We start from the raw sequence: 112782 nt of genomic DNA, 5'->3' as shown, positions 1-112782 counted from the left end.
CGGATCTCCGAGGACCTCTCCCGCCCGATGTGAAAGGGGTCCCGATGGGATTCTTCGACGCCCTGCTCGGCCGCAGCACGCCCAAGAAGGCCAATCTCGACGACCTGTTCGCGCTGCCGCCGGCGGTCCTCACGCTCGAGGCGGCGACGGGCATGCGTCCCACCGGCACCGCGGCCGTGGCGTTCCGCGAGGTCGAGGGCGGCGCGTTCGCGCAGGTCGAGCAGGAGAGCCGGGCGCTCATCGCCAAGGACCCCGACTGCACGGTGCGGCAGGAGAACGACGGCTTCGGGTACACGTGGCAGGTCATCAGCGAGGCGCAGGCGAACACCTCGAACCTCGTCACCAACGTCCACGCGGTGAATTCCTCGCTGGAGAACCAGGGGTTCGGGCCGATGCTCCTGTGCTCGGCGCTCTACCTCGCCGATGCCGAGGGCACCCGCGCCGCACTCATCTACCTCTACAAGCGCGGCACCTTCTACCCGTTCGTGCAGACCGGGCCGCACCGGCGCGACACCGCGCTCGAGATCCAGATCCGCGGCATCGTGTCCGGCGAGCTCACCGTCGAGCCCGACCTCTCGAAGTGGTCGCCGGTGTGGGACGCCCCCGGGATGACCGGGCAGTAGCTATTCCGCGCGGACCACGGTGAAGGAGATGCCGAGGACGGACACGGTGTCGCCGGGCGTGATGCTCCGGCCGCGCCGGGTGTCGACCTCGCCGTTGACGCTGACCTCGCCGCCGGCGATGAGCTGCTTGGCGAGCGCTCCGTTCTCGGCCACTCCGTGGAGCTTGAGGACCTGACCGAGGGTGATGCTGTCGTCCCGGATCTCGACTGACTCCATGCGGGTGCTGACCTTCCGGACTCGGGTCCGCCGGTGCAGGATGCGTGCGGCGGGGACATGCATGCGGTGCTTCAAGGGTAGCGCCCGCCACGTCTGCGCGCCCGGGGGCTCAGAACCCGAAGTCGAATCCGCCGCCCATGTCGCCCATGTCCTCGCCGAAGCCGCCGCCCATGTCCTCGCCGCCGCCCTCGCCGGCACCGAGGCCGTCCTGGTAGCCCTCGCCGTAGGAGCCGTCCCAGCCGCCGCCGAAGCCGCCGAACATCATCGCGCCCATGAGGACGCCGGGCAGCAGGCCAGAGCCGGCGTAGGAGTTGAAGTAGCCGCGGTTGTACTCGGCGTAGGCCGGACCGGCCTCCCAGTAGGCGCGGCGGGTGCGCCCGTCACCGGTGACGACCTTGCGGACCGCGGGCTCCGCGCCCACGGCGACGCGCTCGGCGTCGGCCGCGCACACGGGCACGGGACGGGGCCGGCCGCCGACGGGCGCCCAGTCGATGTCCTGCATCGAGGGGCCGTGCTGGGGGTTGAAGAAGCAGGGCGGGCGGCGCACCGGAAGGGGCTTGCCCTCGACGCGGGCGCGCACGCACTTGGCGGCGTAGCGGCCGTCCTCGATCGCCTCGGTGACGTGGCGGATGTCCTCCGGGTCGTCGACCCTGTCGAGGGTCTCCTTGGCGGTGTCGTAGGCGTCGATCGCCCGCTGGTAGTCCTGGCGGCCGCCCTCGTCGAGCTCGACCCCGGCGGTGACGATGTCGAGGTCGGCGACCTCCTCGCCGTAGGCGGTGACGTCCTCGGCGGCGGTGCCCCTGACGAGCTCGAGCTCCGCCCTGCGCTGTTCGAGTGCCCGGTTCCGCTCCCGTCGCGAGCCGACGTAGAAGGCCACGCCGACGATGACGAGCAGGGCCACGAACACGTATCCCATTGCGTACCTCTCCATGGTGTTGACGGATCGAGCGGACTGCCTCGATTATCCGTGGTCAACCTGGCAGCGATCTGTGCCCCACCTGCACTGCGGCCCGGTATCGAGCCCCGGGCGGCTCAGCGGCCGGCGAGCTCGGTGAGTCCGATGACGAGCGTGAGGATGCCGCCGCCGAACGCGAGGGCGATCATGATGATCCGGGCGATGTGCACCGGCATGACGCGGGACAGGAACTCCCCGGCCACCTGGCCGAGCACGAGGGCGGCGATGATCGCGGCCCAGATCCCGATCTCGAGCTGCGGCACCGCGTGCGCCCCGTCGAACAGGATCTTCGCCGCGATCGCGCCGATCCCGGCGATGATGAAGTACGGCTGCAGGGTCGCCGCGAAGCTGCGCTGGTCCCAGCGCGTCATGATCGCGTAGACGCTCACGGCCGGGCCGCCGACCCCGGCGGAGCCGCTCATGAAGCCGGAGAAGAACCCGGCCGTCGCGGTCCGCGCGGTGGTGGGCTCGATCGGCGGGGCGTAGCGGCTGCCGAGGAGCGAGGCGGACAGCGCGGCGACGATGAGCAGGCCGATGAACACGTGGACCGCCCAGCCGGGCATCACCGTGGTGAGGAGCGCTCCCGGCACGGTCCCCAGCAGCGCGCCGACGGCGAGCACCCACACTCGCGGCCATCGGATCTCCCGGAAGGTCCGGGCCATGACGATCGAGGAGGACACGACGCCGCAGAAATTGACGAGCACGACGCCGGGCACGGGTTCGAGGAGGACGACGAGGAACGGCCCGGCGACGAGCGCGAAGCCCATCCCGGTGGTCCGCTGCATGAGCGCTCCGACGAACACGAAGAGCACGATGAGCACGACGACGGGATCCACGCTCTCGATGGTAGCCGGGGACGGGGGTAGTCTGGGCGCATGGCTCTCGACAGCTCCGCCTGGTCGTCCTTCAGCGCGGACCCGCGCGCCGAGGGCGGCCTGCGGGCGTCCGACGCGGACCGCAATGCGGTGTTCGAGATCCTCAACGCCGCGCTCGCCGAAGGACTCCTCGACATCGCCGAGCACGGCGAGCGGCTCGACGCCGCCGCCGGCCTGCGCCGGCTCGGCGAGGCCGTGCCGCTCGTCGAGGACCTCATCCGGCCCGACGGCGGACCGCCCGGCAGCGGCACCCTGGTGCGCCCGGAGCTCGAGGCGCTCGACGAGTACTCCGGCATCCCGACCACGCCCGAGGCGATCGACGCCGCGGCGGTCGAGCTGTACCGGGAGGACGTGCGGAAGGCGATCGTCGGAGCGGCCACCCCGTCCCTCATCACCGTGCTCATCTGGGCGGTGACGTGCTTCGTCGCCGGCAGTCTGATCTTCTTCTGGCCGGCCTTCGTCATCCTCGGCACCGGGATCAGCGTCATCACCACCGTGTCCTCGCGGAGCTCGATCATCCGCAGGCGGCGGGAGATGCTCACCACCCGGGCGCGCGCCCGGCTGGGCGATCCCCGTGCGCAGGCCGAGATCGAATCGAACCCGAGCGCGTTCCGCTACGAGCCGCGCTCCACCCGCGCCGACCGCCGCGCGCGCCGCCGGGAGATCGACCGCCGGCTCGAGTGAGCGCGGCCGGTGCAGGTACCGCACCGATGAATGCAGTGGGGGCGAGGTCGCGTGCGACCTCGCCCCCGTGCCGACCGGAGTCAGCGCTGCTGTGCGTGCTGGATCAGAAGTCCATGCCGCCCATGCCGCCGTCGGCTCCCGGCATCGCCGGAGCGGGCTCCGGCTTGTCGGCGACGACGGCCTCGGTGGTGAGGAACAGCCCGGCGATCGAGGCGGCGTTCTCCAGCGCGGAGCGCGTCACCTTGACCGGGTCGTTGATGCCTGCGGCGAGCAGGTCCTCGTACTCACCGGTGGCCGCGTTGAGTCCGTGACCGGGCTCGAGGTGGCGCACCTTCTCGGCCACCACGCCCGGCTCGAGGCCGGCGTTCGTGGCGATCTGCTTGAGCGGGGCGTCGATGGCGACCTTGACGATCTGCGCACCGGTCGCCTCGTCGCCGGTCAGCTCGAGGGTCTCGAACGCGGTCTTGCCCGCCTGGATGAGGGCCACGCCGCCACCGGCGACGATGCCCTCCTCGACGGCCGCCTTCGCGTTGCGCACGGCGTCCTCGATGCGGTGCTTGCGCTCCTTGAGCTCGACCTCGGTCGCGGCTCCGGCCTTGATGACTGCGACGCCGCCGGCCAGCTTGGCCAGGCGCTCCTGCAGCTTCTCGCGGTCGTAGTCGGAGTCCGAGTTCTCGATCTCGGCGCGGATCTGGGCCACGCGGCCGGCGATCTCGTCCGAGTCGCCCGCACCTTCGACGATGGTGGTCTCGTCCTTGGTGACGACGACCTTGCGGGCGGTGCCCAGCAGGTCGAGGGTGGCGTTCTCGAGCTTGAGGCCGACCTCCTCGGCGATGACCTGTCCGCCGGTGAGGATCGCGATGTCGGCGAGCTGCGCCTTGCGGCGGTCGCCGAATCCCGGGGCCTTGACGGCGACGGACTTGAAGGTGCCGCGGATCTTGTTGACCACGAGCACCGCCAGGGCCTCGCCCTCGACGTCCTCGGCGATGATGACCAGCGGCTTGCCCGACTGCTGCACCTTCTCGAGGACGGGGAGGAGATCCTTGACGTTCGAGACCTTCGAGTTGACGATGAGGATGTAGGGGTCCTCGAGCACCGTCTCCTGGCGCTCCGTGTCGGTGACGAAGTAGCCGGAGATGTAGCCCTTGTCGAAGCGCATGCCCTCGGTGAGCTCGAGCTCGAGGCCGAAGGTGTTCGACTCCTCGACGGTGACGACGCCCTCCTTGCCGACCTTGTCGATCGCCTCGGCGATGAGCTCGCCGATCGCGGGATCACCGGCGGAGATGCCGGCGGTCGCAGCGATCTGCTCCTTGGAGTCCACGTCGACCGCGGACTCGAGGAGCTTCTCCGTCACCGCGGCGACAGCCTTTTCGATGCCGCGCTTGAGGCTGAGCGGATCGGCACCGGCCGCCACGTTGCGCAGGCCCTCGCGGACGAGCGCCTGAGCGAGCACCGTGGCGGTGGTGGTGCCGTCGCCGGCGACGTCATCGGTCTTCTTGGCGACTTCCTTGACGAGTTCCGCACCGATCTTCTCGTACGGGTCCTCGAGCTCGATCTCCTTGGCGATGGAGACGCCGTCATTCGTGATGGTCGGCGCTCCCCACTTCTTTTCGAGCACGACGTTGCGACCGCGCGGTCCGAGCGTGACCTTGACGGCATCGGCCAGGGTGTTGAGCCCGGTCTCGAGTCCGCGACGTGCTTCTTCGTCGAATGCAATGAGCTTTGCCATAGTGGCTGGGGTCCTCCCTGTAACGGGGTGGATTGTCGATCTCGTCTCCGCAGCGCCCGCGACGGCCGGGCTTCGCTCCGCTGATTCCCTTCCACAGCGGCGCTGGGCCCTCTTCGCGGAGCCGAGTCACACCAGTACTAGATTTAGCACTCTCCCCCACCGAGTGCAAATGCCCCGGTGCGGTTCCCTCCCGGCAGCGTGCGCCGGGAGGGAACCGCACCGGGGCAACAGAAAACCGGAGGTCGAAACCCCCGGTTCACCGTCTGTCGGCCGATCAGGCCAGAGTCACGGACTCCGCCTGCGGACCCTTGTCGCCCTGGCCGACCTCGAACTCGACCTGCTGGCCCTCTTCCAGCGAACGGTATCCGTCCATCTGGATCGCGGACCAGTGGACGAAGACGTCCTGCTCGCTGCCGTCAACGGTGATGAAACCGTATCCCTTTTCGGCATTGAACCACTTGACAGTACCTTGCGCCATTATTTCTCCAAAACAGCTGTGAGCGCGCGTGATGCGCATTGAATCAGCCCCTGAAACTTCGAGATGACGCCGATACTTCATTCACCGCCGGTGCTGTGCACGCGGCTGAAAACTTCTACCGGAAGCCACGACGGGCCTCAGTTGACTGCTCCCCATCCTAGACGCGCACCCGGAGGAACACAAGCCGCCTTGATGAACATTCGGAGAACCGCCGCATCCGGACCCACTTCAGGACAAGCGGGCTTGCCGCGAAACGGACGGAGTCGGCCCAGGTCAGGGCTATGAGCGCGGGGATCCGCGGCTCAGGCGCCGGGGTCCTCCGCGGCCCCATCGGCAGTCGGCGGATCGTTCGCGATGTCCGAGCAGACGACGACGGTGATGTCGTCCGTGAACTCCTCGGACTCCTCGACATCGGTGACCCCGAGCAGCTCGGCGAGCGCCTGCGCCTCGGCCTCGAACTCCGGATCGGAGTAGTGGATCGAGGACACGGTGTCCGCCGTCGTGTGGTTGCCGACCTGCGCCACGGTCCAGCCGGCGCCCTCGACGGCCTCGCCGAAAGCGGAGCCCGCGCCGGACACGCCCGAGGCGTTGAGGACGGCGACCGCGGCCGTCTTCTCCACCGCGTCGATGTCGACGGAGGGCTCCTCAGTCGTTTCCTCGCTCGTGGGCTCGGCGGTAGCGGTGGGCTCGGCGATCTTCTCCTCCGGGTCGCCCGCCGAGGTGCGGATGATGTTGATCGCACCGAACACGAGGAGCAGCGCGGCGATCGCGAGGATCGCGATGAGCGCGAGCGCCCCGGCCTGCGAGGTCGGGCCGCCGTCGCGCCGATGCGCGCCCTTCCTGCCGGTCGCCGGCAGGTCGTCGAACTCGTCCTTGGGGTAGTCGGCCACGGTTACCTCGCGATCCGGGCCTGTGCGCGGTGGCGCTGTCGACTGTCACGGATCCGCCGCAGTCGCTTGATGAGGATCGGGTCCGCGACGTAGGCCGCGGGGTTCTCGAGCAGGGAGTTCAGCACCTGGAAGTACGACGCGGCGGACATGTCGAAGCGCTCGCGGATCGCGTGGTCCTTCGCTCCGCCGTAGGTGTACCAGCGGCGCTCGAACTCGAGAACCGCGACTTCGAGCGTGCTGAGCTCGCCGTGCGGTGCATCACCGCCGCCGTGCGCGCCCGACTCCACGTGCGCCATGCCACCTGCCTTTTGTTCGGATGCGGCCATTCTACCCGGAATCACATCGATGTGGTTCGCTCCACCGGTGCCCATGTGCCCGGATGACCGGGATGAGCGGCGGTCGCTCGCACACCGCCCGACTCGGGACGAGCGTGCGAGCGGCCCTCGGCTCAGCGGATCTTGACGTTGATCTGCTTGATCTGGGTGAAGCCCTCGAGCATGCCCTCGAGCGAGGCCTCGCGGCCGAACCCGGAGGTCTTGTACCCGCCGTAGGACTGGCCGACGACCTGCCCGCCGCCCTGGTTGATCTGCACCCAGCCGGACTCGATCCGGTCCGCCATCCGCAGCGCCTTGTCGATGTCGCGGCAGAACACGAAGGCTGCGAGCCCGAAGTCGCTGTCGTTGGCCATCTCCACGACCTCGTCCTCGGTGGTCCACGGGATCACCGAGAGGACGGGGCCGAAGATCTCCTCCTGGCTCGTCTTCCACTCGTTCTTCGCCTTCGAGAACACGACCGGCGCGTGGTAGAAGCCGGGCTCGCCGACCTCGAGGTCGTCCGCGCCGTCGTAGGCGATCTCGACACCGTCCATCGACTTGCCGAGCTCGATGTAGTCCGCGATCTGCCGGTGCTGCTTCTCATTGATGACGCAGCCGATGTCGCTCGCCTCGTCGCGCGGGTCGCCGACCTTCATCCCCTTGATCCGCTCGACGAGCCTGCCGAGGAAGTCGTCGTAGATCTCGGTATGGAGGAACAGGCGCGAGCCCATGGTGCACGACTGGCCCTGGCGGGCGAACCGGGTGGCGAGGAGCACCTGGTCGAGCACGTCATCGGTGTTCGAGTCCGGGAAGATGATGTTCGGGCTCTTGCCGCCGAGCTCCATCGAGGAGTGGGCGAGGCGCTTGCCGGCGACCTCCGCGACGTGGCGGCCGACCCCGGTGGACCCGGTGAAGGACACCTTGTCGACGTCCGGATGCTGGACGAGCGCCTCACCGATCACCGAGCCCTTGCCGGTGACGACGTTGAAGACGCCGGGGGGCAGGATGTCGCCGATGATCTCGGCCATCTTGACGATCGTCAGGGGCGCGTCCTCGGCGCTCTTGAGCACGAGGGTGTTGCCGGCGGTGAGTGCGGCCGGGGTCTTGAACGCCGCGATCATCAGCGGTGAGTTCCACGGCAGGATGCCAGCGACCACACCGAGCGGTTCGCGCTTGGTGTAGTGGAGGTCGCCGTCGCCGGCCGGCAGGGTGACGCCCTTGACCTCGCCGGCGACGCCGCCCATGTAGCGGAACAGGTCGACGAGCACGCCGGTCTCCGGGCGGGCCTGGGTGCGGATCGCGTTGCCGGTGTCGAGCGCGGTGAGCTGGGCGAGCTCCTCGGTGGCCGACTCGAGCGCGTCGGCGCAGCGGAGGATGAGCTTCTGGCGCTCCTTGAAGTGGAGGCCGGCCCATGCGGGGAAGGCCGCGCGGGCGGCGGCGACGGCGCGGTCGGCGTCCTCGGCCTTGCCGTCGGGCACGGTGGCGACGACCTGGTTGCGGTCGATCGGGGTGATGACGTCGGTGCGGGAGCCGTCGGCGGCATCGACCCATTCGCCGCCGATGTACATCTTCCAGTCCTTCGGTGCTGGGAAGTCGGTCACAGTGTTCCTCTCGTAGCGTGCGGGCCCGGAGCGCTTCCGGGTGCGGGGCGCGGGTTCAGGACGGGAAGGTCCCGTCGACGATCTTCTTGACGATGGAGCAGTCGCGGTCGCCGGCGCCGGCGTCGGACACCTGCTGGAGCATCTCCTGCACGATGGTGCCGAGGACGAGCGGGGTGTCCGTCTCCTCGGCCGCGGCGAGGGCGAGCGTGATGTCCTTGTTCGCGAGGTCGGCGGTGAAGGTGGGGGCGAAGTCGTTGTTCGCCGGGGAGGAGTCGACGACGCCGGGGTACGGGTACCAGGTGCGCAGCGGCCAGGAGTCGCCCGAGGACACGCTGGCGATCGAGTGGAACACCCGGTGGTCGAGGCCCAGGCGGTCGGCGAGCACCGCCGCCTCCGAGGTCGACACCATGTTGATGAAGAGCATGAGGTTGTTGCAGATCTTCGCCGCCTGGCCGGTCGTCGCCTCGCCGGTGGCGATGATGTTGCCGGCCATCGGCTCGATGAACGGCCGGGCCTTCTCCACCACGTCCGGCTCGCCGCCGACCATGAAGGCGAGCGTTCCCTTCTGCGCCCCGGCGATGCCGCCGGACACGGGGGCGTCGAGGAACTCGAAGCCGGCCGCGGCCGCCTCGTCGTGCAGCGTGCGGGCCGAGGCGACATCGATCGTCGAGCAGTCGATGAGCAGGGTGCCCGGGGCCGCGTTCGCGAAGATCCCGTCGGGCCCCTGGTAGGCGGCGAGCGCGTGTTCCCCGCGCGGCAGCATGGTGAACGCGATCTCCGCACCTGCGAGCGCCTCGGTCGAGGACCCGGCGGCGATCACGCCGTCGGCCGCGGCGGCCTCGAGGGCGGGGGCGGAGAGGTCGAAGCCGCGCACGGTGTGGCCGGCCCCCACCAGGTTCGCAGTCATCGGGTGGCCCATGTTCCCCAGGCCGATCCAGGCGATTGTCGCCATCACATCCATCCTTCCGCAGCATCGGTTCGACAGTGCACTCGCCTCCGAGCATATCCGTCACCGGAGCACCCGGTCACTCCCCTGCGCGGACCGCCTGCGCACAGCCGCTGTGCACGCCGAACGCGAAGAGCGCACCGGCCATGTGCCTTGTGGGTGAGGCACTACCGAGGCACTACCCTGTGAGGCATGCCCGACACCCCGCCCCCGCTCTCGCAGATCATGGCCGCCGACTGGGCCGCCGCACTCGCACCCGTCGCAGGCGACATCCGCCGGATGGGCGACTTCCTGCGAGCGGAGAACGCCGCCGGCCGCCACTACCTGCCGGCCGGCGACCAGGTGTTCCGCGCCTTCGTCGAACCGCTCGCCGACGTCCGGGTGCTCATCGTCGGCCAGGATCCCTACCCCACCCCGGGGCACCCGATCGGTCTGTCCTTCGCCGTCGCGCCCGAGGTGCGGCCGCTCCCGCGGTCCCTGCAGAACATCTACACCGAGCTCGAGGCCGACCTGGGGATCCCGAAGGCGGCCTCCGGCGACCTGCGGCCTTGGGCCGAGCAGGGCGTCATGCTCCTCAACCGCTGCCTCACGGTGGCACCCGGCGCACCCGCCTCGCACCGCGGCAAGGGATGGGAGGCGATCACCGACCGCGCGATCGAGGCGCTCGCCGAGCGCGGCGGGCCGCTCGTGGCGATCCTCTGGGGGCGCGACGCGCAGGCGCTAGGACCGCGGCTCGGCGACGTCCCGATCATCGCCTCACCGCACCCCTCGCCGCTGGCCGCGTCCCGCGGGTTCTTCGGCTCGCGCCCATTCAGCCGCGCGAACGCGGAGCTCGAATCACGCGGCGGGCGCGGGGTCGACTGGCGGCTCTGAGCGGCGCTTGTGCATGCCGAGCGGGCGGGCGAGGAAGTTCCCGAGCACGGCGCCGACGGCGAGCGCGGCGTTCGCGGTGACTGCAGTGAACAGCGAGGACAGGCCGGCGGACAGCGGCATCGCGTCCTGGGGCTGCACGATCTCGTAGACGGCGGAGAAGATCGACAGGCCCTGGAGGAGCGGGAAGATCGCCGGGATGAGCATGACGATCGCCGGCGCACCGCGCCACAGCGCGATCGGGCGGCACAGGAAGCCGACGACGGTCGCCGCGATGAGACTCGTGATGATGGTGCCGAGCCCGATCACGCCGAGCCCGGTCAGCGCGAAGAAGCCGATGAGTCCGACGCCGGCGGCCGGCAGGATGATCCGGCGGGCGGCCTGGTTGCCGATCGAGCCGCAGGCGGCGACGATCGAGGCGGCGATGAGCGAGATGATCGTCGACAGCGCCTCCACTCCCCCGGACTCGACGACGATCTCGATCGGCGAGAGTCCGATGAGCATCCCGACCCGGAGCCCGAGCGCGATCCCGGAGACGATGCCGGCCATTGACATGAACACCTCGACGGTGCGGCTGGCGGCGGTGAGCGGGAACTTCGTCAGCGAGTCCTGCACCGCGGAGAACAGGCCGAGCGTGGGCAGCAGGAGCACGATCCCGCTCGCCACGAGGTACTGCGGACCGGCGATGAGGTCGAAGGTCCAGGCCGTCATCGCGACGAGGGTGGTGAACATCGATTGGGCGGCGATGGTGAAGAACGGCGGCATCCCGGTCCGTCCCAGCAGGGCGCCGAACCGGTCGTTGACGATGGCCATGATGAACCCGAGGAACGAGGCGATGTAGCCGCCGCCGAGCAGGAGGACGAAGCACCCGGCAAGGAGGCCCCAGGCGACGGTGACGAAGGTCTCGCCGTAGGGGCGGCGCTGCCGGCGGATCGCGTCGATCCGTTCGCGGGCCTCGAGGTAGTCGATCTTCCCGTCGGCCATGTCGGACACGAGGGTGTGGACGGAGGCGAGCTTGGCGAAGTGGATGGACTCCTCGCGGTTGACGCGCATGACGGTCATGAAGGTGCCGTCGGGGTTCGCGTAGTGCACGGTGAGCGAGTTCGAAGTGAGGTCGACCTCGACGTCGAGCAGCCCGAGCGAGGTGCAGGTGGCGATGACGGACACCTCGACGTCGGCGGACCCGGCACCGGCGCGGAGCATGATCGCGCCGATGTCGACCGCGAGGTCGAGGATCATCCGCGCCTCCTCCTCGGTCTTCACCACGGTGGCGACCAGTGCCTGGTAGGGCGTGCCCTTGAGCGCGGCGATGATCGGGATCGGTTGGGTCGACGGCGAGTTGTCGGTGACGATGCGGCCGACGGCCTTGCGGGCGATCTTCTCCGCGACGCGCTTGGAGTTCGCACCGGCGGGCCGGGTCAGCTCGATGAGCTTCTTCGCCCGCCGGCTCACCGGCTTCTCGTCGTGCGAGCGCGGGGTCTCGGACTCGGCGGGGCGGGAGCCCCGGGGCGCGGAGTCGACGGCGACCTCGACGAACTCCGGCGGCGTCTCCTCACCGCCGGCGGCCTCGGCCCCGCGCGCCCCTGCGGGCTCTCCGGAGCCGTCGGCGTCCTCGGCCTCGCGGGCGACGGAGGCGGTGACGGAGTCCGCGGAGGACTCGACGGCAGCGCCCCCGGCCCCGGTCTGCGGTTCGGCGACCGGCTGCTCGGAGGGCTGCGGGATCGGCGAGCCGGCGTTCGGCGTCGCGGTCGTCGTGCCCCCGGCCGGGGTCTGGGTGGTCGGCTCGCCGGATTCCGCGGCCTCATCGCTCGCACCGGATTCCGCGGCCTCGGCGGCGAGCTGCGCCTCGGCGGCGTCGAGGGCGGCCTCGGCGGCGGCCTCGTCGACGTCGTCCGCCGGGGTCCCGCCGGTCACCGTCGAGCCCTGCGAGGTCCTGGGCGCCCCGACCTGCGGGATGCCGCGGGCCGGAGTGTCCGCCTCCGGGTCGACCGGGGGCTCGTCAGCGGCCGGTTCGGCGGTGACGGGGATCTCCTGGGTGTCGTCGTCCTCGTTGGTCATGGCAGGTGGATGTAGGTCTTCCCGAACGGGTCCGCGACCCGCGCCTCGCCGGTCTCCCAGTCGTGCGTATAGACCTCGCGGCCGTCGACGAACACGTGGGCGGCGCGGGACTCGAGGGCGAGCGGATCGCCGGACCACACGACGACGTCGGCGTCCTTGCCGGGCTCGAGCGAGCCGAGGCGCTCGTCGAGGCCGAGCATGCGGGCGGGGTTGATGGTGAGCGCCTCGAGCGCGGTCACCGGGTCGAGCCCGGCGCGCACGCACAGTGCGGCCTCGTTGATGAGGAGGTCGATCGGCACCACCGGGTGGTCGGTGGTGAGCGCGATCCGCACGCCCGCGGCGGCGAGCACGGCTGGAGTGCTCATCGCGCGGTTGCGCAGCTCGATCTTCGACCGGGAAGTCAGCAGCGGGCCGACGATGACGTCGACACCCTTCTCCGCGAGGTAGTCGGCGATGAGGTGGCCCTCGGTGCCGTGGTTGACGACGAGCCGGTAGCCGAACTCCTCGGACAGCCGGATCGCGGTGGCGATGTCGTCGGCGCGATGGCAGTGCTGGTCGAAGGCGAGCTCGCCGCGCAGCACCTGGCACAGGGTCTCGAGCGCGAGGTCCTCGTCGTGGATGACGCCGAGCTCGCGCGCCTCCTCCTTGTGGGCGGCGTAGTTCCGGGCGGCGACGAACGCCTCGCGGATGATCCGGGACACGCCCATGCGCACCGAGGGCGTCTTCTGCTGCCGACCGTAGACGTTCTTCGGGTTCTCGCCGAGCGCGGCCTTGACCGACACCGCCTCGCTGATGAGCATCTCGTCGACGATCCGCCCCCAGGTCTTGATCGCCGCGGTCCGCCCGCCGATCGGGTTGCCGGAGCCGGGCTTGATGACGGCGGAGGTGACGCCGCCGCGCAGGGCATCGCGGAAGCCGACGTCGGCGGGGTTGATCGCGTCGAGGGCGCGCAGCGCCGCCCCGTTGGGGTTCGTCTTCTCGTTGACGTCGTTGTCCGCGTCGGACTCCCCCTCCTCGTGGAGGCCGAGGTGCCCGTGGGACTCGAGCAGGCCGGGGGTGATGAAGCCGCCGGCGGCGTCGACGGTGCGCACGCCCTCGGGGATGGTCACCCGGGCGGCGGGGCCGACGGCGGTGATCCGCCCGTCGGTCACCAGCACGGTGCCGTTCTCGATCGGCTCCGCGCGCTGCTCGCCGGCGGCGACGGGGACGACCGTCCCGCCGGTGATCGCGACGGTCGTTCCGAATCGGACCGGAACAGGCTGGTACATCGCCGTCCTCCTTGGCTAGCGTGGGCGTATGAGCAGGTACATCGTGATCGGCGCCGGCGCGATCGGCGGGGCCATCGGGGCGGCGTTCGCCGACTCCGGCACGGAGGTCGTGCTCGTCGCCCGCGGGGACAACGCCCGGGCGATCGAGTCCACGGGATTGCGGTTGCGGAGCCCGGACCGGACCATCACAGCACATCCCACGGTAGTCCGGAAACCGGGTGAGGTGGTCCTCGGCACGCACGATGTGCTCATTCTCGCCACGAAGACCCACCAGGCACTCAGCGCGCTCCGCGACTGGACCGACGAGCCCGTCCACGACACCGCCGGGGCCGTCGTCGGGACCGCCGGGGAGCGCCTCCCGCTCCTCCTCTTCCTCAACGGCGTCGAGGCCGCCCGGATCGCCCCGCGCTGGTTCGCCCGCGTGTGGTCGACGACGATCTGGCTGCCGGCCCTGCACACCGAGCCCGGCGAGGTCGTCGTGCGCATGCACCCGGCGCTCGGCGGGTTCTTCACCGGCCCCGTCACCGCCGCCGCGCGGACCGACTCGGTGCTCGACGAGGTCGCCGCGGACTTCCGAGGTGCCGGCTTCGAGTTCGTGCCGGTCGAGGACATCGCCGAGCACGCCTGGGCCAAGCTCCTTTCGAACCTCGCGAACGGACTCGACGCGATCCTCGGCCCCGGGGCGGATCTCACCGAGCTCGCGCGGGAGATGCGCACCGAGGCGAAGGCGGTGTACCGGGCGGCCGGGATCGAGTACTTGTCGAACGGCCCGGCACGGTACGGGATCGCCGATCGCCTGCAGATGGGCGAGGTGCCCGGCGTCGAGGAGTTCGGATCCTCCTCCTGGCAGTCCCTGGCGCGGGGCACCGGGTCGATCGAGACCGACTACCTCACCGGGGAGATCGTGCGGCTCGCCCACGCCACGGGCGCTGCCGCTGAGCGCTGCGCGCTCGTCTCCCGCTGGTGCCGTGCGCTCGCCGCCGGCTCCGACCTCGGCGGGGAGATCCCGGCCGGGCAGGCCGAGCGGAAGGCCGCGCTCGAGGCGGCGTTCGCGCGGTTCCCGGACGCCGGGGAGCCTCCCACCCCGAGTAGGATCGCCCCATGATCGAACGCATCACCAGCTACGTCGCCATCGGCGATTCCTTCTCCGAGGGCCTCATGGACCCCTCCCCCGACGGCACCCCGGACCGGTTCCGCGGGTGGACCGACCGGCTCGCCGAACAGCTCGTCACGAGCCCCGTCGGCTCCGAGGACCTGCGGTACGCGAACCTCGCGATCCGCGGCCGGCTCGTCGACTCGATCATCGAGGAGCAGGTGCCGCGCGCGCTCGAGCTCGCGCCGGATCTCGTGTCGATCGTCGGCGGCGGCAACGACTGCATGCGGCCGGGCACCGACATCGACGCGATCGCGGCGAAGTTCGAGGAGGCGGTCGTCGCGCTGCGGGAGGCCGGCATCGCGGTGCTCATGGGCAACGGCTACGACACCCGCCGGGCGACCCCGCTCATCAAGCAGCTCCGGCCCCGGGTCGCGATCTACAACTCCCACCTGTGGTCGATCGCTCAGCGCCACGACTGCACGATGCTCGACATGTGGGGGCTGCGGGACCTCTACGGCCCGGAGATGTGGGCGCCGGACCGGATCCACCTGAGCCCCGCCGGGCACGAGCTCGTCGCCGACCAGGCGCTCGCCGCGCTCGAGCGCGCCCCGCTGCCGAGCGCCGGGGTGCACATGCCCGACCGGCCGAACCGGCCGATCCGCACCACGGTGGCCGAGGAGGCGCACTGGGTGCGCGAGCATCTGGCGCCGTGGGTGGGCCGCCGGCTGCGGGGCGCGAGCTCCGGGGACTTCGTGCAGGCCAAGCTCCCCGAGCTCGTGCGGGTGCGGCCGGAGGAGTGACGGGTCCCGCGGGGGGATTCAGGGTTCGGGCGTGTCCAGCGGCGCATCGCGCGGCTCGATCCGCACCCGGGCGACCCGGCGGTCGTCCATGGCGACGACGGTGAGCGCGGCGTCGTCGGTGGTGACGGAGTCGCCCTCCTCCGGGATCCGGCCGAGGAGTGCCATGACGAGCCCGCCGACGGTCTCGTAGCCGCCTTCGTCGGGCAGCTCGACGCCGGTCTGCTGGCTCGCCTCTTGGAGGATGAGCCCGCCGTCGACCTCGCTCACCTCGCCGTCGCGGTGGACCGCGTCGTCGACGGTGAGTGCGGCATCGTACTCGTCGTAGATCTCGCCGACGAGCTCCTCGAGCAGGTCCTCCATCGTGACGATCCCGTCCGTGCCGCCGTACTCGTCGACGACGAGGGCGATCTGGTCGCCGCCGGCGCGCATCCGGCTCAGTGCGCTGAGCACCTCGACGGTGCCGGGCAGCGCGGGCATCTCGCGCACGATCTGCGCGGCGGTGATGGCCTCCGGGTCGTCGACGTGGAGCAGGTCGCGGACGTGGAAGAAGCCGAGCACATCGTCGTAGTCCTCCCCGGTCACCGGGTAGCGGCTGTACTGGAGGTGCCGGACCTGGGCCCGCACCTCGGCGATGGTCGCAGCACCCTCGACGAACTCGACGTCGGGGCGGGGCTTCATCACCTCGACGACGGTGCGCTCGGCGGCCTCGAACACGTCGTGGAGCACCTTGCGGTCGAGCGCATCGAGCTCCTCCGAGCTCGACACCATGGCGCGGATCTCCTCGGTCGACACCGCCTCGCGGTTGACGTGCGGGTCGCCGCCGAGGAGCCGGATCACCGCGTTCGTCGACACCGACAGGAGCCAGATCACCGGGCGCATGAGCCGGCCGAACACGACGAGCGGGGGCCCGACGAAGCGGGTCATCGCCATCGCGTTCTGCATCGCCAGGCGCTTGGGGACGAGCTCGCCGAGCACGAGTGAGAGGTAGGCGATGATCAGCGTCATGACGACGAGCGCGACGGTGGCCGCGGCGGCGTCGGGGATGCCGATCCCGGCGAGCAGCGGGGCGAGGTCCGGGGCGATGGTCGAGGCGCCGTAGGCGGAGGAGAAGAAGCCGGCGACGGTGACGCCGATCTGCACGGCGGACAGGAACTGGTTGGGGTTGCGCACCATCTCCGCGGTGCGCCGGCCGCGCGGCCCGGATTCCGCGAGCCGGGTGATCTGGGATTCGCGGAGGTTGACGATGGCCATCTCGGTGCCGGCGAAGAGTCCGCCGATGAGCACGAAGAGGAGGACGAGCCCGAGGTTGACCAGTGTTGTCGGATCCATGGCTCCAGCCTAGAGGCGGCGGCGCCGGGCCGGGCGCCGCTCAGCTGCCGAGCGCCGCCTGGAGCGGGCCGGAGACGAAGTACACGACGAACAGGGCGGCTGTGACGTACATCAGGGCGTGCACCTCGCGCCCCTTGCCGCGGAACAGCTTGATGACGACGTAGGTGATGAAGCCGGCGCCGATCCCGTTGGTGATCGAGTAGGAGAACGGCATGAGGACGATGGTCATGAACGCCGGGATCGCGATCTCGACGTCGGCCCAGTCGACGCGCACGATCTGCTGCATCATGAGGAAGCCGACGAGCACGAGGGTGGCGGCGGCCGCCTCGGTCGGGATGACGGCGGCGAGCGGGGCGAGCACGATCGTGGCGAGGAACATGATCCCGGTGACGACGTTCGCCAGGCCGGTGCGCGCGCCGTCGCCCACGCCGACGGTCGACTCGACGAAGCCGGAATTCACCGAGGTGGAGCCCATGCCGCCGCCGATCGCGCCGAGCGCGTCGGCGACCATGATGCGCTTCGACTGCGGGATCTCGCCGTGCCGGTCCTTGATGTCGCCCTCGTTGGCGATGCCGACCATGGTGCCGAGCAGGTCGAAGAAGTTCGCGAGGAGGAGGGTGAACACGGCGAGCGCGGCGGCGACGACGCCGACGTGCTGCCAGGAGCCGAGCAGGTTGAAGCTGCCGAGGAGGGACAGGTCGGGCAGCGTGAACCACTGCTGGTCGAGGGTGGGGACGGTGAGGCCCCAGCCCTGCGGGTTGGCGACCTCGCCGTCGGCGCCGGTCTTGGGGCCGATCCGGAACACCGCCTCGAGGACGAGGGCGAGGACCGTGGCACCGACGATCGAGTAGAGGATCGCGCCGCGGACCCGGGCGGCCCACATGACGAAGAGGGCGAGCAGGGAGATGAGGAACACGAGCATCGGCCAGCCGGTGAGGAAGCCGCCCGTGCCGAGCTCGAGGCCGGCGCCCGAGCCGCGGGAGATGAAGCCGGCGTTGATCATGCCGATGAGGGCGATGAAGAGGCCGATGCCGACGCTGATCGCGGTCTTGAGCTGGCCGGGCACGGCGTTGAAGATCGCGGAACGGAAGCCGGTGAGGACGAGGATGAGGAGGATGATGCCCTCGATGACGACGAGGCCCATGGCGTCGGCCCAGGTCATGCCCGGCAGCACGACGATGCCGTAGGTGATGAACGCCGACAGGCCGAGGGAGGAGGACACCGCCATCGGGAAGTTGCCGACGACGCCCATGAGGATGGTGAGGAGACCGGAGACCAAGGAGGTGGCGGCTGCGACGGCGGGCAGGTTGGGTTCGGTGCCGCCGCCGAGGAACAGGCCGGTGCTGTCGGCGGCCGCACCGATGATGAGCGGGTTGAGCACGACGATGTAGGACATCGCGAAGAACGTCGCGAGCCCGCCGCGGATCTCCCGGCCGACCGTCGAGCCGCGTGCGCTGATGTGGAAGAAGCGGTCGAGCGCGCCCGTGGGTGCGCCGCTGGGCTCGGTGGTGCGTGCCGGGGTGTGACTCACGGGTGCCGCCTCGTGGATAGTTCGGATGATTCGGTGGTGCGTGTGCTCGGTGGTGCGGGCGTGCAGTGGTGCGGGCGTGCGGTGGTGCTGGGCCGGTCGGGTGAGCGAGCCGGTGACGCGGGGATCGGGCAGGGGCACCGATCACGCGTTCAAGAATAGGCGAGGACGAATGCGGCTCGAACAGCGCCCGGCGGAGATGCACAGCACCCAGCGGAGATGCAGTCGACTTCGTTAGGGTGGAGGAAACCGACACCGACACCAAGGGGCACCCACTATGGACGCCGTCATCGGCATCGGCATCGCCGTCGTCGTCATCATCGTCATACTCATCGTCCTCGCCGCGCTGCTGTTCGGCGGCCTGCGCTCGAGCATCTTCTTCACGGTGCGCACGCAGGAGAACGTCATCGTCGAGCGCTTCGGCAAGTTCAAGAAGGTCGCGCGGCCGGGCCTCAACACCAAGGTCCCGTTCGTCGAGACGACCACGCGGCCGATCTCCCTGCGTGTCCAGCAGCTCGAGGTCAACATCGAGACGAAGACCAAGGACAACGTCTTCGTCACCATTCCCGTCGCCGTGCAGTACGTGGTGAGCGAGCAGAGCGTCGTCGACGCCTACTACCGGCTGGCGAACCCGGAGGAGCAGATCCGCTCCTACGTGTTCGACACCGTGCGCTCCTCGCTGTCGACGCTGACGCTCGACTCCGCGTTCGAGTCGAAGGACGACATCGCCTCGAGCGTCGAGCAGCGCCTGTCGGAGTCGATGGCCCGCTACGGCTTCCGGATCATCAACACCCTCGTCACCGACATCTCCCCCGATCAGCGGGTGCGCGATTCGATGAACTCGATCAACGCGGCGCAGCGTGACCGGGTGGCCGCCCAGGCGCTCGCCGAGGCGGACAAGATCAAGCGGGTTACCCAGGCCGAGGCGGAGGCCGAGTCCAAGCGCCTCCAGGGTGAGGGTGTGGCAGCGCAGCGGAAGGCGATCGCGATCGGCATCGCCGAGCAGTACGAGATGCTCAAGCAGGCCGGCATCGAGCGGACCGCCGAGCAGCTGCTCCTCATGACCCAGTACTTCGACACCATGCAGGACGTGGCCCGCAACGGACGGTCGAACGTACTGTTCCTCCCGTCGAACCCGGGCACGATCGGGGACATGACGACCGAGATCCGCAACTCGCTCCTCGCCGCGCAGGAGGTCGACCACGCCCGCGTGGGTGCCGAGGAGGACGAGGTCGATGAGGAGCGTCAGGCCGCAGCGAAGCAGCGCATGCTCGAGGAGCAGCAGCGCCGCCAGCGCGAGCTCCAGCAGGCGCGCGAGGCGCAGCAGCGCGCGCAGAGCCAGCAGGGGCAGCAGGGCCTCGGTCGTTTCGGCGGCCAGCAGGGTGGTCAGCAGGGTGGACCGGCGATCCCGCCCCGCCCGCCGTGGCAGAACCCGAACCAGTGATCGGATGAGGTTCGCGGGGCTGCGGTCGGTGAGCTGGTTCCGACGCACTGATCCCGACGCGCTGAGCCCCACGGAGTGAACCCCCTGGAGCAGAGGCCGTCCACCATCCGGTGGGCGACCTCTGCTGAGTCCGGTGGTTCGGTGGGAGGCAGGCACCACTGCCGATCGGCGGTGGCCGCGGCACACGGACGACTTCGATTCTGCTGATCAGCCCTCTCCGCTGATTCGCGCAAGCCTGCAGTCGTGGTTCACCACCGCACCGGCGGGGTCGGTCAGGCACGATCATCGGACACGCCGAGATCGAAGTCGGGGTCGAGGCCGGGCCCGGGCCCGGGGTCGAGGTCGGGGTCGTTCAGCCGACGAGCACGGGGAACCGGTAGGCGTCGATGGGCGGGAGCTGCCCTGTGGTGCGAGCAGTCGCGGAGTGCGCGGTGAGGTGCGCCCGCACGGTCTTCTCAACTCCGCTCCCCCGTATGTGTCCGGTCGAACTCGTGCCTGAGCGGATATCCGAGCCCTGACCCGAGCGCGAATCCGAACCCGTGCCCGTGGATCGCGGACGGATCAGCCGCACGACACGGTTGGTCGGCATCTGATCATTCGAGATGCGGTCATCCGCCCCTACACTCTGGGGCTCCGTCGACTCCACCGGCGCATCCCGAGGTGGAGGTTCGCCGCCCGCGAACTTCAAATCAGCGCTCTGTGACGGAGGTTCCCCTCGGCAGGGAGGCGCGGTCCGGGGCTGCTGGTGCGCTCCCCCGATCAACGGTGGAGTGGGCGCCTCATACCTGGCTCCGGTCGGGGTGGTGACGGCGAGCCGATCGGGGTCCGCTTCGTGCCTCCACCCCGGGTTCTCCTTCACGTAATTGCATGCCGCGCACAACCCCGAAGCATTCCTGAAATCTGTTGCACCGCCGCCGCGATGTGGCCTGGCGTGGTCGATGTGACGGATCGGAGCATCGCAGAACGGAGTCCTGCACGTGTCATCCCGCACCACGATCATCCGCCGCAGCAACCCGGCGAACTCCCGCCTGCGGGAATCCATCCCCACCAGACCACCCGACCCCGGAGCTGTATACAACCTGCGGAGAAAGACTTGGCCCTGCGGATCGGCGAGCATCCGCCGAGCAGCACCGGCAGGCACCGGACCATGGCCGGTCACCCACCCCGGAACATCACCATCAGCAAGAAGGGTGGAATCCGTCATCACCAGATGCACCTCGACCGGCACCGCATCCGCGGTCTCCTGCCCGGTGACCCGCTCGACGAGCAGATCCGCAGCGACCTGCCCTGCAGTCCGTTCCCCCGCCTCCCCCGTGCCCACCAGGGTGGCGGCAGTCTTCTGGAGGTTCGCGTACGCCGCGACGGCCTGGCGCAGCGGGAGCAGAGCGGTCAGATACGCCATCCCGCCCGGTGCCGGCCGGACGCTCACTCGACGCTCCTTCTCACACCGCGCCAGATGCTCGACCGCGGCCTCCTGATCGAGACGCTGAGCACGCGCCCGGGCTTCAGCGGCGAGCCGCCGCACCCCGAGGTGCGCCATCCTCCCGGCCATGAACCCATCGACCATCCGGCGCTTGTCCGCCGGCAGCCAGGAAGTCTCCCGGTGCAGGGTGTGGGCCTTCTCCTCCGACACCGCACCGGACTCGAGCCCCGCCAGCGCACACGGCATGTCGTCGATGAGCGTGCGGGACAGGGCGAGGAACCGAGAACCGCGCGCCGGGGACTCCCGGCGAGCCAACCCGACCTCCGCACCCAGACCCCGACACCGCTTCCCCGCCGGGACACCGCGTTCGGCCTCCGCGTCATAGCGCAACGAGTGCAGGGTGGCCGCAGCGTGGGCCTGCGCGGCCGCAGTTGCGGCCTTGAGCTCCTCGAGAGCGCGGATCCGCTCGATCGCATCCGCCTGGGACTCGACCTCGACCATGTTCGTGAGCGCACCGTGCAGAGCGGTGATGTCACCGGTGCGGAAACGGGGCTCCTCATTCATGACACCCACGCTATCGGCACCCACAGACACGGGCCCTGTACGCATGAAAGCCCAGGTCACCGGGGCGCCAGCGCGGGAGGCGCACCTTGGCACCCGGCAATGGTGGTGGGTGGGGACCTCAGCAACCGGGTGCTGTGGCGACACACACCCAGGACCATGGTGCCGGAACAGACGCACGTCTGAGCGGCAGCACGAGAAGAAGCGGGAACCTCGCCGGACGGGCGCAGGAGCAGACGGCCACCTCGGCGAAGGGGTGCTGGAACGGGCGGGCACCTCGCCTGCGGGAACCGCCGGAACGGGAGTGGCACCTCGGCGGCAGGTGCGGGACACCACTGGCCCCGCACCAGAGCGGCTCGGCACCTATTCGTCCTGAGGCGCACATCGCTCTGAAGGCTCCCGGCACCCATCGACTTTGCGAAGAATCGCGGAATCACTCTCAGAAGCCTTCAAAAATTGAGGGGTGAATGGCGGAGGGCCCCGACACCGTGGTGGTGTCGGGGCCCTCCGGGTGGATCAGGCCGTCGGATCAGGTGAACCGATCAGATCGGATCAGGCCTGGCCCTTCTTGGTGCGACGGGTGGTCACGTAGACCGCGGCTGCGCCGACCACGAGCAGGCCTGCGCCCACGCCGAGTCCGGTGAGCTCGGTACCGGTGCGCGGCAGGTTGCCGTCACCGTTCTCGTCCTCGTCCTCGCCCGGTGCGGCGCCCTCGTCGGCCACGACCTCGAACGAACCGGTGAGCGGCTCGTCGGCGTCGCCCGCGGCGTAGGCACCGGCCGCCGGAGCGGCCTCGGAGCCGGCGTTCGCGGCGTCGTCGTCAGAGGCGGCGGCCACGCGGACCTCGTAGGTGCCGAGGTAGACGTCGGCGTTGGCGGCGTTGGTGCCGTAGACACCGAAGGTCACGACGCCGTTCTCGTCAGCGGTGCCCTCGAGCGTGAAGTCGTTCACCGAGTCGTTCTGCGGGAACACCTCGAGCTCGACGACCTGGCCCGGAGCGTAGCCGGTGCCGGTGATGTTCACGCCCTCGTCCTCGTTCACGAAGTCCGAGACGGACACGCGGCGCGGGTCGATGGTGAGCTCGCGCTCGGCCGGGGCCTCCTCGGTCGGCTCATCGGTCGGAGCCGGCGTGGTGGGGTCCTCGGTCGGGGTGGCCGAGGGGTCCTCGGTCGGCTCGTCCGAAGGATCGTCGGTCGGAGTCGGAGCCGGGTCATCGGTCGGATCCGGTTCCGGGGTGGGCGGGGTCGGCTCGTCATCGGAGGCCTCGACCACGGTGATGGCGAAGGAGGCCTCATCGGAGACGTTGTACTCGCCCTGGCGTGCCACAGCGGTGTACTCCTGCTCGCCGAGCTCCTGCGGGGCCTCGAAGCTCCAGTTGCCGCTGTCATCCGCGGTGACGGTGATCGGCTCTCCGCCGCCCACTGGGGTGACGGTGACCTCCGCGCCGGCCGGGGCGGTGCCGGGCACGCGTGCGCCCTGCTCGACCTCGGTGGTGGTCACCTTCGGGGCCTCGACGAACAGCGCGACGGTGTAGCCGTCGGTGTGGGGCAGGGCGTGGACGAGCGAGGTGCCCCAGAGGAACGACTCGTTGCCGCCCTCGGCGGGGGTGCCACCGCTGACGACGCCGATCGCGGTGCTGCCCTGGAAGATCGCCCCGCCGGAGTCGCCGGGTGCGCCTTCGAGTCCGTTCGCCGCGAATCCGCGGACCCAGCGGTAGTCGGTCCCGGACACGCCGACCCGGCTCCAGCCGTCGACGATGTCGAGATCGTCGTCGTGGGTGAGACCGGTGGTCCGGCCGCTCTTGGAAACCGGCGCACCAGCCTTCGGGGCGCCGACGGCGGTGATGGTCGTCTCGATGCCGGCGGCGAGGTCGTCGTCCCCGGCGGTGGACCAGTCGGTCACCTGCGGGAGGAGCTCGAGATCCGGGTTGTCGACGTCGACGACGGCGATGTCGGTAGAGTTGGGGTCTTTGTCCGCGCCCGCCGAGTGGCCCGGACCGCCGAACTGCGAGAAGGAGAAGGCGCCCATCGGTGCCGAATCCAGGGGCCCGGTCTGCGACTCCTCACCGGCATGAGCGGTGTCCAAGGAAGGAAGGGTGCGGATGGCGGTGGTCATCGAGTCGTCACCGGTGCAGTGGCCGGCGGTGATGACGGCCGGGTCGCCGTTCGGGTCCCAGGCGGTGAAGCCCACCGAGCACAGGCCGGCGTCCTCCACACCCTGGCCGGTCACCGCGTACCCGGCGCCGCCGACGAGCTGATTCTTGGCGTAGGCCTGGAGCGGCTTGGCGATCTCGATGACCTCGACGTTGGAGTACTCGCCCTTGAAGGCCTCGATCTTCTCGATGCCCTCGTCGTCGAGCTCCGATTCCGGAAGAGTGACGACGACGACGTTGCCCTCGCCATCGGTGCCGTAGGCCTGGATGCCTTCGACGCCGTCGAACTCCTGCACCTGCTTGCTCATGGCCTTGACGGACGTGGACGCTTCCTTGGTCGGCTCGGTGGCCGATGCCGGAACCGTGACGAGCACGCCGGTCATTCCCAGCGACGCCGCTGCGGCAAGAGCTGCCGGGCGCGAAAGGAGTCTCTTCCTCATGTGTGCATTCCCTACTTCGATACGAACTGGTCTGAGTGGTCGGGGATCGGAGTGCTGCTGCACAGACCGGACCCTCTGGGGAGGTCAACCTCGGTCGACTTTACCGATCCGTGACCATATGACCAATGACGGCGTGAACGTAACGAACTAGTCACAGGAAGACGACGGTCGCGCAACAACCGCGATCCGCTCAGGCGAGCGGATCGGGGCTCCCGACCCGCGTCGCGGAGTCGTGGAAGGCGATGACCTCGCCTTCGGTCGCACTGCCTCCGTGCCCGATCACCTCGAGCAGCCGGCACACCGCGAACTGCGCGGTGCGCTCCCGGTACGCCGCGAGCCACGTGGGATCGTCCTCGCCGCCCTCCCAGAACCGACCTCGGCCCGAAACCGGGAGCGCGTGCCAACCGGCCCGCCAGGGCTTCGGGGTGAGCCGGGCGCGATAGCTCGCGTGACCGCGGGCGAGCGCGCTGTACCGCGGATCGGCCCCGAGCTCGGTGAGCAGCCCCTGGGCAGCCTCCGTGTCCGCGGTCTCCCGAACTCCGGTGAGGATGACCCGCAGCCCGGCCCGCGTGCGGTAGATCCGCACCCCGTACTCCGGGCGACGGGCGGCGAATCCGCGGATGTACTCCACTGCCGCGCCCTCGGTGATCTCGGGCCGTGCCGGTTCCGGCTCGGCGAAGAGTCTGCCGAGCAGACCACGGCGGGGACCTCCGGCGCCCACTCCGGCCGAGGTCCCGGTCGGCGCCTGCCGCGCCGTCTCCTCGGGGACCTCCTCCCAGCCGGGCACGTCGATGTCGGCGATGAAGAGCCGGTCGGTGTTGAGCACCTCGGCACCGTAGCGGTTGCGGGTGATGACCGCCTCCACGCCGGTGCGTGCCTCCGACACGAGGGCGAGGACCGGCTCCCGGAGCGGGACGCGGGGGTAGTACTCCCCGTGCTCGGGCATCCGGCCGGCGGATTCGGCCGCCGCGACGGCGCGGCGCAGGCGGCCCTCGGCGACGGTGCGCGCCTCGGCCTCGGAGGTCGACGACCACCCCCAGGCCTCGAGTGCGCGGGGCCGGTCGAGCGCGACGGCGCCGGTGGCCTTGAACCAGAATCGAGGGAACTCCATGTGCCCAGTATTCCCGGAGTCGCTGCATCGTCGCGGGTCGACCCGGCATCCCGGCCCAGGCGGTGCGTCCCCCGCTCTCCCACGCCGCGCCCAGGGACTTCCCTGTCGGCCCGGAGTCGCGGTCAGTAGACTCGGGGCATGAGACGCCGATCGCACCATCCCCTCGCAGTCCTGGCCCTGGCATCCACGCTGCTCCTCACCGGGTGCGGCGGCACCGTGTCATCGACGAACGGAGACGACGTGGAATCCGTAGTGGGACGCTGGTCCTCCGACGAGAAGGGTGAGCCGCACCTGAACTTCACCGAGGACGGCAAGGTCGGGGGCAGCGACGGCTGCAACGGCATCGGGACGACGTACGAGCAGGACGGCTCCACCGTCACCCTCACCCGCTTCGCCACCACTCTCAAGGCCTGTATGGGCGTCGACACCTGGCTACGCGAGGCGCGGCACCTCGAGATCGACGGCGAGACCATGACGGTGATGAACGGCGACCACGAGGAGATCGGCACCCTCACCCGCGACTGAGGCGCCGAGCCTCCATCACTCTCACGAGGCACCACACGCACGAGGCCCCGGGATCATCATGATCCCGAGGCCTCGCCCGTTCGCACACGCGCTGTTCGCACACGCGAACCGGTCAGCGGATCACTCCGCCCACTTCGAGGCCTTGATGACCTCGACGAAGTCCGTGCGCTCGAAGCCGGGGAGGAAGTGCTGGAGCACATCGGCCTTGACGTTGCCGAAGGTCGTCTCCGGCCGGTCCTTGAGACCCTCGGTGAAGGCCGCCAGGATCCGGTTCTTGAAGTCGGGGCGCGGGTGGGCCTCGACGACGGCGGCGCGCTGCTCGTCCGTCACCGCGTCGTAGTCGATGCCGAGCACGTCGAGCTCGACGCCGCGGGTGACGAGCGCGACCTCCGGGGCCATGTGGAGCGGGATCTCCGGGGTGGTGTGCAGGGCGATCGCGCTCCATACGCGGTCCGCGAGCTCCTCGGCGATGCCGTGTGCGGTGAGGAACCGGCGCGCCTCGTTCGCCGCGTCGATCTCGAAGCGCTGGTCGGTGGTCCGGTACTTCTCGGTCAGCCCGAGGTCATGGAACATCGCGCCGACGTAGAGGAGCTCGGGGTCGTAGTCGAGCCCGTCGCGCTGTCCGCGCAACGAGCCGAAGAGGAACACGCGGCGCGAGTGGTCGTACACGAGGTCGTTCTCGACGTCGCGGACGAGCGCGGTGGCCTCCTGGGCCAGGGTGCTGTCGGGGATCCGGATTCCGGCGATGGTCTCGGTCATGTCTGCTCTTCCTCTCGTCGTGGCGGTCCAGGAGCCTCCCCGGGCCGCGCTGCTGGAGTCGTGCTGACTCCAGTCTGGTCGGAGGCATTAGGGTGGAGCCATGTCTTTCCGGACTGAAACCCCACTGATTCGGACATGCTCGTGAGTGCGCACCCCACCACTGCGGACTCCCCTGCGCCCCCGAACCCCGCACCCTCACCCGTGCGGGTCGGCATCGTCGTGTTCGACGGGGTCACCATGCTCGATGCCAGCGGTCCCGCCGAGGCGCTCCACCTGGCCGGCCGCTCCGGCGGCTCCTACGCCGTCGACTTCCTCTCCCCGCACGGCGGCACCGTCGCCACCTCCTCCGGGATGGCGATAGCCGACACCATCCCTGCCCGGGCCGCGGGGGCGGTCGACACGCTCGTCGTCGCCGGTGCCGAGCACCTCGCCGGCCCGGCCGTCGACCCGGATCTCCTCACCGCGGTCGAGGCGCTCGCCGGCCCCGCGCGCCGCGTCGCCTCGGTGTGCACCGGGGCGTTCGTGCTCGCCGAGCTCGGTCTGCTCGATGGGCGGCGCGCGACGACGCACTGGCGCCACGCCTCGGCTCTGGCCCGCCGCTACCCGGCGATCGACGTCGACCCGGACGTCATCCAGCTGCGCGACGGCCGGTTCCTCACCTCCGCCGGGATCACCGCCGGCATCGACCTCAGCCTCGCTCTCATCGAGGACGACCTGGGCGCCGAGGCCGCGCGCAGCACTGCGCGCGAGCTCGTGGTGTTCCTCCAGCGGCCCGGCGGGCAGTCGCAGTTCGCCGCCGCACCGATGCCGGCATCACCCGACCCGGTGCTCCGACCCGTCATCGAGGCGGTGCGCGCGGATCCGGCCGGCGACCACACCGCACCGGCCCTGGCGGCGCGCGCCGCGGTGAGCCCGCGGCACCTGAGCCGACTGTTCGACCGGGAGATCGGGATGCCCCCGACGCGGTGGGTGGAGAGCGTGCGGCTCGAACAGGCGCAGCGCCTGCTGCTCGAGGGAGCGAGTGTCACGCGGGCGGCGCAGCGCAGCGGATTCGGCAGCGACGAGACGCTGCGGCGGGTGTTCGCCCGGCACCTGCGGACCACGCCCTCGGAGTACCGGGACCGGTTCAGGACGACCGAACGGGACACCACCGGCCACGGCGGCACTACCGACCGCGTCGACAGCACCACGGCGGTGGCGCCGGGGAAGAAGTGAGCCCCCTGTCAGACTCGAACTGACGACCTTCGCTTTACAAGAGCGGTGCTCTACCAACTGAGCTAAGGAGGCGGGCCGTCCGCGGTCCGGGCGCGCGAGCGCACCGGCCGGACGACGGTTGCAGTGTATTCCATGAGGATCGGACCGGACAAAATGTCCGGACCCGATGCCCGGGTCGCTCAGCCGATCTCGCCGGCGGCGGTGAGGAGCTCGGTGGCGAAGCCCTGCGGGTCCTGCCAGGAGTCGGTGTCCTCGCCGTTGACGAGGACGCGCGGGGTGCCCTGCAGACCGTTGCTCAGCGCGTCCTGCGTGGTGTTCTCGACGAACTTGTCGAAGCTCACGTTCTCCACGCACTGCTGGACGGTCGCGCCGTCCTCGAGGGTGGTCGCCGCCGCAAGATCCACGCCGGCCTCCTCGGCGAACCCGAGGAGCTGCTCGTCGGTCATCCCGGTCTGACCCTCGCCGGGCTGGTTCTCGAAGAGGATCTTCGTGAGGTCCATGTAGGTGCCGGCCTGGCCGCTGTCGGCCACGCAGGCCATGAGGTTCGCCGCGCGGGTCGAGTACTCGTTGCCCTGCGACTGAGCGTCGAGGATCGCGACCGGCTGGTACTCGACGGCGATGGTGCCCTCCTCGACGAGCTTGTCGAGGGTCTGTCCGTTCGCCTGCTCGAAGCCGGCGCAGCCCGGGCACTGGAAGTCCATGAAGACGGTGACCACGGGTGCGGTGTCGGGCAGGCCGGACTCGGTGAACGCGGGCGCGTCGGCCGGGGCGTCATCGCCGGAGGCGCCCTTGGCGCCGTAGGCCTGCACCGACTCGCCGTCGCTCGCCAGGGTGATCGAGCCGGCGGAGTAGTTCTTGGGGCCGGGCGTCGGCTGCGCGGCCTGGTAGATGAGGAACGCGATGACCGCGATCACCGCGACCACGACCACACCGACACCGGTGTAGAGGACGGTCCGCGCGGTCTTCTCCCGCTTGGCCTGCGCCTCTGCGATCTGACGCGCCTTTTCGCGCGCGGCCTGCCGCCGGTCGGCTGCGGACGAGGAGTTCTTCGCCATGTTTCCTCACGTGGGTCTCGCTGATGGTGGATTCGATCCGCGCCCGAGGCGCCCTGCCATGATACGACGCCGGTCACCACGGCCCATTCATGAAGCACGCAGGTTGACCGGCGGGCCGCCCGGGTCGACGGGGAGCCCGGGTCACCGGGAGAGCCCGGGTCGCCGGGCAAGCGCCTACGGGAACTGCGGTTCGGGGATGAGCCCGAAGGGGTTGGCCGGGGACGGCCACCACGTGACCGCGGCACCGGTGAGCACGGTGATGACGGCGAGCACTGCGAGGACGGCGAAGATCGCGACCGCGACCCACTCCCCAGTCGAGGTGCGGGTCACCGGGCTGAGCACGACCCGCGAGCCGTGCCGGAGGTTCGAGGAGCCCGGGCCGAGCCACAGCACCACCGCGCTGGTGAGTGCGGCCGCCCAGAGCGCGGCGGACTCGGAGAACCCGCGCGGCACGATGCCGAGCACGTCGAGGCGCATGAGCACTGCGATCGCCCCGGCGGCGATGAGCGGCAGGATCATGCAGAAGAGCGAGGTGAAGACCGCGCCGAGGAGCGCACCGGGCATCGACCCGACCGAGGACCACAGGCTCACCGAGCCGGGCCCGCGCTCGAACTGCCGCCAGTTGCGGGTCCGGGCCATCGACCCGGCGGTGCGTGCGATGACCTGCCACAGGTACATCGCGATCATCATGATGAACGGTCCCAGCGGGGTGAGCGCGATCGCCAGCAGGTTGAGGGCGAGCACGGCCCAGGCCCCGCCGAGGCGCGGCGGCAGGGGCGGGCCGGGCGGCATGAGCCGGCCCTGCATGCCCGGATGCGGCCCGGGCGCCTGCATCTGCCCGCCGGGCGCAGGGCCCTGCTGATGCTGCTGGGGGCGGCCGTCGATGCCGAGCGGGCCGTAAGGACGCGGCCCGCCGGGCTGCACCTGCTGCGGGGGCATCCCCGACTGCGGGTGCCCGGGCTGCATGGGCCGACCGTCGCGGTGCTGCGCGGCGTACGGATGGAGGGCGGAGTGCCCGGGGTGCGCGGGGTTCGACTGCCGGGGCACCCCGTGGGCGGCGGGCTGGTGTCCGGGGAAGCCTCGTCCGGGGGCGTCTCCGGGTGCGCCCGGGTAGCCCGTGGGACCGGGCACCGCGGGCATGACCGAGGTGCCGCCGGGACCGGTCGCGGCATGGGAGCCGCCCGCGGCGGCCGCCCCGGCCGCAGCACCCGCGGCGGCGGCACCGGCTCCGCCGGTCGACGGCCCCTGGCGCACCGGACCGCCGAGGGTCGGCATGCGTCCGGACTCGATGTCGACGAGCGCGTCGAGGATCATCGTGCCCGAGGGCCGACGCTCGGGCTTGGGGTCGAGGCAGGCGCGCAGCAGCGGGACGAACAGCGCCGGGGCGCCCTCGAGGTTCGCCCGGCCCATCGCCACCCGGCCGAGCACCGCCTCGAGCGGGCCGGAGCCGTAGGGGTTGCGGCCGGTCGCGGCGAACGCCATCGACGCCGCCCAGCCCCACCAGTCGGTCTTCTCGCTCGAGGCCTTGCCGTCGGCGATCTCCGGGCTCAGGTAGCCCGGGGTGCCCATGACGAGGCCGGTCGCGGTGACCTTGACCTCGTCGGCGGCCTGCGCGATGCCGAAGTCGATGACCATCGGCTCGCCGTCCATGATCATGATGTTCGCCGGCTTGAGGTCGCGGTGGATGACCCCGGCCTCGTGCACGGCGTTGAGGGCGTCGAGGAGCGCATGGCCGAAGTGCACGAGCTCGTCCTCGGCGAAGGGCCCGTTCTCCTTGACGTCCTCCGACAGCGTCATCCCGTCGACGAACTCGGTGACGATGAAGGGCTGCTCGGACTCGAGCTCGGCGTCGAGCACCTCGGCGATCCGCGGGTGCTTGATCCGGCGCAGCGTGCGCACCTCGCGCGCCAGGCGCTTGCGGGAGGTCTCGTCGTTGGCGATGTGGGAGTGGAGGACCTTGACGGCGACGGGGTTGTTCTCCCCGTCCACCGCGAGATGCACGACGCCCATGCCGCCGGAGCCCAGCTGCTCGAGCAGGCGGTAGCCGCCCAGTTCTTCCATAGCCACCTCATCCACATTACGCGAGAGAGTAGAATCGCACGTGACCGAGGTTCGACCCGAGGAGCACTGTGACACGCACATCCGCAGATCACGACACCCGTACCTCTCCCCTCCCTCCCCCGCCCGACGGCGCGGACTTCGTCGTCGTCGCCAACCGCCTGCCCGTCGACCGCGACGATTCGGGCCCGGAACCGGTCTGGACCACCTCACCTGGAGGTCTGGTCACCGCGCTCGCCCCGGTCATGCAGGCCAACGACGGCGCCTGGATCGGCTGGGCCGGGATCCCGGACGAGGACATCGAGCCCTTCGACATCGACGGCATGCACCTCGTCCCGCTGACCCTGAGCTCTGATGAAGTCGTCAGCTACTACGAAGGCTTCTCCAACGCCACGCTGTGGCCGCTCTACCACGACGTCATCGTCGCCCCGGAGTTCCACCGCACCTGGTGGGAGAGCTACCTGCGCGTCAACACCCGGTTCGCCGAGGCCGCCGCGAAGACCGCCGCGGCCGGCGCCACCGTATGGGTCCACGACTACCAGCTGCAGCTCGTCCCGGCGCTCGTGCGCGCGCTGCGCCCCGACGTGTCGATCGGCTTCTTCAACCACATCCCGTTCCCGCCCGCCGAGCTCTTCGCCCAGCTGCCGTGGCGCTCACAGATCCTCAACGGTCTGCTCGGCGCGGACCTCATCGGCTTCCAGCGCCCGGCGGACGCCGCGAACTTCCGCCGCGCCGCCCGCGTCCACGCCGGCTTCGCCACGAAGTCGAGCCAGATCCGCGTCCCGGAGAACCCGGAGTCCGGCACGGGCGCCCACATCGCCGAGGCACGCGCCTTCCCGATCTCCGTCGACACCCCGACCCTCGACGCGGCCGCCCGGGACCCGGAGACCATCGCACGGGCGCAGGAGATCCGCTCCGACCTCGGCGACCCGGAGACGCTCATCCTCGGGGTCGACCGCCTCGACTACACCAAGGGCATCAGCCACCGCCTCAAGGCCTACGGGGAGCTGCTCGCCGACGGCTCGATCGACCCCGAGCAGGTCACGCTCGTGCAGATCGCCACCCCGAGCCGCGAGCGGATCGAGCAGTACCAGCAGATCCGCACCGACGTCGAGCTCGCCGCGGGCCGGATCAACGGCGAGCACTCCGACCTCGGCACCACCGCGATCCACTACTTCCACCACTCCTTCCCGCGCGAGGAGATGACGGCGCTCTACCTCGCCGCCGACATCCTCCTCGTCACCGCGCTGCGCGACGGCATGAACCTCGTCGCCAAGGAGTACGTGGCGTGCCGCACCGGTGAGGACGGCGTGCTCGTGCTCTCCGAGTTCGCCGGCGCCGCCGACCACATGAACCAGGCGGTGCTCGTCAACCCGCATGACATCGACGGTCTCAAGGCGAACATCCTGCGCGCCATCGAGATGGAGCCCGCCGAGCGCCGCCGCCGGATGCGCGCCCTGCGCCGGCGCCTCATCCGCGACGACGTGCAGTCCTGGTCGCGCTCCTTCCTCGACACCCTCGAGGCGCTCGACGACGACAAGGACCTGCGCCGCTGGGAGGCCGCCGAGGCGAAGGAGCCGCCCGAGCCCACCGAACCCACCGAGAGCCCCGAGCCGGGAGACACGCCCGCCGCGCCGCGGGAGCCCGCGCCGTGACCGCGCTCAGCCCACCCCTGCAGGCACCCGAGGCGATCGACATCACCGCTCTCACCACGGCCGCGCGGCTGCTCGTCGCCCTCGATTTCGACGGGGTCATCGCCCCGCTCCAGGACGACCCCTCGACCTCGACGCCGGTCGCGGAGTCCGCCACCGCGGTCGAGGCGCTCGCCGCGCTCCCCGGCACCGCGGTCGGCTACATCTCCGGACGCGACGTCGCCGCGCTCAAGGACCTGAGCCGGGCTCCGGCGCGCGCGCTGTTCGTCGGCTCCCACGGCGTGGAGCAGGACTTCACCGGACTCACGGCCGGCACCCCGGCCGGCGTCCCGGCAGGCGGCCCGGCAGGCGGCCAAGCGGGCACCTCGGCGGATGCTGTCGATCCCGACGATCCCTTCCGCTACTCCGCGGCCCCGGACGACGGCGAGCGCGCGCTGCTCGCGCGCCTCGACGCGGAGTTCGAGCGGATCGCCGCCGCCACCCCGGCCGCCGGGCACGGCGAGCTGCGGATCGAGCGCAAGCCGCTCGGCGCCACCTTCCACACCCGCGGCTGCTCGCCGGAGCGCGCGGAGTTCTTCACCGCAGAGCTGCGCCGATTCGCCTCCGCACACCCCGAGCTGCGGTCGCTGACCGGCCACGACATGGTCGAGTTCGGGGTCCGGATGCATACGAAGGGCGACGGCCTCGACACGATGATCGAGCGTGCGCAGGCCACGGCCGCCCTCTACATCGGGGACGACACCACCGACGAGGACGCCTTCGCCCACCTCGCCGACCGGCAGGACTCCGGGTTCCCGGGACTGAGCATCCGGGTGGGCACCGCGGACACCCGGGCGCAGGCCCGGCTCGGGTCGACCGACGACGTCGCGGCCTTCCTCACCCGGCTGGCCCGCGAGCGGGCAGCCCACGTGGGCGGCTGAGCCCGCCGGCCACGATCCCGGCGCGCCCGCCGCGCTACCGCGTGCGGACGGGCATCTCGGAGGAGCGGAGCACGAGCTCCGGGGTCACCGAGTAGTCCGGCAGGGTGCGCGATCCCGCGATGAGCCGCTCGAGCTCGCCGATCGCCGTCTGCGCGAGCTGCGGCCAGTCGAAGGTCACCTGGGACAGGGGCGGGTGGACGACATCGGCGTCGGGCATCTCCCCCACGGTGAGCAGCGACAGGTCCCGCGGCACGTCGAGCCCGGCACGCCGCGCGGACTCGAGGACGCCGAAGGTGATCGCCGGCGAGCAGCTGATGACCGCCGAGCAGTTCGCCTGGAGCAGGCGCTCGGCCGCCTGGGAGCCGGCGAGGATCCCGGGACCGGCCTGCGCCACCGGCGCCTGGTCGCGGGTGGCGGGGATGTGGAGCAGATCGGCCATCGACCTCCGGTAGGCGGCCACCCGGCTCGCCGCCGCGGAGTCCTCCGGCACCGCGATGCCGATCCGCCGGTGCCCCAGGTGCACGAGGTGCCGCACGGCGGTGTCGATCCCCTGGGTGGCGTCGAGGACGATCTGGCCCGTCCCCTCGTGGCGGGCGTTCGACACGCGCATGACCGGGATGTTGAGCGCCGCGAGCCGCTTCGCCTCGGGCCCGGCCGACTGCCCGCCGAGCACCACCGCGCCGACGATCCCGAACTCCTGCAGCCGGGTCGCCGAGGATTCGAGCTCGGGCCCGGTGGTCACGCGCAGCGCCACCCGGCCCACGCGGTAGATCCGGCGCACCATCTCGAGGAACAGGGACTCGAAGGCGTCGACGTCGGCGCCGAGCACGACGGCCTGGACCACGGCGATGATCCCGCGGTCGCTCGGTGCGGCCTCCGCACCGCTCACCCCGAGGGTGCGCAGCGCCACCTCGACGGCGCGGCGCGCCTCGGCCGACACCCCGGGCGCCCGACGCAGCACCCGGGACACCGTCGACTCCGAGCGGCCGGACACCTCCGCGATGCGGGCCAGCGAGACGTCCGTGCGCATCACGAGCGGGCCGCCGCGGTCGAGGCGCGGGCGAGGAGCACGGGCCGGAAGTTCGGGGGCACGGAGCGCATGCGCTCCCCGGGGAGGTCGAGCACGGTGCGCACCCCGGCGGCGAGCGCCCGGATCATGCCCGGGCTGTCGAGCCCGAGCACCGTCGCCGGCGGGGCGGTGTAGCGCATGGTCGAGGAGTCGCCGAAGCCCACCACCGACAGGTCGCGGGGCACGACGAGCCGCCGCTGGCGCATCGCGGCGAACACGCCATGGAGCTGGAGGGCGCTCTGCACGATGACCGCGGTGCAGGTGGCGTCGCGCAGCCGCACCGCGGCCTCGATGCCGCCGGAGTACGACTTGGGGACGGCGGCGATCCAGCCGTCGAGCCGGGACGTCAGACCGCGCGCAGGGTGCTCGGCGAGGAACCGCTCCTGCAGCTGCTCGGCGAGCGCCCCGGCCTCGTTGCACACGAGCCCGATCCGCCGGTGCCCGAGCGCGGTGAGGTGCTCGAAGGCGAGCGTGAGGCCGCCGGTGAGGTCGATGCGGGCAGCGATCCACTCCCCGCCCACCCGCGGACCGCCCGCCGGCGCGGAGGCCGGGGACTTCACCGTCGCCTCGGCGAAGCGCACCACCGGGACGTCGACGTCGAGGGCGGTGAAGGTCGGGGTGACGACGGTGGCGGCACCGGCCTCGGCGCCGGCGCGGACGTCGGCGAGGTCGGGCTGGAGGAACGCCGAGGCGGTGAGCACGCCCTCCGCCTGGAGGCGATCGGACACGCCCCGGCACACCTCGAGCTGCCAGTGCTCAGGCGATTCCGGGGCGCCCACGACGACGAGCCGGGCCACGCTGCTGTGCAGCAGGGTCGAGCGGGTGTAGCCCACCCGGTCGAGTGCGCGGAGCACCCGGTCCCGGGTCGGAGCGGCCACGGGACCGCGTCCGGAGAGCACGCGCGACACCGTGGTGACCGACACCTCGGCGGCGGCCGCGACGTCTTCCAGGCGAACTCTCATACGCCTATCCTACGGTGGGGATGTTCCGCACCACATACCGATCCACCTGCAACGATGCCTGTCGGAGACGAGCAGGCCCCCGCTCGTGCCACCTGCTGAAGGAGACCCGCCTGCATGTCCACGGTCACCCTGACCGACGTCGCCCACCGCTACCCGGCGACCGCGCACGCCTCGGTCGACGGTGTGTCCTTCCATGTGCGCGACGGCGAGTTCTTCGTCCTCCTCGGCCCCGCCGGTTGCGGGAAGTCGACCGTGCTGCGGATGATCCACGGCACCGAGCGGCCGGCCGGCGGCACGATCGAGATCGGCGGCCAGGACGTGTCGAAGATCCCGACGAGCGACCGCGACGTCACGCTCGCCTTCGAGAACTACGCCCTCTACCCGCACATGGACGTCGCGGAGAACATGGGCTTCGCGCTCCGGCTCACCGGGATCAACGAGGACGAGATCGACCGGCGGGTCACCGATGCCGCCGCCCGCCTGAGCCTCAGCGGCCTGCTCCGCGCCCGCCACGACGAGCTCGACGGCCTGCAGCGCCAGAAGGTCGCGCTCGCCCGGGCGCTCGTGCGCAATCCGGGCGTGTTCGTCATGGACGAGCCGCTGGCCAACCTCGCCCCCGAGGTGCGCGACACCACCCGCGACCAGATCCGCACCCTGCAGCAGGAGCTCGGCATCACCACTCTGTACGCCACCACCTCGGCGGCGGACGCGGTGGCGGTGGCCGACCGGATCGCCGTGCTCGACTCCGGCCGGCTCGTCGCGGTGCACGGTCCCGAGGAGTTCGGGCAGCTGCGCTGAGCCGCGCGGCCGGGGACAGGGCAGTGCCCCACCTGCTCGCACGGCCTCGCCCCTGGACTCCTGCACTGAGATGATGGCCCCATGAACATCACCGCCGACCGGCTCGGCAGCGCGATCGCCACGCTGCCGTGGCGCGTCCCGCTCGCCGACTGGCCGCGCGAGCTGCTCGTCGGCCTGCCGCGGGGCATCTCCCGGCACGTCGTGCGGTTCGTCGAGCTCGCCGGCGTGGTCGTCGCGGTCAAGGAGACCGAGGACCCGATCGCCGAGCGCGAGCACGACCTGCTCCAGGTGCTCAGCCAGCTCGACGCCCCCGCCGTCGCGCCGCTGGGCTACATCACCGGGCGCTGCACCCCCGACGGCGAGCGCCTGCCCGGCGCACTGCTCACCCCGCACCTGCGCTACTCGCTGCCGTACCGGGCGCTGTTCAGCCAGGACCTCGCCGCCGCGGTCGCCCGCCGGCTCGTCGACGCGCTCGCCGTGCTCCTCGTCCGCCTCCACCTCGCCGGGTTCTTCTGGGGCGACGTGTCCCTGTCGAACGCGCTGTTCCGGCGCGACGCCGACGCCTTCGCCGCCTACCTCGTCGACGCGGAGACCGGGGAGCTCCACGCGCAGCTGTCCGACGGGCAGCGCGAGCACGACCTCGAGCTGGCGCGCACGAATATCGCCGGGGACTTCCTCGACCTCCAGGCCGGCGGGCTCGTCGACGCCTCGGTCGACCCCCTCGCGGTGAGCAACCGGCTGCTCGAGCGCTACCGGGAGCTGTGGCAGGAGCTCACCGGACCCGAGGAGTTCTCGATGGACGACCGGTGGCGGGTCGACGACCGGGTGCGCCGGCTCAACGACATCGGCTTCGATCTGGGCGAGCTCACCGTCACCACCGACCTCGACGGGGTCACCACCCGGATCGAGCCGAAGGTCGTGGAGCCCGGCCACCACACCCGCCGCCTGCGCCGGCTGACGGGGATCGGCGCGCAGGACAACCAGGCCCGGCGCATGCTCAACGACCTCGACAGCTACCGGATGGCGACCGGCCGCACCGATGAGGACGAGCACGATTCCGCGATGGCGTGGATGTCCGATGTGTACCGGCCCGTGCTCGACGCGGTGCCGGTGGAGTACGCCGACCGGCTCGAGCCCGCGCAGCTGTTCCACGAGTTCCTCGACCACCGCTGGTACCTGTCGGAGAACGCCGGGCACGACGTCTCCACGCCCGAGGCGGTCCGCTCCTACGTCGACACCGTGCTGCCTGCGCACCCGCGCGAGGAGGCCTACCTCCGCGAGCCGAGCACCGGGGCCCTCCAGACGCTGCGCACCGCCGACCCCGACTCCCCCGGCACCCCGTAGACTCCCCACCCCAGACGTCAATTTCCGAAGGTTCCTGAGAGCGGATCCGCCGGAGTTCGCGATCTCGGCAGAGGCGGGCCGGGGCCGCGCCGGCGGCCCGGAATCGTACTGCGCGGTATCCCACCAGCGGCGCGCAATGATGCGTGCATCACGGGATACCGCGCAGTTCGGTACGCCGTCCACCGCCGGGCGGGGATACAGTGCAGATTGGATTCCGCACCACCCTCTTCCACACCACACCACTTCAGCAGCACCGCACCTCATCAGCACCACCATCCCGGCAGCACCACTCCGACGAAAGGCAGACCATGACCGACGCACCCGAATTCCCCTCCATCCCCGCCCTGTTCGACCTCGGCGGCCGCACCGTCGTCGTCGTCGGCAGCGCCTCCGGGCTCGGACAGTCGTCCGCCCTCGGCATCGCGGATGCCGGCGCCCACGTCGTCTGCGCCGACCTCGACGAGGCGGGGGCGCAGAGCACCGTCGAGCTCATTGCCGCCCGCGGGGGTTCGGCCAAGGCGGCCGCGCTCGACGTCACCTCGACCGAATCGGTCGAGGCCATCGTCGCCGCCCACGCCGACGCCGCCGCGCTCGTCATGACCCCGGGTCTCAACATCCGGAAGCGGATGCTGTCGACCACCGACGAGGAGTTCGACCGCGTCATCGACATCAACCTCAAGGGCACCTACCGCCTCATGCGCGGCTTCGGGGCGGAGATGGCCGAGCGCGGACGCGGCTCGATCGTCACCTTCTCCTCCTTCCGGGCGATCGTCGTCGAGCCTGGCCAGGGCCTCTACGCTGCGGCCAAGGCCGGCGTCGTGCAGCTGACGAAGACGCTCGCGAGCGAGCTCGGACCGTCCGGGGTGCGCGTCAACTCGATCCTCCCCGGCCCCTTCGAGACCCCGCTCACCGTGCAGATCAAGTCCGACGAGGAGTGGTGGAACGCCTACGCGGAGAAGACCGCACTCGGCCGCTGGGGGATCCTCCACGAGATCGCCGGGCCGGTGCTGTTCCTGTGCTCGGACGCCTCGAGCTTCGTCACCGGCCACTCGCTGCTCGTCGACGGCGGCTGGATGGCCCAGGACGGACGCTTCTCCCCGCGGGTGTGAGGCCGTCGGCCCGGTCCGCACGGCGGGCCGGGCCCCGGATCGCCCCCGGACCCGAGGCGGGGGCACCTCCCCGGGCACCGCCGATTCTCCGCCCCGCACCGGAGCCGGGATCTCACGATTCGGACACAAGCTGTGCATACGCTGGACACGGAGTGGCCGGACGTGTAGACCTGACACAGTTCTGACCGAATCTCACTGCTGAGCTCGTGGCCCGAGCCCCTCACCGACGAGACGCGGTCCATCGCACGCAAGGAGATCCGGTGTCCTCATCCACCCCCGCCGCCCCCGCGGATCCGGCAGCGAATGCCGAGCTGCGCAAGCGCACACTGCGCAAGGTCGCGCTGCGACTGACCCCGTTCCTCGGGCTCCTCTACTTCATCAACTACCTCGACCGGACCAACATCGGATTCGCCGGCCCCAACGGCATGAACGACGAACTGGGCCTGACCCAGACGATGTTCGGACTCGCCTCGGGCATCTTCTTCGCCGGCTACCTCCTGCTCGAGGTCCCGTCGAACCTCGCCCTCCACCGGTTCGGAGCCCGCCGCTGGATCGCCCGCATCCTCGTCACCTGGGGTGCGATCGCGGCCGCGATGGCCTTCGTGCCGACGACGAGCTGGATGGGCATCACCGGCGAGTGGTGGCTCATCATCCTCCGCTTCCTCCTCGGCATCGCCGAGGCGGGCTTCTTCCCGGGCATCATCCTCTACCTGACCTTCTGGTTCCCCAAGTCCGAGCGCGCCAAGGCCGTCGCCTACTTCATGGTCGCGATCCCGCTGTCGAGCGTGATCGGCGCCCCGGTGTCCGCGCTCCTCATCGAGCACGGCCACGAGATGCTCTGGGGGATGTCCGGCTGGCGCTTCATGTTCCTCATCGAGGGCCTCCCGGCGATCCTGCTCGGCATCATCTGCTGGTTCTTCCTCACCGACCGGCCGCAGGACGCGAAGTGGCTCGCCGACGACGAGCGGGAATGGCTCAAGGCCGAGATGGAGCGCGAAGAGTCGGACACCGCTGCCCGCTTCCACGTGCCGCTGCGCAAGTCGCTGACCTCCGGCCGCGTGTGGGCGCTCGCCTTCGTGTACTTCGGCGTGGTCTATGGCCTCTACGCGATCAGCTTCTTCCTGCCGACGATCATCGAGGGCTTCCAGGAGCGCTTCGGCGTCGAGTACTCGATCTGGGAGAAGGGCCTCCTCACCGCAGTGCCCTTCACCTTCGCCGCGGTCTTCATGATCTTCTGGGCGCGCCACGGCGACCGCACCGGGGAGCGCGTGTGGCACGTCGCCGCTCCGGCGATCGTCGCCGCGATCACCATCCCGATCACCGCCTACGTCGGCTCGCCCTTCCTCGCCATGGTGTTCGTGTCGATCTTCGCCTGCGGCGTCATGGGCTCGCTCGCGACCTTCTGGCCGCTGCCCACCGCGTTCCTCTCCGGAGCCGCGGCGGCCGCGGGCGTGGCGCTCATCAACTCGGTGGGCAACGCCTCGGGCTTCTTCGCCCCGTACATCACCGGCTTCCTCGCCGATGCGACCGGTTCGCAGACCGCGGGCATGTGGGTGATCTCCGCGGCGATGGTCATGGCGGTGATCATCACCGTCTCCCTCGGCGCGCTGCCCAAGGAGAGCCGCGCCGCCGGCACGGCGAACGGAGCCGACCCGGTGCTCCCGCGCGACGTGCGCTGAGCAGTCGCCCGGCTGCGCGCCCCCGCTCAGCTCTCCCGGGAGCGCGTGCGGGCGACCTCGTAGAGGGTGACGGCGGCGGCGATGCCGGCGTTGAGCGATTCGGTGCTCGCCTGGATCGGGATCGACACGATCTGGTCGCAGAGGTCGCCGACGAGTCGCGACACGCCCTTGCCCTCCGAGCCGACGACGATGCACACCGGCGAGCTCGCGAGCTCGAGCTCCGGCAGTTCGACGTCGCCGTCCATGTCGAGTCCGAGGACGAACACGCCCTGCTTCTTGAGGTCCTGGAGCGCGCGGGCGAGGTTGACCACGCGGGCCACCGGGATCCGCGAGGCCGCCCCGGCCGAGGTCTTCCAGGCCGCCGCGGTCATGCTCGCCGAGCGGCGCTCGGGGATGATCACGCCGTGGCCGCCGAACGCCGCGGTGGAGCGGACGATCGCCCCGAGGTTGCGCGGGTCGGTGATGCCGTCGAGCGCGACGAGCAGCGGGGTCTCGAACCGGTCCGCGGCGAGCGCGAGCAGGTCGTCGGGGTGGGCGTAGTCGTAGGACGGCACCTGCAGGGCGATGCCCTGGTGGATGGCGTCGTCGGTGAGCCGGTCGAGGTCGGGCTTGCTCGCCTCGAGCATGGAGATGCCGCGTTCGGCGGCGAGTGCGATCGACTCCTTGACGCGGTCGTCGGCGTCGATCCGCTGGCCGACGAACAGCGCGGTGGCGGGCACGCCCTCGCGCAGCGCCTCGAGCACGGAGTTCCGGCCTGCGACGACGTCGGCCCCGGCCTCGCGCTTCTTGCGCTTGGCCTGCGCGGTCTGGCGCGCCTTCTTGGCCTGCGCCTCCTTGTGCGCCTTGTGGTAGACGCGGTCCTCGGCGCGCGGGGTGGGGCCCTTGCCCTCGAGCTTGCGCCGGCCCTGGCCGCCGGAGCCCTTCGTGGGGCCCTTGCCGGGCTTGCGGATCGCTCCGCCGCGTGACTTCGGTGGCATATCGGGGGTCCTGTCTGTTCAGCGGTGCCGGATCATTGGTGTCGACCGTCCCGGTGGCGGGATCGGTCGGTGGTGGGAGATCGGAGCGGGGTCGACGCGGTCAGTCGGCGAGCGCCCAGCGGAATCCTCCCGGAGTGTCCTCGATGGCGATCCCGGCTGCGGTGAGCCGGTCGCGGATGGCATCGGCGCGAGCGTAGTCCTTCTCCGCCTTCGCCGCCAGCCGTTCGGCGGCGAGCTCGGAGACGAGGGAGTCGAGGGCACGGGTCGCGGCGTCGTCCTGGGCCGAGGCGCTCGCCCAGACCGGCGAGGTCGGGTTGACCCCGAGGATGTCGAGCATGAGCTCGATCTCCGCGACGATCCGTGCGAGGCCGGCCCTGGTATCAGCGTCCGGCGCGGTGCCGGCCGTCTCGAGCTGCCGGTTGCCCTCGCCCACCCGGTCGAAGGCGACGGCGAGTGCGCGCGGGATCGACAGGTCCTCGTCCATCGCGGCGGCGAACTCGTCCGGCACGTCGACCACCCGGTCGCGGTAGCCGGCGGCGGCCTCGGGCACGGGCGGCGCGTCCTCACCGAGCAGCCGCCGGGCGCGGTCGAGGAAGTTCGTGAACCGTTCGAGCGCGGCCTGCTGCTGGGCGACGAGCCCGTCGGAGAACTCGAGCACCGAGCGGTAGTGGGCGGTGGAGAGGAAGTAGCGCACGGTGATCGCCGGGAAGCGGTCGAACAGCGCGTGGGCGAAGATCGAGTTGCCGAGCGACTTCGACATCTTGTCCCCGCCGACGTTGAGCAGCCCCGAGTGCATCCACACCCGGGCGAAGGGGTCCCCGGCGGCGCGGGACTGGGCGAGCTCGTTCTCGTGGTGCGGGAAGCGGAGGTCGAGGCCGCCGCCGTGGATGTCGAACTCGGCGCCGAGGTACTTCGTCGACATCGCCGAGCACTCGATGTGCCAGCCCGGCCGGCCGCGACCCCACGGGGTGGGCCACGAGGCGGACTCCGGGTCCTCGGGCTTGTGGGCCTTCCACAGCGCGAAGTCCCGCGGGTCCTTCTTCCCGCGCAGCGGGGCGTCGGCGGCATCGGACATGTCCTCGAGCCGCTGGTTGGTGAGCGCGCCGTACTCCGGCCAGGCGCTCGCGGCGAAGTAGACGTCGCCGGAGCAGTCGAGCGCCTCGTAGGCCAGCCCGGCCTCGAGGAGGCGGGAGATGAGTTCGACCATCTCCGTGATGTGGCCGGTGGCGCGCGGCTCATAGCTGGGGCGCAGCACGCCCATCCGGTCGTAGGCGGCGGTGAAGACCTGCTCGTAGTGGTAGGCGTGCGCCCACCAGGAGCGGCCCTCCTCGACCGACTTGCTGAGGATCTTGTCGTCGATGTCGGTGACGTTGCGGACGAGCGTGACATCGTAGCCGCGGTAGCCGAGCCAGCGGCGCAGCTGGTCGAACACCACGGCCGAGCGCATGTGCCCGATGTGCGGTGCGCCCTGCACCGTCGCCCCGCACACGTAGATCCCCACCCGGCCGTCGACGACGGGGCGGAAGGGCTCGATGGTGCGGGTGGCGGTGTTGTACAGCTGAATGGTCACGCTCAGAGTCTACCGAGACGCACGGACGCGCTTCACGTCCCGCCCGCCTGGTCCGGACCCGCCGCTGCATTCCGAGCGGGTGGGAATCACCCTTGCCCCCACTTCGGGAGGGCCGCATAGACTGGCCGGAGTACGTATCGTCCACCGCGCATGCTTGCGCGAACGGAGGCCCCATGCCCACCACAGTCAAGGGAATCGTCGCGATGTCGAAGGGAGCTCCGGTGGAGGTCACGGACATCGTGATCCCCGATCCCGGTCCCGGCGAGGTCGTCGTCGACGTCAAGTCGTGCGGTGTCTGCCACACCGACTTCCACTACCGCGAGGGCGGGATCAGCGACGACTACCCGTTCCTCCTCGGTCACGAGTCCGCCGGCGTCGTCTCCGAGGTCGGCGAGGGCGTCGATTCGGTCGAGGTGGGCGACTTCGTCGTCCTCAACTGGCGAGCGATCTGCGGCGACTGCCGCGCCTGCCGCCGGGGCGAGCCGTGGTACTGCTTCGACACCCACAACGCGACCCAGAAGATGACGCTCACCGACGGCACCGAGCTCGAGGCCGCCCTCGGGATCGGCTCCTTCGCGGAGAAGACGCTGGTGGCCGCCGGTCAGTGCACCAAGGTCGAGGAGTCCGATCCCTCCGTCGTCGGCCTGCTCGGCTGCGGCGTCATGGCCGGGATCGGCGCGGCGATCAACACCGGGCAGGTCACCCGCGGCAAGTCCGTGGCAGTCATCGGCTGCGGCGGCGTGGGCAACGCCGCGATCGCCGGTGCGCACCTCGCCGGCGCCTCGCCGATCATCGCGATCGACTTCGACGAGAAGAAGCTCGCGGCGGCGAAGGAGCTCGGCGCGACCGACACCATCGTGTCGAAGGACCTCGACGAGGACGGCGTGGTGAGCGCGGTGCAGGAGCTCACCGGCGGCTTCGGCGCCGATGTCGTCATCGACGCCGTCGGCCGCCCGGAGACCTGGCGGCAGGCGTTCTACGCCCGCGACCTCGCCGGCACCGTCGTGCTCGTCGGCGTGCCGACCCCGGAGATGGAGCTGTCCGTGCCGCTCGCGGACGTGTTCGGCCGCGGTGGCTCGCTCAAGTCTTCGTGGTACGGCGACTGCCTGCCGGACCGCGACTTCCCCATGCTCGTCGACCTCTACAAGCAGGGCCGCCTGCCGCTGGAGAAGTTCGTCACCGAGCGCATCTCGATCGACGGGGTCGAGGACGCGTTCGCCAAGATGGGCCGCGGTGAGGTCCTGCGATCGGTGGTGGAGTTCTGATGAGCGCGCGCATCGATCATCTCGTGACCTCCGGGACGTTCTCGCTCGACGGCGGGGCCTGGGAGGTCGACAACAACGTCTGGATCGTCGGGGACGACTCCGAGGTCATCGTGTTCGACCCGGCGCACTCCCCCGAGGCCGTCGTCGAGGCGGTCGCCGGGCGCACGGCGAGGGCGATCGTCCTCACCCACGGCCACGACGACCACATCCGCGCGGTCGCGGAGACGCAGCGGCTGCTCGGCGGTCCGCCGGTGCTCCTCAATCCGGAGGACCGGGTGCTCTGGGACATGGTGTACCCGGACACGGAGCCCGACGAGGACCTCTCCGACGGCCAGGAGCTCACCGTCGCCGGGGTCGCCCTGCGGGCGATCCACACCCCCGGCCACTCGCCGGGCTCGACGTGCTTCTACGCGGAGTCCGGGCTGTCGGCCGCCGGCCTGCCGGGGGTGGACGCCGCGGGCGAGATGCCGGTCCTCCTCTCCGGAGACACCCTGTTCCAGGGTGGGCCGGGCGCGACGGGCCGCTCGTACTCGAGCTTCGACACGATCATCGAGTCGATCAGCGAGAAGCTGTTCACCCTGCCGGGAGAGACCGTGGTGCTCACCGGGCACGGCGACGCCACCCGGATCGGTGAGGAGAAGCCGCACCTCCAGGAGTGGATCGACCGCGGGGAGTGAGCGGCCCGGCCGCGCCCCGCTGACGGCGGGGTAGCCCCGGAGCCGATGCCGCGACACCGCGCAGCACCGACACAGCGCAACAGTGGGGCTTTCGGACAAGAGTGGTGACAATAATGCCCCAACTCTCGTCCGAAAGCCCCACAGTTCTGCCGGGGGCTGCCGCCCCGGCCCGCGCACGCGTTTCCCCAGCCGGCACCCCGTGTCCAGCATGCAGAACAGCATCTTCAAAACTGAACGATCAATCGCTAGGCTCTCTTCAACGCACATCGGCGTGCGTTCCGGGCTCCCTCGCCCGGGCCGACCCCTCGGGACACGACGACCCTCGGGACCCAGAGAAGCAGGACCGACGATGAATCGACTCAGGACCATGTTCACCCGCACCGGCCGGGGCTCCGTTGCCGCCACGTCCACCTCCGCCCGCACCTGCCGTGCTGTCCCGGCGCTCGCCGCCGGAGCCGCGCTCGCGCTCCTGAGCGGGTGCGCCGGCTCCGCCGGCGGAGGCGGTGGCGGCGGCGGCCAGGGCGGCGGTGAGGGATTCGAGTACGGCGCCTCGCAGGAGGAGATCAACGCCGCGATCGCCGATCTCGACCCGGTCACCCTGACCTACCAGCCGGGCGCGAGCTCACAGGAATCCGAGACCGCGGCCAGCGCGCTCCGATTCAAGGAATACGTCGAAGAGCGTTCGGACGGAAAGATCACCCTCGAGATCGTGTGGGGTCAGGCGATCGCCAGCTATACCGAGCTCGAGGACGCACTCGTCGACGGTCGGGTCGATCTCGCGTTCCACGCCGCGATCTATTTCCCGGAAGAATTCCCCACGATCGACGCCTTCAGCAAGATCACCCAGTACTCGACCCCCGCGCCGCTCACGGGCGAGGCGATCTCGACGGCGATGATGGCCGAGCTCGGGTGGAACACCTCGGAGCACCTCGAGTCCTTCAAGGAGAAGGGACTCACTCCGCTGTCGCCGCTCATGAACTCCGGCGACTACTGGACCGCGTGCCGCGACACCGGCTCCTCGCTCGACGACTGGAACGGCCGTCAGATGCGGATCGCCGGCACCGCGCACACCGCGATCGCAGAGGCGCTCCAGGCGAGCCCGGTCTCGATGGAATACGGCGAGACCTTCGAGGCCCTGCAGCGCGGCACCGTGGACTGCACCTTCGTGCAGCCGCAGGTCGCCGGCTCGACCGGTCTGCTCGAGGTCGCCCCGCACGTCTCGACCTTCGCCGACTCCCGGATGACCGGTTCGGCGACGGCGGCCCACGTCGCCGGCTCCTCGTTCGAGAACCTTCCTCTCGCCTACCAGCAGATCCTGTTCGATGGCGAGGTCGACCACTTCCACGGCATCATCCAGAGCACCCTGGATGCCCAGCGACAAGCGGTCATCGACGCGACCGAGGCCGGAGGCGAGTTCACCGACATGGACCCGGAAGCCGAGAAGGTCATGTCCGATGTCCAGGAGCAGCTCGTCGACGACCTCATCGCCGAGGGCCGGCTGCCGGAGGACATCCGCGAACAGATGGAGGCGTCCGCGGAGAAGTGGACCGGGGTCGTCGAGGAACTCGGCTACACCGACGACGGGGAGCTCACCGACTTCGACGACTGGTACGAGCCCAACGGCGTCGACTTCCGCCCGCTCGGCGAGCGGGTCTTCACCGAGGCGGCAGCCGCCCACCGCCCGAGCTGAGCCGCAGCAGGGCACGAGCACGCTCCTCGGCCCCGCAGCTCAGGTGATTGTGGGGCTTTCGGCGGAGAGTGGTGGCATCAACGCCACCACTCTCCGCCGAAAGCCCCACTCTTGCGGAACAGGGTCTCTGCCGGAGCCGGCGCGGAACGGACGTGCCGCGTCCGAGGCGCCGGGGTGCGGGAATCCGCAGATCCCGCTCGCCCGGCGCCGGTCGGGAATCCTCCAGGGCGCGTGCGCGTTATCCTCGAGACCAGGCCTGTGACCGCCGACTGGGCCCGAGGTCGACTCGCCCGCCCCGGGCGTCGCGCCCCTCGCCCCGGGAGTCGCACGAGAAGGGATCGCGCCATGTCGAACGACCACCGCACCGAGAAGCACCCGCGTCACGACTCCGAGCACCCGCCCGTCACGACCGGTCGCGGCCGACCATCCGGCCCGTCCGCGCGCGCCGACTACACGCTGAGCCGGCACGAGCAGATGTGGATCACTGCGCAGGTCAATCAGCCGGGTTGGAACCTGTTCTACGGCATCGGCCTGCTCGTCGTCGCGATCTCGCTCGCGGTGTCGATCTTCTCCGCACCGCTGACCAGCGGATCCACGGCGATCGCGCTCGGCCTGTCCGCAGTCATCGCCGTCGGCGGGCTCATGCTGTGCCGGATGGGCTGGCGGCGCATCGCGCCGCTGCAGCGGTTGCGCCGCGACCGCGCCCCGCACACCACCCGGTCCGTCGAGGTGCAGGGCCTGCTCGGCTCCAATGCCCTGCGCCTCCTGCAGGACGACGGACGCGAGGTGTCGCTTCGCGGGCCCGCACCCTCGACAGCGGACGGTGACCGGTCCGAGGCGCCGATCCCCGTGGGCTCGACTGCGCAGCTCTCCGTGTTCGCCCCCTACGACGAGCTCGGCTCCGCGCCGGCTCGGCTGCTGCTCGCCGACGGCGACCACGCGATCGGCTGGATCACCGACGACGGCGCCGCCCGCTTCTGAATCGCCCGGCCCGCGGGCGGCAAGCCGGTTCCCGGCTCGCTCCTGCACGGGACGCAGGTTCCGCAGGCGCGCCAGTTCGGTCGGGCCGACTCGCGAGTCACCGTGGTGCGGTCACTCGGCAGAAACCGCACCGGAACGACTCCGGAACGTCTGCGCAGGTCCCGGGCTCAGCGCGCAGCGTGGACGAGCGCGGTGGCGAGCGCGGCGACACCGTCGCCCCGGCCGGTCAGCCCGAGGCCGTCCGTCGTCGTACCCGACACCGCGACCGGCGCACCGGCGGCGGCGCTGAGCGCGGCTTCTGCCTCGGCCCGGCGGGTGCCGATCTTGGGCCGGTTGCACACCGCCTGCACGGACACGTTCCCGATCTCGAACCCGGCCTCGCGCACCAGCCGTGCGGCCTCGGCGAGCAGCTCCGCTCCCGAGGCGCCGGCGAGCTCCGGCCGGTCGGTGCCGAAGTGCGCGCCCAGGTCGCCGATCCCGGCTGCGGAGAACAGCGCATCGCAGCAGGCGTGGGCCACGGCATCGGAATCGGAGTGCCCCTCGAGCCCGGTCACACCTTCCCAATGCAGTCCGGCGAGCCACATCGGGCGCTCCGGATCCGCGGAGAAGCCATGGACGTCGACCCCGATGCCCACCCGGGGCAGCACGGGGCCGGGATTCACCGGTTCGTTCGCACTCATGAGGGGTCCTGTTCCGAGCGGATCCCGGCACCGTCGGCGAGGTGCAGGCCGGCGATCCGCAGATCGATCGGGTGGGTGATCTTCAGCGCGCGCTCGTCGCCGGCGACGGCCTCGACGCCGTAGCCGAGCCGTTCGACGAGCTGCGCGTCATCGGTCGCCGCCGGGAGCGGGTCCGTGCGCTGCAGCCGGTGCGCCTCGCGGAGGACCGAGGCGGCGAAGCCCTGCGGGGTCTGCACCCGGCGCAGCGCGGCTCGGTCGAGGTCGCTGAGCAGCCGCTCGCGGGTGCCGGCCGGAGCCCCGGGCGCGGTCTCCGCCGCGCGCTTGACGGTGTCGGTCATCGGGAGCACGGGCACGACGGCGCTGGCCCCCGAGTGGAGCGCCGCGGCGACCCGGACGAACACCTCGGGCGGGGCGAGGCAGCGCGCGGCATCGTGGACGAGCACGAGCTCGGGGTCGCCGGCGGCGTCGAGCGCGTGGGCGACGGAATCGATCCGGTCCGCTCCCCCGGCGACGACGCGCACCCGGACGCCATGCGCACCGGGAGCAGCGCCGTCACCGGCGAGCAGGGCATCGAGCATGTCCTGGGCCGGACGCACGAGCGCCTCGGGCACGGCGACCACGATGTCCGTGGCCGCGCCCGAGGCGAGTGTGCCGAGCACGCAGTGCTCGAGGAGCGTCCGTCCGGCGAGAGCGACGAAGGCCTTGGGGCGATCGTGGCCGAGCCGGGTCCCCGACCCTGCGGCCGGGATGACGACGCAGGTGCTCAGGACGCGAGGACCTCGTCCAGGAGGGCTTCGGCCTCGACCTCTTCCTTCTTCTCCGCGAGCGCGAGCTCGGAGACGAGCACCTGGCGGGCCTTGGCGAGCATCCGCTTCTCCCCGGTGGAGAGGCCGCGGTCCTGCTCGCGGCGCCACAGGTCGCGGACGACCTCGGCGACCTTGATGACGTCACCGGACTGGAACTTCTCGAGGTTCGCCTTGTAGCGGCGGGACCAGTTCGTGGGCTCCTCGGAGATCTCCGCGCGCAACACGTTGAAGACCTTCTCGAGGCCCTCTTCGCCGACGACGTCGCGCACCCCCACCAGGTCGCAGTTCTCGGCCGGAACCTCGATGGTCAGATCCCCGTGCGAGACCTGCAGCTTGAGGTAGAGCTTCTCCACTCCCTTGATGGCGCGAGTCTTGATTTCCTGGACCGTCGCTGCTCCGTGGTGAGGATAGACAACGGTATCGCCGACCTGAAAACTCATATTCTCCTGTACCCCTTTCGCGGACCTCCAGTTTACCATGACATACACCACAGAGATCGCCGAGAATCCGCCCCACCTGTGGTAGAGTGCCGGATTTTACCTCGTGTTCACACTGGTGAGAGGTCCGGAGCGGTCCTGATCGCCCGTGGCGGAGTCACGCCCCGGCGACCGTCCGGGTGCCGTACGGCGTCCAGCCGCGCTCCGCCGGACGCCGTTCTACAGGGGATCGAAAACCGGGTACTATACAGAATGATTCTGTTGTGCCACTTCAAGGAGCTTGAACCGTGAAACGGCTTACCCGTGTCGCCCTGGCCGCCGCTGCTGCGGCGCTCGTCATCCCCGTCAGCGGCTGCGCAGCCCTGCTCTCGGCCCAGCAGACCCATGCGTACCAGTACAACGGCGGCGACGGCGCCTGGACGGACATCGAGGACGTCGCGGTCCGCGGTCTCATGCTCGTGGCGGAGGACGAGGAGCAGGCGAACCTGTTCTTCACCGTCATCAACAACTCGACCGAGGACGCCCAGGTCGAGATCTCGGTCGGCGACACCGACGTCAGCGAGAGCGTTCCGGCCGGCGAGACGCTCGTCCAGAACCCCGCGAACCCGGAATCCGAGTCCGAGCCCATCACCGTGACCGGATTCGGCGGCAAGCCCGGCTCGCTCGTCGACGTCGAGGTCAGCGTCAACGGCCAGAGCGAGACTGTCCGCACGCAGGTCGTCGGCACCGACCTGCCCGAGTACCAGGATCTCGCGCCCACCGGCGGTGCGAGCAGCGATCCGGCCGCGGAGCCCACCGGCGAGGAGACCGCCGCCGAGGAGCAGGGCGCCGGAGAGACCCAGGCACCCTGACGCACCTCCCGGACGCGGGCCCACGGCCCGGCGCTCCACCCAGCATCAGCAAGGCGGGCACCCGAACCGGGTGCCCGCCTTCTCTGCGCTCCGTGTGCTCCTAGGCTTCGAACTTGTAGCCGAGCCCCCGCACGGTGACGAGCAGCTTGGGATCCGAGGGCGCGACCTCGACCTTGGCGCGCAGCCGCTTGATGTGGACATCGAGGGTCTTCGTGTCCCCCACGTAGTCCTGACCCCAGATCCGGTCGATGAGCTGGCCGCGGGTCATCACGCGCCCGGCGTTGCGGACGAGCATCTCGAGCAGCTCGAACTCCTTGAGCGGCAGGGACAGCTCCGTGCCGCGCACCGATGCGACGTGGCGGTCGACGTCGATCCGCACCCCGCCGGCCTCGAGCACGGAATCGACGAGCGCGTCGGGCTCCGCATTGCGGCGCAGCACCGCACGGATCCGGGCGAGCAGCTCACGCGAGGAGTACGGCTTGGTGACGTAGTCGTCGGCCCCGAGCTCGAGCCCCACGACCTTGTCGATCTCGGAGTCCTTGGCGGTGAGCATGATGATGGGGACGTTCGACTTCGCCCGCAGGGTGCGACACACCTCGGTGCCGGAGGCCCCGGGGAGCATGAGGTCGAGCAGCACCAGATCGGCGCCGTTGCGGTCGAACTCGGCGAGCGCCTGCAGACCGTCCTCGGCGACGACCACCTCGTAGCCCTCCTTCCCGAGGAGGTACGACAGCGGGTCGGAGAACGAGTCCTCGTCCTCGACGAGCAGAATGCGTGTCACGTCGTCTGTTTCCTTTGCTCGGTGGTGTCCACGGGCGCATCCGCGGCCACTGGGGCCGCGTCCTGTCCCGCCTCGTGGTCCGGCCCGGGTTCGTGGTCCGGTCCGGTACTGATCAAAATACCCTGCTCGGCCGCCTGCTCGAGAGCGCGTCCGTCGTCGCCGCCGGCGATCGGCAGGAGGATGGTGAAGGTCGAGCCCTGGCCGAGCTTGCTCCACACCCGGATCTCGCCGCCGTGGGTGGCGACGATGTGCTTGACGATGCTCAGCCCGAGCCCGGTCCCGCCGGTCACCCGGGAGCGCGCGGGATCCACGCGGTAGAAGCGCTCGAACACCCGCTCCGTGTCCTCGGTGCTCAGCCCGATCCCCTGGTCGGTCACCGCGATCGCGATCCGGCCGTCGTCGAGCTTCGCACCGATCCCCACCTGGGTGCGCTCGTTCGAGTAGCTGATGGCGTTGTCGACGAGATTGCGCACCGCATTGACGAGGAGCTCGAAGTTGCCCTCGACGTACCACTCCCCGCCGCTCACCACCTGGAGCGTGATGCTCTTCGCGTCCGCCCGGGTGGTCGCGCGGTCGACGGCGTCCTCGATCACCCGGCCGATCGGGATGAGCTCGGTGGCCGCCGGCGTCTCGTGGTCCTGCACCCGGGAGAGGTCGATGATCTCCTGCACGAGCTGGGCGAGCCGCTTCGACTCGCGCTGCATGCGGGAGCCGAACCGGCCCACCGCCTCGGGGTCATCGGCGAAGTCGGTGACCGCCTCGGCGAGCAGGGTGATCGCCCCGATCGGGGTCTTGAGCTCGTGCGACACGTTCGCCACGAAGTCCCGGCGCACCGCATCGAGGCGGCGCGCCTCGGTCTGGTCGTCGCACAGGACGAGGACGAACGCCGTGCCCAGGGGTGCTACCCGGGCGTGGAGGTGGCGGGCGACGCGGGCGTTCGAGCTGCGCTGCTGCTCGAAGTCGAGCTCCTCGATGAGCCCGCGCATGCGCGCCCGGCGCACGACCGCGAGGAGTTCCGGGGAAGCGAGCTCGTGGCCGCGGACGAGGCCGTAGGTGTAGGCCGCCGGTGACGCCTTGACGACGTCGTCGCCGGCATCGATGACGATCGCGGCGCTCGGCAGGACGGCGAGCACCTCGGCGATCCCGTCGGGGAGCTCGCTCTCGGAGTGGAGGTCGATCGGGCTGCGGCTGCGCTCCGAGAACCGGAACGCGAGGATCCCGGCGATGCCGAGACCCAGCCCGATGATGCCCGTGAGGACGGCGACGACCAGAAGATCCACATGTCCAGCCTAGTCGCTGGACGGACGGCGGCGTCCGGGCCGCTGCGGCCCGGAGTAACATATGGACAGATGTTCACCTCCGGGCCAGGATCGGTTCACGCCGCCCTGGGACCGTGGGACACTGCCGGAGATCCGCACACCCGCCGTCGGCCCGGAATCATTCCTGCGAACGCCGCGTTCACGTTCGCAGCACCCTGCGAAAGGAAGCGTCACCATGCGCGAAGTCTTCAAGAACGAGCTCAATGCTCTCGCCGACGATCTCGTCACCATGACGACCAAGGCGGCCGACGCGGTCGAGAAGGCCTCCCGCGCCCTCGAGACCAATGATCTCGATCTTGCCGAGGCGGTGATCGACGGCGATGCCGCGATCGACAACCTCCAGCGTCACGTCGACCAGCAGGCGGCGCAGATCCTCGCCCTGCAGGCACCCGTCGCCCACGACCTGCGCGTCGTGATCTCCGCGCTCAAGATGAGCGTCGCGATCGAGCGGATGGGCGACCTCGCCCGTCACATCGCCTCGCTCGTGCGGATCCGCCACCCCCAGCCCGCGGTGCCCGCGGCCTTCGCCGACACCTTCGTCCTGATGGGGCGCTCGGCGGCCCGGATCGGCCACGCCCTCCAGCAGCTGCTCGACAACCCGGGTCTCGACTCGGTGCCGACGATCACCGCGATCGACGAGGAGCTCGACGAGCAGCACCTGCGGGTGTTCAGCATGATCTCCGAACTCGACTCCTCGGAGATCACGCCCTCGCAGATCGCCGACGTCACCCTGCTGTCGCGCTACTACGAGCGGTTCGGCGACCAGTGCGTCAACGTCTCGCAGCGCGTCGAGTACCTGCTCACCGGCAGCTGGGAGCCGGAGCTCTCCGCCAACGACGCGGCAGAGCAGCGCACCGAACCGCGTCACTGATCACCGCGCCTGCGGCACTCGGGCCGGCACCGCTCAGGCCTGAGCGCCGCAGGGATCCCGTCGCCCCGGCGGCTCCTCCCCAGGGAGGGGCCGCCGGCGTCGTTCCCGGGGGCCGTCTGGTGCATCCTTCTCGGTGCCGCTCGCGCCGCCGCCCCGGTCCCGCCTCCGCCGGCGGAACCGGAGCACGCCCGAGGTGACCGCGACGCCGAGCAGCAACAGCGCGCCTCCGGCGAGCTCGCTCGGGGTGGGGATGTCGCCGAGCACGAGCCACGCGGCGAGCACCGCGACGACCGGCACGAGCAGGCTGTACGGCGCCACCTCCGAGGCGCGGTGCCGGGAGAGCAGCCCGTTCCACACGACGTAGCCGATGAGTGAGGCGCAGCCGGCGGTGTACGCGGTGGAGGCGAGCACCCCGACGGTGGGGTGGAGCAGCGCCTCCCCGACGGCGGCCGGACCGTCGAGGACGAGCGAGGCGGCGAACAGCGGGATCGGCACGACGAGGCCGGACCAGACGGTGAGGCTGAGCCCGCCGGCGCGCACGGAGCGCGCCACGACATTGCCCGCACCCCAGCTCGCGGCGGCCGCGACGGTGAGCAGCAGGCCGAGGGAGGGCACCCCGGAGGACAGCCCGAGCGCGATCGCGAGCAGGCCGGCGCACCCGATCCCCGTGCCGACGAGCACACGCACGGTGGGGCGCTCGCCGAGGAACAGCAGGGAGAACAGCACGGTGAACACCGCCTGCGCCTGGAGCACGATCGAGGCGAGGCCGGGCGTCATCCCGAAGTGCATCGCGGTGTAGAGCAGCCCGAACTGCCCGGCCGACATGAGCAGGCCCACCGCGGCGACCCGGTGCCACGGAGCCGCGGGGCGCGGGACGAAGAAGACGAGCGGCACCGCCACGACGACGAAGCGGACGGCCACGAGGAGCAGCGGCGGCCAATCGCGGACGCCGAGCTCGATGAAGAGGAAGTTGATGCCCCAGAGGACGACGACGAGGCAGGCGAGGAGACGATCGCGGGAGGTCATGGATCCAGGCTCGCACGCCGGACACTGTAGGACCATCTGACGTTCTTCACTGATTCCGTTTACGATCATTCAATGATCGACGTCCACGCGCTGCGCACTCTCCTCGCCGTCGAGGCCACCGGGTCCGTCACCGCCGCCGCGGCCGCCCTCGAGTACACGCCGGCCGCGATCAGCCACCAGGTGCGACGGCTCGGCCGGCAGGTGGGCGGCGACCTCACCGAGCGGACGGGCCGCGGGATCGCGCTCACCCCCCTCGGCCGCGAGCTGTGCGCCCGCGGGGCCGGCGTGCTCCGCGCACTCGAGCAGCTCCAGGCCGAGGTCCGAGCCCCCGACGCCGAGCCGAACGGCCGCATCACCGTGGGCGGCCCGAGCACGGGCCTGCGCGGACTGCTCGCCCCCGCACTCCCGCTCCTCGTGCACGTGCCCCGGATCTCCAGGTGGCGAACATCGAGGACGAGCCGGACGTGCTCCTCGAGAAGCTCCTCAGCGGCCGGATCGACGCCGCGCTCCTCTTCGACTGGGAGGACCGGCGCACGCACCTGCCCGCGACACTGCGGTCCACCGCGCTCGTCGACGACCCGGCCGACGTCATCATGCACCGCGGCCACCGGCTCGCCGGACGCGCCCGGGTGACGCTCGCCGACGTCCGGGCGGAGACGTGGACCTCGGCCCCGCGCAATGCGATCTGCCACCGCTGGCTGCTGAGCCTGTTCGCCGGCTCCGACGTGCAGCCGCGGATCGAGCACTGGGCGCTCGAGTACGACACGCAGCTCGCGTTCGTCACCCACGCCGGGGCGCTCGCGCTCGTGCCCCGGGTGGGGCGCCCCGAGCTCGGCCCGGGCCTCGTCGCCGTCGAGCTCGCCGACTCGACGATCGCGCGGACGATCCGGCTGGTGTGGCGCGCCTCGATGGACCGGGCCCCGGCGATCGGGGCGCTGCGCACGGTGCTCGGCGAAGTCGTGGAACACCTCGGACCCGGGGTCCGCGCGCTCTGAAGGAGCGGGCGGACCATCGGGTCCGATGAGGTGCGCCGGGCTCAGCGCCCCTGGCCGGCGACCTGCCCGATCGCGGCCTCGGCGGCCGCCGGGTCGAGGTAGGTGCCGCCCGGGTTGAGCGGGGTGAGGTTCTCGTCGAGCTGGTAGTGCAACGGGATGCCGGTGGGGATGTTGAGCCCCGGGATGTCGGCGTCGGAGATCCCGTCGAGGTGCTTGACGAGAGCACGCAGCGAATTGCCGTGCGCGGTGACGAGCACGGTGCGTCCGAGCTGCAGATCGGGCACGATCCCGTCGTACCAGTACGGGAGCATGCGGACGATGACGTCGGCGAGGCACTCGGTGCGCGGGATCGCATCGGCGAGGTTCGCATACCGCGGATCCCCGACCTGCGACCACTCGGAGGAGTCGTCGAGCACCGGCGGCGGGGTGTCGAAGGACCGGCGCCAGGTCATGAACTGCTCCTCGCCGAACTCCTCGCGGATCTCCTTCTTGTTCTTGCCCTGGAGCGCGCCGTAGTGGCGCTCGTTGAGCCGCCAGGTGCGCTTGGCGTCGATCCACGAGCGATCGGCGGCCTCGAGCGCGAGGTTCGCGGTGAGGATCGCCCGCTTGAGGCGCGAGGTGTGGAGCACGTCGGGCAGCAGCTCGTGGGCGATGAGCAGCTCGCCGGCGCGGGCGGCCTCGGTGCGGCCCTTGTCGGTGAGCGGCACGTCGACCCAGCCGGTGAACAGGTTCTTCTGGTTCCATTCGCTCTCGCCGTGGCGCAGGAGCACGAGGTTGTACGTCATGGCTGCATTCTTCCACGGGTGCGCGGCCGGGCGCACGCGGTTCCGGGGTTCGGGCCCGAGCATCCCGAAGCCGGGGCCCGGGGGCGTTCAGTACCGGCCGAGGAACTCGTTGTCGTCACCGGAGAGCAGGGGCTCGAAGGCCGCGAGGTTGCGGGTCGACTCCCCGCGTGCGATCCGCCAGGCCCATTCGCGCTTCATCGAGGTGAGGAAGCCGAGCACGAGCAGGTCGTTGAAGGATTCGTCGGCGGCGGTGAGGAAGCGGCCCATGAGCGAGTCGAGGACCTCGGTGTTCCACGCCTCGCGCGGCAGCGAGGCGTCGAGGTAGACGTCGCCCAGGGGGTCGGTGGAGAACGCCAGCCCGCGGAGCTTCGAGTTCTTGTGGAGCAGCCAGGCTTGGAACCTCTCCCGGTTCTCGTCCGGGTGGCGGATGACGAAGGCCTGGAGGTCGACCGAGCGCGGCGAGCACCGGATCGACACCGTGGTCTTGAGCTTCCGTTCGCCGGGCAGGGTGACGGCGACGTGCGCCTCCCCCAGCCGGTCGGCCTCAAGGTCCTGCTCCCGTGCCCAGGCGAGCGCGAGCTCGCTCGCGTCCTCCGGGGAGAGCATCCGCGTGCCGCCCGCCGCGGTCCCGTCCGTCGTGCCGTTGTCCGTCGAGTCATTCATCGTGGTCCTCCACCTCTCGCCTCCGCGGTCCCGGGCAGGGCGTCCGGCGCGGCCGGCACCGCTGCGAGCACGGTCGCCGCACAGGTGCGCCAGTCGAACTCGCGGGCCCGCTGCGCGGCCGCTGCTCCCATCCGAGCACGCGCGGCGGGATCGCACAAGAGGGCCTCGATCCCCTCGGCCCAGGTCAGCGGGTCGTCCTCGGCGATGAGGAGGCCGGTGCGGCCGGCCTCGACGACGTGGGTGAGGCCGCCCACGGCTGAGGCGACGACGGGTGCCCCGCAGGCCTGCGCCTCGGCGGCGGCGAACCCGAAGGATTCGCTGCGCGAGGGCACGAGCACGAGGTCGACCGCCCGGTACCAGTCGGCGAGCACGGCGGCCGGCACCGGCGGCAGGATCTCGACCCGGCCGTGCAGCCCGGCGGCGTCGATGCGCGCGCTCACCGCGGCGGGGTCGGTGCCCTCCCCGGAGGCGGCCCCGAGCATGACGAGGCGGGTGCGCGCGGCGAGCATGGGGTCGAACCGAGCCAGCGCGGCGAGCGCCTCGACCGCGGTGTCCGTGCCCTTGACGTGCTGCATCCGGCCGACGTAGAGGAGCAGCAGATCCGCGTCCTGCTCCCCGACGGCGCGGCGGGCGGTGTGCAGGGGCCCGGGGGTGAAGGTTGCGAGGTCGACGCCGGGCATCGCGGTGACGACGCGGGCGGGGTCCGCACCGAGCAGGTCGACCATGTCCGCGGCCTCCGCCTCCGTGTTCGCGACGAGGAGGTCCGCACCGGCGGCGATCCGCTCCTCGGCGTGCCGGCGCTGCGCGGGCTCGAGGGCCGCCCCGGTGTCGCGGTCCTTGACCGCGGCGATCGTGTGAAAGGACACGACGAGGCGCGGGCCGGGGGTGGGCGCGGGGGTGGGGTGCTCGGTGAGTGCGAGCCCGGCGAGCGCGGAGATCCAGTAGTGCGCCCAGATCAGCTCGCAGCCGGCGTACGCGGGGTGCGCGGCGAGTGCGGCGGCGAGGGCGGGCACGTCGTCGGCGAGCGCCGTCTTGTCCCGGGCGGAAGTGTCGAGCTGGTGGAGGCGCACCCCGGGGGCGAGCTCGACGGTGCCGGTGGTCGGGGCGAGCGGGTCGGCGGTGAAGATCTCCACCGTGTGCCCGGCGCGGGCGAGTTCGGCGGCCGTCGCCCGGACGTAGACATTCATCCCCCCGGCGTCGCCCTGACCGGGCTGCGCGGCGGGCGAGGTGTGGAGGGAGAGGACAGCGATGCGCACGGTATCCGATTCTACCGGGGCGCTCAGGTCTCCTCATCGTCGAAGAAGGCCCGGAGGATCCGGCGCACCTCGCTGCGGCCGCGCCACAGGATGCTGCCTGCCGGCAGGACCTCGAGGGATGCGCGCGGGAAGGCCGCCGCGCAGTCGCGGGCGACGGACACCGGGTGGGAGCGGTCGTCCTCGTGGGTGAGGACGAGCGCCTCGCCGCGGAAGGCCCCGGCCGCCTCGAGTGCGCGGGCCGGGTCGGCGACGGCGCTGTCGAGCGCGAGGCCCACGCCGTCGGACATGTCGGTGTCGAACAGCGCGTCGACCTTCGCGGCCGCCCAGGCACGGGCCGGCGGCAGGTCCGCAACCTCGGCGGGTTCCCGGGCCAGCAGCGCGTCGAGCAGCGCGGCGCGATCGCCGGAGGCCAGGTGGGTGCGGATCGCCTCGACATGGGCGGCGTGGGCCGCGCGCACCTCGGGAGTGAACCCCGCCCACGAGGCGGGCAGCACGAAGGCGACCTTCTCCAGGCCCGTGGCGGCCGGGTGGCCTGCGGTGATGAGCCGGGCGAGTCCGCCGGCGCTCATCGAGACGCCGAGCGCACGGGTGGCGCGGGAGGCCTCGAGCGCGGCGGCGAGCTGTTCGGCGATGGTGCCGTAGGTCCAGCCGGGGCCCGGGGAGGGCCTGCCGCCGTGGCCGCCGAGGTTGACGAGCACCCGGGTGCCGGCGATCCCGGAGGCGAAGGGGCGGGTATCGCGGATCGCGCCGGAGAAGCCGTGGCCGAACAGCGTCACCGGATCCCCGGAGCCGAACGCCGACATCCAGCCGGAGTCCGCGCCGGGTCGATCGGGGTCCTGCGTCATCGATTGCGGAAGCGGGGGTCGACGGCGCGCAGGCCCTTGCGGACGTCGGCGAAGTAGACGGCGGCGGCGACGAATCCGAGCAGCGAGATGAAGATCGGCATCGCCTGCAGCGGCGGCATCGCGAGGAAGCCGACGACCGCGGAGATGCCGAGGATCACGGTCCAGAAGGTCTTCGAGCGCTTGTCGGCGGCGCGATAGACCTCATCGCGGTAGCGCAGCGAGTCGATGAACGCGACGAGTTCGACGATGAATGCCGCGACGGTGAGGAGGAGGAACACGAGACCTTGAATGCTGGCGAGCGCTGACATATCCGCCGACCCTACCGGGCAGTGCTGTCAGTCCGCTCGGAGCGGACGTGTGCGCCGGGTGCGCCGGGCACCCTCACTCGACCGGCGGGCCCTCGGCGGTGTCGTCGCTGAGCACCGGCAGCTGCTCGAGCGCGGCCTCCTCGGTCAGGCCGGCCGCTTGGAGCAGGTCGACGGCGAGCGGGCGCAGGAGCAGCACGAGCGTGCGGTCCTGCATGTCCGCAGCGTCCCGGCCGTTGGGATCGAGCCGGGCGGCGACCTCGGACAGGAACTCCTCGGCCGGGGTGCGCGAGGTACCCCGTTCGAGCGCCACCCGCAAGCGCCGCGCCCCCTCCCCGAGGCCGCGGACGAGCTCGGCGTGCTGCGGACGCTCGGTCCCGAGCTCGGCCATCGCCTGGGTCCGCCGCGCGACCACCCGCACCATCCGCATCGCACGGTCGGTGAACTCGACGGCCCGGGCCAGGCGGGTCACCTCGGCAGCGTAGCGCCGCGAACGGGCGTTGATCCGGGTGGCCTCCTGGGAGATCCGCAGGGTCGAGCGCCAGGAGTCGACGATCCCCTGCGTGTCCCGCGCCCGCGACAGAGCCCGGCGGGCGGCATGGGCGTCGGCGCGGGCGAGCGCATCGGCGGATTCGAGCAGGGTCTCGGAGATCTCGGTGAGCAGCGAGGACGCCTTGTCCCGCGGGCCCTTGCGGGCGTCGTTGGGGACGATGAGCGCCATGAGGATCGCGACGACCGCGCCGACGAGCGCATCGACGGTCCGGTCGAAGGGCTGGGCCGCCGCGGCCTGCGGCACGGTGATGACGTAGACCGACTGGACGCCGATCTGGGTGATGAAGATGCCCCCGGAGTTGATCATCGTGCCGACCATCAGACCGAGGATCATCGTCACCGCGAGCTGCCACAGCCCCGACCCGAAGGTCACGAGCATGAGCTCCCCGACGAGCACCCCGGCGGTCGCCCCGAATCCGATCTCCATCGAGCGGCGGACCCGGCGGTCGGCGGTCACCCCGGTGCCCACGGCGGCGGCGACCGCGGCGAGGAAGGGGTACTCGTGGCCGAGCACGACCTGGCAGAAGGCGTAGGCCAGCGTGGCGCCGACGGTGACCTGGAGGAGCTGGGACAGATTGGCACGGGTGCGGCGGGCGCCCAGGCGGGTGCGGTTGCGCAGATGCCCGGCCGCCTGCCCGGGCCAGGCGCTCGGGCGGAGCCGACTGCCGTTCTCACGACTCACGCAGTTCTCCCTCCTGTGGCATGCTGGGACGCAGTGTCGCCGACAGCGGGACCCGTTCTCGGCGCGGAAGCGGCGGCGCGGGCCGGAACCCGGTCGGTGCCGCCCAGGACCACGGCGTCCGTTCGGGGCACCGTGTCGAAGGAGGCTCCATGACGACCAATCTCACCCGCGACGAGGCGCGTCATCGCTCCGACCTGCTCACGGTCTCCCGGTACGCCACCATCCTAGACCTCTCCTCCTGCGCCGATCCGGAGCAGCGCGAGTTCGATTCGGTGACCACCGTGGAGTTCACCGCCGCCCGGTCGGAGCCGACGTTCATCGACATCATCGCCGCCGGGATCGTCGAGGCGAGCCTCAACGGCGCCCCGCTCGATCCGGCCGAGGTGTTCGACGGCGCGCGGGTGCGCTTCGTCCCGCGGGCCGGGGAGAACACCCTGCGCATCCACGCCCGGGCGCTGTACTCGCGGACCGGCGAGGGGCTGCACCGCTTCTTCGACCCCGCCGACGACACCGTCCACCTCTACACCCAGTACGAACCGACCGACGCGCGCCGCGTGTTCGCGAACTTCGACCAGCCCGACCTCAAGGCCCGCTTCGCGTTCACCGTGCTCGCCCCGGACGACCTCGTGGTCCGCAGCAATGCGGTGCTCGCCGAGCGCAGCACCCCCGATGCCGGCATCGCCTGCCACGAGTTCGCCGACACCGAGGTGCTCTCGAGCTACATCACCTGCGTCATCGCGGGGAACTACGCCGAGGCCCGCACCACCTACCGGCACCCGGTCACCGGGGAGCCGATCGAGCTCGGCCTGCTCACCCGCGCCTCCCTCGCCGAGCACATGGACGCCGCGGAGATCTTCCGGGTCACCGCGCAGGGCCTCGACTTCTTCCACGCCGCCTTCGACCTCCCCTACCCGTGGGGCAAGTACGACCAGGTGTTCGTCCCCGAGTACAACCTCGGCGCGATGGAGAACCCCGGGCTCGTGACCTTCACCGACTCGCTGATCTTCCGCGACAAGGTCACCCGCTCGATGCGCGAGTCGCGGGCCAACGTCATCCTCCACGAGATGGCGCACATGTGGTTCGGCGACCTCGTCACCATGCGGTGGTGGGACGACCTGTGGCTCAAGGAGTCCTTCGCCGACTACATGGCCGGCCTCGCGCTGGCGGAGGCGACGGAGTACACCGACGGCTGGGTGACCTTCGCGCTGCGCCGCAAGGACTGGGCGTACCGGCAGGACCAGTACCCGACCACCCATCCGATCGTCGCCGACATCCCCGATGTCGAGGCCGCGAAGCTCAACTTCGACGGCATCACGTACGCGAAGGGCGCCTCGGTCCTCAAGCAGCTCGTGACCTTCGTCGGGCGCGCGGCGTTCCTCGACGGCAGCCGCCGCTACTTCCGCGCCCATGCCTTCGGCACCGCGACGCTCCAGGACTTCCTCGGCGCCCTCGCCGAGGCCGCACCCCACCGCGACGTCCACCACTGGGCCGACGCCTGGCTGGGCACGGTGGGCGTCTCCGAGATCGAGCTCGCCGTCGAGACCGCCGAGGCCGGTACGGGCGGGGAGACCGGGGGCGGCCCGGGCGGGGAGGTGCTCTCCGACATCCGCATCCGGCAGCGCAACACCGAGCCCGAGCCCGAGGTGGTGCGCCCCCACCGGCTCGCGATCGCGGCCTTCGACCGGGTGGGCCCGGTGCTCGAGCGCTCGAAGACGTGGACCCTCGATTTCGCCGTGCCGGACTGCGACGTGCCGGAGATGCTCGGCACCCCGCTGCCGGCGCTGCTGCTGCCCAACGACGGCGACCTCGACTACTGCAAGGTCCGGCTCGATGCGCGCTCGACGGCGACGGCGCTGTCGAGCGTGTCCCGGCTGGCCGATCCCCTGCACCGGGCGCTCGTGTGGTCCGCGCTCGGCAATGCGCTGCGCGACGGGCTGCTGCCCGTCGAGGACTACCTCGCCGCGTACTGCCGCGCACTGTCGAAGGAGACGCACCCGGGGATCGCCGCCGGGCTGCGCACGACGATGCTCACCGCGCTCGACCGCTGGGCCGACCCGGCGGGCCGGCCCGCCGCGGTGGCCGGTGCGCTCGGCGCTGCACTCGATTCCCTGGTCGCCGCCGAACCGGGGTCCGACGCGCAGCTCGACCTCGCCTCCACCGTGCTCTCCCTCCTCGCGCGCACGGCGGGCGGGACGGGCGAGCCGGCGGGCGCCTCGGGAGCGGATCCGGCGGTCGTCGCGGCCCGCGAGTTCGCCTCGACCCTGCTCACCGGCCGGCTCGAGGAGTTCCCGGGTCTCGAGATCGACCATGCGCTGCGGTGGAAGGCGCTCATCGCGCTCGTCGCTCTCGGTTGGGCGGATGTCGCGGAGATCGCGCAGGAGGCGGCGGCCGACCGCACCGGCTCGGGCGCGCTCCACGCCGCGACGGCGCAGGCCGCGCGGCCGCTGCCGATCGTCAAGATGCGGGCGTGGGAATCGCTCACCGGGGACGCCGAGCTCAGCAACGACATGATCTCCGCGGTGATCGCCGGCTTCACCGCGCCGAGCGCCCTGCCGCTCACCGAGCCGTTCGTCGGGCCCTACTTCGAACTGCTCGACACGGTGTGGAGCACGCGATCGATCGAGATCGCCCGCCGGCTCGTCGTCGGCCTCTATCCGCACGGCTCGCAGCGGCCTGCGGACGTGCTCGAACGCACGGACGCCTGGCTCATGCGCAATCCGGAGGCCCCGGGTGCGCTGCGCCGGCTCCTCCTCGAGCTCCGCGACGACCTCGCCCGGTCGATCCGGGTGCGCGCGGCACAGAGCCGGACGACCTCCCTCGGGACCTCGCAGGGCGCGCACGGCTGAGGCGGGTCGGATCGAGGCGGGCCCGTGCCCCTCGTCGGGTGATCCCGTGGGGAAACCCGCACCGGGGGTCCGGCTTTCCCCACCGTCTGCGGGCGGATCGGTGGATAGCGTGGCAAGCAGGAGGCCCCCATGTCCACTGCCCCCGCCCCGTCGTCCAGCCCCGCCGATCCCCGCCGGCCGGCCGTCTCAGCGTTCGCCGCGGTTCTCGCCCTCGGCATCGTCCTCGCGCTGACGGTGGTCAGCGCACCGCTCCACACCGGCCTCGCCGCCGCGCAGGAGGCGAGTGCCGTCGGCACCGTGACCGACACAGGCGCCGTCACCGACCCGCGTGAGTCGGACCGGCAGTCGTATCCCGGGCTCGAACGGTTCGTCGCCGGGCTCGATGTGCCCGGTGCCGCCGCCGCGGTGGTGAGCGAGCACGGGATCGAGGAGGCAGCGGTCACCGGCTCGATGGCGGCACCCACGACCTCGGACGGCGATGGTACGGGGGCACCGGCGGGCGCCTCGGCGGCGGTGCGCTGGGGCTCGGTGTCGAAGGGCATCACGGGAGCCGTCGTCGACGAGCTCGTCGAGAGCGGTCGCGTGGGCCTCGACGACACCGCCGGCTCGGTGCTCCCCGGACTCCCCGACCCAGTACGGGACGTCACCGTCCGCCGGCTGCTCACCCACACGAGCGGGCTGAGCCATGACCTCGGCGCGACGGATCGACACCGGCCCGGGGCGCACGCGCTCGACGTCCTCGACGATGTGCCCGCCCCGCTCGACCCCGGTGACGGATTCCGCTATGCGAGCACGAACTACCTCGTCCTCCAGGCCATCGTCGAGGAGATCACCGACGCGCCCTTCGCCGAGGCGGCCGCCGAGCACGCCCGCGGCTGCGAGGCCGAGATGGAGGCGGGCGCCGTCCCGTTCCTCGGGTTCACCATGCCGGCACCCGAACGCTGCGACGGCACCGGCCTGGGCTACGGATACCTCGGCGGCGACCTCGGCGAGCTCGCCGCCTGAGCGAGCTGGAATCTGGGCCCGGAGGGTGCAGCGTTCCATGACCGGTCCCGCGCCGCCGCGGCACCCACCGGCGCGGCGACCGAGCACGCCATCGCGCCGCGCTATGGCTTGGGGTGGAACTACGATGCGGCGGAGATCGCCGGGGCCGCGGTGGAGCGGATCCACCATTCGGGCGCGGTGCCCGGGGCGTTCACGCGAGTGGAAGTCCTCCCCGCGAAGGGGCTCGCCGTCGTCCTGCTCGTGCCCGAGTACGGCGAACCGGGGTCGACGGCCGTCGCCGAATCGGCGAGCACCCTCGCCGCCGATGTGCTCGGCGACGCGGCGGCCGGCGGCGGCGCGGATGCTGGGAACGGTTCTGATGCGGGCGGTGGCGCGGCAACCGACGGAGGCTCTGGATCGGTGCTCTATTCGGCGCTCGTCGTCGCGCTGCCGGCCGCCACCGGGCTCGACCTCACGGCGCTGTTCCGCTGGGCACCGGACCTGGCGAGCGGTGCCGTCGCCGCCGCCGCGCTCCTCGGGATCGCCGCTCTCATCGGCGGGATCCGGGTGCGCGGTGGAGTCGATGGGGCTCGCCCCGCCGCCGCGTAGTACGCGTCCCGGCTCGGGCGAGCTGCGGAGCTCAGCCCAGGAGCTCGCCGGCGAGCAGCTCGAGGGTGCGGGTGCGGCCGGGCACCTCGTCGAGCGGGTCCTCGGGCCGGGCGCCGGCGACCGGGTGGATCATCACCTCGTCGACGTCGAACCGGGCGGTGGTCTCCTGCAGCTGCGCGGCCGCCTCGGCGGGGGTGCCGACGATCCAGGTGCTGAGCATCTTCTCCGCGAGCTCGCGGTGGCCGGCGCTCATCTTCTCGGCCACGTCCGCGCCGACGAGGGGCAGCGTGGTGATCGGGGCGCCGATCCGCAGGTTGGCCATGGTGAACATGTACGGCTCGGCGAGCGCGAGCGCCTCCTCGCGGGTGTCGGCGACGACGGCGTTGACGGTGAGGAAGGTCGTCGGGGCGGACACCTCGGGCTGGCCGGCGTGGGCGGTCGGGGTGAAGGAGTTCCGGTAGAGGTTGAGGGCGGCCTCGGTGCCGTGGCCGGAGAAGTGGTGGGCGAACACGTAGGGCAGGCCGAGCGCGGCGGACAGCTGCGCGGAGTAGCCGCTCGAGCCGAGCAGCCACACGTGCGGGGCGGCAGTCATCCGCGGGGTCGCGGCCAGCCGGTGCTCGCGGCCGCCGAACATCGGGACCGCGGCACCCTCGGGCGAGAGCAGCGCGAGGGTGTCCATGACGTGCTGGGGGAACTGCTCGACGGGGTCGATCTGGTTGCCCTCGCGGTCGACCATCCGGCCCTCACCCAGGTGCCCGCGCATCGCCATCGAGGTGATCGGGTCGGTGCCGGGAGCGCGGCCGATGCCCAGGTCGATCCGGTCGCCGTAGACGGCGCTCAGCAGCGCGAACTGCTCCGCGACGGCGAGCGGGGCGTGGTTGGGCAGCATGACGCCGCCGGAGCCCAGGCGGATCCGCTCGGTGCCCTGCCCCAGGTGCATGAGCTCGATGCCCGGGGAGGTCGAAGCGACGGATTTCATGTTGTGGTGCTCGGCCACCCAGTAGCGGGTGTAGCCGAGCCGGTCGGCGGTCCCGACGAGCGACTTCGAGGCGTGCAGGGCCTGCGCAGTGGTCTGGTCGCCGCGCACCGGGATGAGATCGAGAACGGAGAGCTTCATGTCCTGGACAACAGGAGCACCCGACGAAACATTCCAAGCCCAGCCCGACCACCCCAGCTCCCCCTCCCGCACGTCGAATGGTCACAGATCCCTGATTCGGAGGTGCGGAATCGTGGATCTGCGACCACCTGAGCACGGCGCAGAGCCGCTGACCGGGTCGCACGTCGTCAGGTCACAGCGGTGCGACGCGAGGTCACCGACAGGCCGACCGCGGAGTGCTGTCCACAGGTCGCGGCGATCGGTCGACCCCGCCGACGCATCGGACTTCACTGGGAGGACCGAACAGGCCCGGCCGCACTCCCGAACGACGGCGGTCCGGCACCCGCACCGCCGCCTGCTCTCCCCCGGAGGACCCCTCATGCACCGACGCCGCGCCGCACCGATCCGCGCGACTCCGCTCGAACTGCCGCGGATCATCACCCGCTCCACTGCGGAAGAGACCGGCCACACCCCGTACTTCTTCGACTCGACGCCGTTGGCCGAACGCAGCATCTACGGCGCTCACGAATCCGCGTCCTCGAGCGAGACCGTGCTCGTCCCCGAGTGGGTCGACGACGGGTGGATCGAGACCTATCGGCGGGCCCGACAGCTCGCGGCAGTGCATCCCGCAGCGGTGTTCTGCTCGCTCACCGCTGCGGAACTCTACGGCCTGCCGCTGCCGGCGCGCCACCGCGGGGGCGCTCTCCATGTCCTCACGCGAGCGACCGGGAACCGCACCCGGATGCGGAACACGATCGGTCATCGCAGCGACCGGCTCCTGGCCCGATCGGTGCACGACCTGCAGCTGAATCATCCGGCCTACGTGCTGCTCGAACTGGCCGGTCTGCTCGACCGGTGGACCCTCGTGCGGGTCTGCGATGCGATCGTGGGCGGATGGAACGGCCCGCCGATGACGACGATCGACGACCTCCGCGCATTCGTCGCCACGCAGCACCGCTACACCGGCAAGCGGACGCTCGTCGACGCCGCGGCGAGCGCACGAGCCGACGTCGATTCCCCGAAGGAGACCGATGTGCGGCTCACCATCGTGCGGGCCGGCCTGCCCGAGCCCGAGGTGCACCCGGAGATCCGGCTCGCCTCCGGCCATCACGTCTTCCCCGACCTCGGATACCGCCGGGAGCGGGTCGTGCTCGAGTACGAGGGACGCCACCACCGGAAGAAGGGCCAGTGGGACTACGACATCGAGCGCTACGACGATCTCCGCGACATCGGGTACCTCGTCATCCGGATCACCTCCACCACCCCGGAATCGACATGGCTGGGAAAGCTCGAGCGCGCACTGGAAACGCGTCAGGTGGTCACAGATCCCTGATTCGGAGGTGCGGAATCGTGGATCTGTGACCACCTGACGGCGGTGCGGGGCGGGCTCAGCCGAGGGCGTCGGCGAAGGCCTCCTCGAGGACGTCGAAGGCCTCGTTGAGGAGCTCGTCGCTGATGGTCAGCGGCGGGAGGAAGCGGAGCACGTTGCCGAAGGTGCCGGTGACGAGCACGAGCACGGCGTTCTTCGCCGCGTACGCCGCCACGGCTTTCGCGAGGTCCGGATTGGGCTCGATCGAATCCCTGGCGACGAGCTCGATCGCCTGCATCGCACCGCGGCCGCGGATGTCGCCGACCTCCGGGTGCTCGGTCTGCAGGCGCACCACGCGCTCGGTGATGATCTCCCCGATCTGCAGCGCGCGGGCGACAAGGTCGTCCTGCTCGTAGGCCTCGATCGCGCCGAGGGCCGCGGCGACCGCGGTCGGGTTGCCGCCGTAGGTGCCGCCGAGTCCGCCGGCGCCCACCGAGTCGATGATCTCCGCGCGGCCGGTCACGGCCGACAGCGGCAGACCGCCGGCGATGCCCTTGGCGGTGGTGACGAGGTCGGGCTCGATGCCCTCCCACTCGCTGGCGAACATCTTCCCGGTGCGGGCGAAACCGGCCTGCACCTCGTCGGCGACGAACACGATGCCGTTGGCGCGCGCGTACTCGACGAGCGCGGGGAGGAAGCCCTCGGCCGGGACGATGAAGCCGCCCTCGCCCTGGATCGGCTCGATGACGAGCGCCGCGACGTTGTCCGCGCCGATCTGCTTGTCGATCATCGTCATCACGCGCTTCGCCGCGTCCTCACCGGACACCTTGGTGCCGGCCGCGTCGTTGTCGCGGTAGGGGTAGGACATCGGGGCGCGGTAGACTTCGCCGGCGAACGGGCCGAAGCCCGCCTTGTAGGGATGGGCCTTCGCGGTCATCGCCATGGTGAGGTTCGTCCGGCCGTGGTAGGCGTGGTCGAACACGACGACGGCGTCGCGACCGGTGTGGGCGCGGGCGATCTTCACCGCGTTCTCCACCGCCTCCGCACCGGAGTTCAGCAGCACGGTGCGCTTGTCGAAGCCGCCCGGGGTGAGCGCGTTGAGCTTCTCCGCGAGCTCGATGTAGCCCTCGTACGGGTTGACCATGAAGCAGGTGTGGGTGAAGGCCGACAGCTGCGCGGCGGCCCGCTCGACGACCCGCGGGTTCGAGTTGCCGACCGTGGTCACGGCGATGCCGGAGCCGAGGTCGATGATCTGGTTGCCGTCGGCGTCCTTGAGGATGCCGCCGCCGGCGGCGACCACATAGGCCGGCAGGCTCGAGGCGACACCGGCCGCGACGGCCTTGGTGCGACGGGCCTCGATCTCCTGCGACCTGGGGCCGGGGATCTCGGTGACGATTCTGCGTTCCTGCGGCAGCGCGGTGCCGCCCAGCTCTGAGGTGCTCATACTGGGCACATTAGACCCATTCCGGCAGGGTTGTCATACCCCGGCACCCTGCCGCAAGACGGGGCGGGGCGCCCGGTCCCGAACCGACCGGACGCCTGCTCGCGCCCCACGCCGAGCGGGTGACGATGATCACCCGGCGGCCGCGCCGACTCCCGGCACCGTGTCTCAGCGGTGGCGCTGGTCGACGTCCCGGTTGATCTTCGGCACACCCGACCGGTTCTCCCGCTGCGCGGCGACGATCGGCTCGGGGGCCGCAGTGATGACCTCTCCGCCGTCGACCTCGACGAGCAGCTGCTCGTCGACCGGCAGGCTGCGCTTGACGAGGGCGAGCGCGATCGGACCCAGCTCGTGGTGGAGGGCGGCCGAGGTGATCCGTCCCACCGCGCGCACCGCACCGCGGACCTCCGCGCGCACCTCGGCATCGGGGGCCGGCAGGGCGTGGGCGGAGCCGTCGAGGTGGAGGAACACGAGGCGCCGGGGCGGCTGTCCGAGGTTGTGGATCCGCGCGACGGCCTCCTGACCGCGGTAGCAGCCCTTCGCGAGGTGGACGGCGGTGCGGAGCACGTCGAGCTCGCCGACGAGCGACTTGTGGTCGACCTCGGGCAGACCGGGCCGCCAGGCCTCGATCCGCAGCGCCTCCCAGGCGTCGCGGCCGACGACCTCGAGGCCGGCGGCGGCCGGGTCCCAGTCCGCGAGCGCGGCCCGGTCGCACACCGCGATCCGGAACGCGTGCTCACCGCCGGGGTGCTCCGGCGAGGCCACGGGCATTCCGAGGTCGAGCGCGGCGTAGGAGGCCGAGCCCTCACCGATCTCCGGCCACGGGTCGGCCCACACGATCGCCGCGGGCAGGCCGCCGGGCACCGCGGCCGAGGCGGGCGCGGCTTGGGCCCGGTCCGTGCCGGCCGCCTGCCCGGCCGGGCCCCCACCGCCGGCCCGGCCCCCGGACCGCTCGGCATCGGGGCGGGCCGCCTCGAGGCGGGCTGCGTCGAAGCCCAGGCACTGGTAGTCGGCGGAGACGTCGGCGAGCTCGACGCGCATCATGAACTTCATCGACTCGAGGAAGCCGAGCGCGGCCGCGGCGTCCCCGTCGGTGAGCAGCCACAGGCGCTCCCCGTCGTCGTGGATGCGCAGCCAGTGCTCGATGTGCCCGGTGGGCGAGAGCACGAGGGTCTCCGTCGACTGTCCGGGGCGCAGGGTGTCGATCTTCTGCGTGGTGAGCGAATTGAGCCAGCTGAGGGCGTCGGGCCCGGTCAGGGTGAGGACGCGGACGGCCTGGAGGTCCGCGACCGCGCGACCCTGCGCGAGCAGGCGCTGCTCGCGCAGCGGGCCGCCGAAGTGGGCGACCTCCCCGGCGTGCGCGCCCTCCCCCATGACGGCGCTCGAGCGTGGGAAGCGCAGGACGTTGGGCAGCACGGGAGCGGGAGCCGGCGCCTCGGCCTGCGGCACCTGCGCACCGGTCGGGGCTCGGGGCTCGCGCTCCTCGGGGGCGGCGGGGTGCTGGGTCATCGTCGTGCTCCTCTCGGTCTCGCTGCGGGGTGTCGCACCGGGGTGCTCACACGAGGTTGCGGATGAGGTCGAGGAGATCGAAGTTCTCGATCCCGTCCCGGACCCGCTCCTGCAGATCGCTGAAGGTCTTGCGGACCGGCGCCACCCGGCCGTAGGCGTCGTCGAGGGCGAGCTCGAGCTCCTCGATCGCATCGCGCACCGCCGGCAGCAGGCCGTCGGTGTCGATCTCCGAGATCGCCGTGCGCACCTCGCCCAGCCGATCGATCGCGCCGGGGGCGGCCCGGATGACGTCCACCGAGTCCTCGATCGTCGTGCGCCATTCGCCCACCGTACTGCCCGGGTCGCGCAGGCGCAGCGTCTCGAAGTCGAGGAGCACGGCGGCGTCGCTGAGGACGGGGGCGACCTCCTCGGTGAGGACCTGCATCTGGTCCACGGCGGTCGCGGTGGCGGTGAGGTTGCGGCCCAGCCAGGGGACGGCGGTGAGCTGGGCGAGCGGCACCTCGGCGAGCTCCGCCTCGGCCTGATCGAGCTCGGACCGGGCGCGGTCGAGGTGGCCGGGCAGCGCCGCAGGATCCTCGGCGAGGGCCATCATGTAGTCCTCGGCGGCGGCCGAGGCGGCCTCGAGATGGCCGATGAGCGCGTTGACCCGGACCGTGGTCAGGGCCGCGAACGCGATGAGTGCGAGCAGGACGACGGCGAGGACGAGGGCGACCGCGCGGGTACGCGCCCGGCGAGCCGGACGAGCGCCGATCTCCGAGGAGGGGATCAGGAGACCTTCTTGAGGCGGGCCGAAGCGTGCGTGGTGATGTCCTGGCCGAGTGCGGCCATGTCCCACGCCCACATGAGCTCACCGTCGACGAGGCCGTACATCCGCGTCGAAGCGGTGTACTCCTTCGCCGTGGTGGTGCGGGCGACGACATCCGTGGCGAGGTCGATCCGGGGGCCGGCGACCCGGCCGGCGTAGAGCTCCATGACGCCGTGCGGGTGGGCGATCTCGACCTCGATCTCGAAGTCGCCGTCCGCGCCCCGCAGGCCCTCGACGGATTCCGCCGTGGTGAAGGGGGACTCCTCGGTGGGGACCATGAGGCCGGGGCCGGCGTCGTACTCGCGCCGCGGCCGGACGAGCTGCCAGATCCCGGTCTCCAGGGTCAGGGTGTCCGCCGGGCGGCCGTCCTCGTCGAGCAGCCAGGCCTGGGCGGTGTAGTGGAGGAACGGGGCCCGAGCGGGTGCGACGAAGTCGATGCGCTGGCCGAACTGCCGCTCCGGTGTGCCCGGGTACCCGACCACGCCCACGCCCTCCCAGGAGCCCAGCAGCCACGACAGCGGCACGAGCTCCGGCTGGAGGTCCGGGTCGAGTTCGATCGGCATGCGGTCAGCGGGGGGTCTTGAAGAGGTTGGTGATGACCTTGACGGCCACCCCGGCAGCACCGAGACCGGCGAGCGCGACGAGCGCGGTGAAGATGATTTCGAGCATCACGAGGTTGTCCATGGCGCCCATTGTACCCATCGGCCCCACCGCGCGCACGGTATCTCCCGAGGTCGGACGAGGCTCGGGACGGGGCGCGCCGCCGGTCTGCGGGGGCGGGCGCCGCGAGGTGTCGGTGAGTACCTCGAGCGGGCAGCGCGCACCTCAGCGGGACGTCGGAGAGCACCTCGAACGGGCAGCGCGCGCTTCAGCGGAAGAGGAGGATCCGCTCGATGACGTAGACGACGATCCCGCCGAGCGCGATCGGTGCCGCACCGAGTGCCATCTGCACGGTGAGCAGGCGCGCCTTGTCCCGGCGCCGCTCCTTCCGCAGCTCGCGGGTCTGCAGGCGGCTGCGGGCGACGAGGCCGAGGATCCGGTCCGTCGCGGCGACGAGCAGGCCCATGGCGAAGCCGAGGCCCACCGCGCCCCACAGGTTCAGGCTGCCGTCGACCATGATCGTCGCGGTCACGGCGGCGCCGAGCACGGCCAGGAGCAGGGCCAGCGGCGAGGTGTAGCGCGGCGGCCAGGGCACCACGGTCGCCGCCTGGGCGAGGAGGATCGCGACGAGGCCGACGATCACCGCCTCCTTGTCCCCGGGCACCTGGATCGCCCCGACCCAGCTGGCCGCCGACAGCACGATGACGAGCCCGGCGACCTGGGCGGACACGTTGACGACCGCGTGCGAGGCACCGATCCCGCGCACGAGGTTCTGCACGAAGGCCCAGAGCAGGCCGACGCCGGCGACGATCGGCAGCCAGTCGAGGTACGGCGCGGTGGGGGCGAACCACACCGTGGCCATGCCGACGACGCCGAGCACGAGGAGCATGAGCGTGGTCGCGCGCGGCTGCGGGGAGTCGGTGAGGCGGGGCCAGCCGTAGGCGAGCGCCGCGACGACGACGAGACACGCCAGCGCGAAGGGCATGATGCCGAAGTAGATGGAGACGCCGAGGGCCGCCGTCAGGCACAGGGCGACCACGATCCGGATCCAACGCATCATCCCCCCATCCTGCCAAACCGCCGGCGCAGGCGGTATTCGGTGCTCGTCGGCACGCCGACACCGGAGCCCGGATCCGCTCGACCCGGGCGACCGCCCCGGCACCCGTCCCGCCCGCCGGTCCGGCAGGTGAGGCGACCGGGCCGCCCGGTATACTCGCCAGGGCCAGGACAGGTTCGATGCAGGAGGTGCCGACAGCGTGCGCATACTCCATATCGCCCCGGAGGGCCAGGGCATCGCCCCGGAGGGCCACGGACGCGACTGCGCTGCTTTGCCCGCACTCGACTACCTGCCGCACACCGTCCACTCCGCATGCCCGGACCCGGCGTCCCTGCTCGCCGCCCCACCGGCCGACGTCGCGCTCCTCGATGCGACCGGGGACCTCGGCCTCGCTCCCACCATGGCCTCGCGGCTGGCCACGGTGGGCATCGATCTGCCGCTCATCATCGTCCTCACCGAGGGCGGCCTCGCCGCGGCCAATCCGAGCTGGAACGCCGTCGACATCGTCCTCACCACCGCCGGACCGGCGGAGATCGACGCCCGCCTGCGCCTGGCGGAGATGCGCGCGGTGCCCCGCGAGCCCGCCGACTCCCCCGTGGTCGCCGGCTCCCTCGTGATCGACGAGGGCAGCTACACCGCCTCCGTCGCCGGCCGCCCGATCGACCTCACCTACAAGGAGTTCGAGCTCCTCAAGTTCCTCGCCCAGCACCCCGACCGCGTCTTCACCCGCGCCCAGCTGCTCCAGGACGTGTGGGGCTACGACTACTACGGGGGCACGCGCACCGTCGACGTCCACATCCGGCGCCTGCGCGCCAAGCTCGGCTCGGAGCTCGAGTCCGCGATCCACACCGTGCGCAACGTCGGATACCGCTTCAGCCCCCCGGCGGCCCCCGAGCCGGTCGTGGCCCTCGCCTCCCCCATCCACTCACCGGAGGACACCGATGTCAGCGCCTGAGATCCGCCCCGCGACCGCCGCGCCGGACACCCTGCCAGCCCTGCTCGCCGCCGCCACCCGGGCCGACGGCTCCCCACCCCTGTCCGACGGGCTCCTCGAGGCGCTCGCGCAGCCCGCCGCCGGCACCCGGATGTGGACGGCGACCGACGGTGCGGAGCTCCTGGGCTTCGGAGTCGCCGCGGCCCAGGGGGAGCGCGGCGCCGCCGAGGCGACCGTGGCCCCGGCCGTGCGCGGCACCGGACTCGGCGGGGACCTCGTGCGCACCATGGACGCCGACCTCGCCGCCGCCGAGGAACCGGCCTGGTTCTGGTCGCACGGCGACCACCCGGCCGCCGCCCACCTCGCTGCCGAGCTCGGCTACACCCGCGGTCGCGAGCTCCTGCAGCTGCGCACCGACCCCGTGGCCGAGCTCGACCTGCCTGCGCCCGCACCCCCGGCCGGGGTGACGATCCGCCCGTTCGCCCCCGGCGACGAGGACGAGTGGCTGCGGGTGAACAACGCCGCCTTCGACTGGCACCCCGAGCAGGGCCGGCAGACGCGCGCCGATCTCGACGCGATCGTCACCGCGCCCGGGTTCGTCCCGGCCGACGTCCTCATCGCCGAGCGCGAGGACCGGGTCATCGGCTTCCACCACACCAAGCTCCACCGCGACCACCCCTCCGGCGCCGCCACCGGTGAGGTCTACGTCATCGGCGTCGACCCCGCCGTGCACGCCTCGGGGGTGGGCCGCGCCCTCACCGTCGCCGGCATGCACCACCTCGTCGGCTCCGGGGCCGAGGTCGTCGAGCTCTACGTCGAGAGCGACAACACCCCGGCGCGCCGCCTCTACGAGTCGCTCGGCTTCGTCCACACGATCGTCCACGTGAGCTACGCACCGCCGGCCACCGCACAGGAGTCCTGAATGTACGACGTATCGGCCTTCGGGCTCGAGCACGAGCTGCCCGCTCCGCCCGACCGGTTCCTCGATCGCGAGCTCAGCTGGCTGGCGTTCAATGAGCGGGTCCTCGAGCTCGCCGCCGACACCTCGATCCCGCTCCTCGAGCGGGCGAACTTCCTCAGCATCTTCGCGTCCAACCTCGACGAGTTCTTCATGGTCCGCGTCGCCGGCCTCAAGCGCCGGATCGCCACCGGGCTCGCTGTGCCGTCGATCACCGGCGCCCAGCCGCGGGCCGTCATGCGCTCGCTCGGCAAGCACGCGCACGTCCTCATGGAGCGCCACTCCGAGCTGCTCAAGACCGACATCGGCCCCAAGCTCGACGCCGAGGGGATCTTCTCCGTGTCGATCGCCGACCTCACCGCCGACGAGCGGGCGAAGGTCGACGAGTTCTTCGAGTCCCGCGTGTTCCCCGTCCTCACCCCGCTCGCCGTCGACCCCGCGCACCCCTTCCCCTATATCTCCGGGCTCTCGCTCAACCTCGGCGTGCTGCTGCGGCACCCGCAGTCCGGGGCGGAGCTGTTCGCCCGGGTCAAGGTCCCGCAGGTGCTGCCCCGGTTCATCAACGTCTCGGAGACCGCGGACTCCCGGCAGGTGAGCCCGGAGTTCCCGGCGCGGTTCATCGCGCTCGAGGAGATCATCGCCGCCCACCTCGACCGGCTGTTCGAGGGCATGGAGATCGTCGACCACTCGCTGTTCCGGGTCACCCGCAACGAGGACGTCGAGGTCGAGGAGGACGACGCGGAGAACCTCCTCAAGGCCCTCGAGAAGGAGCTGCTGCGCCGCCGCTTCGGACCGGCCGTGCGCCTCGAGGTGACCGACGACCTCCACCCGCGGGTGCGCGAGATCCTCACCCGCGAGCTCGGCATCGACGAATCCGAGATCTACGAGCTGCCCACCCCGCTCGATCTCCGCGGACTGTCCGAGATCACCGACATCAGCCGCGACGATCTCCACTTCCCCAAGGCGGTCCCGGCGATGAACCGGGACCTGTCGCGGGCGGAGACCTCCGAGCAGGTCGACATCTTCGAGGCGGTGAGCGAGCGCGACATCCTCCTCCACCACCCCTACGACTCGTTCTCCACGAGCGTCCAGGCGTTCCTCGAGCAGGCGGCCGCGGACCCCAAGGTGCTCGCGATCAAGCAGACCCTCTACCGCACCTCGGGCGACTCCCCGATCATCGACGCGCTCGTCGACGCCGCCCAGGCCGGCAAGCAGGTGCTCGCGGTCGTCGAGATCAAGGCGCGCTTCGACGAGGAGGCGAACATCACCTGGGCGCGCAAGCTCGAGCGCGCCGGGGTGCATGTGGTCTACGGCATCGTCGGCCTCAAGACCCACGCGAAGCTCTGCCTCGTCATCCGCCAGGAATCCACCGGGCTCGTGCGCTACTGCCACGTGGGCACCGGGAACTACCACCCCAAGACGGCCCGCGGGTACGAGGACTTCGGACTGCTCACCCGCGACCCGGAGGTCGGCCAGGACCTCACCAAGCTCTTCAACCAGCTCTCCGGCTACGCCCCGCACGCCGACTACTCCCGGCTCCTCGTCGCCCCCAACCGGGTCCGCGCGGGCCTCATCGAGCTCATCGAGTCCGAGACCGAGCACGCCCGGGCCGGGTGTGAGGGGCGGATCCGGATCAAGGTCAACTCGATCGTCGACGAGCCGATCATCGATGCCCTGTACCTCGCCTCGCGGGCCGGGGTGCGGATCGAGCTGTTCGTGCGCGGCATCTGCGCCATCCGCCCCGGGATCCCGGGGCTGAGCGAGAACATCACGGTGCGCTCGATCCTCGGCCGCTACCTCGAGCACTCGCGGATCTTCGTGTTCGGCACCGGCGACCGGATGGTCGCCTACATCGGCTCGGCCGACCTCATGCACCGCAACCTCGACCGCCGGGTCGAGGCGCTCGTGCGGCTGTCCGCCGCCGAGCACATCGCGGAGGTCGACGGCCTGTTCGACCTCGCGTTCGCCCCGACCACCTCCTCGTTCCACCTGGGCGCCGGTGGGATCTGGTCCCGGCACTCGCGCGGCCCGGACGGGGAGCCGCTCACCGACTACCAGTCCGAGCTCATCCGCCGGCACCACCGGCGCCGGGCGGTGGACCGCGCATGAGTCCCAGCGCAGTCACCAACGCCGAGGAGTCCGCCCGCCTCCAGGCCGATGTGCTCGCTGCCGGCGCCGTGTGCTGGCGCGAGGGCGCGAGCGGCCTCGAGGTGCTGCTCGTCCACCGGCCCCGCTACGACGACTGGTCGTGGCCGAAGGGGAAGGTCGACAAGGGCGAGACGCTGCCGGAGTGCGCGGTGCGCGAGGTCGCGGAGGAGACCGGGTACCCGATCCACCTCGGCCTGCCCATGCCCTCGGCCCGCTACACCGTGGGCCGGTCCCTGACCAAGCACGTGAGCTACTGGGCGGCCGAGGTGAAGAGCGAGAAGCGACCGCGGCCCGACAACCCCAAAGAGATCGACCGCGCGGAGTGGTTCCCGGCCGGCGTGGCCCGCGGCAAGCTCACCCGGTTCGCCGACCGCGAGCAGCTCGACCGGCTCGAGCACGCGCACTCGACCGGCGCGCTGCGCGCCTGGGCGCTCATCATCGTGCGCCACGGCAAGGCGTTCCCCCGCTCCAAATGGCACGAGACCGAGCACGTGCGGCCGCTGCTCGCACTCGGCACCCGGCAGGCCATGGCGCTCACCGGCCTGCTCGCCGCGTGGCGCATCAAGCGCGTGGTGTCGAGCCCGTGGAAGCGCTGCGTGGCGACGCTCAAGCCCTACGCCGCCTCGGCCGGGAAGAGCATCAGGACGGCCGGGCCGCTGAGCGAGAAGGCCAACGCGGCGAAGCCGAAGAAGACCGCGCAGACCCTGGAGAAGATCCTCGAGAAGGGCCGGCCGACGGTGCTGTGCACCCACCGCCCCGTGCTCCCGACGGTGCTCACCACGCTCGCCGAGCACGCCCCGGCCGGGCTCGCCGAGCGGCTGCCGGGCAAGGACCCGTACATGAACCCCGGAGAGATCCTCGTCGCATACGTCCGGCCCGGGCCGGTTCCCCGGATCGTCGAGTTCGAGCGGTACCGACCGATCGACGCCTGAGCGGCCGCCTCGGGCACGGCCCCGGATCAGGGAGTGAGGAGAGCTGCGAGGCGCGGATCACCGACTGTGATCAACGCCTCAGCACTTGGCGGCCGAGTTGTGCCCCCGTTTACCGTCCGTTCACCTTCCGAGGGCCTCACGGTCACGCATCGCTCCTAGCGTATGGATGTACGCGGGGCGCTGCCCCGGTCTGAAGCTCCTCGACGAAAGGCATCTTCGTGAAGATCACGCGACTTGCTCCTGCTGCGGCTCTCCTCGCCGTCGGCGCCCTGACCCTGTCCGCCTGCGGCGGCTCCAACGGCGGCTCCAACGGCGGAGGTGAAGGCGGAGAGGGCGGCGACAGCGGCTCGATCGCCGGCACCCTCATCGGCGGCGGCGCCTCCTCGCAGGAATCGGCCATGACCGCCTGGGTCGAGGGCGTCAAGGGCGAGCACGCCGACCTCACCGTCCAGTACGACCCGGTGGGCTCCGGCTCGGGCCGCGAGGGCTTCCTCAACGGCCAGTACTCCTTCGCCGGCTCGGACGCCGCGATGGACGACGACGAGAAGAGCCAGGCCGAGTCGATCTGCGGCCCCGAGGGCGTCTTCCACGTCCCGGCCTACATCTCCCCCGTCGCCGTGGCCTACAACCTGCCCGAGGTCTCCGAGGCCGTGAAGATGGACGCCGACACCATCGCCAAGGTCTTCACCGGTGAGATCAGCAAGTGGAACGACGAGGCCATCGCCTCGCAGAACGAGGGCGTCGAGCTCCCCGACCTGGACATCACCGTCGTCCACCGCGCCGACGACTCGGGCACCACCGAGAACTTCACCGAGTACCTCGCCGCCGCCGCACCCGACTCCTGGACCCACGACGTCGTCGAGGCCTGGCCCTCCGACATCGCCGCCGAGTCCGCCCAGCAGACCTCCGGCGTCGTGTCGCTGACCAACTCGACCGAGGGTGCCATCACCTACGCCGACGCCTCGCAGGTCGGCGAGCTCGGCACCGTGGCCGTGGGCGTGGGCGAGGAGTACGTCGAGTACTCCGCCGATGCCGCCGCGCAGGCCGTCGAGTCGGCCGAGCAGGCCGAGGACGGCTCCGTCGAGCTCGACCGCGACACCGAGGAAGCCGGCGTCTACCCGATCGTCCTCGTGTCGTACCACATCTACTGCAAGCAGTACCAGGACCAGGAGACCGCGGACCTCGCGAAGGCCTTCGCGACCTACGTCGTCTCCGAGGCCGGCCAGTCCGAGGCCGAGGGCGCTGCGGGATCGGCTCCGATCTCCGCCGGCACCCGCGATGCGGCCATGCAGTCCATCGATGCGATCGGCGTCCAGGGCTGATAGTGTCCACCACCTGCGGCGATCACTGACGATGCAGCCACCGGGTCACAGCTCCATCTGACCCGGTGGCTGCATTGCGCAGGTTGCACATCGATCGCCGCCCTGTCGTTCCACCCACCCGTGAGCGGATCAGCGCCGACCGGGGCAAACCGAGGAAGTCATCGTGACTCAAACAGCTTCTGCAGAGCCGAAGAAGGGTTCGGCTCTCAAGAGATCCCGCGGCGGGGCCGCCGGTGACAAGGTGTTCTCCAACACCGCGCTCGCCGCCGGCGTCATCATCCTCCTGGTGCTGGCATTCGTCGCCATCTTCCTGGTCACCGAGTCGCTCCCCGCGCTCTGGCCCCAGGTCTTCTCCGACCACGACTCGATCGAGAGCGCCGACACCTTCGGCCAGTACGTGCTGCCCCTCATGGGCGGCACGGTCCTCGCCTCGATCATCGCGCTCATCCTCGCCACCCCCGTGGCCGTCGGCATCGCGCTCTACATCTCGCACTACGCGCCGCGGAAGATCGCCACCCCGGTCGGCTACGTCATCGACCTCCTCGCCGCGATCCCCTCGGTCGTCTACGGCGCCTGGGGCATGACCTTCCTCGCCGCCTCGATGGTGCCGATCTACGGGTGGCTGCACAACAACCTCGGCTTCATCCCCTTCTTCGCCGGGGACCCCTCGACCACCGGACGCACCCTGCTCACCTCGGGCGTCGTGCTCGCGGTGATGATCCTGCCGATCATCACCTCGCTGTGCCGCGAGATCTTCATCCAGACGCCCAAGCTCCACGAGGAGGCGGCGCTCGCGCTCGGCGCCACCCGCTGGGAGATGATCAAGATGACCGTCTTCCCGTTCGCCCGTGCCGGCATCATCTCCTCCGTCATGCTCGGCCTCGGCCGCGCTCTCGGCGAGACCATGGCCGTCACCCTCGTGCTGTCGCCCGGTGTGTTCTCGCTCAGCCTCATCACCTCGGGCCGCAACGCGACGATCCCCTCGGAGATCGCGCTCAACTTCCCCGAGGCCTTCGGCATGCGCCAGTCGGAGCTCATCGCAGCCGGCCTCATGCTGTTCATCATCACCCTCGTGGTCAACATGATCGCCCGCTGGATCGTGAGCCGCCACAAGGAATTCTCGGGAGCCAACTGATGAAGACGACCGATACCGCAGCGCCGGACCCGCGCACGCAGGTCAAGAAGAAGAACGCGCTCACCGCCGGCCAGAAGCCCGCGTGGACCTGGATCGCCGTGCTCGTCGGGGCGCTCGTCCTCGCCGGGGTCGTCACCGCGGTGCTCAGCGGCGGATTCAACTGGCCCGGCTTCGTCATCCTCACTGGCGTGTTCTACGTCATCGCGATGTACATCGTCACCCTCGTCGTGGAGAACCGCCGCCGGGCGACCGACGGCCTGTGGAAGAACCTCGTGTGGGGCGCGTTCCTCGTCGCGCTGCTCCCCCTGATCTCGGTGATCTGGACCGTCGTGGGCCAGGGCCTGCCGACCCTGCTCGCCAACCCGAACATGCTGTGGGTCGACATGGGCGGCGTCACCGGCGCCTCCGACCAGGCCACGGTGAATGAGGGCGCCCCGCTCATGGGCGGCTTCCTCCACGGCCTCATCGGCTCGGTGGCGATCACCGCGATCGCCACGCTGATCTCGGTGCCGATCGGCCTCATGGCCTCGATCTACCTCGTCGAGTACTCCCGCGGCGGCTGGTTCTCGAAGGCCATCACGTTCTTCGTCGACGTCATGACGGGCATCCCGTCGATCGTCGCCGGCCTGTTCGCCTTCGCCGCCGTGCAGCTGTTCATCACGACGTTCATCGGCGAAGGCCCGGCACAGCTGCAGATGGTGAAGATGGGCCTCACGGCCGCGATCGCACTGTCGGTGCTCATGATCCCCGTGGTCGTGCGGTCGACGGAGGAGATGCTGCGGGTCGTCCCCAACGAGCTCCGCGAGGCCTCCTACGCGCTCGGCGTGCGCAAGTGGCGCACGATCCTCAAGGTCGTGCTCCCCACTGCGATGTCCGGCATCGCCTCGGGCGTCACCCTGGCGATCGCCCGCGTCACCGGTGAGACCGCTCCGATCCTCGTCACCGCGGGCTTCGCGGCCACGGTCAACTGGAACGTGTTCTCCGGCTGGATGACCGCCCTGCCGGTCTACATCTACCGCCAGCTCGTCAACCCGACCGCTCCGTCCGCGGCGGAGCCCTCCGCTCTGCGCGCCTGGGCCGCGGCCCTCGTGCTCATCATCATCGTCATGGTGCTCAACCTCATCGCCCGCATCATCGCCCAGGCCTTCGCGCCCAAGAAGACCGGCCGCTGAGTCGCGGTCCGACTGAATCCCAGGAAGAGATCTCATGTCCAAGCGCATCGACGCCCGTAACCTCAACGTCTACTACAGCAAGTTCCTTGCGGTGGAGGACGTCAACATCAACATCGAGCCGCGCTCGGTGACCGCGTTCATCGGTCCGTCCGGCTGCGGCAAGACCACCTTCCTCCGCACCATCAACCGCATGCACGAGGTCATCCCCGGCGCCTACGCCGAGGGTGAGCTGCTCCTTGACGGCGACAACATCTACGCCCCCGGCGTGGACCCGGTCAACGTCCGCGCGATGGTCGGCATGGTGTTCCAGCGGCCCAACCCGTTCCCGACGATGTCGATCCGCGACAACATCCTCGCCGGCCACCGGCTCAACGGCGCGCGGATGTCGCGCTCGGAGGCCGACGACATCGTCGAGCGCTCCCTGCGCGGTTCGAACCTGTGGAACGAGGTCAAGGACCGCCTGGACCGCCCCGGCTCCGGTCTGTCCGGCGGTCAGCAGCAGCGTCTGTGCATCGCCCGCACGATCGCCGTCTCGCCCGATGTCATCCTCATGGACGAGCCGTGCTCCGCTCTCGACCCGATCTCCACGCTCGCGATCGAGGACCTCATCAACGATCTCAAGGAGGAGTACACGGTCGTCATCGTCACGCACAACATGCAGCAGGCCGCGCGCGTGGCGGACAAGACCGCGTTCTTCAACATCGCCGGCACCGGCAAGCCCGGCAAGCTCATCGAGTACGACGACACGAGCACGATCTTCTCCAACCCGGCGAACGAGGAGACCCAGAACTACATCTCCGGTCGCTTCGGCTGAGCTGAGGCCCGTGTCCCGGAACTGAACTCCGCCCGGGATCCGACGCGCCACGACTGCCGCGCAGCGCTGTCCGACGACAGTCCTGCGCGGCAGTCCGCATTCATCCCGACGCACGCCTCGGCACCCGGCGCGCACCTCGGCCCCCCGCGCACGCCTCGGGAAGTGTGGTGGTTCCGAGGGAGAATGCCACCATCAACACCACCACTCTCGGACGGAACCACCACACTCCTGCCGGGAGCCCCCGTGCTCAGGCGCGCAGGGCGAGGAGTGGGAGGGCGAGGAGAGCGGCGAGCAGCCCGGCGGCCGGCAGGCTCAGCAGCCAGGAGCCGACGACCGGCATGAGGTAGCGCATCCGCACCGAGGCCCGGCGGCCGCCCAACTGGGTGCCGAGGTTCGCGGCGACGACGATGAAGCTCATCGACACCGGCACCCGGAGCATCAGGGCGGTGATGTACATGAAGGTCGTCGAGGTGAAGTCCGAGACCGCCGCCTTCACCGGGTCGAGGTCGACCATCCGCACGCTCAGCGTCCGGGCGATCCGCCAGCCGCTCACCAAGGTGCCGAGCGCCAGCGCGACGGCGATGGTGATCCGGACCGGCCAGTCGATCGAGAACGCCTCGAGGCCCACCGGTGCGGAGGTCGTGTAGGCGAGCACGGCGACCATCATGATCGCCGCGGACTTCTGCGCGTCCTGGATGCCGTGGGCCAGGGACAGCCCCCCGGCGAGCACGCTCGATATGATTCGGCTGCGGCGGAACAGCGGCTTCGTGGCGAGCGACCCGCCGAACGCGGCCATCGCCCGCATGGCGAGCATCGCGAGCACGAACGCGACGAGCGGGGTGAGGACGAGGGGCGCGAGCACCGAGGTGAACAGCTCGTGCCCGGAGGAGCTCGCCCCGAACACCAGCCCGGCACCGATCAGCCCGCCGAACAGACAGTGCGTCGAGGACACCGGGAGGGCGGCGAGGTAGGTCGCGATGTTCCACAGCAGCCCGCCGAGCACGCCGGCGAACACGATGAGGAGGATGTCGCGGTGGTCGCTCGGGAGCTCGATGATGTTCTCCGCCACGACCTGCGCGATGCCCTGCCCGAGCAGCGCCCCGATGAAGTTGAAGACCGCGGCGAGGGCGAGCGCGAGCCGGGGGGTGAGCGCACGGTGGACGACGGCGTTGCCGACGGTGATCGCGGCGTCGTGGAACCCGTTCATGAACGCGAACGCGACGACGAGGACGATCACCGCCGCGAACAGCAGCTCCACCTCAGGACTCCTTGACCGCGATGGTCCCGATCACGCGGGCGATCTCCTTGAAGGAGCGGGAGGCCTGGACGAAGGCGGCGGAGAGCTGGATCGCGGCCATCGCGTAGGTGAGCCCGCGGCGGGAGGCCGGGACTGCGTCGGACACCCGCTGCTGGAGGCCGACCGCCCGGTGGTAGAGCGTGTCGATGCTCTCGACGTACTCCCACTGGTCGGTCTTGCCGCGCAGCCGCTGCGTCATCCGCAGGGTCTGGTCGGCCTGGGTGGAGAGCAGCGCGAGCATCTCGAGCGCACCGACCGGCAGGTCGTCGAACGCCGAGGACGTCATCGCGAAGCCGACAGCGTCGAGTGCGTGGCACGTCACACGCAGGCTGTCGGAGAGGAGGTACAGATCATCCCGGTCGAGCGGGGTGACGTAGTTCTCCCGCAGGCGGCGCAGCACGGCCCCGGCCGAGGCGTCGGCGGCATCGCAGATCTCCTGCATCCGCCCGGCGGCCGCACGGCGTTCGTCGACGGGGATGCCGGAGAGCTCGGCGAGGACGAGGCTGCCGTCCTGGAGGTGCTCCGCGAGTTCGATGAACAGCTCGTAGAACTGCGATTCCCGGGGGACTCGGCGCAATCGCACGCGGTTCTCCTCGTTCGGCGGCGCTGGGGAGGGGTGGGTGCCGGACCGAGAGCGCCTCTCGGCGGTAGGCCGCTCGAAGCGGCTGATGTTGGAGCCCGGGGCTTCAGCGGTCCGGCACCCGGTGCGACCCTTGCGGGCCACGTCAGCAGGATACAGTCCGGGCCGAGGAAACCCAATGCGCGCAGGTGCGGTCCGACCGACGGAGCGTGGTCGACCAGTGCGACGGTGCAGCCGACCGCGCCGGGCCCGCTCAGCCGAGGCGCCCGATCCGGTGGGCGCGGGCCGCGCCGGCGAGGTCGCGGGCGAGGTTCTCGAACTGCTCGGCCCCCGTCCCCGTGTCCCCGGTGAGCACCCGGCCGCGCGCGGCGACCTCGACGAACGCCGAGGCGCGGGCGAGGGCGATCGCGAAGTCGCCGGTGAAGGCCCCGGCGAGGATCTCATCGGCGGCGCGGGCGACCGCATCGGGTCCCGGCGGTGCCTCCACCCCGGCGATCACCTCGGCGACGGTGTGACCCTCCCGCCCGGCGGCGAACCAGGCGGCGGCCTGCTGCGGGGAGCGGCGGATCCAGTCGCGCAGGGCGTAGAGGCGCCACAGCGCACCGGGCAGGGACACGGCGGGGGCGGTCGACCAGATCTCGGCGACGGCCTCGAGCCCGACCTCGTCGGCGAGCTGCACGAACCGGGCGGTCGCAGCGGCATCGCGCTCCCCGTCCCGGGTGCCGACGAGGAGCGCGGCGGTGGCGTGCGCCGCCTCGGCCCGGGCGGCCGGGTCGGGCTGGGGCGCGAGGTGCTCGAGGTCGGGCATCATGCGCGGCTTGTGGTGACGCGGTGGGTTGGACATCGCCGTCCAGTGTAGTGCGGGGGCACCGCACGGCTATTCCCCGCCGGCGCTGGGAGTTGGATCGGAGCGGGGGCGCGGGCACGGTCGTAGACTGGGCACCGGCGTCAGACTTCACAATGCCGCTTGTGGGTATCCCCCGTGCAGGTCACGGGGCCCGCAGCGCGCGAGAGAGGAACTCCCATGGTGAAGAACGCAGTGGTCAATGCCGGGCTCGGACGGGCCGCCGGGATGATGGTCAACGAGGACGGCACGCTCCACCCCAAGGCCGAGGGCGGGGTGCGCAGGCTGCTGAGCGTGCAGCGCCCGATCGTGCTCGCCTACCTCCGCAGCCTGCGGCGTCGGCACCCGGAGGCGACTCCGGCCGACATCGCCGAGATCGTCCGCAGCCACTACGTCAACCTCACCACCGGCGGCGGGGCCGCGGTCGGTGCGACCGCCGTGGTGCCGGGCATCCGCACCGGTGCGGCGATGGGTGTGGCGGCAGTCGAGACCGCCGGGTTCCTCGAGGGCTCCGCGCTCTACGCGCAGGCCGTCGCCGAGCTCCACGGGCTCCCGGTGCGGGATCCGGAGCGCGCGAACGTGCTCGTCATGGGCCTCATGCTCGGGGAGTCCGGGCGGGAGCTGGTGAAGAAGTTCGCCGGTCAGGCCAGCGGCACCGGACCCGCGGTGACCGCGAACTGGGGCCAGATGGTCACCAAGCAGCTGCCGGCGTCGATGATGAATTCGCTCACCCGCCGGATGCGCAAGATGCTGTTGAAGAAGTACGCGGCGAAGGCGAGCGGCTCGTTCGTCGGGCGGATCCTGCCGTTCGGGGTCGGCGCGGTGGTCGGGGCCGTGGTCAACCGGACGATGGCGAACACCGTCGTCGACCATGCGCGGACCGCGTTCGGGCCGTTCCCGGTGAACTTCGAGCGCGAGCTCGACCCGCAGGTGAGCACGCCGCGCCGCGATGCGAACATCGTCGGCGGGCTCAAGAACGTGCTCCGGCTGAAGAAGAAGCGCGCCGGGGAGGTCATCGACGGCGAGGTCGTCGACGAGCAGGAGGCCGAGCGCGGACGGAAGGGCCGCAAGGGCCGCGGCTTCGGTCGGAAGGGCGACGCCGGTCGGAAGGGCAGTGACGGCCGGGGCGGGCCGGACATCGTCGCCCACACCGGCTCCGCGGACCCGGATACCGCGGACGAGGCGCCCCGCACCTACCACCCCGACGCCCGCCTCTGAGCCGGCTGGATCCCGTGCTCCGCTGAGGGTGCCGGGGCCCGCGCCCGGCTGAGCACCGCCGTCCATCGACCTGTCGCTCCTGCCCGTTTCTCCCACCGAGGATCGAGCATGAACGGCAGGTCGACGGCGTTCTGGCCCGGGGCCTGCAGGGTTACCGGCAGAGCCGGGTCAGTGGGAGCGGCGCGCGGCCCACACGAGCATGAGGCATGCGAGCGCGGTGACGAGGCCGAGCGCGAAGACGACGAGGAAGCCGGACAGAGCGGGCACTTCGGCCCCGGCGTGGCTCTGGCTCGTCGCGGCGAGCACCATGCCGGTGACCGCGGCCCCGCTGCTCGTGCCGACGCTGCGCATGAGGGCGTTGACGCCGTTCGCCGAGCCGGTGACCGAACGCGGCACCTCGGCCATGACGAGCGTGGGGATGGCCGCGTAGGCCAGGGCGAGACCCGCGCAGAGCACGGTGCTCGACAGCACGAGGTGCCCCACGGCGTCGTGCCACACGAGGGTGTAGCCGTAGGCCAGTGCGATGGTGAGCGCCCCGATGCCGGTCGCCATGTGCCCGCCGAGGCCGCGGATGAGCCGGGCGGAGACCGGGGCGAGCGCCATCATCGCGAGCGCGCCGGGGACGAGTGCGAGGCTCCCCCCGAGCATCGTGAGGCCGAGCCCGGCGTCGGTGTCGGCCGGCAGCTCGAGCATCTGCATGAAGGCGACCTCCATGACGAAGAAGGAGAAGCCGAGCGCGATCGAGCCGAGGTTGACGAGCAGGAGCCGGCGGCGGGCGAGCAGACGCAGGTCGACGATCGGCTCCGCCACGCGCAGCTCGAACACACCCCAGGCCAGGAGCACCGCGACCCCGCCGAACCCGAGGCCCAGGGTGGGTGCCGAGGCCCAGCCCCAGACCGGGCCCTGGGACACGGCGATGAGGATGCCGGACAGGCCGGCGGCCAGCCCGATCGCGCCGAGCACGTCGACGCGCTGGTGGGTGCCCGGCGAGGCCGGGACAGCGGCGAGGATGCCGAGGAAGGTGATGACCCCGAGCAGCGCGGAGGCCCAGAACAGGAGCTTCCAGTCGCCGAGCTGGACCACCCAGGCGCTGAGCGGCAGACCGAGCGCCCCGCCGAACCCCAGGCTCGCGCTGACGATCGCGATGCCGGTGGTGCTGCGGCGGGGGTCGGGGTGGTCGCCGAGGATCGAGATCGCCACGGCGATGATGCCCATGCTCGCACCCTGCAGCGCCCGGCCCACGAGGAGCCCGACCAGGCCGGTGGACAGTGCTGCGACGAGCGAGCCGAGGATGAGCAGCCCGATGAGGGCGAGCGCGACGGTGCGCTTGCCGAACAGGTCGCCGAGGCGCCCGGAGATCGGCGTCGTCACGGCGGCGGCGACGAGGGAGATGGTGAGGACCCAGGCGGTCGAGGCGCGCGAGGCGTCGAGGAGGCCGGGGAGGTGGTTCTGGATGGGGATGACGAGCGTCTGCATGAACGAGCCGCCCGTGCTCGCGACGGCGAGCGCGGCGATGAGGCGCCAGGTGCCGCGCGGGTCGGCGGGCGCGGGGTCCGTGCGGTCGTGGGCCATGTTCCACCGCCTCCGCTCGTTCGTGTTCCGCTCGTGGTCCGCTGCTCGTCCGCTCGTGGTCTGCGGGCCCGGGCTTATGCGGCGCACGGTCGATGTGGGCCCGTGCAACATTACCGATTCGGCCGGTGCAGCGTGGGCAGGCGTCCACGGATGGAATTGGGCGGGGGCTCGCGCGCGGATTAGACTTGACTCGCGCACGCTCGTGCGCTGAACGGCCGGCTCCGCGCTGGAGCCGCCGTTCGGGCCTCTAGCTCAGTTGGTAGAGCAGCGGACTTTTAATCCGCGGGTCGTGGGTTCGATCCCCACGGGGCCCACCGTGCGCTCCGAGGTCTGTTGTCGCCTCCCCGGATTCCGAGGTGCTCCACCAGCGGGAGCACAGGCATCTGCGACGACTCGTCCTGGCCTGTCCGAGCGCGCCCAGGCCGGGAGCTGACCGGTATCCGAAGACCGTCGCCGCCGCACGCGCCGACTGCCGGACACACCCGAGCCGCCGACCGGGGCCTCGCAAATCTGACGTCAACCTCAAGAACCACCGCCGGCGGTGGTATATATGAGGGAGCTCACACAGCTGTGGGCCCCTGCATCGACCACCGCACCACGCACCCGGCACCATCGACGGGCAGCGTGCCACGCGAGAGTCCCTCGACGAGGAGGAACCCCATGACCACTGTTCGACACGGACGATTCCTGTCCCTGGCCGCACTCGCGGCCTCCGCGACCTTCGCCCTGAGCGCCTGCGCGGGCAGCGCCGGCGGTGGAGGCGGAGGCGGTGAGGGCGGCGGCAGCGGATTCGACTACGGCGCCTCGCAGGAGGACGTCGACGCCGCGCTCTCCGAGCTCGACCCGGTCAACATCGTCTACCAGGCCGGTGCCCAGGGCCCGAACTCGGTGTCCGCGCAGTCCGCCCACGACTTCAAGGAGTACGTCGAGGAGCGCTCCGGCGGGAAGATCACCGTCGAGGTCATCTGGGCACAGGCGATCGCCGGCTACTCCGAGATCGACGATGCCCTGTCCGACGGCCGCATCGATGTCTCCTACGCCCTGCCCATCTACGACCCGTCGACCTACCCGGCGTTCGACGCGCTGGCCACCACCTCGGCCGGGCTGCCGAACTCCCCCGTCGTCGGCGAGCTCGTGGGCAACGCCGCGATCATCGACATGGCGTGGAACTCCGAGGAGATCCTCCAGGGATACGAGGAGCAGGGCATCGTTCCGCTGACCCCCGTGGTGAGCACGGGCAACCACCACGCGATCTGCTCGGATTCCGGCACCACGCTCGACGACTGGAAGGGCCGCCAGGTCCGCATCCCCAGCGTCTCCCTCGAGAAGGTGGCGAGCAACCTCGGCGCCACCCCGGTGTCGATGGAGTACGTCGAGGTGTTCGAGGCGATCCAGCGCGGCACCGTCGACTGCACGCTCGCCCAGCTGCTCCCCTCGGAGGAGGCCGGTCTCCTCGAGATCGCCCCGAACGTCTCCTACGCCTCCCCGGAGTCGAGCCTGTCGAGCCGCGGCGCCGGCGCGATGCTCGCCGGCTCGAACTTCCAGAACCTCCCGCTCGCCTACCAGCAGATCATCTTCGACGCGGGCGAGGGCGGGTTCATCGCGAGCTCCGAGGTCATCGCCAAAGGCAACGCCGCAGGCGTCAAGCAGCTGCGCGAGGCCGGCGGCGAGATGGCCCCGCTCGATCCCGAGGCGGAGAAGAAGTACAAGGAGACGAACGACGAGCTCATCGCGCAGGTCGAGGAGGACGGGCTCATCGGCTCCGACGCCTCGCAGCGCATGAAGGACGCCGCGGACAAGTGGAGCGGTGTGGCCGAGGAGATCGGCTACGAGGAGGGCGGCGACTTCGACTCGCTCGACGAGTGGTACAACGCCGATGACTTCGACTACGCGCCGTTCGCAGCACAGCTCTTCGAAGAGGTCTACCTCCCCCACCGCCCGAGCTGATCGCCGGCGGCCGCATGCCCACCCGGGTGCGCGGCCGCCGGCCGACAGCGGGCCTCAACTCGACCCCGGGCACGCCGCCCGTCCGTCATCGCGGACGACGGCACCCGGGGTCGACTGCGTCTGCGTAATACGCAGCGCACGGGTGTCACTTGTAGTACACGAGCTGGTGCGTGGTGGCGAGCAGGTCACCGGACTCGCCCCAGATCTGGGCGGCCTGGTCGAACAGCCCGTGGCCGAACCGCGAGCCCTGCGCCACGCCGAGCAGGTACTCGCCCTGCGCGGCGAGCTCCTCGGCCCCGGCGTGGAAGTACGCGGTGAAGCTCACGGTGCCGGCCGGGGCGCGCTCACCCGTGCGGAGGAAGATCCGCGGGAAGAACACGTCACAGGCCGAGGCGAGCGCCGGGAAGTCCCAGCCGCGCGGCTCGGCGTGGCGGAACCACTGCTGGGTCGCCGAATCGGCACGGGCCTGCTCGGGACCTTCCGGGATCTCGCCGTCGATCACGCGCATCTCGTAGCGGTTGAGCCACGGCAGCGGCAGCGCGCCGGGCCGCGGCGCCACCTCGGCCGGCGGCGGCACCTGCGGGAAGTCCGCCTCGGTGTCGGACCAGGTCTCGCGCACCTGCGCGAACAGCGCGGTCCCGGTCAGCAGGGTCTTGCCCTCCTGGGTCGCGGTGATCGTCCAGTGCTGGTTCGAGCGGTTGGTGCGCACGGGGACGGCGGTGAGCGTGTACTCGCCGTCGGCGATCGGCGCCAGGTAGTTCACGGTGAGGGCGGCCGGGCGGCCCTGCACCTCGGGATGCTCGAGCACCGCACGCAGCGCGACGGCCGCGGTGACCCCGCCGTAGGGGCCGACCATGTTCGCCCAGTCCGGGTGGGTGCGCGCGGTCACCGAACCGCTGCCGTCGGGGGTGAGGGCGATCGCCTCGTCGAACGAATGGGTCATGGGTCCTCCTGGATCCGGCCGCGCGGCGGCTGCGAGTGGGCGGGCGGCACCTCGGCGGTGAGGCGCATCACACCCCCGAGCCTAGTGAGCCGACCGGGCGGGCGGGAAACCGGGGTCCCACCAGGCGGTCGGATGCGGCCTGGCGGAGATCGGCGCCCGGCCGGTCACACGCCTTAACAGCCGGACGCCGGAGCCGAGGCGTCCGCGAGTGCGGATTCGAACTCCGCCCGCTCGAGCCGACGGCCGAACACGGGCCCGTCGACGTCGAGGAGGTGGGCGCGGTCCGGGCCCAGGACCACCGGGTCGAAACCGAGGCGGTCGACCAGCGCGGCGACTGCTTCGAGCGCGGCGGGATCGTCCCCAGCAACGCCGAGCGCCCGCCGGCCGGGAGCCCCAGCGGGGCGCGCATCGGCGGCGAGGTCGGTGTAGGCGGCGTGGTTGAGCGTGCGGACCACGGCGAGGTGCAGGAGGTCCCCGGCGAGCCAGCAGGTGCCGCTCAGCTGCGGCTCCGCCCCGGCCGGCGCAGCGATGCCGTCAGTGGCCTCCCAGGCGTTCGTCGCGTCGATGACGATGCCGCGGAGGGCCGCGAGGTCGAGGCCGGCGAGCGCAGGGCGCGGGACGGCGAGGATCGTGATGTCGGCGCGGGCGGCGAGCTCGGCGAAGTCGACGAGCTGCGCCTCCGGCAGCAGGCTGGAGACGATGAGGTCGAGCATCGGCTGGCCGGGCCGTCCGGCGAGCACGAGTTCGCAGCCGGCGTCGATGACGAGCCGGCCGAGGGCCGTGCCGAGCTTGCCGACACCGACGATGCCGATGGTCGTCGCAGTGGTCTTCACGACCGATGCAACGTGCCCTGCGCACGGGCTATTCCGCGAGCCCGCAGCCGGCCCGGAATAATTGATCCTTCAACCAGGTTCCGACTGTCATGACTCATGAATTCGGCATCGACACCTTCGGCGACGTCACCGCGGGCCCCGACGGCACACTCCTCCCCCACGCGCAGACGGTGCGCAACGTCGTCGAGGAGGGCGTGCGCGCCGACGAGGTCGGGCTCGACTTCATCGGCATCGGCGAGCACCACCGCGACGACTTCGCCGTCTCCGCTCCGGAGATGGTGCTCGCCGCGATCGCCGCGCGCACCGAGCGCATCCACCTCGGCTCCGCCGTCACCGTGCTGTGCTCCGACGACCCGGTGCGCGTCTACGAGCGGTTCGCCACCCTCGACGCACTGAGCTCCGGCCGCGCGGAGGTCATCCTCGGCCGCGGCTCCTTCACCGAGTCGTTCCCGCTGTTCGGCTACCGGCTCGAGGACTACGAGGACCTGTTCGAGGAGAAGCTCGCCCTGTTCGCGAAGCTCCGGCAGGAGCAGCCGGTGACCTGGCAGGGCACCCACACCCAGGACCTCGATGCGGCCACCCTCTACCCGCCCGTCGAGAGCGGGGAGCTCAAGACCTGGATCGCCGTCGGCGGCAGCCCGCAGTCCGTCATCCGCGCCGCCCACCACGACCTGCCGCTCATGCTCGCGATCATCGGCGGTCCGGTGGACCGGTTCGCCCCGTTCGCGGACCTCTACCGGCGCGCTCTCGCGGAGTTCGGCGCCACCGAGTCCAACCCGATCGGCTACCACTCCTACGGTCATGTGGCCGACACCGACGAGCAGGCGATGGAAGAGCTCTACGAGCCCTACACCGCGCAGGTCGCCCGGATCGGCGCCGAGCGCGGCTGGGGCCGGCCGTCACGCGCATCGTTCGAGCACGAGGCGCAGCACGGCTCAATGGCCGTCGGCTCCCCGGAGACCGTGGCGAAGAAGATCGCCGCCGGCATGCAGGCCCTCGGTGCCACCCGGTTCGACCTCAAGGTCAGCACCGGCCCGCTCGCGCACGAGAAGATTATGCACAGCATCGAGCTCTACGGCGAGAAGGTCGTCCCGCTCGTCCGCGACATGCTCAGCTGAATCGTCCGCGACATGCTCAGCTGACCTGGAGCACGCGCTCACGACTGTGGGGCTTTCGGCAGAGGGTGGTGGCATCAACGGCCCCATTCTCCGCCGGAAGCCCCACAGTTCCGTCCGGGCCGGGCACGCGCACCCGGCTCCCACCTCGGCAGCGGGGTGCGCCGGGGCGGGCAGTCACGACTTGGTCACGAAGGCTCGACACCACCCGCATGACCTGGGCATGCGCCCCTCATCTCGCTACCTTGGATGACACCGCGACCGCTCTGCGGAGGCGCGGACGGGGTCTGCCCGCGCAGGCCGCACGGAACACACACCATGCTGACGTGAGATGAATCGATAGGGGCGGACGCCATGTGGGACTACCTTGTGGACCGACTGCCCCAGATCCTGTTCGCCGGCTGGCAGCACTTCAGCCTCGTCGTCCAGTGCCTCATCCTCGCCACCGCGCTCTCGATCGTCCTCGCCGCGCTCGTCTACCGCTCCGGCGCCTGGACCTCGGTCGCGAACTCCGTGACCGCGATCGGCCTGACCATCCCGTCCTTCGCGCTCATCGGCCTCCTCATCGCCCCGGTGGGCTACGGCGTGACCCCGGCGGTCATCGTCGTCACCTTCTTCGCCACCCTGCCGATCCTCCGCAACGCCGTGGTCGGCCTGTCCTCCGTGCCGGCCGCCACCGTGGAATCGGCACGCGGCATCGGGATGAGCCGGATGCGCACCCTGCTCACCGTCGAGCTCCCCATGGCCTGGCCGGTGATCCTCGCCGGGATCCGCGTCTCCGCCCAGATGGTCATGGGCATCGCAGCCGTCGCCGCCTATGCGCTCGGCCCCGGCCTGGGCGGGCTGATCTTCTCCGGCCTGTCCCGCCTGGGCGGCGCGAACTCGCTCGAGTCCGTGGTCGTCGGCGTCATCGGCATCATCATCCTCGCGCTCCTGCTCGACCTCATCCTCGTCGGCATCGGCCGGCTGACCACCCCGAAAGGTATCCGTGCCTGAGAATCCCACCGGTCCCGCCGCGCCCCAGGACCGCACCCCGCAGACCACCGGCTCGAGCGCAGGAGCCGCCACCGCACCGACCGGCGCCCAACCGACCGACACCCAGCCGACCGGTGCTGACATGAGCAGCAACGGCGCTCCTGCCGACGCCGGCTCGCAGGGCGCCTCGATCCTCCTGCGCGAGATCACCAAGACCTACCCCGGACAGAAGAAGCCGGCCGTCGGCGGACTCACCATGGAGATCCCCGCCGGCAGCACCGTCATGCTCGTCGGACCGTCCGGCTGCGGCAAGACGACGACGCTCAAGATGATCAATCGCCTCATCGAACCCACTGACGGCAGCATCATCTTGGGCGACGAGGACATCACCACGATGGACGCGGACAAGCTGCGCCGCCGGATCGGCTACGTCATCCAGGCCGGCGGACTGTTCCCGCACATGACGGTCGCGGCGAACATCGGGATCGTGCCGAAGATGCTCGGCTGGGACAAGCAGCGCATCGCCGACCGCGTCGACGAGCTCCTCGACCTCGTGTCGCTCGACCCCGGCACCTACCGCGGTCGCTACCCCAAGGAGCTCTCCGGCGGCCAGCAGCAGCGCATCGGCGTGGCCCGCGCGCTCGCCGCGGACCCGCCCGTGCTCCTCATGGACGAGCCGTTCGGCGCGGTCGACCCGATCACCCGTCAGCGCCTCCAGGACGAGCTCATCAGCATCCAGGCCGAGCTCAAGAAGACGATCGTGTGCGTCACCCACGACTTCGACGAAGCGGTCAAGCTCGGCGACTGGATCGCGATCTTCGCCGAGGGCGGCCGACTCGTCCAGTACGACTCCCCGGAGCAGATCCTCAAGCACCCGGCGAACGACTTCGTCGAGAACTTCATCGGCTCCGGCGCCGGCCTCAAGCAGCTCACGCTCAGCCGGGTCGCCGACGCCGAGGTGCGCGAGGCCCTGACCTCGCCCGTCGACGCCGGACCCGCCGCCGCGCTCGAGGCGCTCCGCACCGCACAGGCCGCCGGCACCGCCCCGGCCGGCACCGAGGACTCCATCGTCGTCCTCGACTCCCGGCAGCGGCCGGTGCACTGGTTCTCCGCCCGCCAGCTCGAGCGCCTCTCCGCCTTCCCCGACCGCCCCGACGAGGATCTCCCCGTCGTCGGCGAGCGCGCCTCCCTCAACGACGCACTCGACACCATGCTCGTGTCCTCGACGAGCAACGCGATCGTCACCGGGGGCCGTGACCGGTTCCTCGGCGTGATCGGCGTCGAGACCGTGATGGACGCGATCACCTCCGCGCGTTCGGCGGGCGCGGAACAGGCCCCGCCCTCCCCGCTCGGGGAGAACACCGGCCCGGTCGAGGTGACATCGCCATGAGCGAGAGCACCGACACCCGCGCCCCGCAGTCCGGCACCGAACAGTCCCGCAGCGACCGCCGCACCACCGACCCGGCGGTGCCGACCGCCGGGACCCGGGATGCCGCACGCGCCCAGGAGCGGCGCACGCTCGTGCTCCAGATCCTCGTCATCGGGGCCGTGTTCGCCGCGGTCGCGATCTGGCTGGCGACCGCGGACCTCTCGGAGACCGAGCTCGGCACGCTCAACGCCGCCACCCTGTGGGGCTACACCGTCGAGCACCTCGCGCTCACCGCGGTCTCCGCGGTCATCGTGCTCGCGATCGCGATCCCCGCCGGCGTCCTCCTCACCCGCCGGCCGCTGCGGTTCCTCACCGCCCCGGTGATGACCGTGGCGAACATCGGTCAGGCCGCACCTGCGATCGGCCTCATCGTGCTCCTCGCGTTCTGGCTCGGGTTCGGGTTCTGGGCGGCGGTCGTCTCGCTCGTCCTCTACGCCGTCCTCCCCGTGCTGCGCAACACCATGGTCGGCCTCACCCAGGTCGACGACAGTCTCATCGAGGCCGGCCGCGGGATGGGGATGAGCTCCGCCGCAGTGCTGTTCCGCGTCGAGCTGCCGCTCGCCGTGCCGCTCATGCTCGCCGGCATCCGCACCGCCCTCGTCCTGCTCGTCGGCACCGCCACCCTCGCCACCTTCATCAACGGCGGCGGGCTCGGCGTGCTCATCACCACCGGCGTCAACCTCAACCTCACGACGGTGCTCGTCACCGGTTCGCTCCTCGTCGCGCTCCTCGCCCTCGTCGTCGACTGGCTGGGCCGCGTCGTCGAGTACTTCGCCCGCCCGAAAGGACTGTGATGGAGAAGCGCACACGGAATCCCCGCACCCGGTTCGGCATCGCCGCACTCCTGTCCGCCGCGACCTTGGCCGTCACCGGGTGCGGGCTCGAGCCGGCCGCCTCGTTCGTCCCGGCCGTCGGGCCCGGGGAGATCACCGAGGTGCCGGGCGCGGCGGATGCCGACCCCATCACCGTGACCTCGAAGCAGTTCACCGAGCAGCTCATCCTCGGCAAGATCGCCGTCCTCGCCGCCGAGGCGGCCGGCTACGAGGTCGTCGACCTCACCAACGTACCCGGCTCCCAGCCGTCGCGGGAGCTCATCGTGTCCGGCGGGGCCGACGTCGGCTATGAGTACACCGGTACCGCATGGCTGACCTACCTGGGCCAGGAGGAGAGCATCCCCGACACCCAGGAGATGTGGGAGGCCGTGGCCGCGGAGGATGCGGAGAGCGGGGTGGTGTGGGGCGAGCCGATGCCGCTCAACAACACCTACGCCTTCGCCGTGCGGCCCGAGGCGGCCGCGGAGTTCGGCGACATGACCACCCTGTCGGAGATCGGCGAGGTGCCCGTGGAGGAGCGCACCTTCTGCGTGGACGCCGAGTTCAACTCCCGTGTCGACGGGATGAACCCGATGCTCGATCTCTACGAGCTGCCGCGCGGCGACGCCGAGGGCGTGCCCGACGACCAGATCGGCATCTACGACATCGGCGCGATCTACTCCGCGACCGCGGCCGGCGACTGCAACTTCGGCGAGGTCTTCACCACCGACGGGCGGATCGACGCGCTCGATCTCGTGGTCCTCGAGGACGACCGCCAGTTCTTCCCCGCCTACAACGCCGCCCCGACCTTCCACGCGGAGTCGCTGCCGAACCACGAGGAGTACAAGGAGGTCCTCGACTCGTTCGGCGGGCGGCTGACGAACGAGGTCATGCGTCAGCTCAATCTGCGCGTCGACGTCGAGGGCGAGGAGCCCGCCGACGTCGCCTTCGACTGGATGGTCTCCGAGGGGCTCGTCACCGACCCGAACGCCTGACCGGCCCGCACCTCGGCGGCAGTCCGGTCGGACTGTGGTGGTTCCGTGCGAGTGTGGTGGCATCAACGGCGCTACTCTCTCTCGAAAGTCCTACAGTCGCGGCGATCACGCGGCCGGCGCCTCGGGACCGGGCCCGCGGTCCGGGCGCCGAGGCACCCACAGACGTGAGCGTGGTCACAACGAAACGGACACGATTCGCCCCGGGACGGCGTCAGCACACCCCGGTCGCAGCCGTCCCGGAGTAGCTTGTCCTCCATACCGGCCCCCGCGGCCAGTCCACGGCCGCCCGGCCGCCCGACCCACCGAGGAGACATTGTGAAACGACGTCTGACGACCGCTCTCGCCCTGCCCGCCGCCCTGCTCATCGCCCTGTCCGCCTGCGGCGGCGGAGGCGAATCCGAACCCGCAGCCACCGGCGAGGGCGGCGTGCCGCTGCTCGAGGAGGGCAAGCTCAAGGTCTGCACCCACCTGTCCTACCAGCCGTTCCAGTTCGAGCGCGACGGCGACGTCGTCGGCTTCGACGTCGACCTCGTCGACCTCGTGGCCGAGGAGCTCGGCGTCGAGCAGGAGATCGTCAACACCCCGTTCGAGACCATCACCACCGGTGCGGCGTTCAACACCGGCGAGTGCGACCTCGCCGCCGCGGGCATGACGATCACCCCGGAGCGCGAAGAGGTCATCGAGTTCTCCGAGGGCTACTTCGACGCCAACCAGGCCGTGCTGTCCAAGGCCGACTCCGGGATCTCCGACGAGGCCGGGCTCGCGGGCAAGAGCATCGCCGCGCAGACCGGCACCACCGGCCTGCAGTACGCCGAGGAGAACCTCGGCGACGCGGAGGTCATCACCTACGAGGACCTGCCGCTGTCCCTCCAGGCGCTGCAGAACGGCGAGGTCGAGGCCGTCATCAACGACAACGGCGTGCTCTACGACTTCGCCAAGGAGAACACCGACTACGCCGTCGGCTTCGACATCCAGACCGGCGAGCAGTACGGCATCGCCGCGAAGAAGGGCAACACCGCCCTCATCGTGAAGGTCGACGAGGTCATCGGCGCGGCCCGCGAGGACGGCACGTACGACGGCATCTACGAGGAGTGGTTCGGCACCGCCCCGGCGAGCTGACCCGCAATCGTCATCGTCGGCGCCCCTTCCCCGTCCGGGCGCCGGCGATGACCCTACTCCCCCACGCCCACCCGTCCGGGACCACCCCTTCGACCGGCCCGTCGACCGGACCCGGAGCCCGCCACTCGCCCTCCGCACCGCGGGGGCCGTCGAGAGAGAAGACCGACCGTGACCCAGGACAGCTCCCCGGCAGCGGGGACCCGCACCTCGGACCCGAGCACCCGTCCCGCCTCCGACCCCGCACCGCCCCCGCACGTCAAGCCGGGGATGAGCAAGCGCAAGAAGGCGAAGATCTCCCGCGGCATCCAGTACGCGATCCTCCTCATCGCGCTCGCACTCGTCGTCATCGCCGCCGACTGGGGCCGGCTCGCGGAGACCTTCCTCAACGTCGACGTGGCCCTGGGCATGTTCCCCGAGGTCATCACCGTCGCGCTGAAGAACACCCTGCTGTTCACGCTGCTCGGCTTCGTGCTCGGTCTGGCGCTGGCGATCGTGCTCGCGCTCATGCGGCTGTCCTCGGTGGGGCCCTACCGCTGGATCTCCGCGATCTACATCGAGTTCTTCCGCGGCCTGCCGGCCCTCGTCGTGTTCCTCGTCATGGGCTTCGGCCTGCCGGTCGCGTTCCCGGGGATGGGGCTGAGCAAGCTCGTCGTCATCATGATCGCGCTCGGCCTGGTGTCGAGCGCCTACATGGCGGAGACGATCCGTGCCGGCATCCAGGCCGTCCCGAAGGGCCAGGTAGAGGCCGCCCGCTCGCTCGGCATGTCGTCCTCGCGGGCGATGATCACCATCGTGCTGCCGCAGGCGTTCCGCATCATCCTGCCGCCGCTGACGAACGAGCTCATCCTGCTGACCAAGGACTCCTCGCTCGCCTACATCCTTGGCTCCGCGGTGGGCGGGCGCGAGCTCGCCGCCCTCGCCCGGGCCGAGATCGTCAACTCCGCCAGCCTCACCCCGTTCATCGTGATCGCGCTGTGCTACCTCGTCATCACCATCCCGCTGTCCTACCTCTCCCGGGTGCTCGAACGGAAGTTCGGCGACGTCGGGACCAAGAGCTGAGACGGAGAGGAATCCTCATGAGCACCCCCACCGGAGACACCCCGCACCCGCCGGTCGCCTGCGAGACCGATCCCGCCGCCGAGGCGCCCGCCCGGCACCGCGTCGACCGCACCGGGGAGCCGATCGTCCGCATCACCAAGCTCGCGAAGTCGTTCGGCGACAACGAGGTGCTCACCGACATCAACGGCGCAGTCCACCGCGGCGAGGTCGTGTGCATCATCGGCCCGTCCGGCAGCGGCAAGTCGACGCTGCTGCGGTGCATCAACCTGCTCGAGGTGCCGACCTCCGGGGAGATCGTCGTCGACGGCCAGTCGATGACGGACCCGGACATCGACATCGACGCCGCCCGCACCCGGATCGGGATGGTGTTCCAGAGCTTCAACCTGTTCTCCCACCTCAGCGTCCGGGAGAACCTCACGGTCCCCCAGCGCAAGGTGCTCAAGCGCTCGAAGGCCGAGGCCGACCGCGTCGCCGAGCACAACCTCGAGCGGGTGGGGCTGAGCGACAAGATCGACGCCTCGCCGGCCTCCCTGTCCGGCGGCCAGCAGCAGCGCGCGGCGATCGCCCGCGCTCTGTCCATGGACCCCGACGTCATGCTCTTCGACGAGCCCACCTCTGCGCTCGACCCGGAGCTCGTCGGCGACGTCCTCAACGTCATGCGCTCGCTCGCCGACGAGGGCATGACGATGATCGTCGTCACCCACGAGATGGCGTTCGCCCGCGACGTCGCCGACCGCGTCGTGTTCATGGCCGACGGCATCGTCGTCGAGGAGGGCCCCGCCGCCCAGGTGATCGGCGACCCGCAGCAGGAGCGCACTCGGGAGTTCCTCCACCGGGTGCTCCACCCGACCGGCTGAGCACATCCGGCAGGATTCCTTGTGACGTGCCGCAGTATGCTGGGAAGCAGGAACCACGGTCGCAGCCGCCGCTGCCACCGCCACCACGAGGGGAGCACATGATGTCGAAGGACAAGCAGACGAAGAACGACCCGGTCGAGACGAGCGGGAACACGGGTCTCGATTCGCTCAACGACGCGGCCAAGGAGGTGCTCGGCCCGTCGGACCGGACCGAGGACAACCGCGGCGGCTACGTCGAGGCGAACCCGGACCCGCGCGCGGTCGCGGCGGCCCACGGCGACCGCCTCATCACCGATGCCGACGGCAACACCGTCATCACCGAGGATCCCGCCTCGCCGAACCACCCCGATTCGCCGACCCGCTGATCGGCAGCACGGGCCCGGGCACGCACGTCTACCTCGATATCGACGGCGTGCTCGTCACCGAGCCCTCGCCGCCGTTCCCGCGTGACTTCACCACCCGCGACGTCCGGGTCGCCGACGGGCGATTCGTGCCCGTCGCGTACTCCGCGTCGATCATCGCCGGCCTCGCGGAGATCCTCGGTGCACCCGGAGTGACGGTGGCGACCGTGTCCTCCTGGGAGCACGACGCCCCGTACCTGTTCCGCGTGCTCGGTCAGCCCGAATACCCGTGGCTCGAGGTCATGGGGCGCGGTCCGACGATCTTCCACGGCAAGGAGCGGGCGGTCCTCGCCGACCTCGCCGCGCAGGCGCAGCGGTCCGGGCAGCCGCTGGGCCGGGTGCTGTGGATCGACGACCACCTGCCGCCGGCCGAGGCGGACCGGGCTGCGCTCGCCGCCTCGCTCCCGGCCGCGGACGCCCTGCTCATCCGCACCTCGGCGCGGGAATGCCTGACCGCGGCGCACCTCGACGAGATCGCGGAGTTCGTGAACCGCTGAGGCGGGCCCAGCGGTGCACGCCGCGAGTCGCCGAGGTCTCTTCCTGTGACACGCCTCACTCCGTGACCGGGTCCGTGGTTAGAGTGGTGCCATGAGCGACGAAGCCGCATCCACCACCCCTTCCTCCCCGCAGTCCGCGCCCGGGAGCCCGCGCACCGGACCGTGCTCGGCCGGCCACCTCATCGTCCGGCAGCTCGAGCGCCACGGCGTCGACCGGATCTACTGCGTGCCCGGGGAGTCCTACCTCGACGTGCTCGACGGCCTCCACGACTCCCCGATCCGCACCGTCGTGTGCCGGCAGGAGGGCGGCGCCGGCTACATGGCCGTCGCCGAGGGCCGCCTCACCGGCCGACCCGGCATCGCCATGGTGACCCGCGGGCCGGGCGCCTCGAACGTCATGATCGCAGTCCACAACGCCTACCAGGACGCCACCCCGCTCGTCGTGTTCGTCGGCCTCATCCCCACCGAGGTGCGCGGGCGCGAGGCGTTCCAGGAGTTCGACCTCGGCGGCTGGTTCGGGTCGACGGCGAAGAAGGTGCTCGTCCTCGACGACCCCGCCTCCGCCGCCCGGATCGTCGCCGACGCCATGCACACCGCGGTCTCCGGCCGCCCCGGCCCGGTCATCGTCGGGCTGCCGGAGGAGACCCAGCTCGCCCGGACCGACGGGGCCACCGTGCCCCCGCGGCCGGTCGCCGAGCCCGGACCGGCGGCCGCCGACCTCGAGCTCCTTGACTCCGCGATCGCCCGTGCGCGGCGGCCCGTGCTCGTCACCGGCGGGGAGATGTGGGATGCGGAGACCTCGGCGGCCGTGGCCGCGTGGGCGGCCGGGCGCGGCGTAGGGATCTTCGCCGACTTCCGCGCCTACGACGGCATCGATCACGCCCACCCGCACTACCTCGGGGCGCTCGGCATCGGATCCGCCCCGGTGAGCCGCGAGGCGTTCGCCGCCGCGGACCTGCAGATCTTCCTCGGGTGCGCGCGCACCGACATCATGACGAACTCCTACGAGCTCGGCTGCGATCCGGAGACGACGATCGTCATCAACCGCGACCCCACCACGCACGGCCACTTCGGGCCGCTCGACCACCTCGTCGTGTCGACGACGCGCGCTTTCGGTGCCGCCGTCGCCGGGCTCGAGCCGGTGGTCGCGGAGACGCCGGGCTGGGTCACCGAGGCGCGCGAGGCGTTCCTCGACTGGCGCGAGCCCCGGCCGCCGGCCGATGCCGCGGGCGGGGCGGGCAACTCGCGCAACACGGGCAACTCGGATGCGGCGGGCGCCTCGGGCGGGGCGGGCGGTGCCCCGGAGTACGTCGACATGGACCTCGCGTTCGCAGCGATCCGCGAGCAGCTGCCCGACGACGCGATCATCGCCTACGGGGCGGGGAACCACACCGGCTGGGCGGCGCGGTTCCTGCCGGTCCACGGCTTCCCCTCCGTGCTCGGCCCGCGCAACGGCTCGATGGGCTTCGGGGTGCCGGCGGCCGTCGCCGCCGCCCTCGTCCACCCCGAGCGCACCGTGTTCTCGATCGCCGGCGACGGCTGCTTCATGATGAACGGCCAGGAGTTCTCCACCGCGGTGAATGAGGGCGCGAACCTCACCATCGTCATCAACGACAACTCCCGCTACGGCACGATCGTCGCCCACCAGGAGCGGGAGTACCCCGGCCGGCCCTCGGGCACGAACCTCGGCAATCCGGACTTCGGCGCCTGGGCCCGCTCCTTCGGCGGCTTCGGGGTGCAGGTGACGCGCACCGAGGACTTCGCCGCGGCCTTCGCCCAGGCGCTCGCCCACCCCGGCCCGGCGATCGTGCACGCGCTCACCGACCCGGACATCCGCACCAGCCGGCCCTGAAAGGAGTCCCACCGCTCATGGAGATCGACCTGCTGCTGCGCAACGCCGCCGCCGTGACCTTCGACGACGCCCGCCCCACCGCGTCGACGATCGGCATCCACCAGGGCCGGCTCCTCGGCTTCGACGAGGAGCTCGAGGGCCTCACTGCGCGGCGCACCGTCGACCTCGAGGGTGCCGCGGTGCTGCCGGGATTCAACGACGTCCACTGCCACACGACGTGGTTCGGGCTCACGCTCGCCTCGATCGACGTGGAGAAGCTGCCCGGCGGCCTGCCCGAGGTGTACCGCACCCTCGAGGACGCCGTCGCCGGGATGCCCGCCGGGGAGTGGATCAACGCCACCGGCTACTCCCACCAGGACTATGACGGCGCATACCCCGACATCGCTGTGCTCGACCGGATCGCCGGCGACCGGCCGCTGTTCATGCGGCAGGTCAGCGGTCACGCCGCGATCGTCAACACCCGCGCCCTCGAGCTCGCAGGGGTGTTCGAGCCCGGGTTCACCGAGCCGGTGGGCGGGAAGATCGTCCGCGACGCCGAGGGCCGGCCCACCGGGCTGGTCGAGGAGACCGCGCAGACGCTCGTCCAGGACCTCATCCGGCCGTATTCGACCGAGGCGATCGTCCACGCCCTCGACCTCGCCACCGCGCTCTACGCGCGGGAGGGGATCACGAGCTTCGGGGAGGCCGGGATCGCCGCCGGATGGATCGGCCACTCCCCCATCGAGGTCACCGCCTACCTCCGGGCGCGAGCGGAGGGGCGGCTGCGCGCACGCGCCCAGCTCATGCCCTCGATCAGCGCCCTCCACCCGATGGCCGCGCACTCCGCGGACGACATCGGGCTCGGCCTCGACCTCGGCATGCTCTCCGGGTTCGGCGACGACATGATCAGCCTGGGCCCGGCGAAGATCTTCATGGACGGTGCGATGTCCGGCGAGACCGCCGCGCTCACCGAGAACTACGAGGGCCGCGACCACCCCGGCTACCTCCAGGAGGACCCGGCCGAGCTGCGCCGCCTCACCCTCGATGCCTACCGCTCCGGGTGGTCGCTCGCCGTCCACGCGATCGGCGACCTCGCCGTCGACCAGGCGGTCGCGAACATCACCGAGGCCGTCGACCGGTACGGACGGCACCGGATCCCCAACCGGATCGAGCACGCCGGGATGGTGCGGGACGAGCACGTGCCGGTGCTCGCGGAGTACGGCATCGCGGTGACCCCGCAGGGCGCGTTCGCCGACGGGATCGGGGACGGGATGAACGCCTCGGTCGGCCCGCAGCGCGCCCACCTGCTCTATCGCGCGGCCTCGCTCGTGGCGGCCGGGGTCCTGGTGCCGGGCAGCTCGGACCGACCGTGCGCGGACGGCAACGCGCTGCGCGGCATCCAGTCCTTCGTCGACCGCCGCACCCGCTCCGGCGCGGTGTTCGGCGCCGAATCCGAATGCCTGACCCCGGAGCAGGCGGTGCGCGCCTACACCGAGGTGGCCGCTCGCGCCTCGGGCCAGGAGGAGTCCAAGGGGACGCTGAGCACGGGGAAGCTCGCCGACCTCGTCGTGCTCGGGGCCTCGCCGCTCGAGGTCGATCCGACGACGATCAAGGACATCCCGGTGCGCGCCACGCTGCTCGGCGGCGAGTTCACCCACTCCACCCTCTGACCCCAGACTGCAATTCTCGACGGTTCCTGAGAGCGTTTCCGCAGATCATCGCAATCTCGATCGCCGTCTCGCACGCCGACGGCCCACTCACCACCCACCCCGACACCCGAGGAGAGACATGACGGACCCCGCCTACTCGCAGCTCACCGCCGAACAGCTCGACACCGAGGTGCTCGCCGACTTCCGGGAGCTCTCACGGTTCGGAGAGACACCCCGCGGCGGCGTCGACCGTGAGGCGATGACCGCCCCCGACGTGGAGCAGCGCGGCTGGCTCACCGCCTGGCTCACCGAGCGCGGGTTCCGCGTCGAGTGCGACCGGGTCGGCAACCAATTCGGCCTGTACACGTGGACACCCGGCGCACCGTACGTGCTGCTCGGCTCCCACCTCGATTCCCAGCCGCTCGGCGGAAAGTTCGACGGCGCCTACGGGGTGCTCGCCGCTGCGCAGGCCGCCTGGCGCCTGGTGCGCCGCTTCGAGGAGTCCGGGCACACGCCGCGGCACAACATCGCCGTCGTCAACTGGTTCAACGAGGAGGGCTCCCGGTTCCAGCCCTCGATGATGGGCTCGAGCGTCTACACCGGGAAGATGGACGCCGACGCCGCGCTCAAGACCGTCGACCTCACCGGGGTGAGTGTCGCCGAGGCGCTCGAAGCCGGTGGGGCGCTCGGCACCGGTGACGGCCCGGAGGCCGCCGCCTATGCGGAGATCCACATCGAGCAGGGCCGCCACCTCGACGAAGAGGGGGTGACGATCGGCCTCGTCGAGGCGACATGGGCCGCGCAGAAGTACCACCTCATCGTCACCGGCGACCAGTCGCACACCGGGTCCACGGTGATCTCCGACCGGCACGATGCGCTGCTCGGCGCCTCCCACCTCGTCGTCGCGGCCCGCGAGATCGCCGACCGGTTCGGTCCCGACATGCACACCTCGGTCGGGCAGATGGTCATCGAGCCGAACTCCCCGGTCGTCGTCGCGCGCGAGGTGCGCCTCCACCTCGACATGCGCTCCCCCGACGAATCGCTCGTCGCGCAGGCCGATGCGCTGCTCCACGAGCGGATCGCGGAGATCGAGGAGCTCGCGAGCGTCCGGATCGAGAAGGACACCGCGCATTCCTGGGGGCTGCTCCCCTACGATCCGCGCGGCGTCGAGCTGTCCCGTGAGGTCGCCGAGGAGCTCGGGCTCAGCCACCGGGACATCATGACGATCGCCGGCCACGACTCGACGAACGTCAAGGACGTCGTGCCCTCGGTCATGCTGTTCGTGCCGAGCGTCGACGGGGTGTCCCACAACGAGGGCGAGTACACGACGGACGCGGACCTGTGCGCCGGGGTCGACCTGTTCACCGGGGTGGCCGCGCGGCTCGTCGGGGGCGCACTCGACTGACAGCCTCGGCTGACGCGCAGTGAGGACAGCACGGGAGGCGGTCGGGTCGGTCGCGGGAGGCGGTCGGGTCGGTCGCGGGAGGCGGTCGGTCACGGGAGGCGGCCGGCCGCCGAAGAAGACCGTTGAGAGTGCAAATTCTCGCGGATTCGCTCACAGGAACCGCCGGAAATTGCGATCTGCTCAGGTGTAGTGCGCCTCGGAGAGGACCTGCTCGAACACGTCGAGCCCGGCGTTGAGCTCGTCGGCGGAGATGTTGAGCGGCGGGACCACGTGGAGCCGGTGGAAGTTGTTGAACGGCAGCACGCCGCCGGCCTTGAGCTTCCCGACGATCTCCGCGACCTCCGGCGAGCTCCCGCCGTAGGGCGCCAGCGGCTCCCGGGTCTCCTTGTCGCGCACGAGCTCGAGCGCCCAGAACATCCCCACGCCGCGGGTCTCGCCGACGTTGGGGTACTTCTCGGAGAACTCCTGCAGCCGCGGACCCACGATCTCCGCGCCGAGCTTGGCGGCGTTGTCGATCATGTTCTCCTCGTGCATCGCGGTGATCGTCGCGACGGCGGCCGCGCAGGCGAGCGGGTGGCCGGAGTAGGTGAGGCCGCCGGGGTAGGCGCGCTCGGCGAAGGTGGCGTAGATGTCATCGCTCATGATGACGCCGCCGAGCGGCACGTAGCCGGAGTTGACGCCCTTGGCGAAGGTGATGATGTCGGGCACGATGTCAAAGTGCTCGAAGGCGAACCACTTCCCGGCCCGGCCGAACCCGGCCATGACCTCGTCCGCGATGAGCATGAGGCCGTACTCGTCGCACAGCCGCCGCACGCCCTGCATGTACTCCGGGCTGGGGATCATGATGCCGGCGGTGCCGGGGATCGATCCGAGGACGATCGCGGCGATGGTCTGCGGGCCCTCGAGCTGGATGGTCCGCTCGAGGTGGCGCAGCGCCCGCTCGGTCTCCTCCGCCTCGGTCGTGGCATCGAACTCGCTGCGGTAGAGGAACGGCCCGAAGAAGTGGACGACCCCGGAGTCGCCGCGGTCGTTGGCGAAGCGACGCGGGTCGCCGGTGATGTTGATCGCGGTCTGGGTGCCGCCGTGGTAGCTGCGATACCGGGCGAGCACCTTGTGCCTGCCGGTGTGCAGGCGCGCCATGCGCACCGCGTGCTCGTTGGCGTCCGCGCCGCCGTTGGTGAAGAACACGTGATCGAGGCCGGCCGGCGTGAGCTCGGTGATGAGTCGGGCGGCCTCGGAGCGGGCGGCGTTGCCGTGGGCGGGGTTGATCGTGCAGATGAGGTCGGCCTGATCCTTGATCGCCTGGACGACTGCCGGGTGCTGGTGGCCGATGTTCGTGTTGACGAGCTGCGAGGAGAAGTCGAGGAACCGCGTGCCCTCACCGTCGAACACGTAGGGGCCCTGCGCCCGGGAGATCACCATCGGCGAGATCTGCGCCTGTGCCGACCACGAATGGAACACGTGCGCGCGGTCGAGCTCGTACGTGCGCTCGGCCTCGCTGCGGATGGCTGCGAGCTCTGCCTCGGTGAAATCGGACATGGACACCCCTTCTCGGCGTGGCGGGTGCGGACCGCAGTGCGCGGACCGGCAGCTTCGTCCCCTCATCGTAGGCCACCGCCGAGGCGCGGGCGCGGTTCCGGCCGCGCCGTCCCGCGGGTCGGGACAGGCCGGCGTGCACCGGGCCAGGGCCGTCGCCGGCCCGGTGCACGCCTGCTGCATTCCGGCCGCCGGCACGGCCCGGCGGGGCCGCCCGATACAGTGGCCGGCATGGGCTACGAGGAGCCGGTGGGCGAGAACACCGCGGAGATCGAGATCAAACGGTCCCGCTTCATCGCCCGCGTCGCGCATGCCGCGACCGAGGAGGCCGCCCGGGCGATCGTCGAGGAGCAGCGCGCGGCGCATCCGAAGGCCCGGCACCACTGCACCGCGTTCGTCCTCGGACCGGACGGGCGGACCCAGCGGTCCTCCGACGACGGAGAGCCGGCCGGCACCGCGGGCGCCCCGATCCTCGAGGTCGTCACCGGGCACGGGCTCACCAATGTCGTCGCCGTCGTCACCCGCTACTTCGGCGGGACGAAGCTCGGGGCGGGCGGGCTCGTGCGCGCCTACGGCGCCGCCGCATCCGAGGCGCTCTGGGAGCTCGAGACCGTGCGCCGGAACCTCGTCGTCCCGGTGACCGCGGAGCTCGACTACGCCCACGCCGCACAGGCACAGCGCCTGGCCGAGCAGGCCGGGTGGACGGTGGCCGACAGCACGTGGGCGGAGACCGTCACCCATCGCTTCGCGGTGCCGGCCGGAGAGGTGGACGCCTGTCTGGCGATGCTCGCCGATGTCACCGCCGGGACGTGCGCACCGGAGGTGGGCGAGGCGGAGTACCTGTAGGAGAGCCCGATGCGTCCGAACGCGGGCCCGTGACTTCGACGTCGCTCAGTAGATCCCGTTGCCGGTGGAGAGGTCGCCGACGACGGCGGAGTCGATCGGTGCACTCGCCGGTCCGGCCTGCCGATTGCCGTACCCGGTGAGAGGCAGAGAACTCGTGGGCCCGCTGATCCCGGTGACGACGACCTTGTTGGTGATGCGGCCGTTCGACGTGAGTCCGTCGCGCCAGTAGAACGCGACATCGGGGTAAGCGGTGTCCCCCGGGTTGGAGGTCGACAGACTCGGGATCCGCGTTCCGGCGGGGATCACCCAGGAGAATCTCGTCGTCCGTGTCGTCGGATCGTAAGCGAGTTTCGTCACTGTGCCGTCGGAACTGCTTGCGGTGAAGCTGCGTTCATCGACGGTCCGCGTATTGAGTCCGACGACCTGGAAGTACACCGTCATCGATGCCGGAAGCGTGAATGCCGAGGTCCCCGGCTGCATCCCGAGGTTGAGGTACGACTGCTGCACGAAGCCGTCGGAGCCCGCGAGCGCCTGATTGAACAGCACCGAGAACCCCCGCGTGCTCATCGCGAGCGCCGGAGTGGCCGTGACGACCTCGAGGGCAGGGGCTGTCCAGGCGGTGGCGGTGATGAAGCGTCGACGGGAACTGTAGGTCGCCACTATCGCATCCTGTCCGCAGCCGCAAAGTTACTCGACAGTATAGGCGCGTCTGCTCGAGCTCTGTCAACCGATTCGATGCAGGGTTCCCTGCCGGGATCGGCGATCAGTCGAGGTTGGCGATCTTCCCGATGCGCGCGTTCGTGAGCATGACGAGGTCGTCGGGCCGGATCTCGATCTCCATGCCGCGGCGACCGGCGGAGACGAACACGGTGCTGAAGTCCTGGGCGGTGCGGTCGAGGACGACCGGGGAGGCATTGCGCTGGCCGAACGGGCTGACCCCGCCGGCGACGTAGCCGGTGCGTCGCTCGGTCTCAGCGATCCCCGCGAGGTGAGCCTTCTTGCCGCCGAGGACCCCGGCGAGCGCCTTGAGGTCGAGCTGGCCGGAGACGGGGACGAGCGCGATGACGGGCTCGGCGTCGACGAGGATCATCAGGGTCTTGAAGACGCGCGCGGAGTCGGTGCCGAGCTGTTCGACCGCTTCCGGGCCGTAGCGCCGGACCGCTGGGTCGTGGTCGAACTCGTGGACCGAGTACTCCACCCCGGCCAGGTTGAGCACGCGCAGTGCCGGTGTCGCTGAGCTGTGAATGCGGGCCGCAATCGACATGTGTGGCTGTAGCCTCCTGCTCGTCTTCATGCTGTCGAGGCATCCGGACCACGCAGTCCGGTCGAACGAGAGTGGTCTGAATACCCCCGCCACTCTAGGTGATGGTTCAGCGTGTGAGCCAATCCACGACTCAGCCCCAGCCGAGCTCGTGCAGCCGGTCGTCGTCGATCCCGTAGTGGTGGGCGATCTCATGGACGATGGTGATCCGGATCTCCGCCCGCAGATGCTCCTCGTCGCGCGCGAAGTCGATGAGCGGGTTCTTGAACAGGACGATGGTGTCCGGGGGCACGAACCCCCAGGAGCCGTCGCGCTCGGTGAGCGGGATCCCGTCGTACACCCCGAGCAGGTCCGGGGTCTCCGGGGGCGGCTCGTCCTCGACGAACAGCGCCACGTTGTCCATGAAGTCCTCGACGCCCGGCGGCAGGTCCGCCATCGCGGCGTCGACGAGGGCGTCGAACCGCGCATCGTCGATCTTCTCCATGCCCCCAGTCTACGAACGCCGGCCGGCGTGCCCCTTCGCCCCGGTGGGCCGTGATGCACCTCACGCCCCGGGGAGCCGTTCCGGTTTTGCAAAGCGTCGCGGCTCTGGGGTAGGCTGACTGAGGTTCAAACGCCGTGAGAACGGTGAGGCAACTGGGCCCCCATCGTCTAGTGGCCTAGGACACCGCCCTTTCACGGCGGCGACACGGGTTCGAATCCCGTTGGGGGTACGTGTACGATGAGCGGATCCCCGCAGCACGACACAAATGAATATGGCCCTGTGGCGCAGTTGGTTAGCGCGCCGCCCTGTCACGGCGGAGGTCGCGGGTTCGAGTCCCGTCAGGGTCGCGGAGCAATGAAGGCTCTTCTGTTTCAGAAGGGCCTTCGTTCTTCCGTGCGGTACGATGGACCGCACTCGGCTCTGTAGCTCAGTTGGTAGAGCGTTCGACTGAAAATCGAAAGGTCACCGGATCGACGCCGGTCGGAGCCACAGCAGTGATACAGCAGAATCCCGCGGATCCGTTCTCAGGAACCGCGGGATCTCGCTATTCATACACCCTCAGGACGGCTGCGTCGGCTCGCCCGCGCGCGGGTGCCCGTCTGCGGTCCGGCCCTCGCCGGAGAGGCGCGGCTCCGTCCGCAGCTCCGGCTTCATCCCGGCCTTGTCGGCGTAGAAGGCGCGGATCCGATCCATGTCGGCGGCCATGTTCCCGGTGAGTCGGATCGTCGGCCCCAGCCCGGTGGTGCGGGAGCGTACATCGATGAACCCGAGCGTCACCGGCAGTCCGGTCGCCATCGCGATCCGGTAGAAGCCGCTGCGCCAGCCGTCGCCGGAGCGTGTGCCCTCGGGCGTGACGACGAGCGAGAAGTCCGGCTCGGTGCGCGCTCGCTCGATCACCGCGTCGACGAGCCCGGCCGGGTTCGACCGGTCCACGGGGACACCGCCGAGCATCCGCATGAGCGGGCCGCCGACGCCGCGGAAGAGCTCCTGCTTGCCGAGCCAGCGCACCCGCAGACGTGCGTCCCAGGCGATCGCGAGCATGTGGACGAAGTCCCAGTTCGAGGTGTGCGGGGCGCCCAGCAGGATCCGCGACCCGGTCACCGGCGGATCCTCGCGCACCAGGCGGTAGGAGGTCGCGCGCCACCAGCAGCGGGCGAGAACGCCGCGCAGCGGCATCCGGGGGAGGCGGGCGGAGGCGCCCTCACTGTTCGTCACGAGTCCAAGGCTATCCGGTCCGCCGCCGCCTGGAATCACCGCGGTGAGAGTGCAGAATCATGCGGATCCGCTCTCAGGAACCGCAGGAAATTGCCGTTCGGGTGACGCGAGCTGCTGGAGCAGTGCAGGTGCGCTCAGCCGACCGGGTCCTCCGGCAGCGGGGTCTCCGTGAGCAGGGTGTCGGATTCGTCGGCGGCCCGCTGCGGATCCTTGAGCGGGTCCTCCGCGTCGAGCAGCTCGGGCTCGTCGGATCCGCCGGCCGCCGGCTGGCCGTCGCGGCCGTCGAGGGGCTCGGGCGAGTCCGCGTCACCGGGCTGGGCGAGCAGGTCGTCCTCGGCCTCGGGGACCACTGCGTCGAGCGGCTCGGTGGGCAGTGCGGGGTCGTTCGGGGTCGTCGCGCCGTCCGTCATCGTACGTCCTTCCTCGTGCGGTCAGGTGCGTGCTCCAGCCTAGACCCGCGGCGCGCAGGCCGGAACCGGGCCGGGCGCCTCGCCTGCGGTGGCCGAAGGCATGCGCGGAGGTGGACGAGTGTCTGGTCTGTGGTGGCCGGGCGCCTCGCCGGCGCTACCGCTGCCGATCCTCCGACCACCGGTACGAACCGTCGTCCAGGCGGTGGACGAGCACCGGGATCTCGGGGTCGAGCACGAGCCGGTAGCCGCCGGCCCGCGCCTGCTGGTCCGCCGCACGGCGGGCATCCCGGTCCGGCAGCTGCACGCCGGTGCTGCGATCCATGGGCAGGCGGCGCACGATCCGGTCGCGCACCCGCTTGGGCAGCACCGGAGGGCTCTTCCAGTCCATCGTGCGCCGGACGGTCTGCCCGTCCTCGGTGAACCGGAGCGTCAGATGGATCCCCCGCGGGTCCTCGTCGTTCCATGTGTGGGCGTAGCGCTTCCAGTTGTGGAGGATCAGTGCGGACTCGATGACGCCGGGCGTCGTCTGCTGCACCCGCGACATCGGCACGCTGCGGCGGCGCATGACGGTGAAGAAGCCGAATCCGACGACGATGAGCATGATGACGATGATGACGGGTATGAAGACGCCGAATCCCCCTGCGGTGCTCGTCATCGCACACCTCCGCACGCCACTTGGACGACCCGCATCACGAGTGCGCCTTCTCAGCGAACACCCAGCGCTCGGCAGCATGGACCACTCCGAGGCCGAGGGCGGCGACCACGAGGGTGCTCACGGTCCCCAGCGCGATCTCACCGACCGAATGGCCGTCGGGGATGTCGTGGACTCCGACGAAGTACGCTTCCATCGCCACGGGGACGATGAACGCCGCGAGCAGGTGACGCCCCCAGCCACCCTTCCCCTTCCACAGATGGACGGCGGATGACACGACCGCAGCCGCGAACGGGCAGAGGAGGAAGACGTCGTAGAGGCGGTAGGGCAGGATGAAGGTCAGTGCGAGATTGAGCAGCAGGTAGACGGCCGCGCCGGCGGTCCAGGCCCGGATGAGATCACTCATCGCCACGTCTCCCCTCGTCCTGCGGATCGAGCTCGAGCGTTCTCTCGACATCGCGGATGAGGTCGGGGTCCAGCACATCGGATTCACCGACGAGTTCCACCCCGGATACCTGACCGGTGTCCGGATTCGACATGAACCACCAGCGGCCCGTCATCGCGGTCCCCGTGGTGGACGAATAGGTGAACTCGGTCTTGAACGCGGATCGCGCGCCCTCGATCTCGGTCTCCTCGCGCACGTCGGCATGGAAGTCCTTCCCGTATCGCTGCCCCATCTCGGCATCGGCGAAGAGAGTCGATTCCGCATTCACCGGATGGGGCGAGGAACCGTACATCGGCGCGACGCGGAGTCGAGCCCTGGTCTCTCCCTCAGCGCT

106 protein-coding genes, 5 tRNA genes and 1 pseudogene (2 of these 112 cut by a window edge) are annotated in these 112782 nt (G+C 71.0%); 55 read left to right on the top strand and 57 right to left on the bottom strand.

The window, feature by feature from the left end:
• On the top strand, window positions 1-33 hold the end of the coding sequence (gene htpX / locus ABD883_RS02955; RefSeq protein ID WP_247423327.1) for a zinc metalloprotease HtpX. It extends 882 nt beyond the left edge of the window; 33 of the gene's 915 nt are visible here — the last part of the coding sequence; its start codon lies off the left edge, out of view; it ends in the stop codon at window positions 31-33.
• An 11-nt stretch (window positions 34-44) separates the two neighbouring features.
• Window positions 45-623 (top strand): PspA-associated protein PspAB, encoded by a 579-nt coding sequence (gene pspAB / locus ABD883_RS02950; RefSeq protein WP_247423329.1) that lies wholly within the window; start codon window positions 45-47, stop codon window positions 621-623.
• Here pspAB and ABD883_RS02945 read toward each other — a convergent pair whose 3' ends face one another.
• The 3 genes from ABD883_RS02945 to ABD883_RS02935 all read right to left on the bottom strand — a co-directional run bounded on the left by ABD883_RS02945 (window position 624) and on the right by ABD883_RS02935 (window position 2630).
• On the bottom strand, window positions 624-839 hold the full coding sequence (locus ABD883_RS02945; protein ID WP_247423331.1) for an RNA-binding S4 domain-containing protein: 216 nt from the start codon (window positions 837-839) through the stop codon (window positions 624-626).
• 109 nt (window positions 840-948) lie between these two features.
• Window positions 949-1755: a hypothetical protein gene (locus ABD883_RS02940; protein WP_247423334.1), complete on the bottom strand. Its 807-nt coding sequence runs from the start codon at window positions 1753-1755 to the stop codon at window positions 949-951.
• 116 nt (window positions 1756-1871) lie between these two features.
• The gene (locus ABD883_RS02935) at window positions 1872-2630 is read right to left on the bottom strand and encodes a TSUP family transporter (protein WP_247423336.1); all 759 of its coding nucleotides are present in this window, start codon (window positions 2628-2630) and stop codon (window positions 1872-1874) included.
• A 39-nt stretch (window positions 2631-2669) separates the two neighbouring features.
• Between ABD883_RS02935 and ABD883_RS02930 the strand changes: the two genes are divergently transcribed.
• On the top strand, window positions 2670-3353 hold the full coding sequence (locus ABD883_RS02930; RefSeq protein ID WP_265808390.1) for a DUF1707 SHOCT-like domain-containing protein: 684 nt from the start codon (window positions 2670-2672) through the stop codon (window positions 3351-3353).
• A 103-nt stretch (window positions 3354-3456) separates the two neighbouring features.
• Here ABD883_RS02930 and groL read toward each other — a convergent pair whose 3' ends face one another.
• The 6 genes from groL to mmsB form a co-directional block, all read right to left on the bottom strand.
• Window positions 3457-5082 carry a chaperonin GroEL gene (gene groL, locus ABD883_RS02925; protein WP_247423340.1) on the bottom strand — a complete coding sequence of 542 codons (1626 nt, stop codon included), beginning with the start codon at window positions 5080-5082 and terminating at the stop codon, window positions 3457-3459.
• Window positions 5083-5356: 274 nt separating this feature from the next.
• Complete coding sequence (locus tag ABD883_RS02920) at window positions 5357-5560, bottom strand: cold-shock protein (protein ID WP_137318905.1); 204 nt, start codon at window positions 5558-5560, stop codon at window positions 5357-5359.
• Between the two features lie 302 nt (window positions 5561-5862).
• Complete coding sequence (locus ABD883_RS02915; protein ID WP_137318904.1) at window positions 5863-6450, bottom strand: LytR C-terminal domain-containing protein; 588 nt, start codon at window positions 6448-6450, stop codon at window positions 5863-5865.
• 2 nt (window positions 6451-6452) lie between these two features.
• Window positions 6453-6746: a DUF3263 domain-containing protein gene (locus ABD883_RS02910; RefSeq protein WP_137318903.1), complete on the bottom strand. Its 294-nt coding sequence runs from the start codon at window positions 6744-6746 to the stop codon at window positions 6453-6455.
• A gap of 152 nt (window positions 6747-6898) precedes the next feature.
• Window positions 6899-8365, bottom strand: coding sequence for an aldehyde dehydrogenase family protein (locus ABD883_RS02905; RefSeq protein WP_217494909.1), 1467 nt, complete (start codon window positions 8363-8365; stop codon window positions 6899-6901).
• A gap of 55 nt (window positions 8366-8420) precedes the next feature.
• Window positions 8421-9317 carry a 3-hydroxyisobutyrate dehydrogenase gene (gene mmsB, locus ABD883_RS02900; RefSeq protein WP_137318902.1) on the bottom strand — a complete coding sequence of 299 codons (897 nt, stop codon included), beginning with the start codon at window positions 9315-9317 and terminating at the stop codon, window positions 8421-8423.
• Window positions 9318-9503: 186 nt separating this feature from the next.
• On the opposite strand from mmsB, the gene ABD883_RS02895 reads away from it, so the two are divergent.
• Window positions 9504-10184 carry a uracil-DNA glycosylase gene (locus tag ABD883_RS02895; RefSeq protein ID WP_137318901.1) on the top strand — a complete coding sequence of 227 codons (681 nt, stop codon included), beginning with the start codon at window positions 9504-9506 and terminating at the stop codon, window positions 10182-10184.
• Here the strand turns inward: ABD883_RS02895 and ABD883_RS02890 are convergent.
• Window positions 10149-12239 (bottom strand): threonine/serine exporter family protein, encoded by a 2091-nt coding sequence (locus tag ABD883_RS02890; protein ID WP_345029664.1) that lies wholly within the window; start codon window positions 12237-12239, stop codon window positions 10149-10151. The two genes, ABD883_RS02895 and ABD883_RS02890, sit on opposite strands and share 36 nt — an antisense overlap.
• Window positions 12236-13507 (bottom strand): amidohydrolase, encoded by a 1272-nt coding sequence (locus ABD883_RS02885; RefSeq protein WP_247423344.1) that lies wholly within the window; start codon window positions 13505-13507, stop codon window positions 12236-12238. Before ABD883_RS02885 ends, ABD883_RS02890 begins: the two co-directional genes overlap by 4 nt.
• A 28-nt stretch (window positions 13508-13535) precedes the next feature.
• Here ABD883_RS02885 and ABD883_RS02880 point away from each other — a divergent pair, with 28 nt between their 5' ends.
• Together ABD883_RS02880 and ABD883_RS02875 are read left to right on the top strand one after the other, a co-directional pair.
• Window positions 13536-14612, top strand: coding sequence for a ketopantoate reductase family protein (locus tag ABD883_RS02880; RefSeq protein WP_247423345.1), 1077 nt, complete (start codon window positions 13536-13538; stop codon window positions 14610-14612).
• Window positions 14609-15403 carry an SGNH/GDSL hydrolase family protein gene (locus ABD883_RS02875; RefSeq protein ID WP_345029662.1) on the top strand — a complete coding sequence of 265 codons (795 nt, stop codon included), beginning with the start codon at window positions 14609-14611 and terminating at the stop codon, window positions 15401-15403. The genes ABD883_RS02880 and ABD883_RS02875 overlap by 4 nt, the downstream gene beginning before the upstream one ends.
• Before the next feature lie 18 nt (window positions 15404-15421).
• On the opposite strand, the gene ABD883_RS02870 is transcribed toward ABD883_RS02875, so the two are convergent.
• Entirely contained in the window at window positions 15422-16732 is a 1311-nt protein-coding gene (locus ABD883_RS02870) for a hemolysin family protein (RefSeq protein WP_345029660.1), read from the bottom strand.
• Between the two features lie 40 nt (window positions 16733-16772).
• The gene (locus ABD883_RS02865; protein ID WP_345029659.1) at window positions 16773-18263 is read right to left on the bottom strand and encodes an NCS2 family permease; all 1491 of its coding nucleotides are present in this window, start codon (window positions 18261-18263) and stop codon (window positions 16773-16775) included.
• Window positions 18264-18537: 274 nt separating this feature from the next.
• On the opposite strand from ABD883_RS02865, the gene ABD883_RS02860 reads away from it, so the two are divergent.
• Window positions 18538-19704 (top strand): SPFH domain-containing protein, encoded by a 1167-nt coding sequence (locus ABD883_RS02860; RefSeq protein ID WP_247423347.1) that lies wholly within the window; start codon window positions 18538-18540, stop codon window positions 19702-19704.
• Between the two features lie 352 nt (window positions 19705-20056).
• Here the strand turns inward: ABD883_RS02860 and ABD883_RS02855 are convergent, their stop codons facing one another.
• The 3 genes from ABD883_RS02855 to ABD883_RS02845 all read right to left on the bottom strand — a co-directional run bounded on the left by ABD883_RS02855 (window position 20057) and on the right by ABD883_RS02845 (window position 25391).
• On the bottom strand, window positions 20057-21691 hold the full coding sequence (locus ABD883_RS02855) for an HNH endonuclease signature motif containing protein (protein WP_345029658.1): 1635 nt from the start codon (window positions 21689-21691) through the stop codon (window positions 20057-20059).
• Between the two features lie 549 nt (window positions 21692-22240).
• The gene (locus tag ABD883_RS02850) at window positions 22241-24214 is read right to left on the bottom strand and encodes a trypsin-like serine protease (protein WP_295690142.1); all 1974 of its coding nucleotides are present in this window, start codon (window positions 24212-24214) and stop codon (window positions 22241-22243) included.
• A 256-nt stretch (window positions 24215-24470) separates the two neighbouring features.
• Window positions 24471-25391 carry a hypothetical protein gene (locus ABD883_RS02845; protein WP_295690143.1) on the bottom strand — a complete coding sequence of 307 codons (921 nt, stop codon included), beginning with the start codon at window positions 25389-25391 and terminating at the stop codon, window positions 24471-24473.
• Between the two features lie 138 nt (window positions 25392-25529).
• Between ABD883_RS02845 and ABD883_RS02840 the strand changes: the two genes are divergently transcribed.
• Window positions 25530-25916 (top strand): META domain-containing protein, encoded by a 387-nt coding sequence (locus ABD883_RS02840; RefSeq protein WP_137318892.1) that lies wholly within the window; start codon window positions 25530-25532, stop codon window positions 25914-25916.
• Window positions 25917-26036: 120 nt separating this feature from the next.
• Here the strand turns inward: ABD883_RS02840 and ABD883_RS02835 are convergent, their stop codons facing one another.
• Window positions 26037-26675, bottom strand: coding sequence for an HD domain-containing protein (locus tag ABD883_RS02835; protein WP_137318891.1), 639 nt, complete (start codon window positions 26673-26675; stop codon window positions 26037-26039).
• A gap of 141 nt (window positions 26676-26816) precedes the next feature.
• Here ABD883_RS02835 and ABD883_RS02830 point away from each other — a divergent pair, with 141 nt between their 5' ends.
• A complete protein-coding gene (locus ABD883_RS02830) occupies window positions 26817-27890 on the top strand; it encodes a GlxA family transcriptional regulator (protein WP_254668931.1) in 1074 nt (357 codons plus the stop codon).
• On the opposite strand, the gene ABD883_RS02825 is transcribed toward ABD883_RS02830, so the two are convergent.
• From ABD883_RS02825 to ABD883_RS02815, 3 genes are all read right to left on the bottom strand, one after another.
• Window positions 27890-27962: transfer RNA gene (locus ABD883_RS02825), tRNA-Thr, on the bottom strand. The genes ABD883_RS02830 and ABD883_RS02825 overlap by 1 nt on opposite strands.
• Window positions 27963-28069: 107 nt before the next feature.
• The gene (locus ABD883_RS02820) at window positions 28070-28945 is read right to left on the bottom strand and encodes a DsbA family protein (protein ID WP_137318889.1); all 876 of its coding nucleotides are present in this window, start codon (window positions 28943-28945) and stop codon (window positions 28070-28072) included.
• Between the two features lie 174 nt (window positions 28946-29119).
• A complete protein-coding gene (locus ABD883_RS02815) occupies window positions 29120-31006 on the bottom strand; it encodes a serine/threonine-protein kinase (RefSeq protein WP_345029648.1) in 1887 nt (628 codons plus the stop codon).
• Window positions 31007-31074: 68 nt separating this feature from the next.
• On the opposite strand from ABD883_RS02815, the gene ABD883_RS02810 reads away from it, so the two are divergent.
• Both ABD883_RS02810 and ABD883_RS02805 read left to right on the top strand, forming a co-directional pair.
• Complete coding sequence (locus ABD883_RS02810) at window positions 31075-32658, top strand: alpha,alpha-trehalose-phosphate synthase (UDP-forming) (RefSeq protein WP_425548412.1); 1584 nt, start codon at window positions 31075-31077, stop codon at window positions 32656-32658.
• Entirely contained in the window at window positions 32655-33575 is a 921-nt protein-coding gene (locus ABD883_RS02805) for a trehalose-phosphatase (protein WP_345029646.1), read from the top strand. Before ABD883_RS02810 ends, ABD883_RS02805 begins: the two co-directional genes overlap by 4 nt.
• 34 nt (window positions 33576-33609) lie before the next feature.
• Here ABD883_RS02805 and ABD883_RS02800 read toward each other — a convergent pair whose 3' ends face one another.
• Both ABD883_RS02800 and ABD883_RS02795 read right to left on the bottom strand, forming a co-directional pair.
• A complete protein-coding gene (locus ABD883_RS02800; protein WP_137320391.1) occupies window positions 33610-34605 on the bottom strand; it encodes a LacI family DNA-binding transcriptional regulator in 996 nt (331 codons plus the stop codon).
• The gene (locus ABD883_RS02795; RefSeq protein ID WP_345029642.1) at window positions 34605-35606 is read right to left on the bottom strand and encodes a LacI family DNA-binding transcriptional regulator; all 1002 of its coding nucleotides are present in this window, start codon (window positions 35604-35606) and stop codon (window positions 34605-34607) included. The genes ABD883_RS02800 and ABD883_RS02795 overlap by 1 nt, the downstream gene beginning before the upstream one ends.
• 114 nt (window positions 35607-35720) lie before the next feature.
• On the opposite strand from ABD883_RS02795, the gene ABD883_RS02790 reads away from it, so the two are divergent.
• The 4 genes from ABD883_RS02790 to ABD883_RS02775 all read left to right on the top strand — a co-directional run bounded on the left by ABD883_RS02790 (window position 35721) and on the right by ABD883_RS02775 (window position 40536).
• On the top strand, window positions 35721-36404 hold the full coding sequence (locus ABD883_RS02790; protein ID WP_345029640.1) for an ABC transporter ATP-binding protein: 684 nt from the start codon (window positions 35721-35723) through the stop codon (window positions 36402-36404).
• 81 nt (window positions 36405-36485) lie between these two features.
• Window positions 36486-37748, top strand: coding sequence for a DUF4032 domain-containing protein (locus tag ABD883_RS02785; RefSeq protein ID WP_345029638.1), 1263 nt, complete (start codon window positions 36486-36488; stop codon window positions 37746-37748).
• A 308-nt stretch (window positions 37749-38056) separates the two neighbouring features.
• Entirely contained in the window at window positions 38057-38857 is an 801-nt protein-coding gene (locus tag ABD883_RS02780) for an SDR family NAD(P)-dependent oxidoreductase (RefSeq protein WP_247423369.1), read from the top strand.
• A gap of 260 nt (window positions 38858-39117) precedes the next feature.
• A complete protein-coding gene (locus ABD883_RS02775) occupies window positions 39118-40536 on the top strand; it encodes an MFS transporter (RefSeq protein ID WP_345029635.1) in 1419 nt (472 codons plus the stop codon).
• 26 nt (window positions 40537-40562) lie between these two features.
• Here ABD883_RS02775 and rlmB read toward each other — a convergent pair whose 3' ends face one another.
• Both rlmB and cysS read right to left on the bottom strand, forming a co-directional pair.
• On the bottom strand, window positions 40563-41513 hold the full coding sequence (gene rlmB, locus ABD883_RS02770) for a 23S rRNA (guanosine(2251)-2'-O)-methyltransferase RlmB (protein WP_247423375.1): 951 nt from the start codon (window positions 41511-41513) through the stop codon (window positions 40563-40565).
• Between the two features lie 100 nt (window positions 41514-41613).
• Window positions 41614-43083: a cysteine--tRNA ligase gene (gene cysS, locus ABD883_RS02765; RefSeq protein WP_265808408.1), complete on the bottom strand. Its 1470-nt coding sequence runs from the start codon at window positions 43081-43083 to the stop codon at window positions 41614-41616.
• 173 nt (window positions 43084-43256) lie between these two features.
• Between cysS and ABD883_RS02760 the strand changes: the two genes are divergently transcribed.
• The 4 genes from ABD883_RS02760 to ABD883_RS02745 all read left to right on the top strand — a co-directional run bounded on the left by ABD883_RS02760 (window position 43257) and on the right by ABD883_RS02745 (window position 47696).
• Entirely contained in the window at window positions 43257-44348 is a 1092-nt protein-coding gene (locus ABD883_RS02760; RefSeq protein ID WP_137318878.1) for an S-(hydroxymethyl)mycothiol dehydrogenase, read from the top strand.
• The gene (locus tag ABD883_RS02755) at window positions 44348-45025 is read left to right on the top strand and encodes an MBL fold metallo-hydrolase (RefSeq protein WP_137318877.1); all 678 of its coding nucleotides are present in this window, start codon (window positions 44348-44350) and stop codon (window positions 45023-45025) included. Before ABD883_RS02760 ends, ABD883_RS02755 begins: the two co-directional genes overlap by 1 nt.
• A gap of 367 nt (window positions 45026-45392) precedes the next feature.
• Window positions 45393-46715 carry a TRAP transporter substrate-binding protein DctP gene (gene dctP, locus ABD883_RS02750; RefSeq protein WP_247423383.1) on the top strand — a complete coding sequence of 441 codons (1323 nt, stop codon included), beginning with the start codon at window positions 45393-45395 and terminating at the stop codon, window positions 46713-46715.
• Window positions 46716-47060: 345 nt separating this feature from the next.
• Window positions 47061-47696, top strand: coding sequence for a hypothetical protein (locus ABD883_RS02745; protein WP_137318875.1), 636 nt, complete (start codon window positions 47061-47063; stop codon window positions 47694-47696).
• A gap of 167 nt (window positions 47697-47863) precedes the next feature.
• Here the strand turns inward: ABD883_RS02745 and ispF are convergent, their stop codons facing one another.
• Genes ispF through ABD883_RS02730 form a run of 3 tightly spaced genes read right to left on the bottom strand, consistent with a single transcriptional unit; the run spans window position 47864 to window position 49622 of the window.
• Complete coding sequence (gene ispF, locus ABD883_RS02740) at window positions 47864-48376, bottom strand: 2-C-methyl-D-erythritol 2,4-cyclodiphosphate synthase (RefSeq protein WP_137318874.1); 513 nt, start codon at window positions 48374-48376, stop codon at window positions 47864-47866.
• Window positions 48373-49125, bottom strand: a complete 753-nt coding sequence (locus ABD883_RS02735) for an IspD/TarI family cytidylyltransferase (RefSeq protein ID WP_345029806.1) — start codon at window positions 49123-49125, stop codon at window positions 48373-48375. Before ABD883_RS02735 ends, ispF begins: the two co-directional genes overlap by 4 nt.
• Before the next feature lie 14 nt (window positions 49126-49139).
• The gene (locus ABD883_RS02730; RefSeq protein WP_137318873.1) at window positions 49140-49622 is read right to left on the bottom strand and encodes a CarD family transcriptional regulator; all 483 of its coding nucleotides are present in this window, start codon (window positions 49620-49622) and stop codon (window positions 49140-49142) included.
• A gap of 284 nt (window positions 49623-49906) precedes the next feature.
• Here ABD883_RS02730 and ABD883_RS02725 point away from each other — a divergent pair, with 284 nt between their 5' ends.
• Complete coding sequence (locus ABD883_RS02725) at window positions 49907-50470, top strand: hypothetical protein (protein WP_345029624.1); 564 nt, start codon at window positions 49907-49909, stop codon at window positions 50468-50470.
• Between the two features lie 100 nt (window positions 50471-50570).
• Here ABD883_RS02725 and ABD883_RS02720 read toward each other — a convergent pair whose 3' ends face one another.
• Together ABD883_RS02720 and ABD883_RS02715 are read right to left on the bottom strand one after the other, a co-directional pair.
• Window positions 50571-51251, bottom strand: coding sequence for a response regulator transcription factor (locus ABD883_RS02720; RefSeq protein WP_137318871.1), 681 nt, complete (start codon window positions 51249-51251; stop codon window positions 50571-50573).
• A complete protein-coding gene (locus ABD883_RS02715; protein ID WP_137318870.1) occupies window positions 51248-52531 on the bottom strand; it encodes a sensor histidine kinase in 1284 nt (427 codons plus the stop codon). The genes ABD883_RS02720 and ABD883_RS02715 overlap by 4 nt, the downstream gene beginning before the upstream one ends.
• A gap of 214 nt (window positions 52532-52745) precedes the next feature.
• On the opposite strand from ABD883_RS02715, the gene phoU reads away from it, so the two are divergent.
• Window positions 52746-53441 (top strand): phosphate signaling complex protein PhoU, encoded by a 696-nt coding sequence (phoU, locus tag ABD883_RS02710; RefSeq protein WP_137318869.1) that lies wholly within the window; start codon window positions 52746-52748, stop codon window positions 53439-53441.
• Window positions 53442-53474: 33 nt separating this feature from the next.
• Here the strand turns inward: phoU and ABD883_RS02705 are convergent, their stop codons facing one another.
• Entirely contained in the window at window positions 53475-54467 is a 993-nt protein-coding gene (locus tag ABD883_RS02705) for an EamA family transporter (protein WP_295690289.1), read from the bottom strand.
• Between the two features lie 72 nt (window positions 54468-54539).
• Between ABD883_RS02705 and ABD883_RS13755 the strand changes: the two are divergent.
• Window positions 54540-54668, top strand: a pseudogene (locus ABD883_RS13755) (LysR family transcriptional regulator); the annotation flags it as partial.
• A gap of 236 nt (window positions 54669-54904) precedes the next feature.
• On the top strand, window positions 54905-55462 hold the full coding sequence (locus ABD883_RS02695) for a LysR substrate-binding domain-containing protein (RefSeq protein WP_345029617.1): 558 nt from the start codon (window positions 54905-54907) through the stop codon (window positions 55460-55462).
• A 41-nt stretch (window positions 55463-55503) separates the two neighbouring features.
• Here ABD883_RS02695 and ABD883_RS02690 read toward each other — a convergent pair whose 3' ends face one another.
• The 6 genes from ABD883_RS02690 to ABD883_RS02665 form a co-directional block, all read right to left on the bottom strand.
• A complete protein-coding gene (locus ABD883_RS02690; protein ID WP_137318867.1) occupies window positions 55504-56247 on the bottom strand; it encodes a phosphoglyceromutase in 744 nt (247 codons plus the stop codon).
• 87 nt (window positions 56248-56334) lie between these two features.
• Window positions 56335-56910: a YbjN domain-containing protein gene (locus ABD883_RS02685; RefSeq protein WP_247423393.1), complete on the bottom strand. Its 576-nt coding sequence runs from the start codon at window positions 56908-56910 to the stop codon at window positions 56335-56337.
• Complete coding sequence (locus ABD883_RS02680; protein WP_345029614.1) at window positions 56907-58166, bottom strand: glycosyltransferase; 1260 nt, start codon at window positions 58164-58166, stop codon at window positions 56907-56909. Before ABD883_RS02680 ends, ABD883_RS02685 begins: the two co-directional genes overlap by 4 nt.
• Before the next feature lie 23 nt (window positions 58167-58189).
• Complete coding sequence (locus ABD883_RS02675; protein ID WP_137318865.1) at window positions 58190-59011, bottom strand: alpha/beta hydrolase; 822 nt, start codon at window positions 59009-59011, stop codon at window positions 58190-58192.
• The gene (locus ABD883_RS02670) at window positions 59008-59319 is read right to left on the bottom strand and encodes a DUF2516 family protein (RefSeq protein ID WP_137318864.1); all 312 of its coding nucleotides are present in this window, start codon (window positions 59317-59319) and stop codon (window positions 59008-59010) included. The genes ABD883_RS02675 and ABD883_RS02670 overlap by 4 nt, the downstream gene beginning before the upstream one ends.
• Before the next feature lie 73 nt (window positions 59320-59392).
• Window positions 59393-60550 carry an FUSC family protein gene (locus ABD883_RS02665; protein ID WP_345029612.1) on the bottom strand — a complete coding sequence of 386 codons (1158 nt, stop codon included), beginning with the start codon at window positions 60548-60550 and terminating at the stop codon, window positions 59393-59395.
• Between the two features lie 149 nt (window positions 60551-60699).
• Here ABD883_RS02665 and pepN point away from each other — a divergent pair, with 149 nt between their 5' ends.
• From pepN to ABD883_RS02650, 3 genes are all read left to right on the top strand, one after another.
• On the top strand, window positions 60700-63396 hold the full coding sequence (gene pepN / locus ABD883_RS02660) for an aminopeptidase N (protein WP_345029610.1): 2697 nt from the start codon (window positions 60700-60702) through the stop codon (window positions 63394-63396).
• A gap of 129 nt (window positions 63397-63525) precedes the next feature.
• Window positions 63526-64401 (top strand): serine hydrolase domain-containing protein, encoded by an 876-nt coding sequence (locus ABD883_RS02655; RefSeq protein WP_345029608.1) that lies wholly within the window; start codon window positions 63526-63528, stop codon window positions 64399-64401.
• A 108-nt stretch (window positions 64402-64509) separates the two neighbouring features.
• Window positions 64510-64989 (top strand): hypothetical protein, encoded by a 480-nt coding sequence (locus ABD883_RS02650; RefSeq protein ID WP_137318860.1) that lies wholly within the window; start codon window positions 64510-64512, stop codon window positions 64987-64989.
• 31 nt (window positions 64990-65020) lie between these two features.
• Here the strand turns inward: ABD883_RS02650 and ABD883_RS02645 are convergent, their stop codons facing one another.
• On the bottom strand, window positions 65021-66106 hold the full coding sequence (locus tag ABD883_RS02645; protein ID WP_137318859.1) for an LLM class flavin-dependent oxidoreductase: 1086 nt from the start codon (window positions 66104-66106) through the stop codon (window positions 65021-65023).
• Window positions 66107-66464: 358 nt separating this feature from the next.
• Between ABD883_RS02645 and ABD883_RS02640 the strand changes: the two genes are divergently transcribed.
• The gene (locus ABD883_RS02640; protein ID WP_137318858.1) at window positions 66465-67418 is read left to right on the top strand and encodes a hypothetical protein; all 954 of its coding nucleotides are present in this window, start codon (window positions 66465-66467) and stop codon (window positions 67416-67418) included.
• Between the two features lie 55 nt (window positions 67419-67473).
• Here the strand turns inward: ABD883_RS02640 and gabT are convergent, their stop codons facing one another.
• From gabT to ABD883_RS02615, 5 genes are all read right to left on the bottom strand, one after another.
• The gene (gabT, locus tag ABD883_RS02635; RefSeq protein WP_295690214.1) at window positions 67474-68838 is read right to left on the bottom strand and encodes a 4-aminobutyrate--2-oxoglutarate transaminase; all 1365 of its coding nucleotides are present in this window, start codon (window positions 68836-68838) and stop codon (window positions 67474-67476) included.
• 165 nt (window positions 68839-69003) lie between these two features.
• On the bottom strand, window positions 69004-70344 hold the full coding sequence (ygfZ, locus tag ABD883_RS02630; protein WP_345029603.1) for a CAF17-like 4Fe-4S cluster assembly/insertion protein YgfZ: 1341 nt from the start codon (window positions 70342-70344) through the stop codon (window positions 69004-69006).
• 46 nt (window positions 70345-70390) lie between these two features.
• A complete protein-coding gene (locus ABD883_RS02625; RefSeq protein WP_345029601.1) occupies window positions 70391-71179 on the bottom strand; it encodes a hypothetical protein in 789 nt (262 codons plus the stop codon).
• On the bottom strand, window positions 71110-71712 hold the full coding sequence (locus tag ABD883_RS02620) for a nitrobindin family protein (protein ID WP_345029599.1): 603 nt from the start codon (window positions 71710-71712) through the stop codon (window positions 71110-71112). Before ABD883_RS02620 ends, ABD883_RS02625 begins: the two co-directional genes overlap by 70 nt.
• 305 nt (window positions 71713-72017) lie before the next feature.
• Window positions 72018-72809, bottom strand: a complete 792-nt coding sequence (locus ABD883_RS02615) for an ammonia permease (protein WP_137318855.1) — start codon at window positions 72807-72809, stop codon at window positions 72018-72020.
• Between the two features lie 196 nt (window positions 72810-73005).
• Here ABD883_RS02615 and ABD883_RS02610 point away from each other — a divergent pair, with 196 nt between their 5' ends.
• The 8 genes from ABD883_RS02610 (at window position 73006) to pstB (ending at window position 82221) form a co-directional block, all read left to right on the top strand.
• The gene (locus ABD883_RS02610) at window positions 73006-73761 is read left to right on the top strand and encodes a response regulator transcription factor (protein WP_425548411.1); all 756 of its coding nucleotides are present in this window, start codon (window positions 73006-73008) and stop codon (window positions 73759-73761) included.
• Window positions 73748-74662 (top strand): mycothiol synthase, encoded by a 915-nt coding sequence (mshD, locus tag ABD883_RS02605; protein WP_345029596.1) that lies wholly within the window; start codon window positions 73748-73750, stop codon window positions 74660-74662. Before ABD883_RS02610 ends, mshD begins: the two co-directional genes overlap by 14 nt.
• Complete coding sequence (locus tag ABD883_RS02600) at window positions 74663-76807, top strand: RNA degradosome polyphosphate kinase (protein WP_345029594.1); 2145 nt, start codon at window positions 74663-74665, stop codon at window positions 76805-76807.
• Entirely contained in the window at window positions 76804-77778 is a 975-nt protein-coding gene (locus ABD883_RS02595; RefSeq protein WP_137318852.1) for an NUDIX hydrolase, read from the top strand. The genes ABD883_RS02600 and ABD883_RS02595 overlap by 4 nt, the downstream gene beginning before the upstream one ends.
• Before the next feature lie 218 nt (window positions 77779-77996).
• Entirely contained in the window at window positions 77997-79100 is a 1104-nt protein-coding gene (locus ABD883_RS02590; RefSeq protein WP_345029591.1) for a phosphate ABC transporter substrate-binding protein PstS, read from the top strand.
• 163 nt (window positions 79101-79263) lie between these two features.
• Window positions 79264-80235 carry a phosphate ABC transporter permease subunit PstC gene (pstC, locus tag ABD883_RS02585; protein ID WP_247423426.1) on the top strand — a complete coding sequence of 324 codons (972 nt, stop codon included), beginning with the start codon at window positions 79264-79266 and terminating at the stop codon, window positions 80233-80235.
• Entirely contained in the window at window positions 80235-81407 is a 1173-nt protein-coding gene (gene pstA, locus ABD883_RS02580; RefSeq protein ID WP_247423428.1) for a phosphate ABC transporter permease PstA, read from the top strand. The genes pstC and pstA overlap by 1 nt, the downstream gene beginning before the upstream one ends.
• A gap of 34 nt (window positions 81408-81441) precedes the next feature.
• On the top strand, window positions 81442-82221 hold the full coding sequence (pstB, locus tag ABD883_RS02575; protein WP_137318848.1) for a phosphate ABC transporter ATP-binding protein PstB: 780 nt from the start codon (window positions 81442-81444) through the stop codon (window positions 82219-82221).
• Between the two features lie 247 nt (window positions 82222-82468).
• On the opposite strand, the gene ABD883_RS02570 is transcribed toward pstB, so the two are convergent.
• The 3 genes from ABD883_RS02570 to ABD883_RS02560 all read right to left on the bottom strand — a co-directional run bounded on the left by ABD883_RS02570 (window position 82469) and on the right by ABD883_RS02560 (window position 84942).
• Window positions 82469-83479, bottom strand: coding sequence for an inorganic phosphate transporter (locus ABD883_RS02570; protein ID WP_137318847.1), 1011 nt, complete (start codon window positions 83477-83479; stop codon window positions 82469-82471).
• Between the two features lies 1 nt (window position 83480).
• Complete coding sequence (locus ABD883_RS02565) at window positions 83481-84101, bottom strand: DUF47 domain-containing protein (protein WP_137318846.1); 621 nt, start codon at window positions 84099-84101, stop codon at window positions 83481-83483.
• 250 nt (window positions 84102-84351) lie between these two features.
• Entirely contained in the window at window positions 84352-84942 is a 591-nt protein-coding gene (locus ABD883_RS02560; RefSeq protein ID WP_247423433.1) for a hypothetical protein, read from the bottom strand.
• Window positions 84943-85122: 180 nt separating this feature from the next.
• Here ABD883_RS02560 and ABD883_RS02555 point away from each other — a divergent pair, with 180 nt between their 5' ends.
• Complete coding sequence (locus ABD883_RS02555; protein WP_137318845.1) at window positions 85123-86160, top strand: hypothetical protein; 1038 nt, start codon at window positions 85123-85125, stop codon at window positions 86158-86160.
• A 168-nt stretch (window positions 86161-86328) separates the two neighbouring features.
• Here ABD883_RS02555 and ABD883_RS02550 read toward each other — a convergent pair whose 3' ends face one another.
• A complete protein-coding gene (locus ABD883_RS02550; RefSeq protein WP_345029584.1) occupies window positions 86329-87732 on the bottom strand; it encodes an MFS transporter in 1404 nt (467 codons plus the stop codon).
• A 241-nt stretch (window positions 87733-87973) separates the two neighbouring features.
• Between ABD883_RS02550 and ABD883_RS02545 the strand changes: the two genes are divergently transcribed.
• Together ABD883_RS02545 and ABD883_RS02540 are read left to right on the top strand one after the other, a co-directional pair.
• A tRNA-Lys gene (locus tag ABD883_RS02545) sits at window positions 87974-88046 on the top strand.
• Window positions 88047-88392: 346 nt separating this feature from the next.
• Window positions 88393-89679, top strand: a complete 1287-nt coding sequence (locus tag ABD883_RS02540; protein ID WP_345029582.1) for a type 2 periplasmic-binding domain-containing protein — start codon at window positions 88393-88395, stop codon at window positions 89677-89679.
• A gap of 145 nt (window positions 89680-89824) precedes the next feature.
• Here the strand turns inward: ABD883_RS02540 and ABD883_RS02535 are convergent, their stop codons facing one another.
• Together ABD883_RS02535 and ABD883_RS02530 are read right to left on the bottom strand one after the other, a co-directional pair.
• Window positions 89825-90622: an acyl-CoA thioesterase gene (locus ABD883_RS02535; protein WP_247423470.1), complete on the bottom strand. Its 798-nt coding sequence runs from the start codon at window positions 90620-90622 to the stop codon at window positions 89825-89827.
• A gap of 173 nt (window positions 90623-90795) precedes the next feature.
• Window positions 90796-91455: an NADPH-dependent F420 reductase gene (locus ABD883_RS02530; protein ID WP_345029578.1), complete on the bottom strand. Its 660-nt coding sequence runs from the start codon at window positions 91453-91455 to the stop codon at window positions 90796-90798.
• A gap of 89 nt (window positions 91456-91544) precedes the next feature.
• On the opposite strand from ABD883_RS02530, the gene ABD883_RS02525 reads away from it, so the two are divergent.
• From ABD883_RS02525 to ABD883_RS02465, 13 genes are all read left to right on the top strand, one after another.
• A complete protein-coding gene (locus tag ABD883_RS02525; protein ID WP_345029576.1) occupies window positions 91545-92573 on the top strand; it encodes an LLM class flavin-dependent oxidoreductase in 1029 nt (342 codons plus the stop codon).
• Between the two features lie 351 nt (window positions 92574-92924).
• On the top strand, window positions 92925-93566 hold the full coding sequence (locus tag ABD883_RS02520) for an ABC transporter permease (RefSeq protein WP_137318838.1): 642 nt from the start codon (window positions 92925-92927) through the stop codon (window positions 93564-93566).
• Window positions 93567-93687: 121 nt separating this feature from the next.
• The gene (locus ABD883_RS02515) at window positions 93688-94935 is read left to right on the top strand and encodes an ABC transporter ATP-binding protein (protein ID WP_345029804.1); all 1248 of its coding nucleotides are present in this window, start codon (window positions 93688-93690) and stop codon (window positions 94933-94935) included.
• Window positions 94932-95768: an ABC transporter permease gene (locus tag ABD883_RS02510; protein ID WP_137318837.1), complete on the top strand. Its 837-nt coding sequence runs from the start codon at window positions 94932-94934 to the stop codon at window positions 95766-95768. Before ABD883_RS02515 ends, ABD883_RS02510 begins: the two co-directional genes overlap by 4 nt.
• A complete protein-coding gene (locus ABD883_RS02505; RefSeq protein WP_345029573.1) occupies window positions 95768-96781 on the top strand; it encodes a glycine betaine ABC transporter substrate-binding protein in 1014 nt (337 codons plus the stop codon). Before ABD883_RS02510 ends, ABD883_RS02505 begins: the two co-directional genes overlap by 1 nt.
• Window positions 96782-97096: 315 nt before the next feature.
• A complete protein-coding gene (locus tag ABD883_RS02500) occupies window positions 97097-97900 on the top strand; it encodes a transporter substrate-binding domain-containing protein (RefSeq protein WP_247423478.1) in 804 nt (267 codons plus the stop codon).
• A gap of 267 nt (window positions 97901-98167) precedes the next feature.
• A complete protein-coding gene (locus ABD883_RS02495; RefSeq protein ID WP_247423651.1) occupies window positions 98168-98959 on the top strand; it encodes an amino acid ABC transporter permease in 792 nt (263 codons plus the stop codon).
• A gap of 17 nt (window positions 98960-98976) precedes the next feature.
• The gene (locus ABD883_RS02490; protein WP_282599074.1) at window positions 98977-99816 is read left to right on the top strand and encodes an amino acid ABC transporter ATP-binding protein; all 840 of its coding nucleotides are present in this window, start codon (window positions 98977-98979) and stop codon (window positions 99814-99816) included.
• Window positions 99817-99914: 98 nt separating this feature from the next.
• Entirely contained in the window at window positions 99915-100181 is a 267-nt protein-coding gene (locus tag ABD883_RS02485) for a hypothetical protein (protein ID WP_137318833.1), read from the top strand.
• The gene (locus ABD883_RS02480; RefSeq protein ID WP_345029801.1) at window positions 100178-100714 is read left to right on the top strand and encodes an HAD domain-containing protein; all 537 of its coding nucleotides are present in this window, start codon (window positions 100178-100180) and stop codon (window positions 100712-100714) included. The genes ABD883_RS02485 and ABD883_RS02480 overlap by 4 nt, the downstream gene beginning before the upstream one ends.
• A gap of 91 nt (window positions 100715-100805) precedes the next feature.
• Window positions 100806-102566 (top strand): thiamine pyrophosphate-dependent enzyme, encoded by a 1761-nt coding sequence (locus tag ABD883_RS02475; RefSeq protein ID WP_345029567.1) that lies wholly within the window; start codon window positions 100806-100808, stop codon window positions 102564-102566.
• A 17-nt stretch (window positions 102567-102583) separates the two neighbouring features.
• A complete protein-coding gene (locus ABD883_RS02470) occupies window positions 102584-104215 on the top strand; it encodes an amidohydrolase (protein ID WP_345029564.1) in 1632 nt (543 codons plus the stop codon).
• 118 nt (window positions 104216-104333) lie between these two features.
• Window positions 104334-105599 (top strand): M20 family metallo-hydrolase, encoded by a 1266-nt coding sequence (locus tag ABD883_RS02465; RefSeq protein ID WP_345029562.1) that lies wholly within the window; start codon window positions 104334-104336, stop codon window positions 105597-105599.
• A 180-nt stretch (window positions 105600-105779) separates the two neighbouring features.
• On the opposite strand, the gene ABD883_RS02460 is transcribed toward ABD883_RS02465, so the two are convergent.
• On the bottom strand, window positions 105780-107138 hold the full coding sequence (locus tag ABD883_RS02460) for an aspartate aminotransferase family protein (RefSeq protein ID WP_345029560.1): 1359 nt from the start codon (window positions 107136-107138) through the stop codon (window positions 105780-105782).
• Between the two features lie 228 nt (window positions 107139-107366).
• Between ABD883_RS02460 and ABD883_RS02455 the strand changes: the two genes are divergently transcribed.
• The gene (locus ABD883_RS02455; protein ID WP_137318827.1) at window positions 107367-107981 is read left to right on the top strand and encodes a YigZ family protein; all 615 of its coding nucleotides are present in this window, start codon (window positions 107367-107369) and stop codon (window positions 107979-107981) included.
• Window positions 107982-108026: 45 nt separating this feature from the next.
• Here ABD883_RS02455 and ABD883_RS02450 read toward each other — a convergent pair whose 3' ends face one another.
• The 3 genes from ABD883_RS02450 to ABD883_RS02440 form a co-directional block, all read right to left on the bottom strand.
• Window positions 108027-108641, bottom strand: coding sequence for a hypothetical protein (locus tag ABD883_RS02450; protein ID WP_345029557.1), 615 nt, complete (start codon window positions 108639-108641; stop codon window positions 108027-108029).
• Window positions 108642-108744: 103 nt separating this feature from the next.
• Entirely contained in the window at window positions 108745-109245 is a 501-nt protein-coding gene (ybaK, locus tag ABD883_RS02445) for a Cys-tRNA(Pro) deacylase (RefSeq protein ID WP_247423490.1), read from the bottom strand.
• Window positions 109246-109375: 130 nt separating this feature from the next.
• Complete coding sequence (locus ABD883_RS02440) at window positions 109376-109726, bottom strand: metallopeptidase family protein (RefSeq protein ID WP_247423492.1); 351 nt, start codon at window positions 109724-109726, stop codon at window positions 109376-109378.
• Between the two features lie 156 nt (window positions 109727-109882).
• On the opposite strand from ABD883_RS02440, the gene ABD883_RS02435 reads away from it, so the two are divergent.
• From ABD883_RS02435 to ABD883_RS02425, 3 genes are all read left to right on the top strand, one after another.
• Window positions 109883-109955, top strand: a tRNA-Glu gene (locus ABD883_RS02435).
• Window positions 109956-109999: 44 nt separating this feature from the next.
• Window positions 110000-110073: transfer RNA gene (locus tag ABD883_RS02430), tRNA-Asp, on the top strand.
• Between the two features lie 69 nt (window positions 110074-110142).
• Window positions 110143-110215 (top strand) — tRNA-Phe (locus ABD883_RS02425).
• Between the two features lie 69 nt (window positions 110216-110284).
• On the opposite strand, the gene ABD883_RS02420 is transcribed toward ABD883_RS02425, so the two are convergent.
• The 5 genes from ABD883_RS02420 to ABD883_RS02400 form a co-directional block, all read right to left on the bottom strand.
• The gene (locus tag ABD883_RS02420) at window positions 110285-110902 is read right to left on the bottom strand and encodes a 1-acyl-sn-glycerol-3-phosphate acyltransferase (protein WP_137320382.1); all 618 of its coding nucleotides are present in this window, start codon (window positions 110900-110902) and stop codon (window positions 110285-110287) included.
• 173 nt (window positions 110903-111075) lie between these two features.
• On the bottom strand, window positions 111076-111351 hold the full coding sequence (locus ABD883_RS02415) for a hypothetical protein (RefSeq protein WP_137318823.1): 276 nt from the start codon (window positions 111349-111351) through the stop codon (window positions 111076-111078).
• 154 nt (window positions 111352-111505) lie between these two features.
• Window positions 111506-112006 carry a hypothetical protein gene (locus ABD883_RS02410; RefSeq protein WP_295689446.1) on the bottom strand — a complete coding sequence of 167 codons (501 nt, stop codon included), beginning with the start codon at window positions 112004-112006 and terminating at the stop codon, window positions 111506-111508.
• Window positions 112007-112040: 34 nt separating this feature from the next.
• Complete coding sequence (locus tag ABD883_RS02405) at window positions 112041-112409, bottom strand: hypothetical protein (RefSeq protein ID WP_137318821.1); 369 nt, start codon at window positions 112407-112409, stop codon at window positions 112041-112043.
• Window positions 112402-112782: the 3' portion of a hypothetical protein gene (locus ABD883_RS02400; protein WP_137318820.1), read on the bottom strand. It continues 156 nt past the right edge of the window; 381 of the gene's 537 nt are visible here — the last part of the coding sequence; its start codon lies off the right edge, out of view; its stop codon occupies window positions 112402-112404. Before ABD883_RS02400 ends, ABD883_RS02405 begins: the two co-directional genes overlap by 8 nt.

The organism is Brevibacterium pityocampae (assembly GCF_039541555.1).
Taxonomy (GTDB): Bacteria; Actinomycetota; Actinomycetes; order Actinomycetales; family Brevibacteriaceae; genus Brevibacterium; species Brevibacterium pityocampae.
This window is presented reverse-complemented; position numbering and strand designations above follow the sequence as displayed.

Bases quoted from the DNA above. Each gene is read 5' to 3' on its own strand.
- ABD883_RS02510 (WP_137318837.1), top strand. From the start codon at position 94,932: ATGAGCGAGAGCACCGACACCCGCGCCCCGCAGTCCGGCACCGAACAG.
- ABD883_RS02690 (WP_137318867.1), bottom strand. From the start codon at position 56,247: ATGACGTACAACCTCGTGCTCCTGCGCCACGGCGAGAGCGAATGGAAC.
- ABD883_RS02410 (WP_295689446.1), bottom strand. From the start codon at position 112,006: ATGACGAGCACCGCAGGGGGATTCGGCGTCTTCATACCCGTCATCATC.
- ABD883_RS02845 (WP_295690143.1), bottom strand. From the start codon at position 25,391: ATGGAGTTCCCTCGATTCTGGTTCAAGGCCACCGGCGCCGTCGCGCTC.
- ABD883_RS02910 (WP_137318903.1), bottom strand. From the start codon at position 6,746: ATGGCGCACGTGGAGTCGGGCGCGCACGGCGGCGGTGATGCACCGCAC.
- ABD883_RS02875 (WP_345029662.1), top strand. From the start codon at position 14,609: ATGATCGAACGCATCACCAGCTACGTCGCCATCGGCGATTCCTTCTCC.
- ABD883_RS02405 (WP_137318821.1), bottom strand. From the start codon at position 112,409: ATGAGTGATCTCATCCGGGCCTGGACCGCCGGCGCGGCCGTCTACCTG.
- ABD883_RS02475 (WP_345029567.1), top strand. From the start codon at position 100,806: ATGAGCGACGAAGCCGCATCCACCACCCCTTCCTCCCCGCAGTCCGCG.
- mmsB (WP_137318902.1), bottom strand. From the start codon at position 9,317: ATGGCGACAATCGCCTGGATCGGCCTGGGGAACATGGGCCACCCGATG.
- ABD883_RS02655 (WP_345029608.1), top strand. From the start codon at position 63,526: ATGTCCACTGCCCCCGCCCCGTCGTCCAGCCCCGCCGATCCCCGCCGG.
- ABD883_RS02920 (WP_137318905.1), bottom strand. From the start codon at position 5,560: ATGGCGCAAGGTACTGTCAAGTGGTTCAATGCCGAAAAGGGATACGGT.
- ABD883_RS02820 (WP_137318889.1), bottom strand. From the start codon at position 28,945: ATGGCGAAGAACTCCTCGTCCGCAGCCGACCGGCGGCAGGCCGCGCGC.
- ABD883_RS02835 (WP_137318891.1), bottom strand. From the start codon at position 26,675: ATGACCGAGACCATCGCCGGAATCCGGATCCCCGACAGCACCCTGGCC.
- ABD883_RS02785 (WP_345029638.1), top strand. From the start codon at position 36,486: ATGAACATCACCGCCGACCGGCTCGGCAGCGCGATCGCCACGCTGCCG.
- ybaK (WP_247423490.1), bottom strand. From the start codon at position 109,245: ATGTCGATTGCGGCCCGCATTCACAGCTCAGCGACACCGGCACTGCGC.
- pstA (WP_247423428.1), top strand. From the start codon at position 80,235: ATGAAGACGACCGATACCGCAGCGCCGGACCCGCGCACGCAGGTCAAG.
- ABD883_RS02885 (WP_247423344.1), bottom strand. From the start codon at position 13,507: ATGTACCAGCCTGTTCCGGTCCGATTCGGAACGACCGTCGCGATCACC.
- ABD883_RS02620 (WP_345029599.1), bottom strand. From the start codon at position 71,712: ATGCCGATCGAACTCGACCCGGACCTCCAGCCGGAGCTCGTGCCGCTG.
- pepN (WP_345029610.1), top strand. From the start codon at position 60,700: ATGACGACCAATCTCACCCGCGACGAGGCGCGTCATCGCTCCGACCTG.
- ABD883_RS02755 (WP_137318877.1), top strand. From the start codon at position 44,348: ATGAGCGCGCGCATCGATCATCTCGTGACCTCCGGGACGTTCTCGCTC.
- groL (WP_247423340.1), bottom strand. From the start codon at position 5,082: ATGGCAAAGCTCATTGCATTCGACGAAGAAGCACGTCGCGGACTCGAG.
- ABD883_RS02440 (WP_247423492.1), bottom strand. From the start codon at position 109,726: ATGGAGAAGATCGACGATGCGCGGTTCGACGCCCTCGTCGACGCCGCG.
- ABD883_RS02815 (WP_345029648.1), bottom strand. From the start codon at position 31,006: ATGGAAGAACTGGGCGGCTACCGCCTGCTCGAGCAGCTGGGCTCCGGC.
- ABD883_RS02730 (WP_137318873.1), bottom strand. From the start codon at position 49,622: ATGAGTTTTCAGGTCGGCGATACCGTTGTCTATCCTCACCACGGAGCA.
- ABD883_RS02555 (WP_137318845.1), top strand. From the start codon at position 85,123: ATGGTGAAGAACGCAGTGGTCAATGCCGGGCTCGGACGGGCCGCCGGG.
- ABD883_RS02640 (WP_137318858.1), top strand. From the start codon at position 66,465: ATGCACCGACGCCGCGCCGCACCGATCCGCGCGACTCCGCTCGAACTG.
- ABD883_RS02880 (WP_247423345.1), top strand. From the start codon at position 13,536: ATGAGCAGGTACATCGTGATCGGCGCCGGCGCGATCGGCGGGGCCATC.
- ABD883_RS02595 (WP_137318852.1), top strand. From the start codon at position 76,804: ATGAGTCCCAGCGCAGTCACCAACGCCGAGGAGTCCGCCCGCCTCCAG.
- ABD883_RS02460 (WP_345029560.1), bottom strand. From the start codon at position 107,138: ATGTCCGATTTCACCGAGGCAGAGCTCGCAGCCATCCGCAGCGAGGCC.
- mshD (WP_345029596.1), top strand. From the start codon at position 73,748: ATGTCAGCGCCTGAGATCCGCCCCGCGACCGCCGCGCCGGACACCCTG.
- ABD883_RS02780 (WP_247423369.1), top strand. From the start codon at position 38,057: ATGACCGACGCACCCGAATTCCCCTCCATCCCCGCCCTGTTCGACCTC.
- ABD883_RS02535 (WP_247423470.1), bottom strand. From the start codon at position 90,622: ATGACCCATTCGTTCGACGAGGCGATCGCCCTCACCCCCGACGGCAGC.
- dctP (WP_247423383.1), top strand. From the start codon at position 45,393: ATGTTCACCCGCACCGGCCGGGGCTCCGTTGCCGCCACGTCCACCTCC.
- ABD883_RS02470 (WP_345029564.1), top strand. From the start codon at position 102,584: ATGGAGATCGACCTGCTGCTGCGCAACGCCGCCGCCGTGACCTTCGAC.
- ABD883_RS02855 (WP_345029658.1), bottom strand. From the start codon at position 21,691: ATGAATGAGGAGCCCCGTTTCCGCACCGGTGACATCACCGCTCTGCAC.
- ABD883_RS02505 (WP_345029573.1), top strand. From the start codon at position 95,768: ATGGAGAAGCGCACACGGAATCCCCGCACCCGGTTCGGCATCGCCGCA.
- ABD883_RS02705 (WP_295690289.1), bottom strand. From the start codon at position 54,467: ATGACCTCCCGCGATCGTCTCCTCGCCTGCCTCGTCGTCGTCCTCTGG.
- ABD883_RS02615 (WP_137318855.1), bottom strand. From the start codon at position 72,809: ATGATGCGTTGGATCCGGATCGTGGTCGCCCTGTGCCTGACGGCGGCC.
- ABD883_RS02560 (WP_247423433.1), bottom strand. From the start codon at position 84,942: ATGTCCAACCCACCGCGTCACCACAAGCCGCGCATGATGCCCGACCTC.
- ABD883_RS02495 (WP_247423651.1), top strand. From the start codon at position 98,168: ATGAGCAAGCGCAAGAAGGCGAAGATCTCCCGCGGCATCCAGTACGCG.
- ABD883_RS02800 (WP_137320391.1), bottom strand. From the start codon at position 34,605: ATGCGCACGGACGTCTCGCTGGCCCGCATCGCGGAGGTGTCCGGCCGC.
- ABD883_RS02485 (WP_137318833.1), top strand. From the start codon at position 99,915: ATGATGTCGAAGGACAAGCAGACGAAGAACGACCCGGTCGAGACGAGC.
- ABD883_RS02895 (WP_137318901.1), top strand. From the start codon at position 9,504: ATGCCCGACACCCCGCCCCCGCTCTCGCAGATCATGGCCGCCGACTGG.
- ABD883_RS02745 (WP_137318875.1), top strand. From the start codon at position 47,061: ATGTCGAACGACCACCGCACCGAGAAGCACCCGCGTCACGACTCCGAG.
- phoU (WP_137318869.1), top strand. From the start codon at position 52,746: ATGCGCGAAGTCTTCAAGAACGAGCTCAATGCTCTCGCCGACGATCTC.
- ABD883_RS02600 (WP_345029594.1), top strand. From the start codon at position 74,663: ATGTACGACGTATCGGCCTTCGGGCTCGAGCACGAGCTGCCCGCTCCG.
- ABD883_RS02515 (WP_345029804.1), top strand. From the start codon at position 93,688: ATGAGCAGCAACGGCGCTCCTGCCGACGCCGGCTCGCAGGGCGCCTCG.
- pstB (WP_137318848.1), top strand. From the start codon at position 81,442: ATGTCCAAGCGCATCGACGCCCGTAACCTCAACGTCTACTACAGCAAG.
- gabT (WP_295690214.1), bottom strand. From the start codon at position 68,838: ATGAGCACCTCAGAGCTGGGCGGCACCGCGCTGCCGCAGGAACGCAGA.
- ygfZ (WP_345029603.1), bottom strand. From the start codon at position 70,344: ATGACCCAGCACCCCGCCGCCCCCGAGGAGCGCGAGCCCCGAGCCCCG.
- ABD883_RS02940 (WP_247423334.1), bottom strand. From the start codon at position 1,755: ATGGGATACGTGTTCGTGGCCCTGCTCGTCATCGTCGGCGTGGCCTTC.
- ABD883_RS02870 (WP_345029660.1), bottom strand. From the start codon at position 16,732: ATGGATCCGACAACACTGGTCAACCTCGGGCTCGTCCTCCTCTTCGTG.
- ABD883_RS02930 (WP_265808390.1), top strand. From the start codon at position 2,670: ATGGCTCTCGACAGCTCCGCCTGGTCGTCCTTCAGCGCGGACCCGCGC.
- ABD883_RS02420 (WP_137320382.1), bottom strand. From the start codon at position 110,902: ATGCCGCTGCGCGGCGTTCTCGCCCGCTGCTGGTGGCGCGCGACCTCC.
- ABD883_RS02415 (WP_137318823.1), bottom strand. From the start codon at position 111,351: ATGACGGACGGCGCGACGACCCCGAACGACCCCGCACTGCCCACCGAG.
- ABD883_RS02760 (WP_137318878.1), top strand. From the start codon at position 43,257: ATGCCCACCACAGTCAAGGGAATCGTCGCGATGTCGAAGGGAGCTCCG.
- ABD883_RS02490 (WP_282599074.1), top strand. From the start codon at position 98,977: ATGAGCACCCCCACCGGAGACACCCCGCACCCGCCGGTCGCCTGCGAG.
- ABD883_RS02670 (WP_137318864.1), bottom strand. From the start codon at position 59,319: ATGTCAGCGCTCGCCAGCATTCAAGGTCTCGTGTTCCTCCTCCTCACC.
- ABD883_RS02540 (WP_345029582.1), top strand. From the start codon at position 88,393: ATGACCACTGTTCGACACGGACGATTCCTGTCCCTGGCCGCACTCGCG.
- ABD883_RS02860 (WP_247423347.1), top strand. From the start codon at position 18,538: ATGGACGCCGTCATCGGCATCGGCATCGCCGTCGTCGTCATCATCGTC.
- pspAB (WP_247423329.1), top strand. From the start codon at position 45: ATGGGATTCTTCGACGCCCTGCTCGGCCGCAGCACGCCCAAGAAGGCC.
- ABD883_RS02675 (WP_137318865.1), bottom strand. From the start codon at position 59,011: ATGACGCAGGACCCCGATCGACCCGGCGCGGACTCCGGCTGGATGTCG.
- ABD883_RS02840 (WP_137318892.1), top strand. From the start codon at position 25,530: ATGAGACGCCGATCGCACCATCCCCTCGCAGTCCTGGCCCTGGCATCC.
- ABD883_RS02945 (WP_247423331.1), bottom strand. From the start codon at position 839: ATGGAGTCAGTCGAGATCCGGGACGACAGCATCACCCTCGGTCAGGTC.
- rlmB (WP_247423375.1), bottom strand. From the start codon at position 41,513: ATGCCACCGAAGTCACGCGGCGGAGCGATCCGCAAGCCCGGCAAGGGC.
- ABD883_RS02890 (WP_345029664.1), bottom strand. From the start codon at position 12,239: ATGACCAACGAGGACGACGACACCCAGGAGATCCCCGTCACCGCCGAA.
- ABD883_RS02465 (WP_345029562.1), top strand. From the start codon at position 104,334: ATGACGGACCCCGCCTACTCGCAGCTCACCGCCGAACAGCTCGACACC.
- ABD883_RS02525 (WP_345029576.1), top strand. From the start codon at position 91,545: ATGACTCATGAATTCGGCATCGACACCTTCGGCGACGTCACCGCGGGC.
- ABD883_RS02520 (WP_137318838.1), top strand. From the start codon at position 92,925: ATGTGGGACTACCTTGTGGACCGACTGCCCCAGATCCTGTTCGCCGGC.
- ABD883_RS02550 (WP_345029584.1), bottom strand. From the start codon at position 87,732: ATGGCCCACGACCGCACGGACCCCGCGCCCGCCGACCCGCGCGGCACC.
- ABD883_RS02645 (WP_137318859.1), bottom strand. From the start codon at position 66,106: ATGAAGCTCTCCGTTCTCGATCTCATCCCGGTGCGCGGCGACCAGACC.
- ABD883_RS02685 (WP_247423393.1), bottom strand. From the start codon at position 56,910: ATGAATGACTCGACGGACAACGGCACGACGGACGGGACCGCGGCGGGC.
- ABD883_RS02455 (WP_137318827.1), top strand. From the start codon at position 107,367: ATGGGCTACGAGGAGCCGGTGGGCGAGAACACCGCGGAGATCGAGATC.
- ABD883_RS02790 (WP_345029640.1), top strand. From the start codon at position 35,721: ATGTCCACGGTCACCCTGACCGACGTCGCCCACCGCTACCCGGCGACC.
- ispF (WP_137318874.1), bottom strand. From the start codon at position 48,376: ATGAGTGCGAACGAACCGGTGAATCCCGGCCCCGTGCTGCCCCGGGTG.
- ABD883_RS02795 (WP_345029642.1), bottom strand. From the start codon at position 35,606: ATGAGAGTTCGCCTGGAAGACGTCGCGGCCGCCGCCGAGGTGTCGGTC.